Source organism: Streptomyces sp. GESEQ-35 (assembly GCF_017948485.1).
Taxonomy (GTDB): Bacteria; Actinomycetota; Actinomycetes; order Streptomycetales; family Streptomycetaceae; genus Streptomyces.
In genome coordinates this window covers 170088-285430 of record NZ_JAFFSX010000004.1, presented here as the reverse complement: position 1 = coordinate 285430, position 115343 = coordinate 170088, and the positions used below count along the sequence as shown (strand labels likewise).

97 protein-coding genes and 2 pseudogenes (2 of these 99 cut by a window edge) are annotated in these 115343 nt (G+C 70.3%); 33 read left to right on the top strand and 66 right to left on the bottom strand.

The features are described from left to right. On the top strand, positions 1-87 hold the final stretch of the coding sequence (locus KCH87_RS10635; protein ID WP_210585721.1) for a mycoredoxin. It extends 156 nt beyond the left edge of the window; only the last 87 of its 243 coding nucleotides appear in the window; the start codon falls outside the window, past its left edge; its stop codon occupies positions 85-87. A 63-nt stretch (positions 88-150) separates the two neighbouring features. On the opposite strand, the gene nudC is transcribed toward KCH87_RS10635, so the two are convergent. From nudC to KCH87_RS10610, 5 genes are all read right to left on the bottom strand, one after another. Further along, positions 151-1095 (bottom strand): NAD(+) diphosphatase, encoded by a 945-nt coding sequence (gene nudC / locus KCH87_RS10630; RefSeq protein ID WP_210585720.1) that lies wholly within the window; start codon positions 1093-1095, stop codon positions 151-153. 144 nt (positions 1096-1239) lie between these two features. Further along, complete coding sequence (locus KCH87_RS10625) at positions 1240-2652, bottom strand: dipeptidase (protein ID WP_210585719.1); 1413 nt, start codon at positions 2650-2652, stop codon at positions 1240-1242. A gap of 10 nt (positions 2653-2662) precedes the next feature. Then, positions 2663-6211 (bottom strand): ATP-dependent DNA helicase, encoded by a 3549-nt coding sequence (locus tag KCH87_RS10620; RefSeq protein WP_210585718.1) that lies wholly within the window; start codon positions 6209-6211, stop codon positions 2663-2665. Between the two features lie 91 nt (positions 6212-6302). Beyond that, positions 6303-9752 (bottom strand): ATP-dependent DNA helicase, encoded by a 3450-nt coding sequence (locus KCH87_RS10615; protein ID WP_210585717.1) that lies wholly within the window; start codon positions 9750-9752, stop codon positions 6303-6305. A gap of 266 nt (positions 9753-10018) precedes the next feature. Further along, complete coding sequence (locus KCH87_RS10610) at positions 10019-10414, bottom strand: MGMT family protein (protein WP_210585716.1); 396 nt, start codon at positions 10412-10414, stop codon at positions 10019-10021. Positions 10415-10600: 186 nt separating this feature from the next. Between KCH87_RS10610 and KCH87_RS10605 the strand changes: the two genes are divergently transcribed. From KCH87_RS10605 to KCH87_RS10595, 3 genes are all read left to right on the top strand, one after another. Next, positions 10601-13375: a lysylphosphatidylglycerol synthase domain-containing protein gene (locus tag KCH87_RS10605; RefSeq protein ID WP_210585715.1), complete on the top strand. Its 2775-nt coding sequence runs from the start codon at positions 10601-10603 to the stop codon at positions 13373-13375. Between the two features lie 61 nt (positions 13376-13436). Continuing rightward, positions 13437-14981 carry an alpha/beta hydrolase gene (locus KCH87_RS10600; protein ID WP_210585714.1) on the top strand — a complete coding sequence of 515 codons (1545 nt, stop codon included), beginning with the start codon at positions 13437-13439 and terminating at the stop codon, positions 14979-14981. Positions 14982-15120: 139 nt separating this feature from the next. Next, on the top strand, positions 15121-16683 hold the full coding sequence (locus KCH87_RS10595; RefSeq protein WP_210585713.1) for an alpha/beta hydrolase: 1563 nt from the start codon (positions 15121-15123) through the stop codon (positions 16681-16683). A 62-nt stretch (positions 16684-16745) separates the two neighbouring features. Here KCH87_RS10595 and moeZ read toward each other — a convergent pair whose 3' ends face one another. The 12 genes from moeZ to KCH87_RS10540 all read right to left on the bottom strand — a co-directional run bounded on the left by moeZ (position 16746) and on the right by KCH87_RS10540 (position 31134). After that, positions 16746-17924, bottom strand: coding sequence for an adenylyltransferase/sulfurtransferase MoeZ (moeZ, locus tag KCH87_RS10590; protein ID WP_210585712.1), 1179 nt, complete (start codon positions 17922-17924; stop codon positions 16746-16748). Between the two features lie 63 nt (positions 17925-17987). Continuing rightward, positions 17988-18737 (bottom strand): spherulation-specific family 4 protein, encoded by a 750-nt coding sequence (locus KCH87_RS10585; protein WP_210585711.1) that lies wholly within the window; start codon positions 18735-18737, stop codon positions 17988-17990. After that, positions 18725-19684 (bottom strand): NAD(P)-dependent oxidoreductase, encoded by a 960-nt coding sequence (locus KCH87_RS10580; protein WP_210585710.1) that lies wholly within the window; start codon positions 19682-19684, stop codon positions 18725-18727. The genes KCH87_RS10585 and KCH87_RS10580 overlap by 13 nt, the downstream gene beginning before the upstream one ends. A gap of 159 nt (positions 19685-19843) precedes the next feature. Continuing rightward, positions 19844-21145 carry a hypothetical protein gene (locus KCH87_RS10575; protein WP_210585709.1) on the bottom strand — a complete coding sequence of 434 codons (1302 nt, stop codon included), beginning with the start codon at positions 21143-21145 and terminating at the stop codon, positions 19844-19846. Then, on the bottom strand, positions 21142-22836 hold the full coding sequence (locus KCH87_RS10570; RefSeq protein ID WP_308298805.1) for a DUF3492 domain-containing protein: 1695 nt from the start codon (positions 22834-22836) through the stop codon (positions 21142-21144). Before KCH87_RS10570 ends, KCH87_RS10575 begins: the two co-directional genes overlap by 4 nt. A 190-nt stretch (positions 22837-23026) precedes the next feature. Beyond that, the gene (locus KCH87_RS10565) at positions 23027-24640 is read right to left on the bottom strand and encodes an ABC transporter ATP-binding protein (RefSeq protein ID WP_210585707.1); all 1614 of its coding nucleotides are present in this window, start codon (positions 24638-24640) and stop codon (positions 23027-23029) included. Beyond that, a complete protein-coding gene (locus tag KCH87_RS10560) occupies positions 24637-25635 on the bottom strand; it encodes an ABC transporter permease (RefSeq protein ID WP_210585706.1) in 999 nt (332 codons plus the stop codon). The genes KCH87_RS10565 and KCH87_RS10560 overlap by 4 nt, the downstream gene beginning before the upstream one ends. Next, positions 25632-26618, bottom strand: a complete 987-nt coding sequence (locus KCH87_RS10555) for an ABC transporter permease (protein ID WP_210585705.1) — start codon at positions 26616-26618, stop codon at positions 25632-25634. Before KCH87_RS10555 ends, KCH87_RS10560 begins: the two co-directional genes overlap by 4 nt. Positions 26619-26622: 4 nt before the next feature. Beyond that, on the bottom strand, positions 26623-28341 hold the full coding sequence (locus KCH87_RS10550; RefSeq protein WP_210585704.1) for an ABC transporter substrate-binding protein: 1719 nt from the start codon (positions 28339-28341) through the stop codon (positions 26623-26625). A gap of 182 nt (positions 28342-28523) precedes the next feature. Then, positions 28524-28616, bottom strand: coding sequence for an Ms4533A family Cys-rich leader peptide (locus KCH87_RS50715; protein ID WP_374198992.1), 93 nt, complete (start codon positions 28614-28616; stop codon positions 28524-28526). 56 nt (positions 28617-28672) lie between these two features. After that, the gene (locus KCH87_RS10545) at positions 28673-29941 is read right to left on the bottom strand and encodes a DUF3152 domain-containing protein (protein ID WP_308298804.1); all 1269 of its coding nucleotides are present in this window, start codon (positions 29939-29941) and stop codon (positions 28673-28675) included. A 194-nt stretch (positions 29942-30135) separates the two neighbouring features. Next, a complete protein-coding gene (locus tag KCH87_RS10540) occupies positions 30136-31134 on the bottom strand; it encodes an alpha/beta fold hydrolase (protein ID WP_210585702.1) in 999 nt (332 codons plus the stop codon). 223 nt (positions 31135-31357) lie between these two features. Here KCH87_RS10540 and KCH87_RS10535 point away from each other — a divergent pair, with 223 nt between their 5' ends. The 4 genes from KCH87_RS10535 (at position 31358) to KCH87_RS10520 (ending at position 33219) form a co-directional block, all read left to right on the top strand. After that, positions 31358-31579, top strand: coding sequence for a hypothetical protein (locus KCH87_RS10535; protein ID WP_210585701.1), 222 nt, complete (start codon positions 31358-31360; stop codon positions 31577-31579). Positions 31580-31750: 171 nt separating this feature from the next. Further along, positions 31751-32392: a TetR/AcrR family transcriptional regulator gene (locus KCH87_RS10530; protein WP_210585700.1), complete on the top strand. Its 642-nt coding sequence runs from the start codon at positions 31751-31753 to the stop codon at positions 32390-32392. Positions 32393-32527: 135 nt separating this feature from the next. After that, positions 32528-32755: a DUF3107 domain-containing protein gene (locus KCH87_RS10525; RefSeq protein WP_210585699.1), complete on the top strand. Its 228-nt coding sequence runs from the start codon at positions 32528-32530 to the stop codon at positions 32753-32755. A gap of 194 nt (positions 32756-32949) precedes the next feature. After that, positions 32950-33219, top strand: coding sequence for a hypothetical protein (locus KCH87_RS10520; protein ID WP_210585698.1), 270 nt, complete (start codon positions 32950-32952; stop codon positions 33217-33219). Between the two features lie 106 nt (positions 33220-33325). Here KCH87_RS10520 and KCH87_RS10515 read toward each other — a convergent pair whose 3' ends face one another. Further along, a complete protein-coding gene (locus KCH87_RS10515) occupies positions 33326-34099 on the bottom strand; it encodes a ferritin-like fold-containing protein (protein WP_210585697.1) in 774 nt (257 codons plus the stop codon). A 503-nt stretch (positions 34100-34602) separates the two neighbouring features. Here KCH87_RS10515 and KCH87_RS10510 point away from each other — a divergent pair. Together KCH87_RS10510 and KCH87_RS10505 are read left to right on the top strand one after the other, a co-directional pair. Further along, positions 34603-36957 (top strand): DEAD/DEAH box helicase, encoded by a 2355-nt coding sequence (locus KCH87_RS10510; RefSeq protein ID WP_247196006.1) that lies wholly within the window; start codon positions 34603-34605, stop codon positions 36955-36957. A 273-nt stretch (positions 36958-37230) separates the two neighbouring features. Next, positions 37231-38109, top strand: coding sequence for an alpha/beta fold hydrolase (locus KCH87_RS10505; RefSeq protein ID WP_210585695.1), 879 nt, complete (start codon positions 37231-37233; stop codon positions 38107-38109). A gap of 130 nt (positions 38110-38239) precedes the next feature. Here the strand turns inward: KCH87_RS10505 and KCH87_RS10500 are convergent, their stop codons facing one another. Continuing rightward, entirely contained in the window at positions 38240-39133 is an 894-nt protein-coding gene (locus KCH87_RS10500; RefSeq protein ID WP_210585694.1) for an NYN domain-containing protein, read from the bottom strand. Between the two features lie 192 nt (positions 39134-39325). Between KCH87_RS10500 and KCH87_RS10495 the strand changes: the two genes are divergently transcribed. Further along, complete coding sequence (locus KCH87_RS10495; protein WP_020136747.1) at positions 39326-39478, top strand: hypothetical protein; 153 nt, start codon at positions 39326-39328, stop codon at positions 39476-39478. 79 nt (positions 39479-39557) lie between these two features. On the opposite strand, the gene KCH87_RS10490 is transcribed toward KCH87_RS10495, so the two are convergent. The 3 genes from KCH87_RS10490 to KCH87_RS10480 all read right to left on the bottom strand — a co-directional run bounded on the left by KCH87_RS10490 (position 39558) and on the right by KCH87_RS10480 (position 41876). Then, positions 39558-40163, bottom strand: coding sequence for a MarC family protein (locus tag KCH87_RS10490; protein WP_210585693.1), 606 nt, complete (start codon positions 40161-40163; stop codon positions 39558-39560). Between the two features lie 49 nt (positions 40164-40212). Continuing rightward, positions 40213-41070 (bottom strand): PHP domain-containing protein, encoded by an 858-nt coding sequence (locus KCH87_RS10485; RefSeq protein WP_210585692.1) that lies wholly within the window; start codon positions 41068-41070, stop codon positions 40213-40215. A 164-nt stretch (positions 41071-41234) separates the two neighbouring features. Next, positions 41235-41876 carry a DUF6758 family protein gene (locus tag KCH87_RS10480; RefSeq protein ID WP_210585691.1) on the bottom strand — a complete coding sequence of 214 codons (642 nt, stop codon included), beginning with the start codon at positions 41874-41876 and terminating at the stop codon, positions 41235-41237. 159 nt (positions 41877-42035) lie between these two features. Here KCH87_RS10480 and KCH87_RS10475 point away from each other — a divergent pair, with 159 nt between their 5' ends. After that, a complete protein-coding gene (locus tag KCH87_RS10475) occupies positions 42036-43259 on the top strand; it encodes an MFS transporter (RefSeq protein WP_210585690.1) in 1224 nt (407 codons plus the stop codon). A gap of 42 nt (positions 43260-43301) precedes the next feature. On the opposite strand, the gene KCH87_RS10470 is transcribed toward KCH87_RS10475, so the two are convergent. Further along, on the bottom strand, positions 43302-43886 hold the full coding sequence (locus KCH87_RS10470; protein WP_210585689.1) for a suppressor of fused domain protein: 585 nt from the start codon (positions 43884-43886) through the stop codon (positions 43302-43304). Between the two features lie 467 nt (positions 43887-44353). Here KCH87_RS10470 and KCH87_RS10465 point away from each other — a divergent pair, with 467 nt between their 5' ends. Next, positions 44354-45469, top strand: coding sequence for a magnesium and cobalt transport protein CorA (locus tag KCH87_RS10465; RefSeq protein ID WP_210585688.1), 1116 nt, complete (start codon positions 44354-44356; stop codon positions 45467-45469). A 23-nt stretch (positions 45470-45492) separates the two neighbouring features. Then, entirely contained in the window at positions 45493-46005 is a 513-nt protein-coding gene (locus KCH87_RS10460) for a hypothetical protein (protein ID WP_210585687.1), read from the top strand. A gap of 3 nt (positions 46006-46008) precedes the next feature. On the opposite strand, the gene KCH87_RS10455 is transcribed toward KCH87_RS10460, so the two are convergent. Beyond that, positions 46009-46776 carry a hypothetical protein gene (locus KCH87_RS10455; protein WP_210585686.1) on the bottom strand — a complete coding sequence of 256 codons (768 nt, stop codon included), beginning with the start codon at positions 46774-46776 and terminating at the stop codon, positions 46009-46011. Between the two features lie 292 nt (positions 46777-47068). Here KCH87_RS10455 and KCH87_RS10450 point away from each other — a divergent pair, with 292 nt between their 5' ends. Then, on the top strand, positions 47069-48202 hold the full coding sequence (locus KCH87_RS10450) for an Mrp/NBP35 family ATP-binding protein (RefSeq protein ID WP_210585685.1): 1134 nt from the start codon (positions 47069-47071) through the stop codon (positions 48200-48202). Positions 48203-48329: 127 nt separating this feature from the next. On the opposite strand, the gene KCH87_RS10445 is transcribed toward KCH87_RS10450, so the two are convergent. The 5 genes from KCH87_RS10445 to sigE form a co-directional block, all read right to left on the bottom strand. Further along, entirely contained in the window at positions 48330-48992 is a 663-nt protein-coding gene (locus KCH87_RS10445; protein ID WP_210585684.1) for a hypothetical protein, read from the bottom strand. A gap of 275 nt (positions 48993-49267) precedes the next feature. Then, a complete protein-coding gene (locus KCH87_RS10440; protein ID WP_210585683.1) occupies positions 49268-49714 on the bottom strand; it encodes a sec-independent translocase in 447 nt (148 codons plus the stop codon). A gap of 245 nt (positions 49715-49959) precedes the next feature. After that, positions 49960-51771 carry a trypsin-like peptidase domain-containing protein gene (locus KCH87_RS10435; protein WP_210585682.1) on the bottom strand — a complete coding sequence of 604 codons (1812 nt, stop codon included), beginning with the start codon at positions 51769-51771 and terminating at the stop codon, positions 49960-49962. Positions 51772-51905: 134 nt separating this feature from the next. Continuing rightward, positions 51906-52895, bottom strand: coding sequence for an anti-sigma factor (locus tag KCH87_RS10430; RefSeq protein ID WP_210585681.1), 990 nt, complete (start codon positions 52893-52895; stop codon positions 51906-51908). After that, the gene (gene sigE / locus KCH87_RS10425; RefSeq protein WP_210585680.1) at positions 52892-53593 is read right to left on the bottom strand and encodes an RNA polymerase sigma factor SigE; all 702 of its coding nucleotides are present in this window, start codon (positions 53591-53593) and stop codon (positions 52892-52894) included. Before sigE ends, KCH87_RS10430 begins: the two co-directional genes overlap by 4 nt. 235 nt (positions 53594-53828) lie before the next feature. Between sigE and KCH87_RS10420 the strand changes: the two genes are divergently transcribed. After that, positions 53829-54527: an O-methyltransferase gene (locus KCH87_RS10420; protein WP_308298812.1), complete on the top strand. Its 699-nt coding sequence runs from the start codon at positions 53829-53831 to the stop codon at positions 54525-54527. 123 nt (positions 54528-54650) lie between these two features. On the opposite strand, the gene KCH87_RS10415 is transcribed toward KCH87_RS10420, so the two are convergent. Next, on the bottom strand, positions 54651-54818 hold the full coding sequence (locus KCH87_RS10415; RefSeq protein WP_003966491.1) for a DUF3117 domain-containing protein: 168 nt from the start codon (positions 54816-54818) through the stop codon (positions 54651-54653). Between the two features lie 385 nt (positions 54819-55203). Here KCH87_RS10415 and KCH87_RS10410 point away from each other — a divergent pair, with 385 nt between their 5' ends. Next, entirely contained in the window at positions 55204-56007 is an 804-nt protein-coding gene (locus tag KCH87_RS10410) for an enoyl-CoA hydratase/isomerase family protein (RefSeq protein ID WP_210585679.1), read from the top strand. Positions 56008-56076: 69 nt separating this feature from the next. On the opposite strand, the gene KCH87_RS10405 is transcribed toward KCH87_RS10410, so the two are convergent. After that, positions 56077-56664, bottom strand: coding sequence for a DNA-3-methyladenine glycosylase I (locus tag KCH87_RS10405; protein WP_210585678.1), 588 nt, complete (start codon positions 56662-56664; stop codon positions 56077-56079). Beyond that, positions 56661-57008, bottom strand: coding sequence for a DivIVA domain-containing protein (locus KCH87_RS10400; RefSeq protein WP_210585677.1), 348 nt, complete (start codon positions 57006-57008; stop codon positions 56661-56663). The genes KCH87_RS10405 and KCH87_RS10400 overlap by 4 nt, the downstream gene beginning before the upstream one ends. 184 nt (positions 57009-57192) lie before the next feature. On the opposite strand from KCH87_RS10400, the gene folP reads away from it, so the two are divergent. Beyond that, a complete protein-coding gene (gene folP / locus KCH87_RS10395; protein WP_210585676.1) occupies positions 57193-58053 on the top strand; it encodes a dihydropteroate synthase in 861 nt (286 codons plus the stop codon). A gap of 153 nt (positions 58054-58206) precedes the next feature. Here the strand turns inward: folP and KCH87_RS10390 are convergent, their stop codons facing one another. Beyond that, a complete protein-coding gene (locus KCH87_RS10390) occupies positions 58207-58965 on the bottom strand; it encodes a TIGR00730 family Rossman fold protein (protein WP_210585675.1) in 759 nt (252 codons plus the stop codon). A 100-nt stretch (positions 58966-59065) separates the two neighbouring features. Next, positions 59066-60145 (bottom strand): succinyl-diaminopimelate desuccinylase, encoded by a 1080-nt coding sequence (dapE, locus tag KCH87_RS10385; RefSeq protein ID WP_210585674.1) that lies wholly within the window; start codon positions 60143-60145, stop codon positions 59066-59068. A gap of 84 nt (positions 60146-60229) precedes the next feature. Between dapE and KCH87_RS10380 the strand changes: the two genes are divergently transcribed. Further along, entirely contained in the window at positions 60230-61204 is a 975-nt protein-coding gene (locus tag KCH87_RS10380; protein WP_210585673.1) for a heavy metal transporter, read from the top strand. A 353-nt stretch (positions 61205-61557) separates the two neighbouring features. Then, the gene (locus tag KCH87_RS10375; protein ID WP_210585672.1) at positions 61558-62007 is read left to right on the top strand and encodes an ATP-binding protein; all 450 of its coding nucleotides are present in this window, start codon (positions 61558-61560) and stop codon (positions 62005-62007) included. Between the two features lie 192 nt (positions 62008-62199). Here the strand turns inward: KCH87_RS10375 and KCH87_RS10370 are convergent, their stop codons facing one another. Next, a complete protein-coding gene (locus KCH87_RS10370) occupies positions 62200-63312 on the bottom strand; it encodes a bifunctional succinyldiaminopimelate transaminase/glutamate-prephenate aminotransferase (protein ID WP_210585671.1) in 1113 nt (370 codons plus the stop codon). 117 nt (positions 63313-63429) lie between these two features. Continuing rightward, a complete protein-coding gene (gene fdxA, locus KCH87_RS10365) occupies positions 63430-63753 on the bottom strand; it encodes a ferredoxin (protein WP_210585670.1) in 324 nt (107 codons plus the stop codon). Positions 63754-63893: 140 nt separating this feature from the next. Between fdxA and KCH87_RS10360 the strand changes: the two genes are divergently transcribed. Together KCH87_RS10360 and KCH87_RS10355 are read left to right on the top strand one after the other, a co-directional pair. Next, the gene (locus KCH87_RS10360; protein ID WP_210585669.1) at positions 63894-64943 is read left to right on the top strand and encodes a GNAT family N-acetyltransferase; all 1050 of its coding nucleotides are present in this window, start codon (positions 63894-63896) and stop codon (positions 64941-64943) included. 17 nt (positions 64944-64960) lie between these two features. Beyond that, complete coding sequence (locus KCH87_RS10355; RefSeq protein ID WP_210585668.1) at positions 64961-65812, top strand: transglutaminase-like domain-containing protein; 852 nt, start codon at positions 64961-64963, stop codon at positions 65810-65812. 77 nt (positions 65813-65889) lie between these two features. On the opposite strand, the gene KCH87_RS10350 is transcribed toward KCH87_RS10355, so the two are convergent. The 8 genes from KCH87_RS10350 to KCH87_RS10315 all read right to left on the bottom strand — a co-directional run bounded on the left by KCH87_RS10350 (position 65890) and on the right by KCH87_RS10315 (position 73398). Next, positions 65890-66504: a response regulator transcription factor gene (locus tag KCH87_RS10350; RefSeq protein ID WP_210585667.1), complete on the bottom strand. Its 615-nt coding sequence runs from the start codon at positions 66502-66504 to the stop codon at positions 65890-65892. Then, positions 66501-67661 (bottom strand): histidine kinase, encoded by a 1161-nt coding sequence (locus KCH87_RS10345; protein WP_210585666.1) that lies wholly within the window; start codon positions 67659-67661, stop codon positions 66501-66503. Before KCH87_RS10345 ends, KCH87_RS10350 begins: the two co-directional genes overlap by 4 nt. After that, the gene (locus KCH87_RS10340) at positions 67658-68416 is read right to left on the bottom strand and encodes an ABC transporter permease (protein ID WP_210585665.1); all 759 of its coding nucleotides are present in this window, start codon (positions 68414-68416) and stop codon (positions 67658-67660) included. The genes KCH87_RS10345 and KCH87_RS10340 overlap by 4 nt, the downstream gene beginning before the upstream one ends. Beyond that, positions 68410-69324 carry an ABC transporter ATP-binding protein gene (locus tag KCH87_RS10335; RefSeq protein WP_210585664.1) on the bottom strand — a complete coding sequence of 305 codons (915 nt, stop codon included), beginning with the start codon at positions 69322-69324 and terminating at the stop codon, positions 68410-68412. Before KCH87_RS10335 ends, KCH87_RS10340 begins: the two co-directional genes overlap by 7 nt. Positions 69325-69414: 90 nt before the next feature. Then, positions 69415-71757, bottom strand: a complete 2343-nt coding sequence (locus tag KCH87_RS10330; RefSeq protein ID WP_210585663.1) for a hypothetical protein — start codon at positions 71755-71757, stop codon at positions 69415-69417. Between the two features lie 161 nt (positions 71758-71918). After that, on the bottom strand, positions 71919-72335 hold the full coding sequence (locus KCH87_RS10325; protein ID WP_210585662.1) for a DUF6113 family protein: 417 nt from the start codon (positions 72333-72335) through the stop codon (positions 71919-71921). Continuing rightward, the gene (gene mshB, locus KCH87_RS10320) at positions 72332-73180 is read right to left on the bottom strand and encodes an N-acetyl-1-D-myo-inositol-2-amino-2-deoxy-alpha-D-glucopyranoside deacetylase (RefSeq protein ID WP_210585661.1); all 849 of its coding nucleotides are present in this window, start codon (positions 73178-73180) and stop codon (positions 72332-72334) included. Before mshB ends, KCH87_RS10325 begins: the two co-directional genes overlap by 4 nt. A gap of 23 nt (positions 73181-73203) precedes the next feature. Beyond that, positions 73204-73398 carry a hypothetical protein gene (locus tag KCH87_RS10315; RefSeq protein ID WP_210585660.1) on the bottom strand — a complete coding sequence of 65 codons (195 nt, stop codon included), beginning with the start codon at positions 73396-73398 and terminating at the stop codon, positions 73204-73206. Positions 73399-73554: 156 nt separating this feature from the next. Between KCH87_RS10315 and KCH87_RS10310 the strand changes: the two genes are divergently transcribed. After that, entirely contained in the window at positions 73555-75672 is a 2118-nt protein-coding gene (locus KCH87_RS10310) for a S9 family peptidase (RefSeq protein WP_210585659.1), read from the top strand. A gap of 120 nt (positions 75673-75792) precedes the next feature. Here the strand turns inward: KCH87_RS10310 and KCH87_RS10305 are convergent, their stop codons facing one another. The 5 genes from KCH87_RS10305 to KCH87_RS10285 are packed head-to-tail and all read right to left on the bottom strand — an operon-like array spanning position 75793 to position 81365. Then, the gene (locus KCH87_RS10305; RefSeq protein WP_210585658.1) at positions 75793-76830 is read right to left on the bottom strand and encodes an ABC transporter ATP-binding protein; all 1038 of its coding nucleotides are present in this window, start codon (positions 76828-76830) and stop codon (positions 75793-75795) included. After that, the gene (locus KCH87_RS10300) at positions 76823-77797 is read right to left on the bottom strand and encodes an ABC transporter ATP-binding protein (RefSeq protein ID WP_210585657.1); all 975 of its coding nucleotides are present in this window, start codon (positions 77795-77797) and stop codon (positions 76823-76825) included. The genes KCH87_RS10305 and KCH87_RS10300 overlap by 8 nt, the downstream gene beginning before the upstream one ends. A 6-nt stretch (positions 77798-77803) precedes the next feature. Next, on the bottom strand, positions 77804-78808 hold the full coding sequence (locus tag KCH87_RS10295; protein WP_210585656.1) for an ABC transporter permease: 1005 nt from the start codon (positions 78806-78808) through the stop codon (positions 77804-77806). After that, positions 78801-79724, bottom strand: coding sequence for an ABC transporter permease (locus KCH87_RS10290; RefSeq protein ID WP_210585655.1), 924 nt, complete (start codon positions 79722-79724; stop codon positions 78801-78803). Before KCH87_RS10290 ends, KCH87_RS10295 begins: the two co-directional genes overlap by 8 nt. Before the next feature lie 6 nt (positions 79725-79730). Further along, positions 79731-81365 (bottom strand): ABC transporter substrate-binding protein, encoded by a 1635-nt coding sequence (locus KCH87_RS10285; RefSeq protein WP_210585654.1) that lies wholly within the window; start codon positions 81363-81365, stop codon positions 79731-79733. A 363-nt stretch (positions 81366-81728) separates the two neighbouring features. Here KCH87_RS10285 and KCH87_RS10280 point away from each other — a divergent pair, with 363 nt between their 5' ends. From KCH87_RS10280 to KCH87_RS10260, 5 genes and pseudogenes are all read left to right on the top strand, one after another. Next, positions 81729-83477 carry an ABC transporter substrate-binding protein gene (locus tag KCH87_RS10280; RefSeq protein ID WP_247196053.1) on the top strand — a complete coding sequence of 583 codons (1749 nt, stop codon included), beginning with the start codon at positions 81729-81731 and terminating at the stop codon, positions 83475-83477. 5 nt (positions 83478-83482) lie between these two features. Beyond that, positions 83483-84508: an ABC transporter permease gene (locus KCH87_RS10275; protein WP_210585653.1), complete on the top strand. Its 1026-nt coding sequence runs from the start codon at positions 83483-83485 to the stop codon at positions 84506-84508. Then, positions 84505-85401: an ABC transporter permease gene (locus KCH87_RS10270; RefSeq protein WP_210585652.1), complete on the top strand. Its 897-nt coding sequence runs from the start codon at positions 84505-84507 to the stop codon at positions 85399-85401. The genes KCH87_RS10275 and KCH87_RS10270 overlap by 4 nt, the downstream gene beginning before the upstream one ends. Before the next feature lie 106 nt (positions 85402-85507). Then, positions 85508-86590: pseudogene (locus KCH87_RS10265) on the top strand (ABC transporter ATP-binding protein); the annotation flags it as partial. A 320-nt stretch (positions 86591-86910) separates the two neighbouring features. Beyond that, positions 86911-87906: an ABC transporter ATP-binding protein gene (locus KCH87_RS10260; protein WP_210585651.1), complete on the top strand. Its 996-nt coding sequence runs from the start codon at positions 86911-86913 to the stop codon at positions 87904-87906. On the opposite strand, the gene KCH87_RS10255 is transcribed toward KCH87_RS10260, so the two are convergent. The 8 genes from KCH87_RS10255 to KCH87_RS10220 all read right to left on the bottom strand — a co-directional run bounded on the left by KCH87_RS10255 (position 87899) and on the right by KCH87_RS10220 (position 98961). Then, positions 87899-88282: a VOC family protein gene (locus tag KCH87_RS10255; protein ID WP_210585650.1), complete on the bottom strand. Its 384-nt coding sequence runs from the start codon at positions 88280-88282 to the stop codon at positions 87899-87901. The two genes, KCH87_RS10260 and KCH87_RS10255, sit on opposite strands and share 8 nt — an antisense overlap. A gap of 69 nt (positions 88283-88351) precedes the next feature. Next, entirely contained in the window at positions 88352-89500 is a 1149-nt protein-coding gene (locus tag KCH87_RS10250; RefSeq protein WP_210585649.1) for an ABC transporter ATP-binding protein, read from the bottom strand. Then, positions 89493-90542: an ABC transporter ATP-binding protein gene (locus tag KCH87_RS10245; protein WP_210585648.1), complete on the bottom strand. Its 1050-nt coding sequence runs from the start codon at positions 90540-90542 to the stop codon at positions 89493-89495. The genes KCH87_RS10250 and KCH87_RS10245 overlap by 8 nt, the downstream gene beginning before the upstream one ends. A gap of 11 nt (positions 90543-90553) precedes the next feature. Then, a complete protein-coding gene (locus tag KCH87_RS10240; protein WP_210585647.1) occupies positions 90554-91498 on the bottom strand; it encodes an ABC transporter permease in 945 nt (314 codons plus the stop codon). After that, positions 91491-92423, bottom strand: a complete 933-nt coding sequence (locus KCH87_RS10235) for an ABC transporter permease (RefSeq protein WP_210585646.1) — start codon at positions 92421-92423, stop codon at positions 91491-91493. Before KCH87_RS10235 ends, KCH87_RS10240 begins: the two co-directional genes overlap by 8 nt. Before the next feature lie 139 nt (positions 92424-92562). After that, positions 92563-94188 (bottom strand): ABC transporter substrate-binding protein, encoded by a 1626-nt coding sequence (locus KCH87_RS10230; protein WP_210585645.1) that lies wholly within the window; start codon positions 94186-94188, stop codon positions 92563-92565. A 574-nt stretch (positions 94189-94762) separates the two neighbouring features. Then, a complete protein-coding gene (typA, locus tag KCH87_RS10225; protein WP_210585644.1) occupies positions 94763-96670 on the bottom strand; it encodes a translational GTPase TypA in 1908 nt (635 codons plus the stop codon). Between the two features lie 215 nt (positions 96671-96885). Continuing rightward, positions 96886-98961 (bottom strand): ABC transporter family substrate-binding protein, encoded by a 2076-nt coding sequence (locus KCH87_RS10220; RefSeq protein WP_210585643.1) that lies wholly within the window; start codon positions 98959-98961, stop codon positions 96886-96888. A gap of 398 nt (positions 98962-99359) precedes the next feature. Here KCH87_RS10220 and KCH87_RS10215 point away from each other — a divergent pair, with 398 nt between their 5' ends. The 4 genes from KCH87_RS10215 to KCH87_RS10200 are packed head-to-tail and all read left to right on the top strand — an operon-like array spanning position 99360 to position 103223. Further along, positions 99360-99650: a hypothetical protein gene (locus KCH87_RS10215; RefSeq protein ID WP_210585642.1), complete on the top strand. Its 291-nt coding sequence runs from the start codon at positions 99360-99362 to the stop codon at positions 99648-99650. A 35-nt stretch (positions 99651-99685) separates the two neighbouring features. Beyond that, positions 99686-100522 (top strand): hypothetical protein, encoded by an 837-nt coding sequence (locus KCH87_RS10210; RefSeq protein ID WP_210585641.1) that lies wholly within the window; start codon positions 99686-99688, stop codon positions 100520-100522. Then, a complete protein-coding gene (locus KCH87_RS10205) occupies positions 100522-102450 on the top strand; it encodes a fumarate reductase/succinate dehydrogenase flavoprotein subunit (RefSeq protein ID WP_210585640.1) in 1929 nt (642 codons plus the stop codon). Before KCH87_RS10210 ends, KCH87_RS10205 begins: the two co-directional genes overlap by 1 nt. Then, positions 102447-103223 carry a succinate dehydrogenase/fumarate reductase iron-sulfur subunit gene (locus tag KCH87_RS10200; RefSeq protein WP_210585639.1) on the top strand — a complete coding sequence of 259 codons (777 nt, stop codon included), beginning with the start codon at positions 102447-102449 and terminating at the stop codon, positions 103221-103223. Before KCH87_RS10205 ends, KCH87_RS10200 begins: the two co-directional genes overlap by 4 nt. Here the strand turns inward: KCH87_RS10200 and KCH87_RS10195 are convergent. Both KCH87_RS10195 and KCH87_RS10190 read right to left on the bottom strand, forming a co-directional pair. Further along, positions 103215-104144, bottom strand: coding sequence for a class I SAM-dependent methyltransferase (locus KCH87_RS10195; RefSeq protein WP_210585638.1), 930 nt, complete (start codon positions 104142-104144; stop codon positions 103215-103217). The two genes, KCH87_RS10200 and KCH87_RS10195, sit on opposite strands and share 9 nt — an antisense overlap. Before the next feature lie 140 nt (positions 104145-104284). Continuing rightward, the gene (locus KCH87_RS10190) at positions 104285-105433 is read right to left on the bottom strand and encodes a hypothetical protein (RefSeq protein ID WP_210585637.1); all 1149 of its coding nucleotides are present in this window, start codon (positions 105431-105433) and stop codon (positions 104285-104287) included. A gap of 203 nt (positions 105434-105636) precedes the next feature. Between KCH87_RS10190 and KCH87_RS10185 the strand changes: the two genes are divergently transcribed. Continuing rightward, on the top strand, positions 105637-107541 hold the full coding sequence (locus tag KCH87_RS10185; protein ID WP_247196049.1) for a hypothetical protein: 1905 nt from the start codon (positions 105637-105639) through the stop codon (positions 107539-107541). Between the two features lie 19 nt (positions 107542-107560). Here KCH87_RS10185 and KCH87_RS10180 read toward each other — a convergent pair whose 3' ends face one another. The 7 genes and pseudogenes from KCH87_RS10180 to KCH87_RS10150 form a co-directional block, all read right to left on the bottom strand. Then, positions 107561-110224 (bottom strand): SpoIIE family protein phosphatase, encoded by a 2664-nt coding sequence (locus tag KCH87_RS10180; RefSeq protein WP_210585635.1) that lies wholly within the window; start codon positions 110222-110224, stop codon positions 107561-107563. 250 nt (positions 110225-110474) lie between these two features. Next, positions 110475-110907: pseudogene (locus tag KCH87_RS10175) on the bottom strand (ATP-binding protein). A gap of 185 nt (positions 110908-111092) precedes the next feature. Continuing rightward, positions 111093-111491, bottom strand: coding sequence for a (deoxy)nucleoside triphosphate pyrophosphohydrolase (locus tag KCH87_RS10170; protein ID WP_210585633.1), 399 nt, complete (start codon positions 111489-111491; stop codon positions 111093-111095). Between the two features lie 44 nt (positions 111492-111535). Further along, positions 111536-111727, bottom strand: coding sequence for an SPOR domain-containing protein (locus KCH87_RS10165; RefSeq protein ID WP_210585890.1), 192 nt, complete (start codon positions 111725-111727; stop codon positions 111536-111538). 369 nt (positions 111728-112096) lie between these two features. Next, positions 112097-112849 (bottom strand): GntR family transcriptional regulator, encoded by a 753-nt coding sequence (locus KCH87_RS10160; RefSeq protein ID WP_210585632.1) that lies wholly within the window; start codon positions 112847-112849, stop codon positions 112097-112099. A 146-nt stretch (positions 112850-112995) separates the two neighbouring features. Further along, positions 112996-114180 (bottom strand): DUF4190 domain-containing protein, encoded by a 1185-nt coding sequence (locus KCH87_RS10155; protein WP_308298802.1) that lies wholly within the window; start codon positions 114178-114180, stop codon positions 112996-112998. A 112-nt stretch (positions 114181-114292) separates the two neighbouring features. After that, a protein-coding gene (locus tag KCH87_RS10150) for a S8 family peptidase (protein ID WP_210585631.1) crosses the window boundary here: on the bottom strand, positions 114293-115343 show its 3' portion. 512 nt of this gene lie beyond the right edge of the window; 1051 of the gene's 1563 nt are visible here — the last part of the coding sequence; its start codon lies beyond the right edge, outside the window; it ends in the stop codon at positions 114293-114295.

Here is a 115343-nt window from a genome sequence, read left to right as displayed (position 1 = left end):
CAGACGGTGCCCACCGTGCTGTTCCCGGACGGCTCGACGCTCACGAATCCTTCGCTGGCCCAGGTCAAGCAGAAGGTCGGCGCGTAACCGCATCACCGCGCAACGCCGGAAGGCGGTCTCCGAGACGGCTCGGGGCCGCCTTCCGGCGTTTCAGAACGCGCTGCGCGTCGGCAGGGGCTTGCCGTACCAGAGCTCGATCAGACGGGCCGCGATCGAGATGCCGTACGGCGGGAGGACCTCGCCGGAGTCGAAGGCGGCGCGCAGCTCGTCGCGGGAGAACCAGCGGGCCTCGTGAATCTCGTCTCCGTCGACGTTGACCTCGGTCGTGGTCGCGCGGGCCATGAAGCCGAGCATCAGACTGGACGGGAAGGGCCAGGGCTGGCTGGCCACGTACTCGACCTGGCCGACGGTGATGCCGGCCTCCTCGAAGACCTCGCGGCGCACGGACTGTTCGATGGACTCGCCGGGCTCGACGAAGCCGGCCAGCGTGGAGAAGCGGCCCTCGGGCCAGTGGACCTGGCGGCCGAGCAGGATGCGGTCCTCGTCGTCCGTGACGGCCATGATCACGGCCGGGTCGGTGCGCGGGTAGTGCTCGGCGCCGCAGGCCTGGCAGCGCCGGATGTGGCCGGCAGCGGCGATGACGGTGCGCTCGCCGCAGCGGGAGCAGAAGCGGTGGGTGCGCTGCCAGTTCTCCAGGCCGACCGCGTGCACCATCAGGCCCGCGTCGCGAGGCGACAGCAGCAGGCCCGCCTCGCGCAGGCCGGCCGGGCGCGCGGACTGGTCGATACGGCCGGGGAGCGCGTCCTTCTGGAGTGCGAAGTAGCTGACGCCGTCCTCGTCGATGCCGAGGAAGTAGCGGTGGGCCTCGGTGAGGGGGGCTTCGAAGGAGGGGGTCATGACGATTTCGGTGCGCCCGTCGGGCGTCTCGTCGATGAGGACCTGGCCGCCGGAGACCACGAAGCAGCGGGTCGTGGGGTGGCTCCATGCCGCCGCGAGCCAGGCCTCGTCGAGCCGGTGGTGGGCGGCGCGGTCGATGCCGCTGGGGGCGGTGAGCGAGATGGGTCGGTCGGCGGTGTGGTCGGTCCAGGTGGTCACGGGTGCTTCCAACTCCCCCGGTGCAGCGGAATATTTCGGCGAGCGGTCCGACGGGACCTGCGGCGGGTGGTGACGGCTTGGCGGTGCGGGGCGGCTTTTCCAGTGTGCCCCGCACGGGGCACACCTCCGGGTGGGGCGGAACGCTCAGGGAGCATGACGCCAGTTCTCCGCGAGGTCGGCCCACAGGTACGCGCTGGTCTCGACGCCCTTGAGGAGCAGATCCAGCTCGACTTTCTCGTTCGGGGCGTGCCAGCCGTCGGACGGGACGGAGATGCCCAGGAAGAGCACGGGTGCACCGAGAACGTCCTGGAGGTCGGCTGCCGGTCCTGAGCCGCCCACCCGCGTGAAGAGGACCGGTCTTTCGAAGGCCCGGCTCATGGCACGGGCCACTGACTTCAGCGCCGGGTGGTCCAGCGGCGTCAGGCACGGGCGCGTGGCAGGGGCGAAGGTGATCTCGTGCCGGATCCCGGCGGGCATCCGGTCGGCCACCCAGGCACGCACGGCCTGTTCGATCCGCTCGGGGTCCTGCCCGCTGACGAGCCGGAAGGAAAGCTTCACCATCGCGGACGACGGAATGATCGTCTTGCTGCCGGGCCCCTGGTAGCCACCGCCGATCCCGTTGACCTCGGCGGTCGGCCGGGCCCAGATCCGCTCCAGGGTGGTGTGCCCGGCCTCGCCCTGGATGGCGTACGACTTGGCCGTGCGCAGCCACTGCTCCTCGTCGAAGGGCAGCTCGGCGAAGAGTTCGCGCTCCTGGTCGGTGAGTTCGACGATGCCGTCGTAGAAGCCGGGGATCGCCACGCGCGCGTGCTCGTCATGCAGCGCGGCGACGAGTCGGGCGGCGGCGGTCGCCGGGTTGGGTACGGCGCCGCCGAAGGCCCCGGAGTGGATGTCCTGGTCGGGGCCGTGGAACTGGATCTCGCACTCGGCAAGGCCACGCATGCCGGTGCACACGGTGGGGGTGTGCTCGTCCCACATGCTGGTGTCGGAGACGATCACGGCGTCGGCGGCCAGCCGGCCGGAGTGCTCCTCGACGAGTGCGCGGAAGTGCGGGGAGCCGGACTCCTCCTCGCCCTCGATCAGTAGCTTCAGGTTGACGGCCGGGGCGGTGCGACCGGTCGCGGCGAGGTGGGCGCGGACGCCGAGTGTGTGGAAGAACACCTGGCCCTTGTCGTCGGCAGCTCCGCGCGCGTAGAGGCGGTTCTCACGGGTGACGGGCTCGAAGGGGTCGCTGTCCCAGCCGTCCTCGCGGGCCGCGGGCTGGACGTCGTGGTGGCCGTAGACGAGGACCGTGGGCGCCTCGGCGTCGTCGGCGGGCCACTCGGCGAAGACGGCGGGAGCCCCGGGTGTCTGCCAGACCTCGGTCGTGGGGAAGCCGGTCTCCTTGAGCTTGGCGGCGAGCCAGTCGGCGCTGCGGCGCACGTCGGGGGCGTGGTCGGGTTGCGCCGATACGGACGGGATGCGCAGCCATTCGGCGAGATCGTCGAGGAAGGCGGCGCGGTGCCGCTCGATGCACGTGCGGACGGCGCTGACGGCACTGTCAACGGACTGGCTCATGGTCACGAGCCTATCCGCCCGCACCGACATCCTCGCTGGGCGGTTCGTCACACGACGGCTCGTCAGTCAGCAGCCGCTCCAGTGCCGCCCGGTCCGGGAGGTCCCGCGGATGTACGACCTCACCACTGCGCACGTACACGAACGCGGCGTTGACGGACTCCAGGGGTACGCCTTGCTGCTCGGCCCAGGCCAGCCGGTACACGGCGAGTTGGAGCGGGTCGGCGGTGCGGGTGGGGCTGGTCTTCCAGTCGACGATCTCGTACGACGTCCCGTCGCCGTTCCCCTCCCGGTAGACGGCGTCGATCCGGCCCCGGATCACGCGTCCGGCGAGCGCGAGCTGGAAGGGGGCCTCCACGCGGTAGGGCGTGCGGTGCGCGTACGCGGTGCGCTCGAAGGCTTCCTTCAGGGCTTCCAGGTCGCGCTCGTCCGCGATCTCGGCCTCGCTGCCGGGCAGTTCCTCCGGGTCCAGCATCGGCAGCGTCAGTTCCTCGAAGCGCGCTTCGACCCACGCGTGGAAGCGAGTGCCGCGGCGGGCGGCCGGCTGCGGCGGGCGGGGCATGGGGCGGGCCAGCTCCTGTGCGAAGCCGTCCGGGTCGGCGGACAGGCGCAGCAGCTGTGATGCGGTCAGGGTCGTCGGCAGAGGTACGTCCGTGCCGCCCTGCCGGGCGCGCAGGAGTTCACCGGTGAGGGCATCGAGGTCGCGGTCCCACGAGGCGATGGTGCGGGCGTCTTCGGGGGTGAGCCGGGTGTGGGAAGGCTCGGGCTCCTGGGTCTGAGGGGCCGGGGGGTGGGGGCGTGGGGGTTCCGTGCCTCCGGAGGGCTCGGTGAGGTGCGGGGCCGTCGCCTGGTGCGGGACGGTGGGGCGCTCGGTGGTCCAGGCGCCCCAGTCGGCCGAGTGGTCACCCTCGAAGGGGATGTCCTCCTCGTCGTAGGGCGCGTCGTCTTCATAAGGGGCGTTGTCGTCATAGGGATCGTCGTCGTCCGGCGGTGGGGGCCAGTCCGGGTCGTCGTAGGTGTCCGGGTCGTGCGTGGCCGCCGGGTGGCCGTCGGTGTGGGAGGCGAGGTCCTCCAGGTGGGCCAGGACGGTTTCGGCGGCGGCGCGGCGACGGGCGAGGGCCGTGTCGTCGAGTGGCAGGGGCCAGACCTGGTCGACGGTCGCCCGGTGCAGGGCCGGGTTCTCCTCGTCCTCGGCGGGTTCGTCCGCCCAGGCCTCGATCTCGCCGTACCCGGCGGCGCAGTGGTCGTACAGCTCCTGGAGGAAGTCGGACGGTCCGCGGGGCTTCTTCTGCGAGGGCCCCCACCAGTGGCCGGAGCCGAGGAGCAGGGAGCGGGGGCGGGTGAACGTGACGTAGCCGAGGCGGAGTTCCTCGGTGTGCTGGTGTTCCTTCATGGCCTCCTGGAAGGCCTTCAGGCCTCGGGAGTCCCAGGCCTCGACGTAGGGCAGGGTGTCGGTGTCCCCGCGCAGCTCGTGCGGCAGCACCTTGCTCTGGGCGGTCCACTTCTCACGGCCCTGCGTGCTGGGGAAGGTGCCGGTGACGAGGCCGGGGACGGCCACGACGTCCCACTCCAGGCCCTTGGACTTGTGCGCGGTGAGCACCTTGACGGTGTTCTCGCCGCCGGGGAGGGCGTTGTCGAGGCCCTTCTCGTACTGCGCGGCGGTGCGCAGGAAGCCGAGGAAGGCGAGCAGGGTGGCCTCGCCGTCGCCCGCGGCGAACGAGGCGGCGATGTCCAGGAAGTTGGACAGGGTTTCTCGGCGGCGGGCGGCCAGGGCGTGCGGGGACGCCGACAGTTCGACCTCCAGGCCGGTGACCGCGAGCACGCGGTGCAGGACGTCCATCAGCGGGTCGGACAGGGAGCGGCGCAGGTCTCGCAGTTCGGCGGCGAGCCGGGCGAACCGCACGCGCGCGTCCGGCGAGAACGGCAGCCCGTCGTCCTCCCGCTCGGCCTCGAACGGCATCTCCAGGAACGTGTCGAGGGCGTCCGCCAGCGAGATCACCTCGGAGGGGTCGACGCCCTCGACGGCCTCGGCGAGCCGGCGGTCCGGGTCGTCGTCGGCCCCCACGCGCGCGTGGGACACGAGAAGCCGGGCGCGACGGCCCAGGAGGGCGAGATCGCGCGGGCCGATGCGCCAGCGCGGGCCGGTCAGCAACCGGACGAGGGAGGCGTTGGCGCCGGGGTCCTGGAGGACTTCGCAGACGGCGACGAGGTCGGCGATCTCGGGCAGGTGCAGCAGCCCGGACAGGCCGACGACCTCGACCGGGATGTCGCGGGCGACGAGCGCGCCCTGGATCTCGGCGAAGTCGGTCGCCGTACGGCACAGGACGGCGATCTCGCCGGGCGCTTTTCCGGTTCCTACGAGATGGGCGATGGAGTCGGCGACCCAGTCGATCTCCTCCGCGTGGGTTCGCAGAAGGGCGCAGCGGACCATGCCGTCCCGCTCGGCGCCGGGGGCCGGGCGGAGGGCCTCCACGCCCGCGTGCATCGCGCGCAGGGGCTCGGCGAGACCGTTGGCGAGGTCGAGGAGGCGGCCGCCGCTGCGGCGGTTCTCGCTGAGCGCCTGGCGGGTGGCGGGACGGCCGTCGGCGTGGGCGAAGTGCTCGGGGAAGTCGTCGAGGTTGGCGACGGAGGCGCCGCGCCAGCCGTAGATGGCCTGGCAGGGGTCGCCGACGGCGGTCACCGGGTGGCCCGTGCCGCTGCCGAACAGGCCCGCCAGGAGGACGCGTTGGGCCACGGACGTGTCCTGGTACTCGTCGAGCAGCACCACACGGAACTCGTCGCGCAGGATGCGGCCCACTTCCGGCAGCCCGGCGAGGGTGGCCGACAGGGCGATCTGGTCGCCGAAGTCGAGCAGATCTCGCTCGCGCTTGGCGGCCCGGTAGCGGACCACCAGCTCCGCGAGTTCGCGGCGCGCGGCGGCCGCCTCGGGGACCTTGCGCAGGTCGGCGTTGGTGAGTTTGGCGCGCTCCAGGGTGTGCAGCAGCTCGGCGTCGTACGCGCGCAGGTCTTCGGGCCGTACGAGGTGTTCGGCGAGCTCGGCATCGAGGGTGAGGAGGTCCCCGACCAGGTCGGGGAAGGAGCGGGTCAGGGCCGGGTAGGGCCCAGGGGCCTCGCGCAGGACGCGTGCGGCAAGCAGGTAGCGGGTGGCGTCGGCGAGCAGGCGGGAGGTCGGTTCGAGGCCGATACGCAGGCCGTGGTCGGTCAGCAGGCGGCCCGCGAAGGCGTGGTACGTCGAGATCACCGGCTCGCCCGGAGGGTTGTCCGGGTCGATGACATCGGGGTCGGTGACGCCCGCCTTGATCAGTGCCTTGCGGACGCGCTCGGCGAGTTCACCGGCGGCCTTGTTGGTGAAGGTGAGGCCGAGGACCTGCTCGGGGACGACCTGCCCGGTGCCGACGAGCCACACCACGCGTGCTGCCATCACCGTCGTCTTGCCCGACCCGGCTCCGGCCACGATCACCTGCGGGGCGGGCGGCGCGGTGATGCAGACCGTCTGCTCCGGGGTGAACGGGATGCCGAGGAGCTCCTTGAGCTGATCGGGATCCGTGATACGAGCGGGCACCTCAGAGAGGCTAGCGGCGGCCACTGACAGTGGATGCCGAATCGGCCGTCGAGGTGGAGGAAGCGCAGGTCAGCACGTGTGGTGCCATTCCTCACTCCACCACGTGGCGTCCCTCCGGGCGCGCGCTGCACGACGCCCGGAACGCGCAGTGGGCGCAGTGCTGGCCGGACGTCGGCGTGAACCGCTCGTCCAGGACCTTGCCGGCGGCGGTGGCCAGCAGGTCGCCGACCCACTCCCCCTCCAGCGGCTCCTGGGCCTGCACCTTGGGCAGGGTCTCACCGCCGTCCCGCTTGGCGGCGCCCTGCCGCAGCTGGACGAGTTCGGCGCCGCCCGGTTCCGGGTGAAGCCCGTCGAAGGCCTCGTCGACGGCGCCCTCGCGGACCGCGAGTTGGTAGACGGCGAGCTGGGGATGGTGGGTGACCTCGGCCGCGGTGGGCGCTTGCTTGCCGGTCTTGAAGTCGACGACATAGGCGCGGCCGTCGCCGTCCGCCTCGACGCGGTCCATCTGGCCGCGGATGCGCACCTCGTAGTCGCCCGCTTCGAGGGTGATATCGAAGTCGTGCTCACTGGCGACCGGAGTACGTCCCGTGCGGTCCATGACGTGCCACTTCAGGAACCGTTCGAGCGCCACGCGCGCGTGCTCCTTCTCCTGCGCCGACTTCCAGGGCGCGTCGAAGGCGAGCGCGTTCCACACCGAGTCCAGGCGCTCCATGAGGACGGCGAGGTCGGCCGGGGTGTGGCCGGAGGCGACCTCGTCGGCGAGGACGTGCACCACGTTGCCGAAGCCCTGGGCCGCGGTGGCGGGCGCGTCCGCCTTCACCTCGCGGCCCAGGAACCACTGGAGGGCGCAGGTGTTGGCGAGCTGGTCCAGAGCACTGCCGGAGAGGACGACGGGCTGGTCGCGGTTGCGCAGCGGCACCTTGCTCTCGGTCGGCTCGAACATCCCCCACCAGCGGTACGGGTGCGCGGACGGCACCAGGGGGCGGCCGTCCTCGTCGGCGAGTGCGGCGAGCCGGGCCAGCCGGCGGGCGGCGGCCTCCCTGAGGGTGTCGGAGACGCGCGGGTCCACTGTCGTGGCACGCAGTTCGGCCACGAGCGCGGCGACGGACAGCGGGCGGCGCGGGCGGCCCGTCACGTCCCTGGGTTCGACGCCCAGTTCGGTCAGGAAGCGGGACGGCTGGTCGCCGTCGTCGGCGGGTGCCTTCACAGCGGTCACGACGAGGCGTTCACGCGCGCGCGTGGTGGCCACGTAGAACAACCGGCGCTCCTCGGCGAGCAGGGCGCCCGGAGTGAGCGGTTCGGCCAGTCCGTCACGGCCGATGCGGTCGGCCTCCAGGAGAGAGCCGCGGCGGCGCAGGTCCGGCCACAGGCCCTCCTGGACGCCCGCCACGACGACCAGGCGCCACTCCAGGCCCTTCGAGCGGTGCGCGGTCATCAGGCGTACCGCGTCCGGTCGTACGGCACGCCGTGTGAGCGTGTCGGCGGCGATGTCCTCGGCCTCGATCTCCTCCAGGAAGTTGAGGGCGCCTCGGCCGCCGGTGCGCTCCTCCGCGCGGGACGCGGTGGCGAAGAGGGCGCATACGGCGTCCAGGTCGCGGTCCGCGTTGCGTCCGGCCGCGCCTCCGCGCCGCGCGGACCGCTCCAGGCGCGCGGGCCACGGAGTGCCGTCCCACAGGTCCCAGAGCGCCTCCTCGGCCGTACCACCGCCCGCCAGGCGCTCACGCGCCTTGCGCAGCAGCGCGCCGAGGCGCTGGGCGCCCCGTGCGTACGCCGGATCATGCGCGACCAGCCGCTCCGGCTCGGCCAGCGCCCGCGCGAGCAGGTCGTCCGACGGCGGCGGCAACGCGTTGCCCGCGGCCCGCTCCTCCTCGCGCAACGCGCGGCCGAGACGGCGCAGGTCCGCGGCGTCCATGCCGGCGAGCGGAGAGGCCAGCAGGGTGAGAGCAGTTTCGGTGTCGAGCCAGGAGGTGTCCGACGCGGCCTCGTCGGAGGCTTCGGCCTCCTTTGACGCGCCGGCTTCTCCAGAGGCTTCGGCCTCCTTTGACGCGCCGGCTTCTCCAGAGGCTTCGGCCTCCTTTGACGCGCCGGCTTCTTCAGCGGCTTCGGCTTCCTCACCTTCCCCGTCGTCCGGCACGCCCCCCTCAGCCGCCTCCGCCCTCGCCACCGCCCGCAACGCCGTCAGCAGCGGTGCCACCGCAGGTTCGTGCCGGAGGGGCAGGTCGTCACCGTCTATGTCCAGGGGAACGCCCGCTGCCGTCAACGCCCGGCGGACCGTCGGGATGGTGCGGGACCCGGCGCGTACCAGGACGGCCATGTCGTTCCAGGGGACGCCGTCCTCCAGATGTGCCCTGCGGAGGATGTCGGCGATGTTGTCCAGCTCGGTGCCGGGCGTCGGGTATGTGTAGGCCTCGACGCGGCCGCCGTCGCGGACCGGGGTGAGCTCACGATGGGCGCGAACCCTGTCGGCGGGCAGACGGGTCAGCGGCATGCGCTGAGTCAGCAGCCGGGTCGCGCCCAGCAGGGCCGCGCCGGAGCGACGGGAGGTGCGCAGGACCTCCACGGGCGCCGGGCGGCCGTCCGCGCGCGGGAAGGCGTCCGGGAACCCCAGGATGCCGTTCACGTCGGCGCCCCGGAACGCGTAGATCGACTGGTCGGGGTCGCCGAAGGCGACGAGGGTGCGGCCACCGCCGGCCAGTGCGTGCAGCAGCCGTACCTGGGCCGGGTCGGTGTCCTGGTACTCGTCGACGAACACGGCGTCGTACTGGGCGGCAAGCCGGGCGGCAGTCTCAGGGCCGCGCGCCAGGAGCACCGCGCGGTGGACGAGCTCCGAGTAATCGAGCACGCCCTGGAGATCGAGCACGTCGAGGTACTCGGCCAGGAAGGCTGCCGCGGCCCGCCAGTCGGGGCGGCCGATACGGCGGGCGAAGGCATCCAGGGCATCGGGGCCAAGGCCCAGTTCGCGGCTGCGGGCGAGGACCGCGCGGACCTCGTCGGCGAAGCCGCGGGTGGTGAGACAGGCACGCAGCTCGTCCGGCCAGCGCACATGGGCGAGGCCGAGCCGCTCGAGGTCGGGCTGGCCGGCGAGCAGCTCCCGGACGGCGACGTCCTGCTCGGGGCCCGACAGAAGCCGTAGGGGCTCCACGAACAGCTCACTGTCCTGGTGGGCGCGGACCAAGGCGTAACAGAAGGAGTGGAAGGTGGTCGCCTGCGGCGCACGCGCCGCCCCGATGCGCAGGGCCATGCGGTCGCGCAGCTCGACGGCCGCCTTGCGGCTGAACGTCAGGACGAGGACCCGCGCGGGGTCCGCGCCCCGGCCGATCCTGGCCGCAACGGACTCGACGAGCGTGGTCGTCTTGCCGGTGCCCGGACCGGCGAGGACGAGCAGCGGACCGGTGCCGTGGTCAACCACCGAGCGCTGTGCGGCGTCCAGATGAGGGGGACCCACTCGCGCCGGCGCGGTACGGACCAGCCGGTAAGCGCCACGGCTCCCCTGTCGCACCTGGGAGTGCGACAGGCGCCTGGTGGAGGAAGAGGAGCTCACGTGGTTCGCCGGTCCTGGTGGGATTGCTGGTCTGCGTTCCGCGGCGCGTGGGGGGCGGTGGCCGCGTGGTGAGGGGGACACGCGCAGCCGACGCTACGCCGACGGATGGTGCGGAAGCAGGGCTTCCGATTGGTGCATCCGTCCCGTCGGGCCGCTCACGGCTCGTGCGCCCCTCGCCTCACGAACGTACGGCATGGCACGGACGTGCCCTTTTTCCCCCGTACGGGCCACGGGTTGCCCCTGGGTGGGTCCGATGGCGGAAGCTGTCAGGTGTGAGCCTTCGCGTGTTCGCCGCCGTCCCACCGCGCCCGCTTCATGTCGACGCGCGGCAGGTGGCCCTCGGCGGCCCTGCTCGCCTCCTTCAGCGGTGTGCCCTCCGCGCGGTAGTGGTCGAGCGCCCGCAGTTCGTGGCCGGGAAGCAGGACGCCGTCCGCGCGTATGACGCGCCACCACGGGACGGCTCCTCCATAGAGCGCCATCACCCGGCCGACCTGCCGAGGCCCACCCTCCTGAAGCCACTCGGCGACATCGCCGTACGTCATCACGCGCCCGGGCGGAATCAGTTCGGCGACCTCAAGGACCCGCTCGGCGTACTCCGGCAGCGCGTCCGCGTACTCCGGGCGGGCGTCCTGGGCGTCCGGCGGAAGGCTCTCCTCGCTCATCCGTCCCATCCTGCCGCACGCCACCGACAGTGTGACGTGGGTGTGACTGTGCGTATCCCTCGCCCCCGAGCGGCGCTTCGGGCAGACTGTGCGCCCCCGCGTTTGCACCCTGATGCCCCCGTGTGTCGGTGCGGCATGCCACCATCGTGCGGGCGGTGATCGGTGATACGAGATCAAGAAGAGACGATGAAGCAGCAGGGTGTGCACCCGGAGGACGCGAAGAGCACCTCTGACGCTTCGTCGCGCCCGGACACCGCCGACACGGACGAGAACGACACGAAGGACGTCGGCGAGAAGGGCGACGCGAGGGTCTCCGGCCCCGGCGCCGAGCACATCGACGAGACCCACCCCGACGAGGCGGAAACGCACGCCGACGAGGTCGAGGGGGACGAACCACTCCTCCCCGCGCGCGTGCACCGTCCGTCCGACCTGATGCGGCTCCTGGTGGGCGTGCTGGCCGTCGTCATACTGCTGGCGATCGCCGCGTTCGCGCACGGCACCACCTCCGGCCTCGAACAGGACATCAACAAGGGCACCGGGCAGGCACCCGATCTACTGATCAAGATCGCGGGGCTGGCGTCCAGCATCGCGATCCTCCTGGTGCCGGTCGCGTTCGCGATCGAGCGGCTGATCAAACGGGACGGACTGCGCATCGCCGACGGCGTCCTCGCGGCGGTCCTCGCGCACGGAGTGACCCTCGCCACCGACCTATGGGTCGCCAAGGCCGCGCCCGGCTCGATCCAGGAGGCGCTGACCCAGCCCTCCCCCGGCGACATACACGCACTCACCGACCCCGTGCACGGCTATCTCGCCCCGGTCATCGCGTACATGACGGCCGTCGGCATGTCGCGCCGGCCACGCTGGCGCGCGGTGCTGTGGATCGTGCTGCTCCTGGACGCCTTCTCGATGCTCGTCACCGGCTACACCACGCCGTTCTCGATCATCCTGACGGTGCTGATCGGCTGGACCGTCGCCTACGGCACGCTGTACGCGGTCGGCTCGCCCAACGTCCGTCCCACCGGACGGACACTGATGGCGGGCCTCAGACACGTGGGGTTCCGTCCGGTGACGGCATCGCGCGAGGAGACGCAGGAGACGACGGAGAGCGGCGACCGCGGCCGACGCTACTTCGTCACCCTGGAGGACGGCCGGCCGCTGGACGTCACGGTCGTCGACCGCGAGCAGCAGGCGCAGGGCTTCTTCTACCGGGTGTGGCGCAACCTGACGTTGCGCGGCATCGCCACCCGCCGCAGTCTCCAGTCGCTGCGCCAGGCGCTGGAACAGGAGGCGCTGCTCGCCTACGCGGCCATCGCGGCCGGCGCCAACGCGCCCAAGCTGATCGCGACCTCCGAACTCGGACCGGACGCCGTGATGCTGGTCTACGAGCACACCGGCGGACGCACGCTCGACTCGCTGGAGGACGAGGAGATCACCGACGGGCTGCTGCGCAGCACCTGGCACCAGGTGCAGGCGCTCCAGTCGCGGCGTATCGCACACCGGCGGCTCGCGGGCGACGCGATTCTGGTGGATCGTTCCGGCACGGTGATCCTCACCGATCTGCGCGGCGGCGAGATCGCGGCCGGTGAACTGCTGCTGCGCATGGACGTCGCCCAGCTGGTGACGACGCTCGGGCTGCGCGTAGGCGCCGAACGCGCGGTTGCCTCCGCGGTCGAGATCCTCGGTCCCGACGCCGTGGCCGACTGTCTGCCGATGCTCCAGCCCATCGCGCTGACGCGCTCCACGCGCGCGACGCTGCGGAAACTGGCCCGGGAGCGGGCCCAGCGCGAACGCGACGCGGTCCTGGAGGCGTCCCGGCAGGCCAAGCAGGCCCGGCTGGACGAGGCCCACGAAGACACGAAGCCCGTACTCGACAAGCTCGACAAGAAGGCCGTACGAGCGGAGCAGCGGGCCGAGAAGCGCGCCCTCGACGATGCCCTGGAGGAGGCGCGCGAGGAAGACCTGCTCACGCAGATCCGCCACGAGGTACTGCTGATCAGGCCCCAGGCGCCGGTCGAGCCGGCCCGCCTGGAGCGGGTGCGGCCGCGCACGCTGATCAGCCTCATTGCCGGTGCGATCGGCGCGTACTTCCTGCTGACGCAGCTCACGCACATCGAGTTCGGCCCGCTGATCTCCAACGCCGAATGGGGCTGGGTCGCGGCGGCGGTGCTGTTCTCGGCGGCCAGCTACTTCGCGGCGGCGATGGCGCTGCTGGGGTTCGTGCCGGAGCGGGTGCCGTTCGTGCGGACGGTGGCGGCCCAGGTCGCCGGGTCGTTCGTGAAGATCGTCGCCCCGGCCGCGGTGGGCGGCGTGGCCCTCAACACACGGTTCCTTCAGCGCGAGGGGGTGCGCCCGGGGCTTGCGGTGGCGAGTGTCGGAGCCTCCCAGCTGTTCGGGCTCGGCGCGCACATCATGATGCTGCTGGCCTTCGGGTATCTGACCGGCACCGAGAAGACGCCGTCGCTGTCGCCGTCCCGGACGGTCATCGCGGGTCTGCTGACGGTGGCCGTGCTGGTGCTTGTGGTGACCTCCGTGCCGTTCCTGCGGAAATTCGTCTCCACGCGCGTGAGGTCGCTGTTCGCGGGTGTCGTGCCGCGCATGCTCGATGTGCTGCAGCGGCCGCAGAAGCTGCTGACCGGCATCGGCGGCATGCTCCTGCTGACAGCCTGCTTCGTGATGTGCCTGGACGCGTCGATCCGGGCGTTCGGCAACGAAGCGAGCTCGATCAGCATCGCCAGCGTCGCCGTCGTCTTCCTCGCCGGCAACGCGCTGGGGTCCGCCGCCCCGACACCGGGCGGTGTGGGCGCGGTCGAGGCGACCCTGACGGTCGGCCTGATCGCCGTGGGGCTGCAGAGCGAGGTCGCCGCCCCTGCGGTGCTGCTGTACCGGCTGCTGACGCTGTGGCTGCCGGTGCTGCCGGGCTGGCTGGCGTTCAACCACCTGACGCGCAAGGGCGCCCTGTAGGTCGTACCTCGTACGGCTCGCGCCCCGAGCGCACATCCGTACGCGACCGCAGGATGGGGGCATGCCCAACCCCTTCCGGCTGCGCGCCACTGCCCTGACCGCCACCGCCGTCCTGCTGTCCGCCGTGCTGGCGGGCTGCGGCGACGACTCCCAGGACGAGGACCCGACGGCCCAGAAGCTGAGCTGGAAGGACTGTCCCGCCCCGTCCGAGGCGGAGGGCGGAGGAAGCGCCCCGTCGCCTCTGGCGGACGGCGACAGATGGCAGTGCGCCACCCTGAAGGCGCCGCTCGACTGGGACGAGCCCAAGGGCGACACCATCGGCATCGCGCTGATCCGTGCGAAGGCGAGCGGCGACGAGAGCAAGCGCATCGGCTCGCTCATCTTCAACTTCGGCGGCCCCGGCGGCTCCGGCATCACCACGCTGCCCGCCTTCGGCGCGGACTACGCGAAGCTGCGCACCCGTTACGACCTGGTGAGCTTCGACCCGCGCGGGGTCGGCCGCAGCGACCCCGTGAAGTGCGAGAACGACCAGCAGCTCGACGCGTACTTCCAGCAGGACTCGACCCCCGAAAACGCTGCCGAGCGCACCGAGCTCCTGGACAACACCAAGGAGTTCAACGCGGCCTGCGAGAAGAACTCCAAGAAGGTCCTGCCGCATGTGCGCACCACCGACGTGGCCCGCGACATGGACCTGATGCGCCAGGTGCTCGGCGACGACAAGATGCACTACTTCGGTATCTCCTACGGCACCGAACTCGGCGGTGTCTACGCCCACTTGTTCCCGAAGAACGTCGGCCGCGCCGTGTTCGACGCGGTCGTCGACCCGACACAGAACCCGGAGCAAGGCTCGCTCGGGCAGACCGAGGGCTTCCAGCTCGCGCTCGACAACTTCGCCGAGCACTGCACCTCATCGGCCGAGGACTGTCCGATCGGCGACAGCGCGCAGGACGTCAAGAACCGCATCGCCAAGCTGCTGAAGGACCTCGACAGCAAGCCGATCACCGGCATCTTCCCCCGCGAGCTGACCCAGACCGCGGCGACCAGCGGCATCGCGCAGGCGCTGTACTCGCAGGACTTCTGGGATTACCTCACCCAGGGCCTGGAGCAGGCGTACGACGGCAACGGACAGACCCTGATGCTGCTGTCCGACTCACTGAACGGCCGCAACGAGAACGGCGAGTACAGCAACCTCGCCGCGGCCAACGTCTCCATCAACTGCGCCGACGACAAGCCGCGTTACACCCCCGAGTACGTGGAGCGGAAGCTGCCCGAGTTCCGGGCCGCCTCGCCGGTGTTCGGCGACTATCTCGCCTGGTCCATGGTCAGTTGCACGGACTGGGCCGTGGCGGGCTCCGCCGACCATCCGGACGTGAGCGCGCCGGGCGCGGCACCGATCGTGGTCGTGGGCAACACCGGCGACCCGGCCACACCGTACGAGGGCGCTCGGAAGATGGTGCAGGCGCTGGGCAAGGGCGTCGGCGTCGAGCTGACGTACAAGGGACAGGGGCACGGCGCCTACGACAGCAAGAACAAGTGCGTGCAGAGCGCGGTGAACGGCTATCTGCTGGACGGCAAGATCCCGGCGGCCGGCACCGTCTGCTCCTGATACCGAGGCCAGAATTCTGACAAACGCGCAGGTCAAAAGGTTATCCACAGGCCCCGGCGGGCGCTGCGAGATCCGCCTACCATGGCCTGACCGCCCTCCGCGGATCGACGCGGACGGGCTTGCGAGGGGGGAAGTGCACATGGCGCGTATGGTCCGGTGGACGGCGCTGACGGCCGCCGCCGCACTGCTGGCGGCGGGCTGCAGCAGCGGTTCGTCCGACGACGGCAAGGACGGGGAGAAGTCGAGCGGAGGGCAGGTCTCGGCTGCGGCTCCGTCGTCCGGTTCCTCCGGTACGGCTGTTCCGCTGCCCTCCTCTCTGACCTCGCAGAAGCTGGACTGGGGCCGCTGCGAGGCCGCCGCGGACTCATCCGAGCCGGGCAGCGACTGGCAGTGCGCGACGCTCAAGGTGCCGTTGGACTGGGCGAAGACGGATGGCGAGACCATCGGCCTCGCGCTGATCCGCGCCAAGGCCACCGGGGACGACCGCATCGGCTCGCTGCTGTTCAACTTCGGCGGCCCGGGCGGCTCGGGCGTCTCCACCCTGCCGTCGTTCTCGTCGTCGTTCTCCCTGCTCCGCGAGCGCTACGACCTGGTGAGCTGGGACCCGCGCGGGGTCGACGCCAGCGAGGGTGTCCGCTGCCGCGGCGACAAGGAGATCCAGGCCGCCGAGGCGATCGACACCACACCGGACACCGCAGCCGAGGAAAGGGCCTACTTCCAGGACGCCGCCGACTTCGGCAAGGGCTGCGAGAAGGACGCCGGAAAGCTGATGGCGCACGTGTCCACCACGGACACCGCCCGCGACATGGACCTGATGCGCCAGGTCCTCGGCGACAACAAGCTGCACTACTTCGGCATCTCGTACGGCACCGAACTCGGCGGCGTCTACGCCCACTTGTTCCCGCAGAACGTGGGACGGCTGACCCTCGATGCGGTCGTCGACCCGACCGCCGGGACGGTGGGCCACGCGGAGAACCAGACCAGGGGCTTTCAACGCGCGCTGGACAACTACCTGAAGTCCACCGGGCAGGCCCCGGAGGAAGGCTCGCAAAAGATCGCGGACCTGATGGACCGGATCGACAAGGACCCGCTGCCGACCTCAACCGGACGGAAGCTGACGCAGACACTCGCCCTCACCGGCGTCTTCCTGCCCCTCTACGACGAATCGTCCTGGCCAACTCTGACCAGCGCCCTGGACGCGGCGGAGGACGGCGACGGCTCCGAACTCCTGGCACTCGCCGACGGCTACAACGAGCGTGACCCGTCGGGGCACTACGGCACGGGGACCCACTCGCAACGAGTCATATCGTGCTTGGACGACAAGGGGCGGCCGACGCCCACCGAGACGAAGAAGCTGCTGCCGAGGTTCGAGAAGATCTCACCGGTGTTCGGGGCCTTCCTCGGCTGGGACACGGCCGGCTGGTGCCACGACTGGCCGGTGCCCGGGCAACACGAGGACGCGGAGGTGAGCGCACCGGAAGCGGCCCCGATCCTGGTGGTCGGCAACACCGGCGACTCGGCGACGCCGTACGAAGGTGCCCCGAGGATGGCGGACGAGCTGGGCAAGGACGTCGGTGTGCTGCTGACCTGGAAGGGCCAGGGACACGGCGCGTACGGCAGCGGGAGCGACTGCGTCGACTCGACCGTGAACGCGTATCTGCTGAACGGCAGGGTGCCGAAGGACGGCAAGGTCTGCTCATGACGACGGCGGGGGGCGCACGCACCCGTGGCGCATGCGGCCCCCGCCGTACGGGAGGGTTGAGGTCAGTAGACCGGCTTGCTCGGTTCGATCTGGTTGACCCAGCCGATCACTCCGCCGCCGACGTGCACCGCGTCCGCGAAGCCCGCGGACTTGAGCACGGCGAGGACTTCCGCACTGCGGACACCTGTCTTGCAGTGCAGGACGATCTTCTTGTCCTGCGGGAGGGTCTCCAGGGCGGTGCCCATGAGGAACTCGTTCTTCGGGATCAGCTTGGCGCCGGGAATCGAGACGATCTCGTACTCGTTGATCTCGCGGACGTCGATGATCTCGATGTTCTCGCCGTCGTCGATCCACTCCTTGAGCTGCTTGGGAGTGATCGTCGAACCGGCCGCGGCCTCCTGGGCCTCCTCGGAGACGACGCCGCAGAAGGCCTCGTAGTCGATGAGCTCGGTGACGGTCGGGTTCTCGCCGCAGACCGCGCAGTTGGGGTCCTTGCGAACCTTGACCTGGCGGTACTGCATCTCCAGGGCGTCGTAGATCATCAGGCGGCCGAGGAGCGGCTCGCCGATGCCCGCGAGGAGCTTGATGGCCTCGTTGACCTGGATGGAGCCGATGGACGCGCACAGCACGCCCAGGACGCCGCCCTCGGCGCAGGAGGGGACCATGCCGGGGGGCGGGGGCTCCGGGTAGAGGCAGCGGTAGCAGGGACCGTGCTCGGCCCAGAAGACGGAGGCCTGGCCGTCGAAGCGGTAGATCGAACCCCATACGTACGGCTTGTTCAGCAGCACGCAGGCGTCGTTGACCAGGTAGCGGGTCGCGAAGTTGTCCGTACCGTCGACGATCAGGTCGTACTGGCTGAAGATGTCCATCACGTTCTCGGCTTCGAGCCGCTCCTCGTGAAGGACCACGTTCACGTACGGGTTGATGCCCTTGACGGAATCACGGGCCGACTCGGCCTTGGAGCGGCCGATGTCCGCCTGGCTGTGGATGATCTGGCGCTGCAGGTTCGACTCGTCGACCTCGTCGAACTCCACGATGCCGAGGGTGCCGACACCCGCGGCGGCCAGGTACATCAGCGCCGGCGAGCCCAGGCCGCCGGCGCCCACACAGAGCACCTTGGCGTTCTTCAGTCGCTTCTGCCCGTCCATCCCGACATCGGGGATGATCAGGTGGCGCGAGTACCTGCGGACCTCGTCTACGGTGAGCTCAGGAGCTGGCTCGACCAGGGGTGGCAGCGACACGGGGGCTCCGTTGGTCGGTCAATCACTACAGTTGTTCTCCCCGTAACAGTGCCACGCCCTTTTTCATTCCGAGACACCTGTTCCGATCCGCGAGACGATCTCGTCCCAGTAGCCGGGCATCGTCTCCCAGGGATCGGTGCGGCCGCCGTGATCCGTGCGGTCGGTGAAGTAGATCGTCGAGGCTCCTTGCCAGCGGGCGATGCGCAGAGCCTCGTCGAGGTGGCCGAGGGGTACTCCGTGCACGAAGTGGCAGAAGCGCTCGGGCGGGTGGTCGGCGGTCCACTCCGCCACCTGCGACCAGCGGTAGTCGCTCCATGGGCCGGAGAAGGTGACCAGCTGGTCGGCGGTTTCTGCGTAGCCGGGGTGGGGGTGGGTGCCGTGGCCGAGGACGATGTGGGGGTCGTCACTGATCGCGCGGAGCGTGGTGACCGTGCGGCGGGTCTCCGGGAGCGCGGCACGTTCGACGGGACAGCGGTCCAGGAGGAAGCCGTCGACCTGGTACCAGTCGAGATAGCGGTGCGCTTCGGAGATCAGCTCGCCGAAGGCTCGGGCACCGTGGGTGATGTCGAGGTGGCCGAGGACACGCAGGCCCGCGTTGCGGAGCCGGCCGGCCGCCTCCAGGCAGTGCGGGTCGGGGCGGGTGCCGGGACCGTCGGCGACGTTGAGGGCGGCCCAGTGCACGGGCGTGCCGTGGCGGGTGAGTTCGGCCCACTCGGCCCGGGCGACGAGGGGGTGCGCGAAACCCGGGATGCCGAAGCCGGTGCGCAGGTCTGTGCTCGCGGTGCTCCATTTTGTGCTGGTCAGATGCGGCATGCCGCCTCCATCCAGATGTCGGCGAGGGACTCTTCGAGGTTGATCCGGGGGCGCCAGCCGAGCCGGTCGCGTGCGGTGCGCACATCGGCCTGCTGCCAGCTGCCGCAGCCGTCCGGGTACGGGTACGCGACCGGGGCCGCGTGGTCTGATTCGGAACGGGGGTGGCCGATGGATGCCCTCAAGGGACCGGCGTGTCCGTCGAGTTCGTGGAGGGCACCGCCGTATCCGGCCACCCGCGCGAGGACCGCGGCGGCGTCACGGAGGCGGACGGCACGGCCCGAGCCGATGTTGATGACGCCCTGCGCGGCGGAGAGCGAGGCGGCGTGCACGGCGCGGGCGACATCGCGTACGTCGACGAAGTCCCGCTGCGCACCGAGGCCACCGAGTTTCAGCTCACCGTCGCCGGACTGCATGGCGCGGCGCATGGCCTCCGCCAGGCGCCCGAGCGGAGAGCCGGCGGGCGTGCCAGGACCCGCCGGTGAGAAGACGCGGAGGACCACGGCGTCGAGGCCGGAGCCGAGGACGAGTTCGGTGGCGGCCAGTTTGCTGACGCCGTACGGGCCACCGGGGCGGGGCACGGCGTCCTCGGCCGTGGAGGAACCGGGCTGGCTCGGTCCGTACTCGGCGCCGCAGCCGATCTGGACGAGTCGGGCGCCGCAGCCACTGCGGCGGAGGGCCTCGCAGACCGTGGCCACGGCGACGGTGTTGTGGCGGGCGAGGTCGCGCGCCCCGCCTCGGGTGGCGCCGGCGCAGTTGACGACGACGCCGGGGTGGACCGCGTCGAGGAAGCGGGTGAGCGCGCCGGGGCTGCCGGACGCGAGGTCGAAACGGACGTCGGCGTCGTCTCCGCGGCCGAGCGCGGTGAGCTGGACGGCCGGGTCGGCGAGCAGACGGTCGGCGACGAAGCGGCCGAGGTAGCCGTTGGCTCCGATCAGCAGGACCCTCATCGGGCGGCTCCCGGGGCCGAGGTTCCGGGTCGGGAGGTGATCATCTGGGGTTCTCCTTCTCGGGGGTGGTGGTTCGGAGCGGTCGGCATGCATCTGCGCGGCGGGGGTGCCTGTCGCGTGCTGCCGTCCGGCCGGTGGGGGTGTCTGTCGCGACGGGTCTCATGGCGACAATCCGTCCGATCGGGCGTGGGCCGACGCCCTCGTCAGCCTGCGGGTGGCGTGGAGCAGGAGGGTCAGGGCCGCGACTCCGCAGGCGAGGGCCGGGATGCTGCCGGGGCCCCAGGTGTGGACGAGCGTTTCGACGGGGGTGGCCAGGAAGCCGCAGCCGGGGAGACGGCCCGCGAAGACCGTGGCCAGGGCGGCTCCCTCGACCGTCGCCGTGGCGGTGAGGACGACTGCGGGGGCGTAGGTGAAGCCGTGTGCGGTGAGGAGGCGAGCCAGGAACAGGAGGGTTCCCAGGGTGGTGGCCTGGGCGTAGGCCGCGGGCTCGGCCAAGGCCACGCCGGTCAGCGTGAGGAGGCCCGTCAATGCGCACAGATACAGGGCGACCGTGCCGAACAGCAGGGGCTGCACGGACGCGGTGAACTCCTCCAGGCCCCGGCTGGCCGTCAGTCTGCGGCGGGCTCGTGCGGCGAAGAGGTGGGCGCTCCATGCCGCGGGGGCGCAGGCCAGCGTGAGGGCCAGGACCGGTGCGGTGGCCAGGGGCCAGGGGCCGTCCGTGGTGCCGGTCGGCAGGCCGTCGGGGCCTCCGGCCACGGCCGCGCGGAGCAGTCCGTCACCGAGGACGGCGTAGGCGACCAGCCAGCAGGTCCAGGTGCCGCTGCTCGGTGCGGGCGTCCGACCCTTCGTGCTGAGCGGGCCGCGGGACAGGGCCACGCGGATTGCCATGGTCACAGCCAGGACGCCCACAGCCGCCGTGATCAGGCGCGGTTGGCCCTGGGTGAGGTGGAGGCCGGCCAAGGTGGCTGCGCACAGCACGCCCGGCAGCAGGGTGAGCAGCACCCACGCGGCTCGGGGCCGGGGGGCTTTCGGCGGCGTGGGGCGGTGGGATGTCTCGCCGTCACGCGGGACGCGGGCGTACAACTCCTCCGCCAGGGAGAAGACGTCCCGGTGACGGAAGCGGGACGCGGTGCGGTCGGTGACACCGTGCGCCTCCAGGCCCGCCGCGATCTCCAAGGGGTCCACGGCCCGTTCGCACAGCTCGCGGTGGCGGTGCATCAGTGCCTTCACCGGGTCCGCGGCGGCGGCGCGCCGAGCCGAGGCGGGGGCGGAGCCGCGTGCGAGAGCGGCATCGGCGGCGGGCTTCTTCTTGCGCTCCTCCTCACCCAGTGCGTGCGGCTCCCCCTGCTCCCCCTCATCCCGTGGGTACGGCTCTCCGGCCAGCCACTCGTGCGAGCGCGCGTCCCACGCTCCGGGGCCGGCCGGAGTTCCGGGGCGGTCCAGTTCGCCCAAGCCGCTCATCGTGCTCCCTCCGTCGCGGGTACGGGACCGCCCGCCCGCACTGGCCGTCCCGTCGCCCAGCCGGGACCGCCGCGGGCCGCCACGCGCGCGGCCGGGTCGGTCCAGCGGCCGGGGACGTGGGCCTCGGCGGGGACGCCGAACGGCAGGGGTTCCCCGGTGTCGTCGAGGACGACCCGGCGGACCGGGCACCGCGAGACGATCTCCAGGTAAATGCCGTGAAATGCCGCGACGTTCTGCTCGACGGTGAAGAGTTCGAGAGCTCGGGCGCGGGCGGCGGCACCCAGGCGTTCACGCCGCTCGGGGTCGCGCAGCAGCGCCACGCACGCCTCCGCGAGCGCCCGCGGATTGCGCGGCGGCACGACGAGTCCGGTGCCGCCGATGACCTCCACGACGGCGCCGACGTCGGTGGACACCGTCGCGCGGCCGCAGAACATGGCCTCGACGAGGCTGATCGGGAAGCCCTCGACGACGCTGGACAGGGCGATCACCGCGCCCCCCGCGTACGCCTCGGCGAGTGTGGGGACCTCGGGGGCGCCGATCTCCTCGAAGGTCACCGGGTTGCGGCCGACCGCGTGCCGGCCCTCCGCCTCGTCCGGGAAGAGCTGGGCGGCCAGTGCCTTGCAGTGGGCCAGGTAGGCGGTGCCCTCGGCGCCCGAGGGGGTGCCGACGATCCGCAGCCGGGTCTTCGGTTCCTCCTTGCGGACGTCCGCGAAGGCGTGCAGCAGGGAGACCAGGTCCTTGGTGGGTTCGATCCGGCCGACCCAGACCAGCGTGTCCGGGTCGGCGCACTCCGGCGACTCGCCGACGTCCGTGAAGCGGGCTGCCTCCATGCCCGGGTAGACCGTGCGCAGCTTCTCGCGGTCGGCGCCGCAGTGTTCCTGCCAGCGGCGGGCATGGGAGTTGCCGGGCGTGATGACGGCCGCCCGGCGGTAGATCTCGGCGGCGAGCTGTCCGTGGAAGGCCGCGAGCAGGGCCCGTACGGCAGGTGGGGCGTCGCCCGTGGTCAGGTAGTGCGTGCGCAGCTGCACCCCGTACTCGGTCACGAGCAGCGGTACGTCCGAGAAGTGGCGGGCGACCAGTCCGGGCAGGGCGGCCGGGCCGCCGGACGCCGCGTGGCACAGGTCGACCGAGCCGAGTCCGTCGTCCTCGTACCAGTCGAGCGAGAGGGGGCGCAGGACGCGTTCCATGTGCGCGACGACGGTGAGGAGATCCGGTACGCGCGCCTCCCGCGCCGTACGCAGGGCGCCGGGCGCGCGACAGGCGCGTTCCAGGGCGCGCACGGCGGTCTCGGAGCGGAGCGCTCCCACCAGGCCCCCCTCGTCGCGGGCGAGTTCGGCGAGCCCGTACAGCGCGTTGCCGAAACGGTCCGCCTCGGGGGTGGCCTCTGCCCCGGTTCCTCCCGTCGCGCACACGGCTGCCGCCAACTCGCCGTAGCAGTCGGCGAAGCGGCGTCGCGCCCGCCGGCCGTACCCGGCGCCGTCGTCCTCGGCCGTCCACAACGGAGCCGTACGCACCCGGCTGACCTGCGACGGCAGCGGCACCCAGCCTTCGTCCTCCTGGCGCTCGCTGCGACTGAGCGCGTAGATGTCGAACTCGTGCTGCCCCAACCCGCGCACGAGCCGGTCGCACCAGAGCCTGGCGTCACCGCTCACGTACGGATAGCCACCCTCCGTAAGCAGTCCGATGCGCACGAGCGCACCCCCGTTCTCCCGTATGGGGAGCCGCCGTTGACTCGACGGCTCGCAGCGGGACGAAGGTATGCGGACATGACGGTGGCGCGACGGACGGTTGTCCATCACGCCACCAAAAGGGGTGAACGGTCGTAACTTTCCCGTGCAGGTCGCGTTCGATCGCGCTAAGAGATCAAGCAGTTACGTTTCGTTAGGTCGCAGCCAACTCCCGCCGGGTCACGGCCAGCTCCCGTCGAACCTCTCTGCTCCGGGCCGCTACCTGCGGGTCGAGCGCCGGTACGGCGGCCAGGAGCTGCTTGGTGTACGGGTCCTGGGGTGAGTCGTAGACCTCGTCGGCGGGGCCGGACTCGACGATCCGGCCCTCGCGCATCACCGCGACCCGGTCGCTGACCTGGCGTACGACGGCCAGGTCGTGGGCGACGAAGATCAGCGCGAGTCCGAGTTCGCGCTGCAACTCACCGAGCAGGGCTACCACTTGCGCCTGGGTGGTGACGTCGAGCGCGGCGACGGGCTCGTCGCAGACGATGACGCGGGGGTCGGCCGCGAGCGCCCGCGCGATACCGACGCGCTGGCGCTGGCCGCCGCTGAACTCGTGCGGGTAGCGGTCGTAGTGCACCGCTTCGAGCCCCACGCGCTCCAGCAGTTCCCGCACGCGCCCCCTGATACGCCCCTCATCGCGTTCCCCACGCGCGCGTACCGGGTCGGCGATCGACTCGCCCACGCTGCGCCGGGGGTTGAGAGAGGACACGGGGTCCTGGAAGACCATCTGCACCGCCGGATTCACCCCCACACGCGCGTGCCCCTCGTAACGGACCTCCCCCGCCGTCGGTTCGAGCAGCCCGACGAGCATCCGTCCCAGCGTCGTCTTCCCACTCCCGCTCTCGCCCACGATCCCGAGCGTTTCGCCCCGATGGACCGTCAGCGACACGTCGTCCACGGCCGCGAACGCCCGCTTGCCGCGCCCGAACTCGCGCCTGAGGCGGGTCGCGTCGAGGACGACCTCGTCCGACGCCACGGAGGCGGTGCGCGCGGCGTCCACGCGCGGGACCGCGCCCAGAAGTTCGCGGGTGTACGTCTCCGAAGGCGCCCCCAGGACGGTGCCGACCGGCCCGTGCTCGACCGCCCGCCCGTGCCGCATGACCAGCACCTCGTCGACGCTCTCGGCGGCGACGCCCACGTCATGGGTGACAAGGAGCAGGCCCAGGCCGGTCTCCTCGCGCAGCGTGTGCAGCAGGTCGAGGATCTGGGCCTGGACGGTCACGTCGAGCGCGGTGGTCGGCTCGTCGGCGATCAGCAGATCGGGCTCGCAGGCCAGCGCCATGGCGATCAGGGCACGTTGGCGCATGCCGCCGCTGAACTCGTGCGGGCGCGAGCGGGACCGTCGTTGTGCGTCCGGAATTCCCACCCGGTCCAGCACCTCCACAGCACGCGCGCGTGCCGCCCGGCGTGACACACGCGCGTGCACGCGATGCACCTCGGCGATCTGGTCGCCGATCGCGTAATACGGGTCGAGGGACGACAACGGGTCCTGGAAGACCATGGCTGCCTTCCCGCCGCGCAGCCGCCGCAGCTCCTCGTCGGACGCTTCCTGTACGTCGACGCCGGCCACCCGCACCGTGCCGCTCACCTGCGCTCCGGTCCCCCGGTGCAGTCCCAGCAGGGCGGACGCGACCGTGGACTTGCCCGAGCCGGACTCGCCGACGAGCGCGAGGGCGGCGCCCTGCTCCAGTCGGAAGGAGAGGCCGTCCACGGCCCGCAAGGACCCGAACTCGACCGTCAGGTCCGTGACTTCCACCAGGCTCATGCCAGCACCACCCGTCGGTCGGCCACCGCGTACAGCACGTCCGCGACGGCGTTGGCGACGACCACGAAGAAGCCGATGACCAGGACCATTCCGACGACGACCGGAAGGTCGACCACATTGACCGCATGGACCAGTTCCTGTCCGATGCCGGGCAGGCCGAAGAGCGTCTCGGTGAGCACCGCGCCGCCGACCGCCGAGCCGACGTTGTTGGCGTTGAGGGCGATGACCGGCGCGAGCGCCCCGCGCAGCGCGTGCCGCCCGATGACCGAGCGCTCGCCGACGCCGTACGCCCGGAAGGTCCTGATGTGGTCCTCCGCCAGCGTCTCCAGCATCGACGCCCTGGTCAGCCGGGCGAACGCGGCGGCCTCGATGAGGGCGAGGGACAGCCAGGGCAGCAGCAGGTTCCACGCCCACTGCTCGGGATCGTCGGTGAAGGCCACGTACTGCGGGAACGGCAGCAGTCGCAGCTGCCCGCAGACGACGATCATCAGGACCAGTCCGATGACGAAGACCGGCGTGGCCACGCCCGCGAGGGTGATGCCGGTCAGCAGCCGCTCGGTGAGGCGGCCGCGCCGCCAGGCGGAGAGGACGCCGGTGCCGACCCCGAGGATCAGCCACAGCACCATCGCGCCGAACACGAGCGACAGGCTGACCGGCAGCTTCGCCAGGATCAGCTCGGTGACCTGCTGGTCGCTCTGGTACGACAGCCCGAGGCAGGGCGCCGAGCAGTGCTCCACGGAGGTGCCCGTCGAGTAGTTCCGGCCGACGACGAGGCCCTCCAGGAAGTGCCAGTAGCGCGTGTACAGCGGGTCGTCGAGGTGCAGTTGCCCGGCGACCTGCTGCACCTGGGCGGGCGAGCAGCGCGGGCCGCAGGTGATCTGGGCGACGTTGCCGGGGGTGGCGTAGAAGACGACGTAGACGATCACCGAGATGGCGAACAGGGTGATCAGGGTGCCGACGATGCGGCGCAGGACGAATCCGGTGAAGCCGCTCATGCCTTGGCCTCCCTCTTGCGGCCCGTGCCGACGCGCAGCCGGGACGCGGCGCGCGGGTCGAGCGCGGTACGCACCCCGTCGCCGAGGACGGTCAGGGCGAGGACGGTCACGAAGAGCGCTCCGGCGGGCAGCAACAAGTACTGCGGGGCGGCCTGGTACCAGACGTCGGCGGCGGTGAGCATCTGTCCCCACGACGGTGTCGGCGGCTTCACGCCGACACCCAGGAAGGACAGGGCGGCCTCGACGGTGATATTGGACGGGACGAGCAGCGCCGCGTAGGTGATGACGGGCGCGGCGATGCCGGGCAGCAGTTCGCGGCGGGCGATCCGCCAGGTGCCCCAGCCACTCAGCCGGGCGGCGGAAACGTAGTCGAGCCCCTTGAGGGTGAGCGTCTGGGCGCGCACGATCTTCGCGATGTTGCCCCACGCGATCAGGCCGATGACGAGGGCGACGAGGACGGGCCGCGGGAAGCTCGACGGCACGATCGCGAGCAGCGCCAACGACATGATCATCAGCGGCATGGCGACGATGATGTCGGTGAAGCGGCTCAACAGTTGATCAACCCATCGGTTCCCGAGCGCCGCCGCGACGCCCACGACGACACCGATGAAGACCTGCACGACGGTGGCCGCCAGCGCGACACCCAGCGAGACCCGGGCGCCGTACACGAGCCGCGCGAACAGGTCCCGCCCGGTCTGCGGCTCCACGCCGAGCCAGTGCTCCCCGCTGATGCCCCCGAAGGACCCGATCGGCACCCCGCCGCGCGCGGAGTCCACCAGAGACGGGTGGTAGGTGGTCGGGTCCTGGCCCTCGATCGCCGTGAGCAGCGGCGCGGCGAGCGCGACCAGGACGAGCAGCGCGACGACGACCGCCGCGACCAGGGCGGCGCGCTGCAACCGCAGCCGCCGCCAGAACTGACGAGCCCCCGAGGCTCCCGAGGCAAACGCCTCGGGAGCCTGGGTGGCGACAAGTACCTCGCTCACAGCGCTACTTCACCGCGACCTGCGAGATGTCCAGCACACCGGTCCAGTCGCTGATCACGACGTTCTTGATGTCGTCGCCGTACAGCCGCTTGTAGACCGGGTGGAACAGCGGCACGGTCAGCGCCTGCTCACCGATCTTCTTGTCCAGTGCACCCCATCGCTTGGCGGCAGCGTCAAGATCGGTCAACTTGTTGATCGCGTCAATCTCGTCATTGACCGACTTGTCGTTCAACAGGCCTGTGTTGAAGTTCGATCCATCCTTGACGATCTGACGGCCGTCGAAGATCGGAGCGAGGAAGGGACCGCCGGAGGGCCAGTCGGCACCCCAGTGGGCGAGGAAGAAGCCGGGCTCGGTCTTCACGTTGTGGATCTTGTCGGAGTAGTCGTTCTCCTCCAGACCCTCCAGCTTGACGGTGATACCGGCCTTCTTGAGCGCGTCCTGGAGGGCCGTCGCGATCTCCGGGCTGGTCTCGAAGTCCTTGGCGTTGGAGTGGGTCAGCGTGACGGTGAGCCCGTTCGGGTAACCGGCCTCCTTCAGCAGTTCCTTGGCCTTGGCCGCGTTGCCCGTCCTGCCCGCCGGGAACAGGGCGTACGGCGTGTAGCCGAAGGACTTCTGGTCCGGCAGGAAGGTGGTGGCGGCCTCGGCGAGCGCCGATCCACCGGCCGCGTTGACCACGGACGACCGGTCGATGGCGTACGAGATCGCCTGCCGCACCTTGACGTTGTTGAACGGCTTGACCGTCGGGTTGAACGCTATGTAGTTGGTGTAGCCGAAGTGCCCAGTACCGACGCGGGAAGCAAGGTCCTTGTCACCGGTCACCTTGGCGAGTTCGGCCGGGCCGAGGTTGGTGTCCGTGGTGACCGCGGCCGCGTCCGCGCCCTGGGACGAGGAGAGCCGCTGGTTGATCACGGAGGAGTCGAGCCCGGACCGTACGTCGATCTTGTCCGGGTACGCCTTGCGCTCGGCGTCCAACGAGCCGGACCAGTAGGTGTTGCGCGCCAGCACCAACCGCTCACCGTCGTTCTCATTCGAGACGACCTTGTACGGCCCGGACGAGACCGGGTGCTCCTCGTACTTCGTCCCCGTGTCCTTGGCCTTCGGGACGGGCGTGAACTGCGTCTGCGTGGCCAGGTACGGGAACTCCCCCTCCGGCTTGTTCAGATGGAAGACGATCGTGCGGGAGTCCGGCGTCCCGATCGAGTCGAGCCCGCCCTTGTCCTTGTACGGCCCCTGGTAGTCGGCGCCGCCGATCAGCCAGTCCCTCAGGTAGGGCGCACCGCCGGAGAGCTCGGCGGCGAAGGAGCGCTCGATGCCGTACTTGATGTCGGCCGAGGTGATCGCGGTGCCGTCCTCGTACTTGAGGCCCTTCTTGAGGGTGTACGTCCACACCGTCGCGTCCTTGTTGGGGCGCCCGGTGTCGGTGGCGAGGTCCGGGACGACCTCGGCGCCGGCCGCGCCGTTCTCCCGGTTGCGGGTGGTGAGCGTACGGAAGACCAGCGAGGGCACGTTGCCGCCCCCGGACGTGTACAGACGGGCCGGGTCGAAGTCCTGCTGCGGGTTGGAATTCAGGACCGTGAGCGTGCCGCCCTTGTGGGGCGTGGAGTCGCCGCCGGAGCTCTTGGCATCGTTGTCCTCAGGCCCGCAGGCGGCGGCGCCCGCTGCCAGGACCAGGGCCAGCGAAACGCTCGCCATGCGGGCGCTGTGTACGGACGGTTGACGCATCGGAGACGACCTCTCGGATGATGAGTCTCGGATCGATACCGGATCGATCTCGGATCGCGAGACGGATTGACGAGGAGTGAGACGAAAGTGAACAGACGTCTGCCCCGGCGTCGGGTCGTCGAAGAAGCCGTGACTCTGTCACGGGAAGAGCGGGATTCGCGACGCGCGCCTCGGGGCGGGCGTCAGCGACAGAGAATGTCGGCCACGCAGAGCGGGGTCACACCGATCAGCGCCAGCTCGATGGCGGCGCGCGCGGAGGTGTGACGGGGCGACATGCGCAGAAATATGTACGACTTCTCTGCGCATGTCAACGTGACTTCGGTGCCGTGCGTCAACTCCTGGGATACGGCCAGGCGTTGGCCCGGCAGTGGATCCCGTCGTGGTCGAGGAACTTGGTCTGCTGCTGCATGACCGGGGCGAGGTCGCCGTCCTTGTCACAGGTGACGTGGCTGTAGCCGAGCCGGTGGCCGACCTCATGGTTGATCAACATTTGCCGGTATGCGTACATCTGATCGCCGTACGTCTTCGACCCCTGCGCCCATCGATATGCATTGATCATCACGCGGTCCGTGGACGCGGAATCGCAGGACACGTTGTCCTCGGTCGTGTCCAGGCCGGACTTGGCGCACCAGTCGGCGGTGGTGCCGGGGCTGGCGAGCGTGATCACGAAGTCGGGCTTGCCGGAGTAGATGCGCTCGAAGGTGCGGGCGCCGTTGTGGGCCCAGCTCCGGTCGTCGTTGAGCGTCTTCTGCACGGCCTGCGCGAAGAGTGCGCCGTCGAGGCCGAGCCCCTGCTCCACATCCACGCGGTACGTGTACTTCTGCCCGGTGCCGGGCGCCCGGTCGACGCCGGCGATCGCGTCGAACGTGCCGGAGCCGTCGAGTGTGGCGCTCAGCGCGTACTTGTCGTCCATCTTCTGCGCATACGTCAGTGTCGCCACGCTCGGCGACGTGGACGGCGTCGGCCGCCCGTCCGTTCGCGAAGCGCCGTCACGGGCGTCCCGGGCCCGGTCGGTGGCGGACTGCGACTGCACGTCGTCGCGCCGGTCGGTGACCTCGCCGGCCACGACGACGGCCAGCACGGTCGTGACGGCGAGGGCCGCGATCCCCGCGAAGGTCCGCCCCTTGCCACCCTTGGCCTGCACGGGCTTGCCGGTGGGCTGCGGGTTGTCGGCGTCGGCCTCGGTGTCGCTCTCGATGCCGGGCATCCTGGCCCAGTCGGTGACGGAGGCGTACGGGTCGGAGCCGGGCGTACGGGGCGAGAAGACGTCGTCGTCCTCTTCGAAGGCGTCGATGTAGTCCTGGCGCGGACCGCCCGGACGCGCCTGCCGCTGCCGCGGTATCCGGCCACCGGGCCCTGCCGGAGCCTCGTACCCGACCCCGCCCCTCCCCCTCGACTCGCCCCAGCCGCCACCTGGTTCACGCTGCTCGGGATGCCCACCGCGGACTTGGGGGACACCACGCGCGGGCGTGCCGTCAGCGTAACGGGGAACACCACGCGCGGGCGTGCCGTCGGGAAGCCGAGGGCTGCCATGCGCGGGCGTGCCGTCGGGAAGCCGCGGGAAACCGTGGGCGGGCGTGCCGTCGGGAAGGCGCGGCACACCCCGAGCCGGCGTCCCGTCAGGAAGCCGGGGAAAGCCGTGCGCCGGCGTACCGTCAGAAAACCTTGGTGCACCGCGGTCAGAGGAACCGTCAGGAACCCTCGGCACACCCCGGGCCGGAGTACCTTCCGAACCGCCCTGGACCGCGCCCTTGGGCGCAGCCCCCCGCCGACTGTGGCGTCCCACCTCGCCCCTCAGCTCCCCGCGCTCTCGACGGCGGCCCCCGCGACGGCGCTCAACTCGCCTGTGTCGGTGAGGAGTTCACGGAAGGCCCGCGCCACCTCCTCGGGGTACTCCATCATCGCCACGTGCCCGGCATCCGGCAAGGACAGCAGCCGGGAGGCGGGAAAAGAGCGGGCCGCCCGCTGGCTCATGCGGTAGCCGACGAGCTGGTCCCGGCCGCCGTAGATGAGAAGGGTCGGCGCGAGGACCCGCTCGGCCTGGCGCCACAGTCCGTGCTGGCCACCCAGCGTGTACGCGTTGACGATCCCGCGCGCGGAGCGTGCCATCGCGTCCCAGAAGTACGGCAGTTGCAGCCGCCGCGACATCTCCTCCACGGCGTTGTCGAATTCCTCGGGCGTCACCCGCCCGCGATCGCCGTAGCAGAGCGCCATCACCCCGCGCACCCGCTGCTCCGCGGACCAGTCCCTGCTGTACCGGGTGAACAGGGTCGCCACGCCGGGCAGCGCCAGCAGCGCCGTGGGTACGGCGGTGGGCTGGATGCGCAGCTCCGGAAGCGCGGGCGACACGAGGGTGAGCGTGCGGACGAGATCGGGGCGCACGGCGGCGACCCGGGTGGTGACCGCGCCGCCGAGCGAGTTGCCGAGGAGGTGCACGGGCCCGCGCCCGGAGGAGTCCAGATAGCGGATCACCGCGCGGGCGTGCGCGGTGATCGAGTAGTCGCCGTCGTCCGGTGGTGGGGAGTCGCCGAAGCCGGGAAGGTCGAGGGCCTCGCTGCCGACGTACTCGTCGAGCAGCGGCATCAGCCCCGACCAGTTCTGTGAGGAGCCGCCGAGTCCGTGGACGTACAGCGCGGGCGGCAGGCCTTCGCGCGCCGGCGGCCTCGACCGCACCGTCAGCGTGATCCCCGGCAGCCGCACCGACCTGAGCCGCTCGCCCTCGGCGACCCTGACGGGCGACACCTTCGGGAGCGCACTGCTGGCCGGTGCGGACGGGAGCTCGGTCGAAGACATGCGGCAATGTTACGAGACGATCACGCAGTGGTTCATGTGTTCGCCATCACAGGCCCCGCCCGGATCACGAACGGCCCACGTCCCCGCGCCACTCGGACGCACCGCGTCACGATCCGGACGCGGATCGCATAGCGTCCGGATCAGGTGTCTCCTACGCTCGTATTGAGGGCACCCGCATGAGGCCCCTGCTTCCCCAGGGACGTTCCTAGGAAGGGAGCCCGTCATGGCCATAGACCCGACCGACCCCGAGACGTTCGAGGACTTCGAAGTGGGTGAAGAGGAGATCGACGTCGAGGCCCCGGAAGGCGATGCCGCCGAGCAGCAGGCAGATGTCGCGCCGGACCGCGACGACTCACTGGCCGACGCGGACCCGGACCGCGGCAGCGAGGCGGACCTCATCGAACAGGCCCGCGTAGTGTCACTGGACGAGGACGACTATCGGTGAGCAGTGGCGAGGCGGCATAGTGCCCGACCCGCCCCTGTTTAAAACCTTTCACACCGCTTTCGTAGCCGCCCGGTCCGTGAAATTCTGCGCTCGCACCGCGCACACCACGGTTACCGAAAAGTACGATGGCCGCGCGGCGCACACCGCATATGGACGACATTGGGAGGCGGCGTGACAGCCATCGAGCAGACAGAGGCGGCACGCCCGCGGGGCACACGCCTGCCGCGCCGTGCCCGACGGAACCAGCTGCTGGGCGCCGCCCAGGAAGTCTTCGTGGCGCAGGGCTACCACGCGGCCGCGATGGACGACATCGCCGAGCGCGCCGGCGTCAGCAAGCCGGTGCTCTACCAGCATTTCCCGGGAAAGCTCGACCTCTATCTCGCACTGCTGGACCAGCACTGCGAATCACTGATCCAGGCCGTACGGAACGCGCTGGCGTCGACGACCGACAACAAGCAGCGTGTACGGGCGACGATGGACGCGTACTTCGCGTACGTCGAGGACGACGGCGGCGCCTTCCGCCTGGTCTTCGAGTCCGACCTGACGAACGAGCCCGCCGTCCGCGAGCGCGTCGACAAGGTCACCAACGAGTGCGCCGAGGCGATCTGCGAGGTCATCGCCGAGGACACCGGCCTCTCGCGCGCCGAGTCGATGCTGCTCGCCTCCGGTCTTGGCGGCCTCGCCCAGGTGGTGGCACGTTCCTGGCTGCACAGCGACCGCAGCGTCCCGCGCGACCAGGCGGTCCAGCTGCTCGCGTCGCTGGCCTGGCGGGGCATCGCCGGTTTCCCGCTGCACGGCAGCGAGCACCATTGACCGCCCGTTTGTTCCCACCCGCTGTTCGCTCCTGGCGTTCCCCTGCGCAACATGTAGATCCGCTCACCGGGCTAATGTGTGCTGCGTACGGCGCGCAGGGTCGCGCACTTCACTGACCGTCGGAGGGACATAGCCGTGGAGGTCAAGATCGGCGTGCTGCACACGCCCCGCGAGATCGTTCTGGAGAGCGGGCAGAGTGCCGAGGAGGTCGAGCGCGTGGTGGCCGAGGCACTGGCCGGCAAGTCGCAGCTGCTGAGCCTCGTGGACGAGCACGGCCGCAAGATCCTGGTCCCGGCCGACCGCCTCGCCTACGTCGAGATCGGCGAGCAGGCCCCGCGCAAGGTGGGCTTCGGCGCACTGTAGTCAGGCCTGAAGGGAAGGGCCCGGCGGTCGGTCGACCGCCGGGCCCTTCGCGTTTCCCGCACCCGCCACCGGCGGCGGTTTCCTTCACAGACGGAGCACATCCCGCGCACACGGGAGGATTGCATTCCGCAGGTCACGGGTATGACGGGCTACGTCCGTGGTGCGCAGGCAGGCCGTGTGGGAGGGACCCCGTCATGATCTTGGAAGCGCTTGGCTCCGCCGTGCTCGGCCTGGTGTTGGCCTGGGCCGCGATCCACCGCCTCTCGCACCGCCTCCCCGCCCGCTCCCTGGTCGTCTCGACAGGTATCGCCGGCGGCCTCTTCGGCGCCTTCCTCACACACAGCGCGCTCGGTGCGAGCCACGTCCTGCTGATCATGATCGGCGCGGCGACCCTCTCCGCAGCCTCCCTGTCCCTGCTGCTACGCCCCGCGGGAAGACTGCGCCGCCGCTCGGCGACGGCATAGATCCCGACGCCGAGTAGGACAGCGCCCCGAAGGGGCGCGGGGAACTGCGCGACCAGCCCCCACCGGCCCGCAGCCGCGCCACAACCGAAGCACCCCCTACAGAGCGCTACGCAGCCAACCCCAGCGCAGCCATCCGCTTCGTGTGCGCCTCAGTGATCCGCGAGAACATCCGGCCGACCTCAGCAAGGTCGAACCCGTCGGCAACCCCACCCACCAGCATCGTCGACAGGGCATCCCGGTCGGCGACCACCCGCTGGGACTGCGACAGGGCCTCGCCCATCAACCGCCGCGCCCACAGCGCAAGCCGACCACCCACACGAGGATCGGCATCGATCGCGGCCCGCACCTTCTCCACGGCGAAGCCGGCGTGCCCGGTGTCGTCGAGCACGGCCAGGACGAGTTCACGGCTGTCCGAGTCGAGCCGGGCGGCGACCTCACGGTAGAAGTCACTGGCGATCGAGTCGCCGACGTACGCCTTGACGAGGCCCTCCAGCCAGTCCGAGGGCGCCGTCTGCTTGTGGAATCCGTCGAGCGCGGCGACGAACGGCTCCATCGCCCGGGTCGGCTCCTCGCCGATCTCCGTGAGCCGGTCCCGCAGCCGCTCGAAGTGGTGGAACTCGGCCGACGCCATCTTCGCCAGCTCCGCCTTGTCGGCCAGCGTCGGCGCCAGCTTGGCGTCCTCCGCCAGCCGCTCGAACGCGGCCAGCTCCCCGTATGCGAGCGCGCCGAGCAGGTCGACGACCGCGGCGCGGTACTGCGGGTCGGCGGCGGCCTGCGCCCAGCCCTGGGCGGCGACTCCGGTGTGTGCTGCGGGGTCGGCGGCTGCGCCGGAGGTCTCCGAGGCGTTTTCAGGCTTGTCAGAGGTCGTCATGAAGCGCACAATAGCCCGCTCGCCGCACGAAGGAAGTCCCTGGTCAGTCACTGTGACGACGGCTACGTGAAGAGGTGTGACTACCACTACGTGACCGAATCGGCCATCGCATGTGCGCGATTCCGGGGTATGGTGGTAATGCGCCTGCTGAGTACTTCGACGTAGCTCGACGGTATCTCGACGGGCCGCACGTATGAGGATGCCCGGTCGGTGGCCCGATCGGCTCCGACCTGACAGCTCTCCACTGGCGTACGGCACTCTGCGTACGACGCCTGGAGGGACCCTCAGCGGTTCGAGCGCTAGAGCGTCGGCAGAGGTCTCCCGTGCCATACGGCTCGCCGTACGGCAGCCGACGTCCCCGGCACGGTCTGGACACGACCCCCGCGCTCGCCTCGCGCCGCATACACAGAACAGGCAGCACTCTGACTACTTTCCGAGAGCTCGGGATCCTTCCCGAGACCGCCGAGGCCCTTGAAGCCGTCGGCATCATCAGTCCCTTCCCCATCCAGGAGATGACGCTCCCCGTCGCCCTCTCGGGCACCGACGTCATCGGCCAGGCCAAGACCGGCACCGGCAAGACGCTGGGCTTCGGCCTTCCGCTCCTCGAGCGCGTCACCGTCCCCGCCGACGTCGAGGCCGGGCGCGCCAAGCCCGAGGCCCTCACCGACGCCCCGCAGGCACTCGTTGTCGTCCCGACGCGCGAGCTGTGCACTCAGGTGACGAACGACCTGCTGACCGCGGGCAAGGTACGCAATGTCCGCGTCCTCGCCATCTACGGCGGCCGGGCCTACGAGCCCCAGGTCGAGGCCCTCAAGAAGGGCATCGACGTCGTCGTCGGCACCCCGGGCCGGCTTCTCGACCTCGCGGGCCAGAAGAAGCTCAACCTCAAGCACATCAAGGCGCTCGTCCTCGACGAGGCCGACGAGATGCTCGACCTGGGCTTCCTGCCCGACGTCGAGAAGATCATCAACATGCTGCCGGCCCGCCGTCAGACGATGCTGTTCTCGGCGACCATGCCGGGCGCGGTCATCGGCCTCGCGCGCCGCTACATGTCGCAGCCCACGCACATCCGCGCCACGGCGCCGGACGACGAGGGCCAGACGGTCCGCAACACCGAGCAGTTCGCCTACCGCGCGCACAACATGGACAAGCCGGAAATGGTCTCGCGGATACTGCAGGCCGACGGCCGCGGTCTCGTGATGGTCTTCTGCCGCACCAAGCGGACGGCGGCGGACCTCGCCGACCAGCTCCAGCAGCGCGGCTTCGCCTCCGGCGCGGTCCACGGCGACCTCGGCCAGGGCGCCCGCGAGCAGGCGCTGCGCGCCTTCCGCAACGGCAAGGTGGACGTGCTCGTCTGCACCGACGTGGCCGCGCGCGGCATCGACGTCGAGGGCGTCACGCACGTCATCAACTACCAGTCCCCCGAGGACGAGAAGACGTACCTGCACCGCATCGGCCGTACGGGCCGCGCGGGCGCCAAGGGCATCGCGATCACCCTCGTCGACTGGGACGACATCCCGCGCTGGCAGCTCATCAACAAGGCGCTGGACCTCGGCCTGAGCGACCCGCCGGAGACGTATTCCACGTCCCCGCACCTCTTCGAGGAACTGAGCATTCCCGCGGGCACCAAGGGTGTGCTGCCGCGCTCGGAGCGCACGCGCGCCGGGCTCGCGGCCGAGGAGGTCGAGGACCTCGGCGAGACGGGCGGGCGCGGTCCGCGCGGCCGTGGCGGTCGCAGCGACCGGGGCGAGTCCCGTTCCGCCGACCGTGAGCGCCCGGCCCGTACTCCGCGTCGTCGCCGTCGTACGCGCGGCGGGTCCACGCTGGACGACACGGCTCCCACCGGGACCGCCCCCGCGGCGGAAACCCCTGCGGAGACCACCGCGGACGACGTGACCGGTCCCCGCACCCCGCGGCGCCGTCGCCGTACCCGCGCCGGAGGGGCCGAGCCGGTGACGACGGCCACGGAAGCGGTCACCGAGCCCGCCGAAAGCGCCGTGGCGACGGCAGAGGGCCCGACCCTGGACGCCTCCGAGGCCCCGGTGAAGCAGCGCCGCCGCCGTACGCGCAAGTCGGCGGAGCCGGAGGTCACGGTCGCTCAGGACGCGAAGGCCGAGTCGGCCGTGCAGGTGTCGGAGGCTCCGGCGGCTGCCGAGGCCCCCGAGGCTCCCGCCCCGCGCCGCCGCACCCGCAAGGCCGCCGCCACTGCCGAAACCGCGGTCGACACCGCGGAAGGTGCCGAGGAGACCAAGCCGCGCCGCACGCGCAAGAAGACGGCCGCCGCCGAGGTGGCGACCGACACGGCCGAGGGCACGGAAGCCAAGCCGAGCCGCACCCGCAAGGCTGCCGCCACCACCGAGACGGCGGAGACCACGGAACCGAAGCCGCGCCGCACCCGCAAGGCCACGGCCGCGGCCGAGACCGCGGTCGACACGGCGGAGGGCACGGAGGAGGCCAAGCCGCGCCGCCGCACCCGTAAGACCGCGGCTGCCGCGGAAGCGGCGGTCGACACGGCCGAGGGCACGGAGGCCAAGCCGAGCCGCACCCGCAAGGCTGCCGCCACCACCGAGGCACCGGACGCCGTGGAGGCCAAGCCCCGCCGCACGCGCAAGGCCGCCGCCACCGCCGAGGCAGCGGTCGACGCCGCCGACGGTACGGAGGCCAAGCCCAAGGTCCGCCGCACCCGCAAGGCCGCCGCCACCGCCGAGACGGCGGAGATTCCGGCCCAGGCCACGCAGGAGCCGGAAACCACACCCCGCCGCCGCACCCGCAAGGCGACGACGGCCACCGAGGCCCCGGAAGCCACGGAACCGAAGCCCCGCCGCACCCGCAAGGCCACGGCCGCCGCGGAGCCCGCGGAGGGCTGATCTCGCAACCCGATATGGCCCGGTCCCGCATCTCGCGGGACCGGGCCGTCGCGTTTTCGGGGGCGTGGAGGGCCCGGTCCCGATTCACCGCGCAACGGGTCATCCGAGCCATCGCCGCTTCACGCGGACGGCCATCACCGTTTCCGGGAGACGCGAACACCGCCGCGGGCACGCAAATCACAGCTGACTCGACTCGCACCGCACCCGCCCCCACACACACGACGGCCAGGATCCGGCCTCCGGCGAAGCCGCCCCGCCCGATAGCCTCACCTCGTGACCAGCTCAGCGCCCGTCCCCCGGCCGGCCGTCCCCCCACCGCCCGGCGCCCGCCTCCACCGGCTGCGCACGGCCCGTGGCGAGTTCGCTGCCGTTGACTCGCCCGTGCCCTCCGGTATCGAGCCGAGGGGTGTCGTGCTGATGCTCCCCGGATTCACGGGCAGCAAGGAGGACTTCACGCTGCTGCACGAGCCGCTGACCGTGCGCGGTTACCGGGTCGTGGCTCTGGACGGACGCGGACAGTACGAGTCCGACGGTCCGGAGAGCGATGAATCGGCGTATGCGCAGGACGAGTTGGCGAAGGACGTCCTCGCGCAGGCTGCGGCGCTCGGCACACCCCTGCACCTTCTCGGGCACTCCCTCGGCGGCCAGATCGCGCGCGCCGCCGTCCTCATCGACCACTCCCCCTTCCGCTCGCTCACCCTCATCTCCTCGGGCCCGGCCCAGGTCTCCGACTCCCAGCAGCAGCGCGTCAAGCTGCTGCGGGACACACTCGCGGTGCTGACGATGACCGAGGTGTGGGGGGCGATCCTGGCCATGGGCCCCCCGGAGGAGGTCGGCGGCCCGGCCCGCGGACTCGGCGACATGGACCAGCTCCGCCGCCGCTGGCTCGGCAACAAGCCCGCCCAACTCATCGCGACGGGACGCCAGTTGTGCACCGAGCCGGACCGTGTCGCCGAACTCGCCGCCGTCCCGCTCCCGTTCCACGTGCTGTCGGGCGCCCGCGACGACACCTGGCCGGTGACCCTCCTCGACGACATGGCCGTACGACTGAAGGCGCGCCGCACGGTCGTGGCCGGCGCGGAACACTCACCCAACATGGACCAGCCGCTCCCCACGGCCCGCGCCCTGGCGGACTTCTGGGACGCCCCGTAGGGGCGCGGGGCTGTTATCGATTTGCGGCTACCGCCGCGTGGGCGCGACCAGCCACGACGCACCCGCAGACGACCAACAACAGTTCGCGGCCCCGCGGCGGAGCCGCATATCGACACGGCCCGCGGAGCGTTCAGTACTGCGTCTGTAGGTGCTCCCAGAAGCCGTCCCGCAGCGCCCGCCGCAGATCCGCCTGACCGCGCAACGAGTACTGAAGAAGCCCCTCCGCCTCCACCAGCAGGTCCTGGTCCACCGACCCGGGCAGATACGGATGCCCGGGCAGCAGCTCCACCAGCGCCTCCCGGCCGCGCGCCGCCAGCCACTTCGCCGCGATCTGCGCGCCGACGAACCGCACGTCCTCGCGGGTGGGCCGGGTCGCCGTGGCCTCGTAGGCGGTCGCGGTGCGCCGGGCGACGTACGGCTTGAAGAAGTCGAGGTCGAAGGTGCGCTGGCTGTCGACCTCCCAGAGCAGCGGCTCCGCCTGGTTGCGGCCCTCCGGTGCCTCGATGCCCCACAGGTGCACCCGCGCGCCGTACCCCTGCGCCGCCTCCACGGCCGACACCAGGTCCTCGTCGCCGCCGAGCAGGGCCGCGTCGCTGATCGCGCGGTGCCGGGCGAGTGACTCGAGGTCGGAGCGGATCAGCGAATCCACGCCCTTTTGCTGGTTGTTGGCGTTGAGGTTGCCCAGACGGACCTTGACGTCCGGGAGTTCGGCGATGGACTGCTGCTCGGCGGTGTGGATGCGGCGCCGGGCGCCGTCGTACCAGTAGACCCGCAGCAGCCGGCTGTCCGCGAAGATCGTGCGGGCCTTGTCGATGAGTGCCTCGATCAGTCCCTCGGCGTCGAGGTCGAAGGCCCGCCGGTCCTCGGTCCCGGCGACGAGCCGGCCCGCGGCCGCGTACAGATACCCGGCGTCGACGAAGATCGCATGCGTCGAGGGCGTCTTCGCCACCTCGGCGAGCATGCGCTGGAGCAGCTCGTTGGTGCGGTCGATGCGGGCGCCGAGCGCCGCGAGGTCGTCGTTCATCGCCTCCATTGTCCCGGCGGTCACGCTGCGAACACAACCGGTCCCAATGGGTCTCGGAAGACTCCTATACCAGTCAGTAGTTAGCCGTTCGAAAAATTTCCTTAGCGTAGGGAATGTTTGTAACACGCAGCTCGTTGACTATGCATGTAAAGCAATTCTCCTCAGGAGGATGACCAGACGAAGGGAGAAGCCATGCGCTTCGAAATCATGCGACTCGACGACGTCGACGGCACGCCCGTGGACAGCACCGTTGTGGACGCCGCCTCCGTCAACCGGATCGTTCAGCAGGCCGCGGCCATAGGTCAGCGGCTGTGGATCCGTCCGGCCGACACCACGGCCTCGTAACAGACGCGGATCACCGCAGAAGCTTCAGAGCCCCCGCCCGGCATCGACGCCAGGCGGGGGCTCTGCGCTTGCGCGGGGTTCAGCTCCCCTGGATCACCTGCGTGACCCCGTTGATGATCTGCTGCACGGCGATCGCGGACAGCATCATTCCCGCAAGCCGCGTCACGAGGACCACACCGCCGTCCTTGATGACCCGGATGATCAGCAGCGAGTACCGCATCACCAGCCACAGCACGACATGGATGGCCACGATCGCCGCCCACACCGACACCTGAGCGGCAACACCGTCGGCCTTCTGCACCGCGAGGATGACGGAGACGATCGCGCCGGGCCCGGCGAGCAACGGCATGCCCAGCGGTACGAGCGCGACGTTCACGTCCTTGGTCTGCTTCGGCTCGTCCGTCTTGCCGGTGAGCAGGTCGAGCGCGATCAGCAGAAGAAGCAGCCCGCCCGCGATCATCAGCGCGGGGACGGAGACGTGCAGGTAGTCGAGGATCTGATGCCCCAGCAGCCCGAACACGGTGATCACACCGCCGGCGACACAGACGGCCTGGAAGGCCATCCGCTTCTGCACCTTGGCGGGGCGGCCCGAGGTCAGCGCCAGGAAGATCGGGGTGATCCCAGGGGGATCCATGATGACAAAAAGGGTGAGGAAGAGAGAGCCGAAGACGGCGACGTCGAACATGGGTGAGCCTTGCTTGCGGAAGAGAGGGACGTGTCAGCGGGGTCGAGTCTCAGACTCCGCCGGTCCCCGGCACGGGAAACGCCCCCGTCGCCCGACGCGTGATCTCCCCGTACACCTCGGGGTCCGTGGTGTACTCGCCGAGCAGTACGGTCTTCCGGCTGCCGTGGTAGTCGCTGGAGCCGGTCGTCAGCAGACCCAGCTCCTTCCCCAGGCCCCGCAGCCGCTCGCGCGCCTCCGGGTCGTGGTCCATGTGGTCGACCTCGATGCCGTCGAGGCCCACGGCCGCCATCTCGGCGATCGCGGACTCCGGCACCGTGCGCCCCCGCTTGCTGGCGGCCGGGTGCGCGAACACCGCGACCCCGCCCGCGGCCTTGATCAGCCGGATCGCCTCGAAGGGGTCGGTCTCGTGCTTCTCGACGAACGCCCGCCCGCCGTCGGCCAGCCAGTCCTCCGTGAAGGCGTCCCCCACGGTCGGTACGAGGCCGAGCTCCACCAGCGCGGAGGCGACATGCGGCCGCCCGACGGACCCGTCTCCGGCGATCCGCTTGACCAGCTCCCAGGTCACCGGCACACCCAGCTCGTTCAGCTTGGCGATCATCCCCTTGGCCCGCGGCACCCGGTCGTCCCGCACCAACTCACGCTCGGCAAGCAGCGCCGGCTCCTCGGCATCGAACAGGTAGGCCAGCATGTGCATGCTGACCCCGTCGATACGACACGACAGCTCGGCCCCGGTAACGAGCGTCAGCCCCTCCGGCAGCGCGGCAATCGCCTCGCCGTACCCGCGGGTGGTGTCATGATCGGTCAGCGCAACGACGTCCAGCCCAGCAGCGGCAGCATTCCGCACCAGCTCAGCGGGCGAATCCGTACCGTCTGAGGCGGTGGAGTGGGTGTGCAGATCTATTCGCACGACGCGAACTCCAGCGGGTGACGGTACGGAAGGGGACACCCAAGACTAACGGCTGCCCAGCCCACCCAGGGGCGCGGGACTGTGTCCGATATGCGGCTCCGCCGCGTGGGCGCGATCAGCCACGACGAGCCCGCAGCCACCGACGCACCCCAGCCACCCCACCCCTACGGCTCAAGCAAGCGCGGCGACAACGCCCCGCAGGGAACCAGATCCAGCTCGGCCCCCGCATCCCGCAAATCCGTGAGCACCAGCTCGTCATACATCAGCAGCCCCGACTGCTCGGGCCACACAACCGCCCACAGCCACAGCCCCCGCGCCTCACCGGCGAACACCGCACGGTCATCGGGCGAGTCGGCGACATGCCACAACGGCGTCGGCCGCCCCGCCGCCAGCACCTTGGCCTGTGGCGGCTTCTCGACGTTCATGTACGGCCCCGGGTCCGGCCCGTCGACACCCGCGTACCGCGCCCCGAGCCCCACGCCGAGCTCCTCGGCGACCAGGATCAACTCCCCCACACCGCCCAGCGGCCCCGGCCCCGAGCACGCCACGGCCGTCGCACGACCCCCGCTGCGGTCGTCGCCCGCGCAGGCCACGCCGGTGAACAGCCAGCCGACCGGAAGCGGCCAGGGCATCCACACCGGTACCTGCGTGCGATGCACCACGACGCTGAGGGCCTCGACGCTGGGCGGGATCACGGGCTGCAGCGGATGCACGGTGCCGTGCACATCACACTGCCAGGAATCGGCGAAGAGTCCGGGAGCCCTGACCCGGCCACCACACTTCGGGCAACTGGGTTCGCCCCTCATAGGGCCCCACGGTCCTACCCCTGCTCCGTCACGTCAAGGACGATCACCCGTCCGGACGGAACGCCTGACCAGGCAGATGTAGATGTAGCTTGCATTAATTAGCCGAGCTAACTTACTATGTGCATATACCAACCATCTTCTGTGGGGAGTGAGGGAACCATGGACCCATTCGACGCGGGAGCCGGCGGCATCCTGCGGCAGCCGAGGGCAGTCTGGGCGACCGCCGGCGCGTCCGTCGTCGCATTCATGGGCATCGGGCTCGTCGACCCGATCCTGCCGTCGATCGCTCAGGGCCTGGACGCCACGGCCAGCCAGGTCTCTCTGCTCTTCACCTCGTACTTCCTGATCACCGCCGTGGCGATGCTGATCACCGGCTTCGTCTCCAGCCGTATCGGCGGCCGTAAGACCCTGCTGCTCGGCCTCGCGTTCGTCGTGGTCTTCGCGGCCCTCGCGGGCACCTCGAACTCGGTCGCCGAACTCGTCGGGTTCCGGGCCGGCTGGGGCCTCGGCAACGCGCTCTTCGTCTCCACCGCCCTCGCGGTCATCGTCGGCGCGGCGGCCGGAGGCAGCGCGGCGGCGATCCTGCTGTACGAGTCCGCCCTGGGCCTCGGCATGGCGTGCGGGCCCCTGCTGGGAGCGCTGCTCGGGGACGCCGACTGGCGCTACCCGTTCTTCGGCACCGCAGCCCTGATGGCGGTGGGCTTCCTCTGCATCACGGCGTTCCTCAAGGAGCAGCCGAGGCCGGCGCAGAAGACCTCACTGCTCGACCCGATCAAGGCGCTCTCCCACGGCGGACTGGCCTCCGCGGCGGTCTCGTCCTTCTTCTACAACTACACGTTCTTCACGGTCCTGGCCTTCACGCCCTTCGTGCTGGACATGACCCCGTACAAGTCGGGTGCCGTGTTCTTCGCCTGGGGCGTGCTGCTCGCCGTCTTCTCGGTGCTCGTGGCGCCGCGGCTCCAGGAGCGGTTCGGTTCGCTGAAGGTGCTCGGCGGCTCCCTGGTGCTGCTCGCCGTCGACGTACTGGTCCTCGGCTACGGGAGCCACACGACGGCCGTCGTCTGCACGATCCTGTCCGGCGCCTTCATCGGCGTGAACAACACCGTGTACACAGAGCTGGCGCTGGGCGTCTCGGACGCCCCGCGCCCCGTCGCCAGCGCGGGCTACAACTTCGTGCGCTGGTTCGCGGCCGCGGCCGCACCGTTCTTCGCGCCGAAGATCGAGGAGTGGAGCAACATCCACATCCCGTTCGTGGTGGCGGCGGTCACGGCCGTCCTGGGCGCCGCGGTGGTCGTCGTACGACGGAAGGCCCTCGCACACGAGGCCGAGGAGCCGGAGCCGAGGCACGCCACGGAGGACAGCGTCACGGTGTTCGCCAACTGACCGGTTCCGGCCACCGGTTGGTGAGTTCGGTCACTCGGCCGGTCAGTCCAGCGGAACGGACCTGCGGGACGGATCCCGCAGGTCCGTTCCGTTCGTCAGCCAGCGCTCCTGAAGGGCCTGGGCGCCGTGCACGCGCTTCCAGGCCGCCTCGTTCGGGGTCATGGGGAGCAGCGGCAGGAACCGTACGGGGTCGAGGGGCTCGTCCAGGTCCAGGTCCTCGACCAGGCCACCCGGCTCGGCGACCAGGACCGAGGTGAAGGGGGCGCCGGGCCAGAGGGGATCGCCGACGTCCAGGGATGCGCCGGTGGCCACGACCAACCCCTCCACCTGCGGAGACGCGGCGAGTACAGCGAGCGGGCGGAGCGCCTTGTCGGTGTCGGCGAGCCCGGATCGTACGGAGAGCACCAGCTCGGCGCGGGGGCCCTCGACCGGGTCGGCGAGAACCGCGGTGGGGTCCGCCATGGGGTGCGCGGACATGCCGAGCGTGGCGTAGCGGACGATGTCGCCCTGCTGGAAACGGAGCACCTCGATGCGGTCGGTACCGAGGAAGGTGACCGCGGCGCGGGCGTCCGGTTCGCCCAGTGCGGTGCGCAACCGGGCCTCTACCAGAGCAAGAACATCAACCATGCGGTGAGCATAGAACTCGTCAGTACCGGGCAAAGCAGCGCCTTGACACTTCAGTCGGCTGTTACTCTTGCCCGGTGGTTCGGGGCAGCACGCAGCAGCGTCGCAGTCAAGTCCCGACACCGACGAAACTCCCCTACGGGGGACCGGCCGGAGGAGGTGGGGCTGCAATGGATCGAAGTCGACCGTGCAGTAGCACCCGCTCTTCCCGCCGCTGACGTAGCCGCTCTGCTTCTCTAGCCGGCCGCCACCTCTCGCACGCTTTTCACCGCGGAAGAGCCTTCGTTTCGTATTGCCTGATCTGTCTGTCCCGCAGCAGTAGCTGAATCAGCAGCGAAGCTCACCACCGCGATGGTGCGGTGCTCCCCGCTTTGTGGACGTGCCAAACATCCGCAGTCAGGACGTCCTCATTCCGGGTGGTTCCGCCCCTCCCCGGAGGCTTTCGCTGCCTGCCCGCGAAGGAGCCTGCCATGTCGATGATCCGCGACCTGCGTGCCGCCGTCCGTCCGTCCCGTCCGTCGCTCCGCAAGGACACCGCCGGGTACGACACGACGCGCGACCCGTCGACGCCCTCGGCCGTGGTCGACTGCGCCATCTACCGCGACGGCGCCCGCATCGCGACCCCGGCGCCGCTGACGCCGCACGAGGCGATGCGCCAGGTGCGGCGCGACGGGGGCTTCGTCTGGATCGGGCTGCACGAGCCCACCGAGGCCGAGTTCTCCGGTATCGCAGGTGAGTTCGGGCTGCACCCGCTGGCCGTCGAGGACGCCGTCCAGGCCCACCAGCGGCCCAAGCTGGAGCGCTACGACGACTCCCTGTTCACGGTCTTCAAGACCATCCACTACATCGAGCACGACGAACTCACCGCCAGCAGCGAGATCGTCGAGACCGGCGAAGTCATGTGCTTCACCGGACGGGACTTCTTCATCACCGTCCGGCACGGCGGACAGGGCTCGCTGCGGGCGCTCAGGCACCGGCTTCAGGACGACCCCGAGCTGCTCGCCAAGGGTCCCTCGGCGGTGCTGCACGCGATCGCCGACCATGTCGTCGACGGGTACGTCGCGGTCGCCGACGCGGTGCAGGACGACATCGACGAGGTCGAGACCGAGGTGTTCTCGCTGGGGCGCAAGGGCACCCCGCGCGGCACGGACGCCGGCCGGATCTACCAACTCAAGCGTGAGGTGCTGGAGTTCAAGCGCGCCGTGGCGCCCCTGCTCCGTCCCATGCTGCTGCTCAGCGAGCGGCCGATGCGGCTGATCGACCCCGACATCCAGAAGTACTTCCGTGACGTCGCCGACCACCTGGCCCGGGTGCAGGAACAGGTCGTCGGCTTCGACGAACTGCTCAACTCGATCCTCCAGGCCAACCTCGCGCAGGCCTCCGTCGCGCAGAACGAGGACATGCGGAAGATCACGTCCTGGGCGGCCATCATCGCCGTACCGACGATGGTGTGCGGCGTGTACGGCATGAACTTCGACTACATGCCGGAGCTGCGCTGGAAGTTCGGCTACCCGATGGTCCTGACCATCACTGTCGGCATCTGCCTCGGCATCCACCGCACCCTGAAGCGCAACGGCTGGCTGTGAGCACGCCTGACTAGTCTGGGCCCATGACAAGTGAGCTGCTCGACCAGGCCCTCGTCGAGGAGGCCACCAAGAAGTCCGGCCTCATCTGGGTCAAGGGGCCCGGCGGACCGGCCCGGGCGCTGTGGCACGTGTGGCACGAGGGTGCCGCCTGTCTGATCGGCGACGGGCCGGGCGAGCAGCCGCTGCCGGAGCTGGCCGACGGGGCCGCCGCCGAGGTGACCGTGCGCAGCAAGGACAAGGGCGGTCGGCTGGTCTCCTGGACGGCGAAGGTCGTCGAGCTCACGCCGGGGTCCGAGCAGTGGGACGCGACGGTCGCCGAGCTCAAGGGCAAGCGGCTGAACGCCCCCGACGGGGAGGCGATGACGCTCCGCTGGTCCCGCGAATGCCGGGTGCTGCGGCTGGAGCCGACGGGGACGACGGCCGCTTTGCCCGACGGCAACCTGGCGGCGGCGCCGCTGCCGACCCCGGCGACCACCCGGGAGCCGATGCCTGCCGGGCTGCCGAAGCTACTGATGAAGAAGCGTCGGCGCAAGTAACCGCTAGGACGTCGGCAGCTGCTTGCCGTAGTCCACCGTCTCGTCCTGCTTCGGTTCCTCGATCTTGAAGTCCTTGCCCCAGTCCGTGAAGAGCAGGGTGCCCGCGCTCCCCGCCCGCACCAGGCGGAGCGGATACGGCTGCCCCTCCAGGGAGACGTCGAGGGTGCCTCCGGAGCCCTTGTCGCCGGCGATGCGGATGGTGCGGGTGCCGGACTGCTCGTGGTGCCCGTCCGTCTCCAGGGTGCCGTGCAGGGCCAGCAGACCGTCGAGGAGGACGTCCTTGTCGGTGAACCCGCTGAACTTCTTGTACGAGGGGTCGCCCTGGGGCACCTTCACGAACTTGCCGTCGAGCTTGTCGGCGGCGGCCGTGTCGGCATCGGTGTCGTCGGAGTCGCCGCCCTTGGCGTTCTCCGGGTTCCAGAACTCCGCGTCCGCCTTGAGGAACAGCTGCTCGCCGACGCGCAGCAGCCGGAAGGTCGTCCCCCCGGCGGTGACCGACCCGGTGCCGCCGTCGGACTTCAGCCGCATGTCGAGTTCATAGGTGCGTCCGCTGGTGACCACCGTTCCGGAGAGGTGGAGCGCGGTGGCGGACCCGGCGGCCGTACGGGTCCTGCTCTGAATCTTGTCGGCCGACAGCTTGCCGACCCCGTTCGTGCCCGCGTCGGGGTCCTCGCTGCACCCCGACAGTGCCGCCGTTCCCGTCACGACCAGGGCGCACATCGCGCTCACCAGCGTGGCTCTGCGGGCACGGCCCCGGGGAATCGCAGTCACAGGTGGAGCTGCCTTTCTGACGAGGGTCCTTCAGCGGCGTACGGCAGAGTACCGGGGTCCTGCGGGCCGGGCGGAGCCAGTGGGTCCGTACCGCTCACCAGGGCGTATCCGATCAGGACGGGCCGGCCCGAAGGCCGTCTCAGCGAGCAATTCGGAACATCGGAACAAAGGAGCTTCAGTGCCGGCGGGACGGGCCCGGCGTATTCCCGGCAGAACGGTCGCACGGACGTGACGTAGCCGACCGGTGACGGGGCTTACCGGGGCACCTGTGAAGCGCCGTACCATCGTCCTTATGGCTACGGAAGACGCGGTGCGTGAAGCACTGGCGACGGTGAACGACCCCGAGATCAACCGCCCCATCACCGAACTCGGGATGGTCAAGTCGGTACAGATCGGCGCGGACGGAGCGGTCGCGGTCGCCGTGTACCTGACGGTCTCCGGCTGTCCGATGCGCGACACGATCACGAAGCGCGTGACGGATGCGGTCTCGGCGGTCGACGGCGTCACCCGCGTCGACGTCGAGCTCGACGTCATGAGCGACGAACAGCGCAAGGAGCTGGCCTCCGCGCTGCGCGGCGGCACGGCCGAGCGCGAGGTCCCCTTCGCCAAGCCGGGCTCCCTCACCCGTGTGTACGCGGTCGCCTCCGGCAAGGGCGGCGTCGGCAAGTCGTCCGTGACCGTCAATCTGGCGGCGGCGATGGCGGCGGACGGCCTCAAGGTGGGCGTGGTCGACGCCGACATCTACGGCCACTCGGTGCCGCGCATGCTGGGTGCCGACGGGCGTCCCACCCAGGTCGAGAACATGATCATGCCGCCGTCCGCGCACGGCGTGAAGGTCATCTCCATCGGCATGTTCACGCCCGGCAACGCCCCTGTGGTCTGGCGCGGCCCGATGCTCCACCGCGCGCTCCAGCAGTTCCTGGCGGACGTGTACTGGGGCGACCTGGACGTCCTGCTCCTGGACCTCCCGCCGGGCACGGGCGACATCGCCATCTCCGTGGCCCAGCTCGTCCCGAACGCCGAGATCCTCGTCGTCACGACCCCGCAGCAGGCGGCGGCCGAGGTCGCCGAGCGCGCGGGCTCCATCGCCGTCCAGACCCACCAGAAGATCGTGGGCGTCGTCGAGAACATGTCCGGCCTTCCCTGCCCCCACTGCGGCGAGATGGTCGACGTCTTCGGCACGGGCGGCGGCCAGTCCGTCGCCGACGGCCTCACCCGCACGACCGGCACGAACGTCCCCGTCCTCGGCAACATCCCCATCGACGTCCGCCTCCGCGAAGGCGGCGACGAGGGCAAGCCGGTGGTCCTCACGGACCCGGACTCCCCGGCGGGATCCGCACTGCGGGCGATCGCGGGGAAGCTGGGGGGACGCCAGCGGGGCCTGTCGGGCATGTCGCTGGGAATCACGCCGAGGAACAAGTTCTAAGGAGACGGCTGGGAGACGCCGTTAAGGGGCGCGGGGAACTGCGCGACCAGCCACAACGAGCCCGCACCCGCCACACAACCTGAGGCCCTACGGAGAAAGGGCGCCGCAAAATCCGCGGCGCCCTTTGTCATGCGTAAGCCGCAACATCCTTGATCACGGCGAAGCCCAACCCATACGCGCTCATCCCCCGCCCGTACGCCCCCACATGCACCCCTACCGGCGTGGACCCGGCAAGCACCCACCCGAACTCGGACTCCCGGTAGTGGAAGGACGTGGGCACCCCGTCCACAGGCAGGGACAACGTCGACCACGCGGGCCCGGCGAGATCGTCCGCCAACGCCCACGCCGTCTCCGTCTGCTGCTCCAACCAGTCGTCCCGCAGCGAGTGGTCCATCTGCCCCGGCCAGGTGAAGGACAGCAGCCCCACCCCCGCCAGCCACGCCGCCGACGACACCGACGTGGCCTCCAGCAGCCCCGTACCATCGGCGCTCCGCCGGGACGGATTCGCGGCAACGGTCACCACGACGGCGAACTTCTCCCGCGCATCAACAGCGGCAGCGTTCTCGCTGCGGACGGAGGGTTCGTCACCGTGTCCGATCGACCCGTGCTCCACGGCCCCGTCGGCCGCCGTCCCCACCTGCATCAGCCAGCGCGGTCCCGTGAAGGCCTCGTCGAGGCCGTACCACGGGAAGGGCGCCAGCAGGTAGCCGTCGACCGTGCGCCGGGCGAAGGGGACCTGTTGTCCGCCCTCCGCGGCCGCTGGCTGCGCGACTCGACTCGTCGTCTCCATGTGCCGGACGCCTCCTCGCTCGTGTCGGACCGGGACGGCCCGCCCCCCTGGTTCTCGTCGGACCGGACGACCCGCCCCCCTTCGGGCGTACTCGTCCGGTCCGCACAACAACTCGGCAGCATATCCACACCACTCGGGGCAGCCGGGAAATCGCCCGGCGCGTGGGCCGCTCGGACGTCGTGTTCAGGCCGCAGGGCGCAGGGTGCGGGGGCAGAGTACGAGCGGAGTATGAAACGCGTCACGTACGACGCCGAGGGGCGTCTCGGCCGTACGGCTCAGGTGGCGTCGTAGTCGAAGGGCGGGCGCTCGTCGCCCGGGCCCTCGGGCTTCTTGGTCATGTCGACGCGGGCGCCCGACGAACCGGAAGCGGCGGCGGACGACGAACTCGACGCGTCGGTGTCACGGCTGTGGACCGCGTCCGTGACCTCGGCCATCTCCTTCTTCAGGTCGAAGCCGTTACGGATCTCCTTGAGCCCCAGTTCGTCGTTGTCCATCTGCTTGCGGATGAACGTCTTGGGGTTGAGATCCTCGAACTCGAAGTCCTTGAACTCCGGGCCGAGTTCGCTGCGGATGTCTTCCTTGGCGCTGTCCGAGAACTCACGGATCTTGCGGACGGTCCGCATGACGTCCTGGATGACCTTCGGAAGCTTGTCCGGACCGAAGACGAGCACGGCGAGGACAACGAGCGTGATCAGCTCGAGCGGTCCTATGTCATTGAACACCTGAAGCTCCTTGCGATGTCCTCGGTCCTCGGCCCTCGGTGGTCTGTGCGGGTCTTCCGTGGTCCGGGCCGGGTCCACGGTACCCGGCGTTGCTGTACGACCGGTACTGTCCCGAGGCCTCCGAGTGCGGGCAGGAGTGGGGTTTTCGGAGTTGTTTGCCTTGTGGACGCCCAGATGAGGCGGCTGGACGGGTCCGGACTGTGACGTTTCTGTGAGTCTCTACGGTTCTCGGTTTTCGGGGTGTTTCATTCGGCGTCGGAGGAGCCGAGCACCAGCGAGATCCGCCTCTCCTTGCCGCCGCGTTCCAGCGTCAGCTCCAGACGGTCGCCGGGGCGGTGGGCGCGTGTCTTGACGATCAGCTCCTCGCCGGAGTGGACGCGCTGGCCGTCGACCTCGGTGATGACGTCTCCCGCCTTGATGCCGGCCTGGTCGCCGGGGCCGCCCGCGTTGACCGCGGGGCCGCCGCCGCTGCCCTCCGTGCCGACCCTGGCGCCGTCGCCGGAGTAGTCCATGTCGAGGGTGACGCCGATGACGGGGTGGGTCGCCTTGCCGGTGTTGATCAGCTCTTCGGCGACGCGCTTGGCCTGGTTGACGGGGATGGCGAAGCCGAGCCCTATCGAACCGGCCTGGCCGCCGTCCAGCTCCGAGCCGTCGCCGGCCGAGCGGATGGCGGAGTTGATGCCGATGACACGGGCCTTGGCGTCGAGCAGGGGCCCGCCGGAGTTGCCGGGGTTGATGGGCGCGTCGGTCTGTAGGGCATCGACGTACGAGACATCACTTCCGTCGCCGCTCTCGCCGCCCGCCGTGATGGGCCGCTCCTTGGCGCTGATGATGCCGGAGGTGACGGTGCCGGCCAGGTCGAAGGGGGCGCCGATGGCGACGACGGGGTCGCCGACCTGGACGTTGTCGGAGTTGCCGAGCGTCATCGGGTTGAGCCCTGTGACGCCGCTGACCTTGACCACGGCGAGGTCGTAGCCGCTGTCCCGGCCGACGACCGTGGCCTTGGCGGTGTCGCCGCTGTGGAAGGTCACCGAGATCTCGCCGTCGGATCCGGCGGGTTCCACGACGTGGTTGTTGGTGAGGATGTGGCCGCGGTCGTCGAGCACGAAGCCGGTGCCGGTGCCCTGTGCGGCGCTGCCACTCACATGGAGGGTCACCACACTGGGCAGCGCCCGCGCGGCGATGCCCGCCACGCTGTCCGGGGCCCGCCCGGCTGACTCCACGTCGGCCTGCGGCAACTCCACGCTCCCGACGCCGCCGTTCCGCTCGAGATACGCCCCTACGGCGCCCCCGACGCCCCCCGACACCAGCGCCAGCAGCACGGCTCCGCCGACAAGAGCCTTGCGTACACGCTTGCGCCGCTGGGTGGTGGTGGGTACGGCCGCTCCGTTCTGCTGGAGGGGGCCGGTGACCGGGGCCCAGGGGTCGTAGTTCTGCCAAGGGTTGGCCGGGGGCGGGAAGGAGGCGCCGGGCGGCGCCGGCTGGGGCATGTCGTTGCCGGACGCGCCCACCGGGGCCGGCGTGTCGTGCGTCGGCGTCGGGATCGCCGTGCCCTGGGCCGGTGTGGTCGCCGGGTGCTGGACCGGCGGGGCGGGGGCCCAGGGCCCGGAGGAGCCGTACGGCGGGGTGCTGTCCGGGCCGGGATCCTGCACGGGCTGGGGACGCTCGGCGGCGGGCACGGATCCCTCCCCGGCCTGTGGAACCGGCATCCCAGCAGGTGGCTCCAGCTCGAAGTCACCCCCGGCCGAAGCCGCATCGCCGCCCTCGACAACCCGAGGCCGGTCCAGTTCAAAGTCACCCTCGGACAAAGCCCCGTCACGGCCCTCGACAACCCGAGGCCGGTCCAGCTCGAAGTCACCCTCGGCTGAAACGCCGTCACCGCCCCGCACCGCCGTCGGCCGGGCCCGCTCGAAGTCGCCGTCGGGCACTGCGTCGGCCACCGGATCCTGCGGTGCCACCTCGGCCGGCGCCGGGGAAGAACCCTGTGCCTGGCCCGCAGGGATCTGCGGGCGAGGTCGGCTCCACCATTTCGCCTTCGTGGGCTTCCCCTCGTTCATGCTCTCCCCACAGCTGGCCGCGGCACGGCTCGTCGGCGGTGGCCGCAGATCGTCTACTCCGCGCCCGGCAGCCTGCCTGGGCACGGCCCACCCTGGATTCAACCAGGTTCATGCACCGTGGCGCAGAGGTCGGGTCAGCGACCCGTGCCGGACGTGCCGGAAGAGGCTGTGGGGGACGAGGTCGTGTCGGGGACGGGCGCGGCGAACAGGCCGGGAGCCGTGATCTCCGGGACGGTGGACCACGAGGTGAGGGTGAGCGTCGGGGTGGAGCTGAGCGGACGTATCAGCGGGGACATGGCGGCCGCACCGGCGACCACCGGCGTGGTCAGCGGATGCGCCGCGGCCTGCTGGACCTGTCCGGCCGCGGGGGCCGGAACGCCGGGCAGCAGCGGGGCCGACACCTCGGTCGGGGTGACCGGGGTGTCGCCGAGCGGCGTCTGCTGACTGCCCTGGGCGAGCAGTGGGCCGACACCTCGGCGGCGCTGGCCCTCGGGTGCCGTCGCGGCTCCCGTGCCCTGCGTCCGCATCGGGGTCACATTGCTGCCGCCGGAGCCGTCGCGCGCGGCATTCGTGGTCTCACCGGTGCCGGTGGTGACGCCGCCGAGCGCGATCGCGGCCAGCGACACCGCCCCGGCGGCGACGAACGCGAACCGCATCCCGCGCGAGGCCGACCGCTCCGCCTCATGACGGCTGACGTCATGTATGGGGAAGCCTCGGCCCGCCGACGGGAGCAAGGGGTCGTGCGCGCGGGCGGGGACGTAACCGAACTCGAAGCGCTCGCTCCGCTTCATCCCGAAGACCCCGGCGGCCGCAGGCCGTCCGGAGAGTGCGTCACCGAACCCGTCCAGCGGTGAGCCGCTGTCGCCGTCACCTCCGCCGGGCAGCCCTTGAAGACGGGCCAGGAAGCTCTCGGAAGGGGGCGGCGGGGCCGCTTCCGCGAAGACGTTCTTCAGGCGGCGCTGCGCGTCGGCCTCTGCCTTGCACTTCGTGCAGGTGGCCAGATGCGCGAGTACGCGCTCACGCGCCTCATGACCGAGCTCGCCGTCGACCAGCGCGGCGAGTCGGTCTCCCAGGTGCTGTTCTGCGAGGTGCCCCTCTGCGGGTTTGGGCCGTGATCCACTCACGCGGACGCGCCCCCTCCCCCCAGTACGGGGACACGGGCCGCGAAGGAGCGGCGCTCGGCCCGGGCCTCGGGCGACCGGTGCGCCAGAGCCTTGCGCAGCTGCGAGCGGCCGCGGTGAATACGGGACCGGACAGTGCCCAGCTTGACCCCGAGGGTCGCGGCGATCTCCTCGTACGACAGTCCTTCGATGTCGCACAGGACGACCGCGGCGCGGAACTCGGGCGCGAGGGTGTCGAGGGCCTGCTGGACGTCCGCGTCGAAGTGCGCGTCGTTGAAGATCTGCTGCGGGTTCGGCTCGCGGCTGGGCAGACGCTCTGCCGCGTCGTCGCCGAGCGCGTCGAAACGGATGCGCTGCTTGCGGCGGACCATGTCCAGGAACAGGTTCGTGGTGATGCGGTGCAGCCAGCCCTCGAAAGTGCCCGGTGTATAGGTCGACAGAGAGCGGAAGACGCGGACGAAGACCTCCTGGGTGAGGTCCTCGGCGTCGTGCTGGTTGCCGGTGAGGCGGTAGGCCAGGCGGTAGACCCGGCCGCTGTGGGTGCTGACGATCTCCTCCCAGGTGGGCGGAGTCCACGCCTGCCCGTCCGCGTCGCTGGAGAAGGTCGCGGTCTGGGCGTAGTCGCCGGCGTGGTTATGGTCAGCAGCGGTGTTGTTCACGGATTTCGGCTTGCCTGCCGATCCGAGGAAGCGCCGCAGCACTCCGCCCCGATCCCCAGGCGCAGCCGCACCTCCCCTGTCGGCTCTGGTGGTGTCCAGTGGAGCCCCTACCATAGCCACCTCGCCCGTTAGCTCCGGATAAGCGGTTTTACGAGAAATTGATCTGGGCTGATACGGCTCATACGGCTGCGTCAGCACTTGCTCGCGGTCCCGCACCTCATCGTGATCCATCTGTGTCCCCCCGCTCTTCTCTCCCACCCCTTAAACGCCCGGTCCCATCTGCGGGTTCCCGGCCGCAACGGATACAGTCACGCCCAGGCACACACGGGGACAGGAGAGGGTCATTACCGGCAACCGGCAGACGAGCTGGGCGTTCGCCGACGCCTATGTCGCCGAGGACGAAGCCCTGCGCTGGGCCCGTGACCGGGCCCGCGAGGCAGGGCTGCGCTCGGTGTCGCCCGGCACGGGCGCCGCGCTGCGGTTGCTCGCCGCCACCGTGGACGCCAAGGCGATCGCGGAGATCGGTACCGGCACCGGCGTCTCCGGGATCCATCTGCTGCACGGTATGCGGCCGGACGGCGTGCTGACCACCGTCGACCCCGAGCCGGAGCACCAGCAGTTCGCCCGCCAGGCCTTCCGCGCCTCCGGCTTCGCCAGCAACCGGGCCCGCTTCATCCCCGGCTCCGCCCTGGACGTGCTGCCCCGTCTCGCCGACGCCGGCTACGACCTGGTCTTCTGCGACGGCGACCGGCTGGAGTTCCTGGACTACCTCGCTGAATCGTTGCGCCTGCTGCGCCCCGGCGGCCTGATCGTCTTCGAGGGCGTCTTCGCCAACGGCAGGACCGTGGACTCCGGTCCGCAGCCCACCGAGGTGCTGCGGCTGCGCGAGCTGCTGCGCGCCGTGCGCGAGAGTCAGGACCTGGTGCCGTCGCTGCTGCCGGTGGGCGACGGGCTGCTCTGCGCGGTCAAGCGCTGACGGTCGTAGGGCGTCGTACAGCCCCCTGGCCAGGTAAGTCGTACAGCCGCCCCGGCCATGCAATCAGCCGCCCCGGCATCTCACACGATGCCGGGGCGGCTGAAAGGGTATGGTCGCTGCGCCTCAGCCGACGACCTTCTTGAGGGCGTCGCCCAGCGCGTCGGCCTCGTCAGGGGTCAGCTCGACGACGAGCCGACCGCCGCCTTCGAGCGGAACGCGCATGACGATGCCCCGCCCCTCCTTGGTCACCTCGAGCGGGCCATCGCCCGTCCGCGGCTTCATGGCCGCCATGCTCGTTCCCCTTCCTGAAACCAGCTCATCGTCAAAGCCGACGGCCCTGGAGGGCATGCGCGGCCCCTGCCTGAAAAGGCGCAGGACACACGACACCGGCATCGAACACATTGCTTCCAGGCCATTATCCCGCATCTCAGGACCCGATGACCAACATCAGTCGGCATCGCTTGGGCAACGCGCGCGAGCAAAACCACTCAATTCGGCGATGTGACTGCGATACTGCGCCGCCGCTCACGCCTTCGCCGCACAAAACAGGTCGCGAATTCTTTGACGCAGGTCACACGTCCGTTCCGGTCCGTCACCGGTGATCTACGCCATGCTGTCCTCAGACAAGGACGTACCGACGAGTACGTCGGAGCCGCATCACCGGAGGGGATTCGCCATGGCCGACACCGTGCTCTACGAGGTGAGCGACGGGCTCGCGACGATCACGCTGAACCGCCCCGAGGCGATGAACGCGCTGAACATCGCGACCAAGGTCGCCCTGCGGGACGCGGTTCAGGCGGCGGCCGACGACGACGCCGTACGGGCGGTGCTGCTGACCTCCGCCGGTGACCGGGCGTTCTGCGTGGGGCAGGACCTCAAGGAGCACATCGGGCTGCTGGCGGCGGACCGGGCGGCGGGCTCGGGACAGACCATGAGCACGGTACGGGAGCACTACAACCCGATTGTGCGGGCGCTGACGGCGATGCCGAAGCCGGTGGTGGCCGGCGTGAACGGCGTCGCGGCCGGGGCCGGATTCGGTTTCGCGCTGGCCGCGGATTATCGAGTCGTGGCCGACACGGCTGCCTTCAACACGTCCTTCGCGGGGGTCGCGCTGACCGCCGACTCCGGGATCTCGTGGACGCTGCCGCGTGTCGTCGGCCCTGGGCGGGCCGCCGACCTACTGCTTTTCCCGCGCAGCATCAGCGCCCAGGAAGCGTACGAGCTCGGCATCGCGAACCGGGTTGTGCCGGGCGCGTCGCTGCGAGGCGAGGCGGAGCTGGTGGCTCGGGCGTTGGCCGAGGGGCCGACGGTGGCATATGGGGCCATCAAGGAAGCCGTTGCCTACGGGATGTCGCACTCCCTTGGCGAGACGCTGGAGAAGGAGGACGAGTTGCAGGCGCGGGCCGGGTCCTCCGAGGATCATGCGATCGCTGTGCAGGCGTTTGTGAACAAGGAGAAGCCCAAGTATTTGGGCCGGTGAGCTCGGGGCGGTCGCGCCGTCGGGGGCTGCGGGTTCGTGGGGGGCTGGTCGCGCAGTTCCCCGCGCCCCTTACGGGGCGCTCCTCGCCACGCATGATTCCAAGTGGTCGTCCACCAAGCCGCACGCCTGCATCAGGGCGTATGCCGTTGTCGGGCCTACGAAGCTTAGGCCCCGCTTCTTGAGGGTCTTGGACAACGCCGTTGACTCTGGAGTGACCGCCGGGACGTCGGCCAGGGTCTTGGGGGCCGGGCGGGTCGCCGGGTCGGGGGCGAAGGACCAGATCAGGTCGTCCAGCTCACCCGGATTCCAGTCGGCAAGCACGCGCGCGTTGGCCATGGTCGCGTCGATCTTGGCGCGATTGCGGATGATGTCGGGGTCGGCGAGGAGGCGGTCTTTGTCGGTGTCCGTGAAGGTTGCCACCTTGGCGATCTCGAATCCCGCGAAGGCGGCGCGGAAGCCGGGGCGGCGGCGCAGGATGGTGATCCAGGACAGGCCCGACTGGAAGGCCTCCAGGCTGAGGCGCTCGAAGAGGGCTTCGTCGCCGTGGACCGGGCGGCCCCACTCCTCGTCGTGGTACGTCACGTAGTCCGGGGTGGACAGGGCCCAGGGGCAGCGCAGGGCGCCGTCCGGACCGGCCACCGCAGTCCCCTCGCTCACTGCTGGTCCCCCTCTGCGCGCTTGTCCATGGAGTGACGGGCCGCCTGCGCGCCGGCCAGTGCGGACTCCAGGTCGGCGATGCGGGCGTCGCGCTCGGCGAGCTCAGCGCCGAGGCGGCTGAGGGCGTCGTCCACGTCGGCCATGCGGTAGCCGCGGGCGGCGAGCGGGAAGCGGAGGCCCTCGACATCGCCGCGGCTGACCGGGCGGTCCAGCGGCAGCGGGTCCTGGAGGCGCTCGGGGGCGGCCTCCGGCAGCGGGCCGTTCTCACCGCCGCCCAGCACGGCGAGGGTCACCGCGGCGACGACGACGGCGAGCGCGACGACCAGGAACAAGAACATAACCATCGCTGAGGGTCCCCACGAGATCGGTCGGATGGGTCGGGTGTGTCGGGCGCATCGGAATCGGATGTTCCGACGCCGAGGTATCGGTTGTTCAGGGTCCGATCGTGCCATGCGAGTCTGACAGTTAGGGTCGCAGGCGGCCCAAGGCCGTGATGCACCAAGGACGTACTAGGAGAGGTCACAGGGGATGCTCAGGCTGGGCAGGCGGGAATTCGAACCGCACGAGCCGGTGATCATGGCGATCGTGAACCGGACCCCGGACTCCTTCTACGACCAGGGGTCCGCCTTTCACGACGAGGCCGCCCTCGCGCGCGTGGAGCAGGCGGTGTCCGAGGGGGCTGCCATCATCGACATCGGCGGGGTCAAGGCCGGGCCCGGGGACGAGGTGTCCGCCACGGAGGAGGCGCGGCGGACGGTCGGATTCGTGGCGGAGGTGCGGCGGCGCTTCCCGGACGTGATCATCAGCGTGGACACGTGGCGGCACGACGTCGGTGAGGCCGTGTGCGAGGCCGGGGCGGATGTGCTGAACGACGCGTGGGGCGGGGTCGATCCGCGGCTTGCGGAGGTCGCGGCGCGGTACAGGGTGGGGTTGGTGTGCACGCATGCCGGTGGGGCGGAGCCGCGGACTCGGCCGCATCGGGTGACGTACGACGATGTCGTGGCCGACATCCTGCGGGTGACGCTGGGGCTGGCCGAGCGGGCGGTGTCGCTCGGGGTGCCTCGGGACTCGGTGATGATCGATCCCGGGCATGACTTCGGGAAGAACACGCGGCACAGTCTTGAGGCGACGCGGCGGCTCGGGGAGATGGTCGCGACCGGGTGGCCGGTGTTGGTGTCCTTGTCCAACAAGGACTTTGTCGGCGAGACGCTGGATCGGCCGTTGAAGGAGCGGGTGGTGGGGACGTTGGCGACGACGGCGGTGTCGGCGTGGTTGGGGGCGCAGGTGTATCGGGTGCATGAGGTGGCCGAGACCCGTCAGGTGGTGGACATGGTCGCGTCCATCGCGGGGCATCGGGTGCCGGCCGTGGCTCGGCGGGGGCTGGCATAAACCTTTCTCGCCCCCGCCGCCCCTACCCGTCCCGTCCTGAAGGGGCTCCGCCCCTTCGACCCCGCTCCTCAAACGCCGGAGGGGCTGAAAAGAATCAAACGCCGGAGGGGCTGAAAGTACCCGTACCGCCGGAGGGGCCGGGATGACCCGCGTCTACCGCCCCGCCTCCTTCGACACCAACGCCACCGCCTCGTCCACGTCGTCCGTCACGTGGAACAGCATCAGGTCCTTCTCGGATGCCTTGCCCTGGGCGATCAGGGTGTTCTTCAGCCAGTCGATGAGGCCGCCCCAGTAGGCGCTGCCGAAGAGGACGATGGGGAAGCGGGTGACCTTCTGGGTCTGGACGAGGGTGAGGGCCTCGAAGAGTTCGTCGAGGGTGCCGAGGCCGCCGGGGAGGACCACGAAGCCCTGGGCGTACTTGACGAACATCATCTTCCGGACGAAGAAGTAGCGGAAGTTGAGGCCGATGTCGACATAGGGGTTGAGGCCCTGCTCGAAGGGGAGCTCGATGCCCAGGCCGACGGAGATGCCCTTGGCCTCGCACGCGCCCTTGTTCGCCGCCTCCATGGCACCGGGGCCACCGCCGGTGATCACCGCCCAGCCCGCCTCCACCAGGCCGCGGCCCAGGCGAACGCCCGCGTCGTACTCCGGCGAGCCCGCCGGCGTACGGGCGGAGCCGAACACGCTGATGGCGGGCGGGAGTTCGGCGAGGGTGCCGAAGCCTTCGATGAACTCCGACTGGATGCGCAGGACGCGCCAGGGGTCGGTGTGGACCCAGTCCGAGGGGCCGCCCGCGTCCAGCAGACGCTGGTCCGTCGTGCTCGCCGTGACCTGCGCCCGCCTCCGGAGGACCGGTCCCAGGCGCTGCTCCTCCGGTGGCTGCTTCTTGCCCTCGGGGTTCCCGGTAGCCATGTGCGCTCCCTCCGCTTGCGGTCTTTCCACATCAGCGTAGATCTACGCGGGTTACGGACGGGGGACATCGGCATGTCCGACGCCCGCATCCGCCGCGTCGTCACGCCGTCAGCCAGGCCTTCAGTCGCTCTTCCCCCGCCAGGATCTTCGCCGTCTCCACGCGCTCGTCCCGCTTGTGCGCCAGGTGCGGGTTGCCCGGGCCGTAGTTCACCGCCGGGACGCCGAGCGCGCTGAAGCGGGATACGTCCGTCCAGCCGTACTTGGGCATCGGGGTGCCGCCGACCGCCTTGATGAAGGCCGCCGCGGCCGGGTGGGACAGGCCGGGGAGCGCCGCGCCGCTGTGGTCGTCCACCACGAACTCCGTCACCCCGCAGTCCGCGAACACCTCGTGGACGTGGGCGATCGCTTCGTCCTCCGTGCGGTCCGGCGCATAGCGGAAGTTCACTGTTACAACGCATTCGTCCGGGATGACGTTCCCGGCCACGCCGCCCGAGATGCCCACCGCGTTCAGGCCCTCGCGGTACTCCAGGCCGTCGATCACCGGGTAGCGCGGCTCGTAGGCCGCCAGCTTCGCCAGGATCGGGGCCGCCGCGTGGATGGCGTTCGAGCCCATCCAGCTGCGCGCGGAGTGGGCCCGCTCGCCGCTCGTCTTCAGCAGCACGCGCAGGGTGCCCTGGCAGCCGCCCTCGACCTGGCCGTCCGACGGTTCCAGCAGCACCGCGAAGTCGCCCTCGAGCCACTCGGGTTGCGCCTCGGCCACGTGCCTGAGGCCGTTGAGCTCCGCCGCCACCTCTTCGTTGTCGTAGAAGACGAAGGTCAGGTCGCGGTTCGGGGCGGGGACGGTGGCCGCGATGCGCAGCTGGACCGCGACGCCCGACTTCATGTCGCAGGTGCCGCAGCCCCACAGGACGCCGTCCTCGTCCAGCCGCGAGGGGACGTTCTCGGCGATGGGGACCGTGTCGATGTGGCCGGCGAGGATCACGCGCTCGGCGCGGCCCAGGTTCGTACGGGCGACGACGTTGTTGCCGTACCGCTCGACCGTCAGATGCTCCAGCGCGCGCAGCGCGGTCTCGATCGCGTCGGCGAGGGGCTTCTCGGTGCCGCTCTCCGACGGGAAATCGACGAGCTGCGCAGTCAGCCGCGCGGCGTCCAGCGTGAGGTCAAGCGGGGTATCGGCCATGCAGTCGACCCTAACGCGCCAGGCCCGCACCCCACCGTCCCCATCCGGCCCGGAGGACACAACGACACCCAGTACCTTGTGGGGATGCCAGCGCCGTCCCCTACTCGTCAACGCCGTGGCCGCCTCTTCCGTTTCGGGGCGGCCTTCGTGGTCCTGCTCTCCGTCGCCGGGTATCTCGTGATGCAGTACATCACCGGCGGCACGGGCACACCGGGCTGCAAGGTGGTGTCGAAGCAGAACGCCAGAACGGCGTACGAGTTCACGCCGGAGCAGGCCGTGAACGCGGCGACGATCACCGCCGTCGGCACCGCCCGGGGCCTGCCCGAGCGGGCCGTGACGATAGCCCTGGCGACCGCGCTCCAGGAGTCGGCGCTGCGCAACATCAGCCACGGCGACCGGGACTCGCTGGGCCTCTTCCAGCAGCGGCCCTCGCAGGGCTGGGGCACGAAGAAGCAGATCATGGACCCGACGTACGCGGCAGGCATCTTCTACGAGCATCTGGTCAAGGTTCCCCGCTACACCGGCCTCCCGCTCACCGTCGCGGCACAGCGCGTGCAGCGCAGCGGCTTTCCCCAGGCCTACGCCAAGCACGAGCCGGACGCCACGCTGCTCGCGGCCGCCCTCACCGGACGCTCGGCGGCCACCCTGACCTGTGCGGGACGCCCGGGCGCCACCCGCACGGAAGGGCCGGAGGCGGTACGGTCCGCGCTCGCACGCGACTTCGGACGCGATGCGCTGGAGCCCGCCGGCGCGGTGGTGAGCGGCACGGCATCGACACCAACGCCCTCCGCGACCGTCGAGAGCAACGGACGGACCCTGACACTGCCCGTGACCGACGACGGCGGCGGCAAGGGGCGCAGCCTGAAGCAGCGCGGCTGGCAGCTGGCGCACTGGGCCGTGGCCAACGCCTCCGACCTGCATATCGAACGCGTCTCGTACTCCGGGCGGGAGTGGACGGCCGGGAACACCGACAGCCAATGGCGCACGGCGGGCGGAGCGGGCACCGCACAGGCCGAGAAGGACACGGCAGAAGTGGTCCGTGTCGTGACCGCGCAGTAGTACGGAAGGTCACCCGCGGGAGCTACGCGCGGCGCGTGCGGGCGACGGTGTGCTCAGGTTTTCGCGCCGTCACCCCCGCATACACCAAAGCCCTTGAGAACAAAGGGCTGTAAGGATTCGGCAGACTTTCGAGGTGGGCACCGTTTGCCCGGTTTTATCCGCAGCCGATAATGCGACGCATTGCCAACTCTTTACGTTGGCCCGCCGCAACCTTCGCGGGCTTCGAGCGGTAGTCACTGCGTCCGAGCCCGGACGATCAACCGCCGCAGGCCGACGGCCAGTCGGTCGCGGAGGGAGTTCAACTGCCGGGCACGGTCGGACACTCCAACGTACTCTCCCGTCAAAGGAGCATTATGTCCCTCCCCCTGACCCGCCGGATCGCCCGTACCGCGCTGCTCGTCGCAGCGGGAGCGGCAGCCGGGGTCGGTGCGGCCGGCTCCGCCAGCGCGGCCCCCGAACTGCCGGCCACCCCGAACCTCGGCGGACTGACCGCCCTGGACGGGGCGAGCGTCGGCGACAGCGTCGACGGTGCGGCGCAGCACGTCACCGGGCTCGCGGGTGACGCCGGCAGCAAGGCGGTCAAGACCGCGGTGCCGGCCGCGGGCAAGACCAGCGGCAAGGCGCTCAAGAAGGCGGCGCCCGCGGCGCAGAAGACCGCCGGGGACGCGGCGGGGTCGGCCGGGGCCCTCCTCGGCGACGCGACGTCCGCGGCGACGGAAGGTGGCGTCTCGACGGGTTCGCTGACGCAGGGCGGGCTGCCGGCTGCGCCGTCCGTGCCGGTCAAGGGTCTGCCGATCGGCTAACGGTTCGCTGCGCGGCTTGTACGTCGACGGGGTCCAGGGAGTTCCCTGGACCCCGTCGTTTTGCGTTCTTACGTCGGCAGGGGCCGGGGCGTGTTCAGCCGGTGCCCGGCGCTGCAGGCTGTGCCCACCCGTTCCGCCCTGCGGAACGACTGCCCACAGCGGTGGTGGCAGCGGTACCGCCGCCCGCGGCGGTCAGCGGTCAGCAGTGGCCGCTGCCAGGCGTTCTACCGCCGCCTGAACCCTCTCGTCCGTCGCCGTCAGGGCCACTCGTACGGACTTCTCGCCCGCCTCGCCGTAGAAGTCGCCCGGTGCGACCAGGATGCCGAGGTCGGCCAGGTGGGCGAGTGTGGTCCAGCAGGACTCGTCTCTCGTCGCCCAGAGGTAAAGGCCGGCCTCGCTGTGTTCGATACGGAAGCCGTGGTTGACCAGGGCCGCCCGGAGGGCCTCGCGGCGGGCCGCGTAGAGGTCGCGTTGGATGCGGACGTGCTCGTCGTCGGAGAGGGCCGCGATCACCGCCGCCTGTGTCGGCGCCGACGTCATCATGCCGCCGTGCTTGCGGATCTCCAGCAGGGGGCCGAGGACCGCCGGGTCGCCGGCGAGGAAGGCCGCGCGGTAGCCCGCGAGGTTGGACCGCTTGGAGAGGGAGTGGACGGCCACGATGCCCTCGTACGAGCCGCCGTTCACGTCCGGGTGGAGGACCGAGACCGGGTCGGCGTCCCAGCCCAGTTCGAGGTAGCACTCGTCGGAGAAGATCAGCACGCCGTGCTCGCGGGCCCAGGCGACGATCCGGGTCAGTTCGGCCTTCGAGAGCACCTTGCCCGTCGGGTTCGACGGGGAGTTGAGCCAGAGGAGCTTGAGGTTAGCCGGGTCGAGGGCGGTCGGGTCGTCGTAGACCTCGTGGTCCGCGCGGGCCAGGCGGGCGCCGACCTCGTACGTCGGGTAGGCCAGGCGCGGGTACGCGACCCGGTCGCCGGGGCCGAGGCCCAGCTGGGTGGGGAGCCAGGCGACCAGTTCCTTGGAGCCGACGATCGGCAGGACGTGGTGGTGGGTGACGTCGCGGGCGCCCAGCCGGCGCCCGACCCAGCCGGTGATCGCGTCGCGCAGCTCGGGCGTGCCCCAGACGGTCGGGTAGCCCGGGGAGTCGGCCGCCGCGACCAGCGCTTTCTGGATCAGCTCGGGGACCGGGTCGACCGGAGTGCCGACGGACAGGTCGACGATGCCTTCCGGGTGGGCGGCGGCCGTCTTCTTGTACGGCGCCAGCTTGTCCCAGGGGAAGGTGGGGAGTCGGTCGGAGACTGCGGACACGGGTTCTGGCTCACTTTCTGGTACGGCAAACGCCTCGGTCCCGTACGGCGTCGCGACGATCAAGGCGATCAGGCCGTACGGGACCGAGGCGGCACGGTGGTGCGGGCCGCTTGCGGATTACTCGGCAGCCTGGGGCGGCAGCGCGGCGATGAAGGGGTGGTCGCGCTCGATCAGGCCCAGCTTGCTCGCGCCGCCGGGGGAGCCGAGTTCGTCGAAGAACTCGACGTTCGCCTTGTAGTAGTCCTTCCACTCCTCCGGAGTGTCGTCTTCGTAGAAGATCGCCTCGACCGGGCAGACCGGCTCACAGGCTCCACAGTCGACGCATTCGTCCGGGTGGATGTACAAGGACCGCTGGCCCTCGTAGATGCAGTCGACCGGGCACTCCTCGATGCACGCCTTGTCCTTCAAGTCGACACAAGGCTGCGCGATGACGTAGGTCACGCTGTCGTTCCTCCTCGGTAGGGCGCTGGCGGGCCTCCTCAGGCTCCGCCGCCTGGCGCGCGGGAGCGCGGCGTCGTCGATGCCCGCATCTAGTATCTCCGTTCTTGGGCACGATCCGAACATGAGGGGTGAACTGACCTGTGGAAATCTCCGCGGCCGGACGCCTGGAGATCCGTATCACCGCCGCTGACGTGGGCAAACGTGTCTCGGTGCGGCGCTTGACGGAGCCTGGAAGCTCGCACGAGAAATTCACCGACGCGGTGGGCGTTCTCACATCATGGGACGCCGGTGTGCTGGTGATCACTCGGCGAGGCGGGGAGTCCGTTCGGATTCCGGAGACTTCGCTGGTGGCGGGCAAGGTGGTGCCCTCCGCGCCCGCCCGCCGACGCGGTCCCGCCGCCTCGTACGAGGAGCTGGCCCGGGCCGCCTCCCGGGCCTGGCGGCCGGTGGAGAGCGAGCGGCTCGGCGAGTGGGAACTGCGGGCCGCCTCCGGGTTCACCCGGCGAGCCAACTCCGTGCTGCCGCTGGGCGACCCCGGGCTGCCGCTCGACGAGGCGCTCACCGTCGTACGGCGGTGGTACGGCGACCGTGGGCTGCCCGCCTACATCCAGACCGCGACCGGGGCCGAGGGCACGCAGGAGCTGCTGTGCGCCGAGTTGGAGCGGCGGGGATGGACGCGGGAGGTGACGGCCGAGCTGTGGGTCGGTGGGCTGGCGCCGGTCGCCGACCGGGCGGCGGGGGCCGGGGTGGTGCTGTCCAGGGCCGCCGATGCGGCGTGGCTGGGGCGCTATCAGCGCAAGGGCGTGGGTGACGTGGCCCTGAAGGTGCTGGGGGGAGGGCCGTCGGTGTGGTTCGCGACGGTGCCCGGTGCGGGCGGGGCCGCGCCGGCCGCCATCGGGCGGTGTGTCGTGGACGGGCGGTGGGCCGGGTTCGCGGCCGTCGAGGTGGATCCGGAGCGGCGGCGGGAAGGGCTGGCCACCGAGGTCATGGCCGCGCTGGCCCGGCAGGCCCTCGACGAGGGCGCGTCGGCTGCGTGGCTCCAGGTCGAGGCGGACAATGAGGGGGCGCGTGCGTTGTACGGCGGGATGGGCTTCGGCGCGCATCACGCGTACCACCACTATCGCGGGCCGGCCGCGGACGATGTGACGACGGACGTGGCGACCGACTCCGGCCGGTACGAATCGCTGTGAGAGGGCACGAGCCAGCTATGCGTCCCCCCAACCCTCCCCCGCCGGAACGGTCCGCCGAGCTGCGGCGGCGGTTCGCCGAAGAGGCACGCTCCGAACGGCCCGATCTGTCGACGCTGTGCCTGCTGGTGGGCGCGGAGGCGGACGGGACGCTGGACGAGGCGGGGATCGATGCCGCGCAGATCGAGCTGGACGAGTTGGCGGGGCAGCTGCCGTTCCGGCCCGGGGGGCCGCGGTCGTGGGCGGTGGCGTTGCGGGAGCTGCTCGGCGACCGGTCCGGGTTTCGCGGCTCCGCCGCGGACTATCAGCGCCTGGAGTCGTCGTTGCTGCACGAGGTGCTTCGGCGGCAGCGTGGGCTGCCGATCCTGCTGTCGGTGGTGTGGATCGAGGTCGCGCGGCGCGCGGGGGCCCATGTGTACGGCGTGGCGCTGCCGGGGCACTTCGTGGTCGGGTTCGGGCCCGCGGAGGAGCAGGTGCTGGCCGATCCGTTCGACGGGGGGCGGGTGCTGACGGGTTCCGATGCCGAGTTGCTCGTGGCGGGCGCTACGGGGGCGCCGTTGGATTCGTCGATGTTGACGCCGGCTGATCCGCTGGAGGTGGTGGTGCGGATCCTGAACAACGTGCGGGCGTGGGCTGCGGCCAGGCCTGAGCGGTCGGATGTGGCGTTGTGGGGTGTTGAGCTGTCGTTGTTGCTGCCGGCCCATCCGGCTCGGTTGCGGTATGAGCGGGCGCAGTTGCTGGTGAAGCGGGGGGATTTTGTTGGGGGTGCGGCTGAGTTGGAGGCGTACGCGGAGGTGGTGGGGGCGGTTGATGAGGGTGCGGCTGAGCGGGTGCGGGGGCAGGCGCATGCGGCGCGTGCCATGTTGAACTGAGCGGGCGGGTGCGGGTTTCGTTGTGGCTGGTCGCGCAGTTCCCCGCGCCCCTAAGGGGCGCTGCCCCTGGCCTGCGTTCACAGCCAGCCCTTCTCCCTCGCGATCCTCACCGCCTCCGCCCTGTTCCGTGCCGCCAGTTTTTGGATCGCCGTCGACAGGTAGTTGCGGATCGTGCCCTGCGACAGGTGCAAGGTTGCCGCCAGCTCCGCGTTCGTGGAGCCGTCCTCCGCTGCTCGCAGGATCTCTCGCTCGCGGTCCGTCAGAGGGTTCGCGCCCTCCGCGAGAGCCGCTGCCGCCAGTATCGGGTCGATGACCCGCTCCCCCGCCAGCACCTTGCGGACCGCGTCGGCCAGTTGAGCCGCGGGGGCGTCCTTGACGAGGAAGGCGTCGGCGCCTGCTTCCATGGCGCTGCGGAGGTAGCCGGGGCGGCCGAAGGTGGTCAGGACGACGAGCTTCACGTCCGGCAGTTCGGCGTGCACCGCGGCGGCCGCCTCGATGCCTGTGGCTCCGGGCATCTCGATGTCCAGGAGGGCGACATCCACGTCGTTGTGGCGCAACGCCGCCAACACCTCGTCGCCTCTCGCCACCTGCGCCACGACCTCGATGTCGTCCTCCAGACCGAGGAGGGCGGCCAGGGCCTCGCGGACCATCGACTGGTCCTCGGCCAGAAGGACCCTGATCGTGCGGCTCATGTGCCGGATCCTATGTCCGTGGCCTGGCCGGCCGGCGCCCGGGCGACCAGGCGGAAGCCTTGTTTGACGCGGCCCGCCTCCAGGCTGCCGCCCGCCTTGTCGAGGCGCTCGGTGAGCCCCAGGAGGCCGTTGCCGGGGCCGCTGCCCGGGCCGCCGGAGCCGTCGTCCGCCACGGAGAGTTCGAGCATCGGGCCGTCGAGGGTCTGGCGGCGGAGCAGTTCCACCGTGCAGCGGCAGGCGCCGCTGTGCCGTACGACGTTGGTGACCGCCTCGCGCAGGGCCCAGGCGAGGGCCGTCTCGCTGTCCTTCGGGACGCCGGTGAGGTCGGGTTCGGCGGGCAGGTCGGCGGTGACTCCGGCTGCCGTCAACGCCACCTGGGCGCCTGCGATCTCGGCGGAGAGACGGGGGCGCCGGTAGCCCGACACCGCCTCACGCACGTCGACCAGGGCCTGGCGGCTGACCTGTTCGATGTCGGCGACCTGCCGGGCCGCCTTGTCGGGGTGGGCGGGGAGCATCCGGCCGGCGAGTTCGCTCTTCAGCGTGATCAGCGACAACGAGTGTCCCAGCAGGTCGTGCAGGTCGCGGGCGAGACGCAGACGTTCCTCGTTGGCGGCCAGCTGGGCGACCGTGGCACGGGCCTCGCGCAACTCGACGGTCGTACGGATGAGTTCGCGTACGCCGGTCATGGCGAAGCCGCCGAGGAGGGCCGGGAAGAGCAGTCCGGCCAGGAACGACCCGCCGCCCGGGACGATCAGGGCGACCCCGGTCAGCAGGACTGACACCGCCGGGATGGTCCATCGGGCAAAGCTGAACGGGAGGGCCGCACCGGAGGAGATCGCCACGTACACGTACAGGACGAGCCACTCGCGGCCCAGGGTGAGGGAGAGGACGGTGGACTGGGCGGCCAGGACCGCCACCGAGCCGAGCACTATGGCGTTGGACTCGCCGCGTCCGGTGCGGAAGATCAGGGCGAAGTACCAGGCGACGAACGCGACCAGGCCGATCCAGCCGAGGACGCGGACGCCGTCGCTGTGCCCGCCGTGCAGCAGGTCGGAGACGGGCGCACTCAGGTAGACGAACCAGATGCCGAGCCACAGCAGCTTGACGGCCTTTTGCCTGCGGTTCTGGGGGCGCTGCCCGATGCTGATGCCGCTCACGCCTTCAGCGCATCCTTCCGGTACAGCCAGGCCGCGCCGCCGGTGAACAGGGCGAAGAAGGCGGCGAGGACGGCGATGTCCGTGGCGTGGGGGGCCTGGCTCTGCTCGATCGCCTGCCCCAGGGCAGCGTACGCGTGCGTGGGCACCCACTTGGCGATGTCCTGAAGCCATATCGGGAAGGTCGTCGTCGGCATCCACAGGCCGCCGAGGATGGACAGCCCGAAGTAGGTGATCATCGTGATCGGGCGGACCGCGTCCCCGCTCGCGAGGTAGCCGATGGCCACGCCGAGCGCGGCGAAGACGAGGCTGCCGGCCCAGATCGCGCCGGTCAGGGCGAGCCACTGCCAGGCGTCCAGACGTACGTCCTTCACGACCGCGGCGACGGCGAAGACGACCACGATCGACGGCAGGCTGACCACGGCCGCGCTCGCCGTCTTCGCGAGGACGTAGCCGCGGCCCGGCAACGCGGTCAGCCGCAGCTGCCGTACCCAGCCGTTCTCCCGCTCCTTGGCGATGCGTTCGCTGTTGCCCATGAGGACGGCGGTGAGGGCGCCGAAGGAGGCCATGGAGACCATCATGTACGTCGGGAGCGTCAGGCCCGTCCCGTCGACCTTCGTGGCGCTGTCGGCGCTGCCGGCGATGAGCAGGAACAGGATCGACGGGTACAGCACGGAGAAGAACAGGAACTTGCGGTTGCGCAGGGCGCGGGTCAGCTCAAGCCCGATGAGGCCCCGCGCGGCAGAGGTGTTCAGCATGCGGTACGGGCCTCCTCGGCCTCGGTGATGGCTACGAACGCCTGCTCCAGGCCGAGCCCGGCGACCTCCAGGTTGCGGGGGTGGAGGCCGAGGCCGTAGAGGGCGTGGACGGTGGCGTCGGCGTCGGAGGACTGGATGCGGACGGTGTGGCCGGACATGTCGAGATACGTCAGGAAGGGCAGCGCCCGCAGCACGGTCTCGTCGATGGAGTCCCGTAGGTCGAAGGAGATCCTCCGCACCCCCGCCTTCGCCTTGATCTCGGCCGCCGTGCCGTCGGCCAGCAGTCGGCCGCGGTGCAGCACCAGCACCCGGTCGGCGATGGCGTCGGCCTCCTCCAGGTAGTGCGTGGCGAACAGGACGGTCCGCCCCTGGTCGGCCTGCTCGCGCATGGTGGCCCAGAAGGCCTGGCGGGTGGTGACGTCCATGCCGGTGGTCGGCTCGTCCAGGACGATCAGGTCACTGTCGCCGGCGGTCGCGAGGGCGAAGCGGACGCGCTGGGCCTGGCCGCCGGAGAGTTTGTCGACCTTGCGGTCGGCGATCTGCGAGATCCCGGCGCGGGCGAGGACGTCCTTCGCGGGGTACGGCCTCGGGTGCAGGTCGCAGGCGAGCCGTACGAGTTCCGCGACCGTGACCTCGTCCATCAGCCCGCCGCTCTGAAGCATCGCGCCCACCCGCCCGGCGACGATGGCCTCGCGGGGACTTGTGCCGAAGACACGGACCGTGCCGCTGTCCGGCCGCTTCAGTCCGAGAAGCAGGTCGAGGGTGGTCGACTTGCCGGCGCCGTTGGGACCCAGCAGCGCGACGGTCTCTCCCGGGCGCAGGGTCAGGGTCAGGCCGTCCACGGCCCGGATGGTGCCGTATGCCTTGCTCACCTGGTCGAACGCGACCACCGAGGCTGTCGTTGTCATACGGCCATGGTGGCTTCGGGGTACTCGCCGCGGGCAGTGCCGGACGTCCGGAGTGCCGCATGACAGATGTCATGCGGCACTCCGCGCGGGTCAGCTCGGGTTGGTGTCGATGACCCCGGTGCGCTCTGCCGTCGTCTTGCCGCGCAACGCCGTGCGCAGCGCGGAGACGACGTCCTGCGGCAGGACATCACGCTTGCCGGTGGCGGCCTGGATCTGCACGCCGGCGAAGGTGGTGCCGTACGCCTCCTGGAGCGCCTTGAGGTCGTACGTCTCCACGAGCTTGCCGTCGACGGCCTTGAAGCCGAGGATCTTCGGCAGGGACACGGGGCCGAACTGGATGCTGTGCGCCGCGTCGGTCTGAATGGTGACGAGGTCGGACATCGCGGGCTCCGCGAACTCCTTCATCACCCGGTCGACCTCGGCGTTCGAGACCGTCGGCTGCTGGGCGGTGGTCGGAAGCTTGACCGGCGTGGACGTGCCGGACTCCACCTGGGTGCGGTACGCGTCCTGGACCGCCTCGGTCGACTGGGCCACGCTGATGCCCTTGCCCGCCTTGCCGTACACGGCGACGGCCTTGCCGTTCTGGAACTTGATCGTGCCCTCGGTGACCGAGCCGGCGCCGCCCGCGGCGTCCTCCAGGGAGGCCTTCAGCTTCTCCTCGTCGACCGGCATGACCGGGTCGACGACACGGTGGTTGCCGAAGAGCGAGCCGATGACCGACACCGGGTTGTAGTCGCTGCCCGCGGCCGCACGGACGGTGGCCTGCTCGTCGAACTGGAGGCCCGCCTGGTCCGGCTTGAGCGACACCGTGCTGCCGTCGACGCTCAGCTTCAGCGCCTGGTTCGTACGGTCTCCGAAGGCGTCGTCGAGCTTCTTGACGGCGTCGTCGCGGGTGCCGCCGCCGATGTCGACGCCGAGCACGGTGGTGCCCTTGGGTACGTCCGAGTGGTTCATCAGCAGGCCGGCGCCGTAGGCGACACCGGCGACGACGAACACGCCGCCACCGATCAGGGCCAGCTTGTTGCGCCCCTTCTTCTTCCGGGGCGCCGCCGCGGGCGCGTCCTGCGAGGCCGGCTCGGGCAGCTTCGGGGGCGTGTGCGGCAGCGGTCCGTCGGGGTGCGCGCCGGGCGCGAACGGGGAGTTCGCGGCGCCGGACGGCACCACGGGGATGCCGCTGGTGACGGTGTGTCCGGAGACGTTGTCCGGGGCCGGGTAGCCCGGCTCGGGGGCCGGCTTCTGCGGGGTGAGGATCGCGGTGTCGTCGCTCATGCCACCGCCGGGGCCGAGCGCTCCGCGCGGCGAGCCCGGACCGTCGAGGCCGACGTGGGGGACGCCGCCGGGGGGCGTACCGGGGCCACCGGGACCGCGCGGCGCGCCGCCCGGGCCGCCGTAACCACCGGGCGCACTGCCCGCGTTGCCCGGGCCGCCGGGTCCACCCGGAGCGCCGAAGTCCTGCGTGAAGCCGCTCGGCGCACCGCCGAACCCATCGGGCCCACGGCCGCCGGGCCCTACACCGATCGGCGGCACCATCGGACCGTCACCGGTGACGGGACCGCCGGTCGGGCCCGCGGGGCCCTGCGGTCCGCCGGAGCCACCGCGACCGCCCGGCCCGCTGAAGCCGCTCGGCCCGCCGGGGCCCGAGAGGCCGCCCTGGCCGTTCTGCCCGCCGTAGCCGCCCGGTCCGCCCGAACCGCCCTGGGTACCGCGGTCGTTGTCCGAGAAGTACGGCAGGTCGTCACGCGTCGGTTCGGCGCCGCCCGGCCCGGGGCGCGCCCCGTTTCCGGCCGCCAGCGCCTCGGTCACGTCGAAGGAACCGGTGCCGCCGCCGTGACCGGGAGCCACGGGCCCACCGGTGGCACCGGGCAGCCCGGAACCGTTCGTACCGCCGGGCCGGGACCCGCCCGGCGCGCCCATGGAACCGACCACACCACCGGGACGACCGGCGCCGGGAGCGCTTGGACGCGCGCCACCGGGAGCGGCCGCACCCGAACCACCGGACGGCGCACCCCCGTTGGTGGGGCCACCGCCCTTGCCCTTCGCGGACGGGCGCGGCGCGAACCAGTCGCTCGTCTTCTCCTCGGCGGCGCCCTGGGGGGCGGCCGGCTCGGCAGGAGACGCGACGGTGCCCATGCCCGTCGCCGTCGCGGAACCGGGCGCCGAGGAAGGGGCGTCTCTGTCGTCCGCGGTGTCGGCGTCCGCGACGGGGGTCCGGACGACGACCGGCGGAATGGGCCGTGATCCGGGGATGTTGATCCGGACGCGGGTCGTCAGCGTGGTCTCGGTCTTGCGTTCCTCCGGCTGCGCGGCCGCACGGCCCGTGTCCGGACCGTCGCCGGGGACCGCGGGGGTCCCGTACGGCGGCGTGCCCGAGGGGTAGGCGGCTCCGCCGCGCCCGTTGGGCCCGGAGGACGGACTGTCAGTTTCACGACTCAAGGCAGGTTCTCCCGGTTGGCTCCGCCGCCCGTTTCGACCTCAACACTGTTCGGACGGCTCGGCGGCGGCACCACCATACTGGCCACTTCCCGCCCGTATCCCACGACCGCCTGGGAAACCCACACCGGACCAACACGAGCACGAAACGGCGAAGTGTTACGTCATTTGCCAAGTCGGACGGCATCGCCCCCTGGTTGCCGCCCTGGGCCAAGGGTGGCGCAGATCACAGCAATAGCCATACCGCCGAGCAGGAAGAGATAGGAGCCGCCTCCCGCGGCGAACACGAAGTCGCCCTCGGGTCGGCTTGCCGTGAGCAGGATGACGGCGAGCATCCAGCCGCCGGCCGGAGCGACGGCCCCGGCCCGGCCGCGTGCGGCGAGTGCCCCGCCGAGCAGGACCCCGGCCTCACCGACGAGGGCGAGCAGCAGCCCGCCCGGGGTCCACGCGGACTGCACCAGCGCCCCGGCCACGCCGACGACCGCGCCGAGCACGAAGAGGCCCAGGTAGGCGACGGCCCGCCCGACGGACGGGCGGTGCAGGGGCTGGGCGAGCATCGAGGCCCGATCGGCCGAACTCATGACGCCTCCTCGATTCCGGCGAACAGGTCGGTCTCCCCCGGGCCGCCGGGTTCCCCCTGGACGAGTTCGTAGCACTCGGTGGTGAAGATGGGCTGCGCGAGGTCGTTGGAGAGCGCGAAGTAGGGCTCGGCCACGTCGATCTGGGTGGCGTGGGCGCGCATCGCGGCGGCCTTGGCGGCGGCGTACGCGGTGCCGTCGATCAAGGTGGTGATCTGTGCCTCGTCCACCACACCCGGTACGTCGTCGACGGCGGCCGACTTGCCGAAGGGAAGGCCGGGCAGGTCGTCCTGGAGCCGGGCGAAGGCGGCCTCGGCGGCGGGACGCGGTACGCGGTTCCAGTAGACCTTCTGGATCCCGAGGCCCGTCTGCGCGGCGGCCCGCATGGCGACGCGGTGGGCCTGGATGTGGTCGGGGTGGCCGTAGCCGCCGTTGTCGTCGTAGGTGACGAGGACCTGGGGGCGTACCTCGCGGATCACCTCGACGAGCCGGGCGGCGGCCTCGTCGACGTCGGCCTGCCAGAAGCAGTCCGGGTCGTCGTTGTCGGCCAGGCCCATCATCCCGGAGTCGCGGTAGCGGCCCGGGCCGCCGAGGAGACGGAAGTCCTCGACGCCGAGCTCGGACATGGCGGCGGTGAGCTCACGCAGCCGGTACTCGCCGAGGGCGGTGCCGGTCAGGTGCCGGAGCTCGGGCGGGATGACCTCGCCGCGTTCGCCGAGGGTGCAGGTGACCAGGGTCACCCGGGCGCCCTCGGCGGCGTACTTGGCCATGGTGGCGCCGTTGTTGATCGACTCGTCGTCCGGGTGCGCGTGCACCAGCAGCAGACGCCGAGAGGGCAGGTCCGTCATGGCACCCACCCTAAAGGTGAGGATCAGAACTTGATGCTGCTGATCATCCCGGCGAGGTTCGTCGTCAGCTCACTGATGGTGGGAGCGACGGTCGAAGAGGCGAGGTAGAAGCCCAGCAACATGCAGACGACCGCGTGTCCCGCTTTCAGGCCTGACTTCTTGACCAGCAGGAAGACGATGATCGCCAGCAGCACAACCGCCGAGATCGAGAGTGCCACGGCGGCTCACCTCCAGTCAGAGCAGGGCACCTTGTAAATCCATACGACAGCCAGCAGGTTCATACCCACGCAGCGCTAGTGATCATAACTATCGGTGCGTGCGCATTCGTCGGCGCACGACCGCACAAGGGGGCGCATGGCCAATATGGTCGGGGCATGACGACAGAGCCCGACTCCTTCCCCCGACGGCACGCCCGCACCCAGCGATTCACGCTCGGGGCACCGCGGTCGTTCGCCGTGGCGCCCGACGGTTCCCGTGTCGTGTTCCTGCGCTCGGGTTCTGGTACAGACCGGGTGAATTCGCTCTGGGTGCTCGATCTGCCGGACGCCGGGGAGCGCGTGGCGGCCGACCCGCGCGCCCTGCTGGGCGGTACGTCGGAGAACCTGTCGCCCGAGGAGCGGGCGCGCCGCGAGCGCAGCCGTGAGTCCGGCGGCGGCATCGTCGGATACGCCACCGACACGGCCGTCGAGTTGGCCTCTTTCGCGTTGTCAGGGCGGCTTTTCACGGCGGAACTGCGGGCCGGCACGGCACGCGAGCTCCCCGCCCCCGGACCGGTGATCGACCCGCGCCCCTCCCCCGACGGACGGCATGTCGCCTACGTCGTCCAGGGCGCCCTGCGGGTCGTGGGCGCCGAGGGCGCGGACGACCGGGCGCTCGCGGAGCCGGAGTCGGAGCAAGTGACGTACGGACTGGCCGAGTTCGTCGCGGCCGAGGAGATGGGCCGCTCCCGCGGCTTCTGGTGGGCGCCGGACGCGGACCGGCTGCTGGTCGCGCGGGCGGACGACACGCCGGTGCAGCGGTGGTGGATCTCCGACCCGGCCCATCCGGAACGTGACCCGAACCACGTCGCGTACCCGGCGGCGGGCGGCGCCAACGCGGAGGTCCGGCTCTTCGTGATCGGGCTCGACGGGACCCGTACGGAGGTCGTCTGGGACCGGGCGCGCTACCCGTATCTGGCGCATGTGCACTGGTCAGCGGCGGGTGCACCGCTGTTGCTCGTACAGGCCCGGGACCAGCGCAGCCAGCTCTTCCTGGCCGTGGACCCGGACACCGGTACGACCCGCATGGTGCACGCGGACGAAGATCCAACATGGCTTGAACTTTTCCCTGGGGTGCCCTGCTGGACGCCCTCCGGACGGCTGGTGCGGATCGTCGACGAGGGCGGCGCCCGCGTCCTCGCGGTCGGTGAACGCCCGCTGACCGGAGCACAGTTGCACCTCCGCGCGGTGCTGGACGTCTCGGACGACGACGTGCTGGTCTCGGCGTCGGCGGGCGAGGACGCGGCCGCCCCGGAGACCGGCGAGGTGCACGTCTACCGGGTGAACGAGCTCGGCATGGAGCGCGTCTCGCAGGAGCCCGGCGTGCACGCGGCGGTGCGGGCCGGGGGTGTGACCGTGCTGGTGTCGGCGGTGCCGGACAAACCGGGGGCACACGTACAGGTGCTGCGGGACGGCAAGAAGGCGGCGACCGTCCCGTCGTATGCCGAAGATCCCGGAATGTCCCCGCACGTGACCCTCACCGAAGGGGGCGCACGGCGTATCCCATGCGCCGTGTTGTTGCCTCATGACTACCAAGGGGACGCCCCCCTTCCGGTATTGCTGGATCCGTACGGCGGTCCGCACGGGCCGCGGGTGGTCGCCGCGCACAACGCGTACCTCACCTCGCAGTGGTTCGCGGACCAAGGCTTCGCGGTGGTCGTCGCCGACGGCCGCGGCACCCCCGGGCGCTCCCCCGCCTGGGAGAAGGCGGTCCACCACGACTTCACGGTCTCCCTCGACGACCAGATCGAGGCGTTGCAGGATCTCGCGAAGAGCCACCCCCTGGACCTGACCCGGGTGGCCATCCGCGGCTGGTCGTACGGCGGCTGGCTCGCCGGGCTGGCGGTGCTGCGCCGTCCGGACGTCTTCCACGCGGGTATCGCGGGCGCCCCGGTCACGGACTGGCGGCTGTACGACACGCACTACACGGAGCGGTACCTGGGCGACCCGGCCGCGCAGCCGGAGTCGTACGCCAAGAGCTCCCTGGTCACCGACGACGGTCTGTCCGCGCCCGCCGAGCCGCACCGCCCGCTGCTGATCGTGCACGGCCTGGCCGACGACAACGTCGTCTTCGCGCACGCCCTGCGCCTGTCCTCGGCCCTGCTGTCGGCCGGCCGCCCGCACGAGGTGCTGCCGCTGTCGGGGGTGACGCACATGACGCCGCAGGAGCAGGTCGCCGAGAACCTGCTGCTGCTTCAGGTGGACTTCCTCAAACGCTCACTGGGGCTGGCCTAGACGGCAACGGGCCGGGGCGACATGGCGCGCCCCGGCCCGTTTACGGCACCCGCACGGCCGTACGTTGTAGAGATTGACTCGTCCGTATATCGGAAACGGGTCGGCGGAGTTGCCTCTGTGTTACTCCGTGTTCTCGGCCGGTACGACCTGTTTTTCCTCCGCGAAGTGGCAGGCCGAGTCGTGGGCGGCGGGCCCGCTTGTGAGCCGGAACTCCGCGGGCACCGCGAGCGCCGGCACCTCCAGTTCGCAGCGCTCCTGCGCCTTCCAGCAGCGGGTGCGGAAGCGGCAGCCGGAGGGGATGTTCGTCGGGGACGGGACATCTCCCGCGAGGATGATCCGCTCCCGGTGCTCACGCGCCTCGGGGTCCGGGACGGGCACGGCGGACAGCAGCGCCTGGGTATAGGGATGCGTCGGATGGTCGTAGATCTCGGTGTCCCGTCCGGTCTCCACGATCCGCCCGAGGTACATCACCCCGACCCGGTCCGAGATGTGCCGGACGATGGACAGGTCGTGCGCGATGAAGATGTACGACAGCTCGAACTCGTCCTGGAGTCCGTCCATCAGGTTGATCACCTGTGCCTGGACCGAGACGTCCAGGGCCGATACCGGCTCGTCGGCGACGATCACCTCGGGGCGCAGGGCCAACCCCCGTGCGATGCCGATGCGCTGGCGCTGGCCGCCGGAGAACTGGTGCGGGTAGCGGTTGATGTACTCGGGGTTGAGGCCGACGACGTCCAGCAGGTCCTGGACGCGCCGGCGCCGATCGCCCTTCGGGGCCACCTCGGGGTGGATGTCGTACGGCTCACCGATGATGTCGCCGACCGTCATACGCGGGTTGAGGGAGGTGTACGGGTCCTGGAACACCATCTGGATGTTGCGGCGGACGGCCTTGAGCGCCTTGCCCGACAGCTTGGTGATGTCCTCGCCCTTGTATCTGATCGACCCGGACGTCGGTTTCTCCAGGTTGACCAGCATCTTGGCGACCGTCGACTTGCCGCAGCCGGACTCGCCGACGATGCCGAGGGTTTCGCCGCGGGCGAGTTCGAAGTCCACGCCGTCGACGGCCTTGACGGCGCCGACCTGCTTCTTGAAGAGGATGCCCTGGGTGAGCGGGTAGTGCTTGACGAGTCCGCGCACCTCCAGGATCGGCTCAGCCATGCAGGCACTCCCTCCAGAAGTGGCAGGCGCTGCCCCGCTCTTCGGACACCTCGAACAGCGGGGGCTCGTCCGTACGGCACACGTCCTGGGCCATGGGGCAGCGCGGGTTGAAGGCGCAGCCGGGCGGGATGTTCATGAGGTTCGGGGGCAGGCCCTTGATGGCGTAGAGCTCCTGGCCCTTCTGGTCCAGGCGCGGGATGGAGTCCAGCAGGCCGCGGGTGTACGGGTGGGCCGGCGCCTTGTAGATGTCGTGGACCGGCGCCGACTCGACGATCCGGCCCGCGTACATCACGGCGATCCGGTCCGCCACGTCCGCGACCACCCCCAGGTCGTGGGTGATCAGGATCAGCCCCATGTTGTACTCGCGCTGCAACTCGGCCAGCAGATCCATGACCTGGGCCTGGACGGTGACGTCGAGGGCGGTGGTCGGTTCGTCGGCGATGATCAGGGCGGGCTCCAGGGCCAGCGCCATCGCGATCATGATGCGCTGACGCATACCGCCGGAGAACTGGTGGGGGTAGTCGCGTACGCGCTGGCCGGCGCCCGGGATACGGACCCGGTCCATCAGCTCGATCGCCTTGGCCCGGGCGTCCTTCCTCGACATGCCCCGGTGCACCACGAACATCTCGCCGAGCTGGTCGCCCACGGAGAGCACGGGGTTCAGCGAGGACAGCGCGTCCTGGAAGATCATCGCCATCTCGGCGCCGCGGACCTTCCGCCGCTCCTCTTCCTTCAGCTTCAGCAGGTCCTTGCCCTGGAAGAGGACTTCACCGCCGGTGACCCGGCCCGGCGGCATGTCGAGGATGCCCATGATCGTCTGCGCGGTGACGGACTTCCCGGACCCGGACTCGCCGAGCACGGCGAGCGTCTCACCAGCATCGACCTCGTAGCTGACCCCATTGACCGCCTTGGCGATCCCGTCCCGAGTCCTGAACTCCACGTGCAGATCCCGCACTTCGAGCAACATGCGGCGTCACCTCAGCTTCGGGTCGAGGGCGTCGCGTACCGCGTCGCCGAGCATGATGAAGGCGAGGACCGTGAGGGCGAGCGCTCCGGAGGGCCAGAGCAGGGCGTGCGGGGCGTTGCGGATGTACGGGGACGCGGCGGAGATGTCGATGCCCCAGCTGACCGTCGGGGGTTTGAGGCCCACGCCCAGGTACGACAGGGTCGCCTCCAGCGCGATGTAGGTGCCGAGTGCGATGGTCGCCACGACGATCACCGGTGCGATCGCGTTGGGCGCGATGTGCCGCAGCATCAGGCGGGAGTTGGAGGCGCCGAGGGCGCGGGCGGCCTGGACGTAGTCGTTCTGTTTGGCGGTGATGACGGAGCCGCGGGCGATCCGGGAGATCTGCGGCCAGCCGAGCAGCACCATGAATCCGATGACCGGCCAGATGGTGCTGCTGGTGACCACCGACAGCAGTACGAGACCGCCGAGCACGACCGGGATCGCGAAGAAGACATCGGTGATCCGGGACAGGAACGAGTCCGAGAGCCCGCCGAAGAACCCGGCCAGCCCGCCGAGGACCGAGCCGAGGAGCGCGACCCCGAGCGTGGCGCAGACGCCGACCGAGACGGACGTACGGGCGCCGTAGACGACGCGGGTGTAGACGTTGCAGCCCTGGCCGTCGTAGCCGAAGGGCGCACCGGGCCGGGAGCCCTCCTGGGCCTTGGCGAGGTCGCACTTGAGCGGACTGCCGGAGGCGATCAGGGACGGCCAGATCGAGATGACGACCAGGAAGAGGATCACCAGCCCGGAGATGATGAAGACGGGATTGCGGCGCAGGTCGCGCCAGGCGTCGGACCAGAGGCTGCGGGCCCGTCCGCCGGAGGCGGCTGATGAATCCAGCCCTTGGGGGCCGGTGCCCTCCGGGCCGCCGGGGGTTCGCTCCAGGGTCTCCGCTTCGCTTGCCGCGAGGTCCATCGCGCCTCCCGCGCCGGTGCCGGCGATGGCGCCCTCGGGCTCCTTCGGTTCAGGCATAGCGGATCCTCGGGTCGAGTACGGCGTACAGGAGGTCCACGAGCAGGTTGGCCACCAGGAAGACGAGGACGAGGACCGTCACGAAGCCGACGACGGTCTGGGTGTTCTGGCGGAGGATGCCCTGGTAGAGCTGGTAGCCGACGCCGTGGATGTTGAAGATCCGCTCGGTGACGATCGCGCCGCCCATCAGGGCGCCGATGTCGGTGCCGATGAAGGTGACGACGGGGATGAGCGAGTTGCGCAGCAGGTGCCGGGTGATGACCCGGCGTCGGGGCAGGCCCTTGGCGACCGCTGTACGGACGTAGTCGGACCGCTTGTTCTCGGCGATGGAGGTGCGGGTGAGGCGCGTGACGTACGCGAGGGAGACCGAGGCGAGGACCAGGCCGGGGACGATCAGTTCGCCGAAGGTGGCCTCCGTGGAGACGGACGGTTTGATCCAGCCCCACTCGACGCCGAGGAGCAGTTGGAGCAGCAGACCGGTGACGAAGGTGGGGACGGAGATGACGACGAGGGTGACCAGCAGGACGGACGTGTCGACCGGGCGGCCGCGGCGCAGGCCTGTCACCACGCCCAGGGTGATGCCGATGACGATCTCGAAGACGATGGCGACGATCGTCAGCCGGATGGTGACCGGGAACGCGCTCGCCATCAGCTCGGTGACCGGCTGGCCGTTGAACGCGGTGCCGAAGTCGCCGGTGAAGACGTTGCCCATATAGGTCAGGTACTGCTGCACGACCGGCTTATCGAGGCCGAACTCCTTCTTCAGCTGGGCGGCCGTCGCCGGATCGCACTGCCGGTCGCCGCACAGGCCCGCGATGGGGTCGCCCATCACGTTCACCATCAGGAAGATCAGCAGCGTGGCTCCGATGAAGACCGGGATCATCTGGAGCAGTCGCCGGACGACGTACCGTCCCACGGCGGTTCAGCTGACCTTGATCTCGTTGTAGACGGGGACGCTGAACGGATTGAGCTTCACGTCCGACAGCCGCTCCGAGTAGCCGGCGCTGCCGTTCTGGTACCAGAGCGGGATGGCCGCCATGTTGTCCCGGACGACCTCCTCGGCGTCCTGGAAGAGACCGACGGCCTTGGCGGTGTCGGTCTCGGCGTTGGCCTGGTCGACGAGCTTGTCGAAGTCCTTGTCGGACCACTTGCCGTCGTTGGAGGAGGCGTTGGTGTAGTAGAGCGGCTGGAGGAAGTTCTGGATGAGCGGATAGTCCATCTGCCAGCCCGCCCGGAACGGACCGCTCATCTTCTGGTCGGTGATCTGGCTGCGGAAGTCGGCGAAGGTGCCGACCGGGTTGCCGACACAGGCCCGGTCGTTGTCGAGCGCGTTGTTGATGGAGTTGCAGACGGCGTCGACCCACTGCTTGTGCGAGCCGGTGTCCGCGTTGTACGTGATCTTGACCTGGCCGCCGGGGAGCCCGCCGCCCTCCTCGATGAGCTTCTTCGCCTCGGCGGCGTCGTACTCGCAGGCGTCACCGCACAGGCCTTCCTTGAAGCCGCCGTCCTCGCCGAGGACCGGGGAGGTCCAGTCGGTGGCGGGGGTGCGGGTCTTCTGGAAGATGGTGTCGGTGATCTGGTCGCGGTCGATGGCCCGGGACAGTCCCGTGCGGACCTTCTCGCTCCCGGCCTTGTTCCAGTTCTTGTCGTAGAACGGGAAGGCGAGGGTCTGGATGATGCCGGCGGGCGTGTTGAGGTAGCGGTCGCCGAGGTCGGTCTTGACGTTCTTGAGCTGGGAGGCGGGCACGTCGTCGACGAGGTCGAGGTTGCCGGCCATCAGGTCGGTGTAGGCGGTGTTGTTGTCGGTGTAGACCTTGAGGTCGACGCCGCCGTTCTGCGCCTTGTCCGCGCCGGGGTAGGCGTCCCAGGCCCGCAGCGACATCTGCGAACCCTTGGTGTACGAGTCGATGCTGTACGGGCCGTTGCCGACCGGCTTGCTCAGCCAGGCGTCGTGGTCGTCGAAGAACGCCTGCGGAAGCGGGGCGTAGGCGGGATAGCCGAGGGTGTCCGGGAAGGTCGAGAACTTCTGGCTGAGCTTGACGGTGAAGGTCCTGTCGCCCGTGACCTTCAGCCCGGAGAGGGTGTCGGCGGACTGCTTGCTGCCGTCCTCCGGGTGGGTCTTGTCGTAGCCCTCGATGTAGCCGAAGAAGTACGCGTTCCGCTGGTTGTTCTTCAGGCTCGCGCCGTAGTTCCAGGCGTCGACGAAGGACTTCGCGGTGACCTTCTCGCCGTTGCTGAAGGTCCAGCCGTCCTTGACGGTGATGGTGAAGTTCTGGGAGTCGGTCGTCTCGATCTTCTCGGCGAGCATGTCATTGGCCTCGCCGGTCTTCGGGTCGTACCGCTTCAGCCCGCGGAAGATCATGTCGAGGACCTTGCCGCCCTGCACCTCGTTGGTGTTGGCCGGCTCCAGCGGGTTCTGCGGGTCACCCCAGGAGGAGCTGAGCACCGCGCCGCCGTCACTGCCGCCGCTGTCGCCGTCCCCGCCCCCGCAGGCCGACGCCGCGAGCGCAACCGCCGCCGCGCCTGCGGCCCATTTGGCGTGCGTGGCTCTGCGCATGGAGTGCCTCCTGGTGGGGGTCCGAGTGAAGGTCCGTCCGTTATCGGCCAATATCGACCTGGAATGGATCACTCGCACGTCAGCTCCACCCGTCCGGGTGCACACAGGGCACAAACAGGCCGTCAGCCCCTCACCAGGGACCCTTCACCGGTCTGGACCTCTGGGGGTGTCAGTCGTATCAACTTGTTATTTCCGCAGGCCACCAGGGGTGCAGGCGCCATTGACGGGTCCGGAGCAGCGCTGATAGACCACCGGAAAACCGTCCCCAGTGCGAGCGATGACGCGAGGTCAGGTTCCATGCTGCTGAAGAGACACATCAGACTCCGGACCCGCATTCCCCTGATGGTCGCCGCACTCCTCACGATGTCGGCGGTCCTCGTACCCCAGCCCGCCACGGCCGCGGACGACAAGAAGGTCCTCACCGTCGCCGTCTCGCAGAGCGTGGACTCGCTGAGCCCGTTCCTGGCGAGCCGTCTGGTCAGCACCAGCATCCACCGGCTGATGTACGAGTACCTCACCAACTACGACCCCAAGGACGCCCACGCGGTCCCGGGTCTGGCCACCAAGTGGACGCCGTCCGCCGACAAGCTGACCTGGACGTACACGATCCGCTCCGGCACCAAGTGGTCCGACGGCAAGCCGGTCACCGCCGAGGACGCTTCCTGGACGTTCAACAAGATGATGACCGACGAGAACGCCGCCACCGCGAACGGCAGCTTCGTCTCCAATTTCAAGAAGGTGACGGCTCCGAGCCCCACCGAGCTCGTCATAGAGCTGAACAAGCCGCAGGCCACGATGGCCGCCCTCGATGTGCCGATCGTGCCCAAGCACATCTGGGAGAAGGTCAAGGACTTCTCCAAGTTCAACAACGACAAGGAATTCCCCATTGTCGGCAACGGCCCGTTCGTCCTCACCGGATACAAGGCCGACAGCTATGTGCGCCTTGAGCCCAACAAGAGCTTCTGGCGCGGGGCTCCGAAGTTCGACGAACTGCTCTTCAAGTACTACAAGGACGGTGACGCGGCCGTAGCGGCCCTCCAGAAGGGCGAGGTGTCCTTCGTCGGCGATCTGACACCCGCGCAGGCGTCCGCACTCCAGAGCCAGCAGGACATCAAGGTCAACGACGCGCCCGGCCGCCGCTTCTACGCCCTCGCCACCAACCCGGGCGCACAGGCCGCGAACGGCGACAAGTTCGGCAACGGCGACGCCTCGCTGCTGGACCAGCGGGTACGGCAGGCGCTGTTCATGGCGGTCGACCGTACGACCCTTGTCGACAGGGTCTTCCAGGGTCACGCCGTCGAGGGCGAGGGCTACATCCCGCCGCGCTTCTCGACGTACTACTGGAAGCCGTCGGCGAATCAGGAGATCGCCTACGACCCCGCGAAGGCGGGCCGGCTCCTGGACCAGGCGGGCTACAAGAAGAACGGCGACGGCAAGCGGGTCGGCAAGGACGGCAAGCCGATCGACTACCGCATCCTGTGTCACGCCACCGACCCGGAGGACAAGGCCGTCGGCCAGTACCTCAAGGAGTGGTGGGCCGACCTCGGCATCGGCGTCACGCTCGACTGCCTGGACAACGTGAGCGACCCCTGGCTAGCGGGCGACTACGACCTCGCCTTCGACGGCTGGTCCGTCAACCCCGACCCCGACTTCGTGCTGTCGATCCACACCTGCGGCGCCCTGCCGGCCACCCCCGACGACGTGGGCGCGACCGACAACTTCATCTGCGACAAGACGTACGACAAGCTCTACGCGCAGCAGCTCGCCGAGTACGACGCGGCCAAACGGGCCGACATAGTGAAGAAGATGGAGTCGCGGCTGTACGACCTCGGGTACATGAACGTCATGGCATACCCGAACGCGGTCGAGGCCTACCGCACCGACCAGATCCAGTCGATCACCACCATGCCGGAGGAGGCGGGCAACATCTTCGGCCAGGACGGCTACTGGAGCTGGTGGTCGGCGGTACCGGCCGCTTCCGGCTCCGGTTCCGATGATTCCTCGGCGTCGACGGGCGTGGTCGTGGGCATCGTGGCCGGCGTGGTCCTCCTCGTGGGTGCGGGCGTCTTCTTCGGGCTGCGGCGGCGGGCGACCGCCGAGGACCGTGAGTAGCGTTCATGGCGGCTGAGACAGCAGCGGCAACGGCGCCGAAGACCGAGCGTCCGGGCACCGGGTATGTGCGCTACGGGGCGGGCAAGGTGGGCGGCGCCGTCGTCTCCTTGTTCGCCGTCCTCGTCACCAGTTTCTTCCTGTTCCGGCTGATCCCCGGCGACCCGGTGAAGTACATGACCGGCGGTCGTCAGGTGTCGAACGAGCAGCTGGCGGCGTACCGCCGGGAGTTCGGCCTCGATCTGCCGATGTGGGAGCAGTTCGTCGACTACTGCGGCAAGGCTCTCACCGGGGATCTGGGCACGTCGTACCAGTTCCGCGCCCCCGTCATCGACAAGATCACCGAGGCGCTGCCGAACACGCTGATCCTCACCGGGACGGCATTCGTCCTCTACACGGCACTCGGCATCTTCCTCGGTACGCGCTCGGCGTGGCGGAACGGCCGGCTCGGCGACCGCCTCAACACCGGCCTGGCGCTGACGTTGTACTCCATCCCCTCCTTCTGGCTCGGGCTGCTGCTCATCATCGTGTTCGCGGTGGGCATCGGCCCGATCCCGGGGCTGTTCCCGACCGGAGGCATGGAGTCGGGGGGTGAGGAGGGCTTCGCGTACGTCGTCGATGTCGCCCACCATCTCGTGCTGCCGGTGATCACCCTGGTCGCGGTCGAGTACGGCCAGACGCTGCTCGTCACCCGCTCGGCGCTGCTGGACGAGATGGGCAGCGACTATCTGACCACCGCCCGCGCCAAGGGCCTCAGGGACGATCTGGTCCGGCGGCGGCATGCCGTACCCAACGCCATGCTGCCGACCGTGACGCTGATCTTCGTGAACCTGGGCCGGACGGTCGCGGGCGTGATCCTCGTGGAGACGGTGTTCTCCTGGCCGGGCCTGGGCGGGCTCTTCTACCAGGCGCTGAGCGTGCCCGATCTCCCCCTGGTCCAGGGTCTGTTCTTCGTCTTCGCGGCGGTGGTGATCGTGATGAACACGCTGGCCGATCTGATCTATCCGCTGCTCGACCCGAGGGTGGCCCGATGACGACCCCGGTGGGCACGCTCGCCTGGCAGCGGCGGCGGGACTCCGCCGCCCGCTTCTGGAAGCAGTACCGGACGCACCGCGCGGGCGTGCTGGGCCTGGCGGCCCTCGCCCTCTTCGTGCTGGTCGCGCTGACCGCGCCGCTGACGGTCGGCTCCGACGTCGCGAGCGTGACGGACGCGCCGGGCCGCCCGATGGAGAGCCCGAGCACCGAATTCCCGCTGGGCACCGACCGGTTCGGGCGCGATCTGCTGGGCCTGCTGGTGTGGGGCTCGCGGGTCTCGCTGCTCGTGGGGCTGCTGGCGGCGGTGCTGTCCGTGCTGATCGGCGGGCTGGTCGGCATCACGGCAGGGCACTTCCGCGGACCGTACGGCACCGTGGTGATGCGGATCACGGACTGGTTCCTGGTGATGCCGACGCTGGTCCTGGCGATCGCGCTCGCCACCGTGATGTCCCGTTCGCTCGGCACGATCATCCTGGCGATCGGCGTGACGATCTGGCCGACGACGGCGAGGCTGGTGCGCGCACAGACACTGGCCGTCGAATCACGGCCGTACATCGAACGCGCGAAGGCGCTCGGCGGCGGGCACTGGCACATCATGTCCCGCCACGTCCTGCCCAACGTGATGCCGCTGATCCTGGCGCAGACGACCCTGATGATCTCCACCTCCATCCTCGCCGAGGCCACGCTCGCCTTCCTGGGCCTGGGCGATCCGACGGTCGTGTCCTGGGGCGGCATGCTCCAGGAGGCCCGTGAGGCGGGCGCGGTCAGTTCCGGCGACTGGTGGTACCTGGTGCCGCCGGGCATCGCGATCGCCGTGATCGCGCTGGCGTTCACGCTGTGCGGGCGTGCGGTGGAGTCCGTTCTCAACCCCAGGCTGGGGGTGGCCCGTTGACACTGCTGGAGGTCCGGAACCTGGAGGTCACCTACCCCGGCGGGGCCGCCGCGGGGCAGAAGGTCGGCATCGCGGGCGAGTCCGGGTACGGCAAGGAGGCAACCCAGTGACACTGCTCGAGATCCGCAACCTGGAGGTCACCTACCCCAGCGGAGCCGCCGCCGTGCGAGGCGTCGACCTGACCCTGGCCGCCGGACAGAAGGTCGGCATCGCCGGCGAGTCCGGGTGCGGCAAGTCGACGCTGGCACTGGCGCTGCTCAGGCTGCTGCCGGCCGGGACCCGGATCGGGGGTTCGGTGCTGCTGGACGGCGAGGACGTGCTGACCATGCGGTGGGGGCGGGTGCGGGCGGTGCGCTGGGCGGGCGCCTCCATCGTCTTCCAGGGGGCGATGCACTCCCTCAACGCCGTGCACCGCATCGGCGACCAGATCGCCGAGCCGATCCTGCTGCACGGCGGGGGGACCGCGGCGGCGGCGCGGAAGAGGACGGGTGAGCTGCTGGAGCACGTGGGCCTGCCGGCGAGCCGGGCGACTGCGTACCCGCACGAACTCTCCGGCGGCCAGCGGCAGCGGGTGATGATCGCCATGGCACTGGCCTGCGATCCACAGCTGGTCGTCGCCGACGAGCCGACCACCGCCCTGGACGTGATGATCCAGGCGCAGATCCTCCGGCTGATCGAGGGACTCGTCGCCGAGCAGGACCTCGGCCTCATCATGATCAGCCACGATCTTGCGGTCCTCGCCGACACCTGCGACCGGCTCGCGGTGATGTACGCGGGCCGGGTGGTGGAGGAGGGTCCCGCCCAGGAGGTCTACGAGAACGCCCGGCACCCGTACGCCGAGGCACTGTCATCGGCGTTCCCGCGCATCGGCGATCCGTCGTCGCGGTTCGCTCCACGGGGGTTGGCGGGCGATCCGCCGGATCCGGTCGAGCTGCCTTCAGGCTGTGCGTTCCATCCCAGGTGCGGGGTGGCACTGGCAGAGTGCGCCACGGAGGACCAGGCGCTGCGGGAGGCCGGGCAGGGGCGGCGGGCAGCGTGCGTGCATGTGGGGGCGCCGGGGGTCGGGGCGGCGGAAACGGCCGCGGGGGCCGAAGGAGACGCCGTCACGACGGCCGGGGCGCCCGCGAGGGCTGCGGGCGCTGGAGGAGGAGCGGCCAGCGCGGCAGAGGCTACGGAGACCCACGACGGCACGGCGACCCCCAGGAACGCGGAAGCCGACAGGGGTACAACCACGACAGCCGGGCCGCCCGCGCGAGCTGCGGGCGCTGGAGATGGAGCGACCACGACGGCCGACAACGCGGCAGAGGCCACGGAGGCCCACGACGGCACCGCGCCCCCGAGGACCGCGGAAGCCGACGGGGGCACAGCCACGACAGCTGCGGGTGCTGGAGGAGGAGCGGCCACGGCGGCCGACGGCGGCGTGGCAGGGCCCGCGCACACGGCAGAAGGCCACCCGGCGCAGGAGACGAAAGGGACCGCGACCGCGGCCGGTGACCCGAGGAGTTCCTCATGACGACATCGCCGCCGCCCCTGCTCACCGCACAGGACCTGCACGTCACCTTCCCCGGCCGGCGCGGCGCCGCTCCCGCCCGGGCCGTCGACGGCGTCGACCTCGACATCCGGGCCGGGGAGATCGTCGCGCTGGTCGGTGAGTCGGGCTGCGGCAAGACGACACTCGCCCGGACCCTGCTCGGCCTCGTGACGCCGACCGGGGGGCGGGTCAGCTTCGCCGGGGCGCCACTGTCGTACACCTCCCGGGCGCTCAAGTCCTACCGCAAGCGAGTGCAGTTGGTGCTCCAGGACCCGTCCGGCTCGCTGAACCCACGGCACACGGTGTACGACGCGGTGGCCGAGGGCCTGCGGATCCATGGATACGGCGGTGACGAGCGGGCGGCTGTCGCACAGGCCCTGTCCCGGGCCGGACTACGGCCACCCGAGCGCTTCTTCCTGCGCTACCCGCACGAGCTGTCCGGCGGCCAGCGGCAGCGTGTGGTGATCGCGGGAGCCCTGGTACTGGACCCCGAACTCATCGTCGCCGACGAGCCCGTGGCGTCCCTCGACGCCTCCGTGCGCGGCGAGATCCTCGCCCTGCTGCTCCGGCTGCGCGACGAACTGGGCCTGGCGGCACTGGTGGTGACCCACGACCTGGGCCTGGCGTGGAACATCGCCGACCGGGTCGCGGTGATGTACCTGGGCCGGATCGTGGAGACGGGCGCCGTCGAGGACGTCCTGACCTCACCTCAACACCCGTACACCCAGGCACTGTTGTCCGTCGTCCCGGAGGCGCCCGGTGACCCGGTGGTGCTGACCGGCGAACCCCCTGACCCCTCGCGCATCCCCTCCGGCTGCCGCTTCCACGCCCGCTGCCAGGTCCTGGGGAGCGGCGAGGCGGAGGCGGCGGGTGTCGCAGACGCCTGCCGGACACGGGACCTGGAGGTCCTGGACGGGGGCGGTGGGGCGCAGGTGGCGTGTCATTGGGCGCGGGCGCGGGTCACCGCTACGTGACGGCCACCAACTCGACCTCGAAACCGTCGGTGTTCGCGAGGTAGGCCGCGTAGTGCTCTGATCCGCCCGCGTGCGGGTAGCGGTCCGCGAAGAGCGGCGTCCAGCCGTGGGCGGGGGCTTCGGCGGCCAGCGCGTCCACGTCTGCACGGCTTCCGGCGTGGAACGCGAGGTGGTTGAGCCCCGGACGCATCCGGTCGTGCGCACCGCCGGTCATGGCCGACGACTGCTCGACGACGAGATACGTCGCGCCCTGACGCCAGCTGCGACCGCGCTCCCACTCCTGGTACGGGTCGTAGCGGAGCCTGCCGAGCAGCCAGCCCCATTCCCGGGTCGCGCGCGGCAGGTCGGGAACCCACAGCTCGATGTGGTGCAGCATCCGTCTCTCCCGTGAAAACGCCGGTTCCCGGCACCTCGTGCGAGGTGCCGGGAACCGGCGTTGAGTTGGTCACGCCGCGTGGACTACGTCCTTCTCCTCGGCGAAGTGGCAGGCCGACTCGTGCGCGGCCGGGGTGTCGTCGCCCCGGAACCGCTCGGGGACCGCCAGGAGCGGGACCTCCTCGGCGCACTTGTCCTGCGCCTTCCAGCAGCGGGTGCGGAAGCGGCAGCCGGACGGCGGGTTGGCCGGGGACGGCACATCTCCGGTCAGGATGATCCGGTCGCGGTGTTCGCGGGCGTCCGGGTCCGGGACGGGGACTGCCGACAGCAGCGCCTGGGTGTAGGGGTGCGTCGGGTGGTCGTAGATCTGCTCGTCGGAGCCGATCTCCGCCATCTTGCCGAGGTACATCACTCCGACCCGGTCCGAGATGTGCCGGACGATCGACAGGTCGTGCGCGATGAAGAGGTAGGAGAGGTTGAACTCGTCCTGAAGTCGCTCCATCAGGTTGATGACCTGTGCCTGGACGGACACGTCCAGCGCGGAGACCGGCTCGTCGCAGATGATGATCTCGGGGTTCAGGGCCAGGCCTCGGGCGATGCCGATGCGCTGGCGCTGGCCGCCGGAGAACTGGTGCGGGTAGCGGTTGATGTACTCGGGGTTGAGACCGACGACATCCAGCAGGTCCTGGACCCGCTTGCGCCGGTCGCCCTTCGGGGCCACCTCGGGGTGGATGTCGAAGGGCTCACCGATGATGTCGCCGACCGTCATACGGGGATTGAGCGAGGTGTACGGGTCCTGGAACACCATCTGGATGTTGCGGCGGACCGCCTTCAGGGCACGGCCGGACAGCTTGGTGATGTCCTGGCCCTTGTAGAAGATCTCGCCGGCGGTGGCCTTCTCCAGGTTCATCAGGAGCTTGGCGACCGTCGACTTGCCGCAGCCGGACTCGCCCACGATGCCCAGGGTCTCGCCCTGGTACAGGTCGAAGGAGATGCCGTCGACGGCCTTGACGGCGCCGATCTGCCTCTTGAACAGGATGCCCTGGGTGAGCGGGAAGTGTTTCACCAGGTTGCGTACCTGGAGGATCGGCTCACCGCGTTCGACCGGGGCCTCGATGGCCGCGACGGCCGCCGACTCGGAGTCGGCGGCCACGGTCTCCACGTCGGAGACGTTCGGCGTGGCGTCCTGCGGCTCGTCGTTCTTGCCGAACTCAGCCATGGATCGTCTCCTTCCAGAAGTGGCAGGCCGAACCGCGGCCCACCAACTCGGTGCCGTCCTGCTCGGTGACCGGCTTCAGATCCGGGATCTCCGTACGGCACAGGTCCGTCGCCTTGGGGCAGCGCGGGTTGAAGGCGCAACCGGAGGGAATGTGCAGCAGGTTGGGCGGCAGACCCTTGATCGCGTAGAGCTCCTGGCCCTTCTGGTCCAGGCGCGGGATCGAGTCCAGCAGACCGCGCGTGTAGGGGTGCGCGGGGCGTTTGTACAGCTCGTGGACCGGGGCGCGCTCCACGATCCGGCCCGCGTACATCACGGCGATCTTGTCCGCGACGTCGGCGACCACGCCGAGGTCGTGGGTGATCAGGATCAGCCCCATGTGGTACTCACGCTGCAACTCGGCCAGCAGATCCATGACCTGGGCCTGGACGGTCACGTCGAGGGCCGTGGTCGGCTCGTCGGCGATGATCAGATCCGGTTCCAGGGCCAGCGCCATCGCGATCATGATGCGCTGGCGCATACCGCCGGAGAACTGGTGCGGGTAGTCGCCCACCCGCGCCGCGGCCGCCGGGATCTTCACCCGGTCCATGAGCTCGATCGCCTTGGCCTTGGCGTCCTTCTTGGACATGCCCTGGTGGACACGGAACATCTCGCCGAGCTGGTAGCCGACGCTGAGCACCGGGTTCAGTGAGCTGAGCGCGTCCTGGAAGATCATGGCGATCTTCTGGCCGCGGATCTTGCGGCGCTCCTCGCCGGACATGGTCAGCATGTCCTGGCCGCGGAAGAGGATCTCCCCCTTCGGAATCCGCGCCGGAGGCATGTCGAGGATGCCCATGATGGCCTGTGCGGTCACGGACTTGCCGGAGCCGGACTCACCGAGCACGGCGAGCGTCTCGCCCGCGCTGACGCTGTAGTTGACGCCGTTGACGGCCTTGGCCAGGCCCTCGCGGGTGTGGAACTCGACGTGCAGGTCACGCACTTCGAGCAGCGGGGAGCCATCGCCGTCGCGAGGCGAGGGCACGGCTACTTCTTCGATGACGGTCACGTACGCCTCCCTCAGCGCATCTTCGGGTCGAGGGCGTTGCGTACGGCCTCACCGAGCATGATGAATGCCAGCACCGTGATGCTGAGCATGATCGACGGGTAGAGCATGATCCACTGGGCGACGCGGATCTGGTTGCCGCCGTCGGAGATGTCGTTGCCCCACGAGACGCCGGTGAGCCCCAGGCCCAGGAACGACAGCGTGGCCTCGGCGGCGATGTAGACGCCGAGCGAGATGGTGGCGACGACGATCACCGGGGCGAGGGTGTTCGGCAGGATGTGGCGGAACATGATCCGCGGGGTGCTCGCCCCCAGGGCCTTGGCCGCCTGCACGTAGTCGGCCTGCTTGGTGGTGATCACCGCACCGCGCATCACGCGGGAGATCTGCGTCCACCCGAACAGGCCCAGCGCGCCGATGACGACCCAGGTCGTGCGCTCCGGGAAGGAGTTGAGCACGACCATGGTGCCGAGCAGGAACGGGATGCCGAAGAAAACGTCCGCCAGCCGCGACAGGATCGAGTCGACGAGGCCGCCGAAGTACCCGGCGATCATGCCCATCAGGCCGCCCATGACGGTGACGAGGACGGTGGTGCCGAAGCCGACGGCTATGGAGGCCCGGGTGCCGTAGATGACACGGGCGTACACACTGCGACCCTGCTGGTCGTAGCCGAGCCAGTCGGGCGAACCCACGTCACCCAGCTTGGGCTTCTGAAGGTAGTGCTTGGACAGGTCGCCGAGGATCGGTTGCGCGCTGGTGAACCAGCCGGGGAAGAAGGTGATCAGCAGCAGGAAGAAGATCAGAACGCTGGAGATGATGAAGATCCAGCTGCGGCGCAGGTCGGCCCAGGCGTCGCCCCACAGGCTGCGGGTCTTCTCCGGCTTGGTGTCCGGCAGCTTCCCCGCGGGCGTCGCGACTTCCTGCACAGCACTCTTGACGTCGGTCTTGGTCACGTCAGGCATAGCGAATCCTGGGGTCAAGGACCGCGTAGAGCAGGTCGACGAGCAGGTTGGCAAGGAGATAGACGAGGACGAGGATCGTCACCAGGCCGACCAGAGTGGTGCCCTCGCGGCGCACGAGGGACTCGTAGATCGTGCCGCCGATGCCCTGGATGTTGAACAGGCCCTCGGTGACGACGGCGCCGCCCATCAGCGCACCGATGTCGGTGCCCAGGTAAGTGATCACGGGGATCAGCGAGTTGCGCATGAGGTGGACGCCCACCACACGGCTCTTGGGCAGCCCCTTGGCGATCGCGGTGCGGATGTAGTCCGCACGCCGGTTCTCGGCGATCGAGGTCCGGGTCAGCCGGGTCACATAGGCCAGTGACGCGGTCGCCAGGACGATGGCCGGCATCAGCAACTGGCCGTAGTTCGTCGAGTCGCTCACGTTCGGGTCCAACCACCCCAACTGCTCGGCGAAGACCAGCTTGCAGATGAAGCCGAGGACGAAGACCGGGACCGAGATGAACAGCAGCGTGATCACGAGGATCACGTTGTCGCTGAGCCGCCCGGCGCGCAGACCCGCCAGCACGCCCAGGGCGATACCCAGGACGACCTCGATGGCGAAGGCCAGGGAGGCGAGGCGGAGGGTCACCGGGAACGCGTCGCCCAGCACCTCCGTGACGGGGCGGCCGCTGGCCACCTGCGTGCCGAAGTCGCCATGCAGGATCATGTCCTTCATGTAATTCCAGTACTGCACCAGGATCGGCTGGTCCAGGCCGTACTCATGTCTCAGCGCCGCGATGACCTGCGGGCTGCCGGCCTTGTCGCCGAAGAGCCCGCGCACGGGGTCACCGGGCAGGGCGTAGACCATGAGAAAGATCAGCAGAGTTGTCCCGATGAACACCGGGATCATCTGGAGCAGTCGTCGTGCGACGTAGCGCCCCATCGTGCCTCCATGTCAGTCACGGCAGCAGCCAACGGGCCCTTTCCCCGCGCATCACCTGAAGATGCGGGTGGAAAGGGCCCCCCGGCCGCTGCCGTTCCCCGGGCGGGTCACGCCGCACCCGGGACAACGGTCGTTGCGGTTACTTCTTGACCTCTACGCCGGTCAGGACCGGGTCGCCGTCCTGGGCGTACTTGACGCCGGTGACCTTCTCCGAGTAGCCCGCGTTGACCTTGTAGTACCAGAGCGGAATGCTCGGCATGTACTCGGGCAGCTTCTTCTCGAGCTGCTGGTACAGCTTCTCCGACTCCTCCTGCGTCTTGGCGGCGTCGGCCTCCTTGATCAGCTTGTCGATCTCCGGGTTGGAGAAGCCGCTCTGGTTGCCGTCCGAGTTGGTGCCGAACAGGTCGCGGAGGAAGTTCGCGTTGAACGGGTAGTCGAGCACCCAGCCGGAGCGGTACATCGACTTGACCTCCTGCGCGTCACGCGCGTCGAGGTCGGCCTGGAAGTCCGCCTTGGAGTCGCCGGTGCAGGCGACGCCGGTGGCCTTGGTGATGGAACCGCAGACCGCCTCCACCCACTCCTTGTGACCGCCGTCCGCGTTGAACTGGATGGAGATCTTGTTGCCCGGAACGCCGCCGCCCTCCTTGATGAGCGCCTTGGCCTTGGCCGGGTCGTACGTGAAGATGTCGGTGCCCAGGCTCGGCTGGTAGCCGAGGACGCCCTTGGCGACCCAGCCGGTGGCGGGCTCGCGGGTGCCCTGGAGCACGGTGGTGGTGATGGTCTTGCGGTCGATCGCCATCGACAGGCCCTGGATGACCTTCGGGTCGATGTCCTTCCACTGCGCGGTGTAGAAGGCCGGGGCGATCGTCTGCACCGCGGAGTACGCCTGGTCGACGGCGCGGTCGCCCAGGTCCTCCTTGTAGACGGGCAGGTCGCGGGGCGCGAGCTGGCGCAGGACGTCGACGTTGCCGGACTTCAGGTCCTCGTAGGCCGTCTCCAGGTTGGTGTAGTTCTTGAAGATCACACCACCGTTCTTGGCCTTGTTCGAGCCCTGGTAGTCGTCGTTGCGGGCGACCTCGATCTGCTTCTTGTGGTCCCAGCTGACGAACTTGTAGGGGCCGTTGCCGACCGGCTTCTCGCCCGCGGCCTTCGGGTCCTTGTAGAAGGACTCGGGCAGCGGCGAGAAGACCTCGTAGCCCAGCTTGTAGACGAAGTAGGGCAGCGGGGAGCTCAGGGTGATGGTGAAGGTGGAGTCGTCGACGACCTTCAGGCCGGACATCTCCGTGGCCTTCGGCTTGCCCTTCTCGGGGGCGACGTCGGCGTAGCCCTCGATGTCGGAGAACCAGAAGCTGTTGGTCTGCTTGTTCTCCGGGTTCGCGGCCCAGTTCCACGCCTTGACGTAGGACTCGGCGGTGACGGGGGTGCCGTCGTGGAACTTCCAGCCGGACTTCAGCTTGACCGTGAACGTCTTGTTGTCGGTGGAGTCCACCGACTGAGCGTTCATCATGACGATCTTGCCGGACGAGTCGTAGTCCACAAGCCCGGTGAACAGCGCCCGGGTGACGATGCTGCCGTTGGACTCCATGGTGTTGGCCGGCTGCAGCGGGTTCTGCGGCTCACCCACCTCGATCGAGAACTTGCCGTTCGGATCGATGGCGGCATTGCTGTCGTCGCCGCTGTCGCTGTCACTGCCACCACAGGCGGTCGCGGCAAGCGCCACAACCGCTGCTATCGCGACCCACTTGGCGCTCTTGGCACCACGCATGGGTTCCTCCTCATGAGTCCATTGGTTCACCGCAAGGGGGAGCACACGACACGACACCGTCACCGGTGCCGGAGATAGTCAAGTGCCCCCACGCTCGTGAGTCGGCGCCGCCTGGAGCGCGTGACCCGTATTCCCGAGCTCTACGCGCCTAACTATCTGCCATGGGCCGATGGCCGAACCACACCCCCAAGGTCTCGGTTCGATCACACCTGGCGCGTACATCTTCCAAAATCCGGACAAAGGGTTTGCTGAAAGATCCCTGCGAAACGGACTTGTTACACATCTATCGGTCGGGGGCGTCCGTATACCGGACGAAGTGGAGGAGAAAACCAGTTGCGGTGACGACGGTCTGCGCGCAAGGCGCCGTCGGCAGGTCCGCGAGACTCCGGACGCGCGGCCCCTGACAAGACATCAGGGGCGAGAACAGGGCGCGTCGGCAGCAGGGTAATCCGATTCGGGTGTCCTGTGAGCTTCCTGAGCAAAGACGCAGGGTTTTCCCTATGTCTGCCCGAACGCGGCCGCGCCGGGCCCCTCCTGGTTGTGGAGGGGCCCGGCGCGGCCGTACGACGGTGGGTCAGCCGTGCTTGGCGCGGCTCGCGGAGCGGGCGCGCTCGCGGGCGTCCAGGTTCACCTTGCGGATGCGGACCGACTCCGGGGTGACCTCGACGCACTCGTCGTCGCGGCAGAACTCCAGGGACTGCTCCAGGGAGAGCTTGCGCGGCGGGACGATCGCCTCGAACGAGTCGGCAGCGGCCGACCGCATGTTGGTGAGCTTCTTCTCCTTGGTGATGTTCACGTCCATGTCGTCGGAGCGCGAGTTCTCGCCGACGATCATGCCCTCGTACACCTCGGTGCCGGGGTCGGTGAACAGCACGCCGCGCTCCTGGAGGTTCGTCATCGCGAACGCGGTGACGGCGCCGGCGCGGTCGGCGACCAGGGAGCCGTTGTTGCGGGTCGTCAGCGTGCCGAACCACGGCTCGTGACCCTCGTGGATGGAGTGCGCGATGCCCGTGCCACGGGTACCGGTCAGGAACTCCGTACGGAAGCCGATGAGGCCGCGGGACGGTACGACGAACTCCAGCCGCACCCATCCCGAACCGTGGTTGGACATGTTGTCCATCCGGCCCTTGCGGACACCCATGAGCTGCGTGACCGCGCCCATGTGCTCCTCGGGGACGTCGATCGTCATGCGCTCGACGGGCTCGTGGACCTTGCCGTCGATCTCCTGGGTGACGACCTGCGGCTTGCCGATGGTCAGCTCGAAGCCCTCGCGGCGCATCTGCTCGACCAGGATGGCGAGCGCGAGCTCACCACGGCCCTGGACCTCCCAGGCGTCGGGGCGCTCGGTGTCCAGGACCCGCAGCGAGACGTTACCGATCAGCTCACGGTCCAGACGGTCCTTGACCTGGCGGGCAGTGACCTTGCGGTCCTTGACGGCGGCCTTCGCGGAGGCGCCCTTGCCGGTGCCGCCACGGCCGACCAGCGGCGACGTGTTGGTGCCGATGGTCATGGAGATCGCCGGCTCGTCGACCGTGATCAGCGGCAGCGCGATCGGGTTCTCGGGGTCGGCGAGGGTCTCACCGATCATGATGTCCGGGATACCGGCGACGGCACAGATGTCACCGGGTCCCGCCATCTCGGCGGGCTTGCGGGTGAGCGCCTCGGTCATCAGCAGTTCGGTGATGCGCACGCTGGACATCGTGCCGTCACGCTTGATCCACGTGACGGTCTGGCCCTTGCGCAGCTCGCCCTGCTCGACGCGGAGCAGCGCGATACGGCCGAGGAAGTTGTCCGCGTCCAGGTTGGTGACGTGCGCCTGGAGGGGGGCCTCCGTGTCGTACTCCGGAGCCGGCACGTGCGACAGGATCGTCGAGAAGAACGGCTCCAGGCTGTCGCTGTCGGCCGGGACGGTGCCGTCCTCGGGCTTGGTCAGCGAGGCCACACCGTCACGCGCACACGCGTAGACGATGGGGAACTCGATCTGCTCCTCGTCCGCCTCCAGGTCCAGGAAGAGGTCGTAGGTCTCGTTGACGACCTCGTCGATCCGGGAGTCCGCGCGGTCGGTCTTGTTGATGCACAGGATGACCGGCAGACGCTGCTGGAGCGCCTTGCGCAGCACGAAGCGGGTCTGGGGCAGCGGGCCCTCGGAGGCGTCGACGAGCAGCACCACGGCGTCCACCATCGACAGACCGCGCTCGACCTCGCCACCGAAGTCGGCGTGGCCCGGGGTGTCGATGATGTTGATGGTGATGACGTCGCCGCCATCCTTCGGGTGGTACTTCACGGCCGTGTTCTTGGCCAGGATCGTGATGCCCTTCTCACGTTCCAGGTCGTTCGAGTCCATCATTCGGTCGTCGAGCGACTCGGCGGCGTGCGCGGCGAAGGCACCGGCCTGCTTGAGCATGGCGTCGACCAGAGTGGTCTTGCCGTGGTCGACGTGGGCGACGATGGCGACGTTGCGGATGTCGTGGCGCGTGGCCATAGTGAGGCGCTTCTCCCGGAGTGTGAGGACGGCCTGCGCGTACGTCTGTGTTACGCGGGCCCTGCCGGGCTGGACATGCCACGGCCTTACCCCATCGTACGGGGCCGCGGTGGCGGGGGCGCGCCCGGCTGTGTCCGCGCAGCTCAGCTCAGCTTCGCAGCGGCGGAATCGGCTGGGCAGGTCTCACGGGCGGCGCTGGGCCTGCGGAAAGTGCCTCAGTCGCCGGACGTCGGACTCGCCGACGCCTTCGCCCCCTTCTTCAGGAACCCCATGTCCTCATAGACCGGCGTCTGGAAGCCGAAGGCGCCCGCGTTGGCCGTGCCCTTCCATGTGGCGGTCAGTTGGGGGCGCTGGTAGAGGGGGATGGAGCCGGCGGTGGCCCAGATGCGGGAGTCGGCCTTGCGGATCAGGGACCGGGTCTCGGACTCGTCGAGGGTGGAGATGGCCTGGTCGAAGAGCTGGTCGACCTGGTCGGTGCCGACGCGGGTGTAGTTCTGCTCGACGTTCAGGGAGCCGTCGGCGGCCGGGACGGGCTTGGCGTAGATGGGGCGGGCGTCGGTGGCGGGGAAGGCGGAGGCGGGCCAGGAGTAGAGGGCGAGGTCGTACTGGCCGGACGCGATGTGGTCCTTGAAGTAGCTCTCGTCGGAGACCTTCTTCAGTTCGGTGCCGATGCCGACCCGGTCCAGCATCCGGCGGATCCGGTCGGCCACCGTACGCAGCGTCTCGGAGCCGACGCCCGACGGCAGCACGAAGGTGAGGGTGAGCGGCTTGCCGTTCTTGGCGAGCGGACCGGCGGGGGCGCCCGCGGGGGCGGCGGTGCCCATGGGGGCGTACGCGCCGGGCGCACCGCCCTGTTTGAGCTGCTGCTTGCCGTCCTGGGCGAGGTGCTCCTGGCCCTTCTCGGGGTGCTTCTTCTCCCGGTCGGCCTCGCCCGGCGCCTTGTGGTCCGACGCGTACGACTTGCCGTCCTCGCCGACGATGTACGTACCGTCGTCGCCGCCCTGGGACTCGTCCTCGGCGTTCCTGCCCTCGGGGCCGGCCGCCTTCTCGCCCTTCTTCTGCTGCTCCTTGACGGTGCCGCCCCGCACCCACCCGGCGTCCGCGAGCAGCGCCTGGGCCTCCTTGGTGTCCTGGTCGCCCAGGGCGCCGCTGTTGTCGGCGTAGGCGGCCTGGCCGGAGAGCGCGAGGTGGCTGCCGACGGGGACGGCGGGCAGGCCCAGCGGCTTGAGGACGGCCTTGGCCAGTTCCTTGCGGTCGAGGGCGCGGGCCACGGCGCGGCGGACGCGCTCGTCGGCGAGCGGGCCGTCGGCGCCGTTGAGGGCGAGCTGGGTGTAGGCGGGCTCGAAGGACTTGCGGACCTCGAAGCCGCGCAGCGGGTCCGAGCCGCCGGGGCCCTGGAGCGGGGTGCTCGTGCCCTGCGGACGGGCGGCGAGGGTGATGCGGCGCGACACCTCGGCGTCGATCTCGGCCAGGTCCAGCTTGCCCGCGGCCAGCTGGGCGGCCCGCTCGTCGCGCGGTACGGAGCGCAGCACGATCTGGGAGAGCTTGGCGGGCCGCCCCCACCAGCGCGGACTGCGGGTGAGGGTGATCTCATCGGCCTTGCGGTCGATCTTCTTCAGCAGGAAGGGGCCCGCGGTGACCTTGAGCTTGCGCCGCGCTCCGTCGTTGAAGGAGTCCGGCGTGCCCATGACCTCCTTCGGGTACAGCGGCGTGAACAGCGACTGCCAGTCGGCATAGGGCCGGGCGAAGGTGACCTTGACCTCAAGGTCGTTGGCGCCGCGCTGGATCCGCTCGATGCGGTCGTAGCCGGCGTTGCGGGCGGTCCAGTAGGCGCTGTCCTTGCCGGACAGGGCACGCCACTGGGCGGCGAAGTCGGCGGCGCCGATCTCCCGGCCGTTGCTCCAGACCGCCTGCTGGTTGAGCTTGTAGAGGACGACCTGCTTGGGCTCGGTCTCGACGACCTTCGCCGACTCCAGGTGGTCGGGGTTGATCTGCGGGCGGCCGTTCACGTCGAGCCGGAACATCGACGGCAGGACGGCCTGGGCGACGCGGGTGGTGGTGGCGTCGGCGTCGGCCTGGAAGGTGTTCAGGGTCTCCGGTACGGAGTCCACCGCCCAGCGCAGGGTGCCGCCGTCGGCGACCAGGGCGCGGCCGGCGGGCGCGATGTCCTGCCCGGCCAGGGGTTTGCCGGCCTGGTCCTCGGAGCTGCATCCGGTGAGCGCGAGTGCGCCCGCGGCGAGGAAGGCCACGGAGCGCATGACCTGGCGCTGTCCGACGCCGTCGTGGGACATCTCTTACCTCCGGGGGCACAGGGCGTTATGATCACTTTTGGCGGTATATGGAGCTGATCACACGTATGCGGCCACCTAAGAGGAAAGGGTTCAGCAACGGAGTGCGACACGGCGGCGAGGCAGCAGAAGCCCACCCGCTCGGCCCAATCGGCTCGCACCTGTGAACGCCGGTCGGGCGTTGTCAGCCCGCCCGGCGACCGAGGACGAGGCCCTTCAGGCCGAAGCGGGGCCGGGGGCGCAGCCCCCGGGGACAGCGACCCCCACGCACCCGCACACACCAACAGACCTCAGCCAATCGGTGCACACGGCTTCCCACCGGCCGGTGTGACGCGCAACACTCGCAGGCGCATGAACGTTGCCACCCACGGCCGCCCGGCCTACGGAAGTGAGGAAACGTCATGTCGGTACACGACGAACTGACGTCCATCCAGCGCAGCATCGACGACCTGTCCAGGTCCGTCAGCCGCCTGGAGCAGCAGATGGGCAGCGGCGGGCTGGACATCCGCCGGGTCCGCACCGACTGCGATCACCTGCGCGAGAGCGCCGCGCTGCTGCGGGATGCGGCCGCCGCCCCCGCCGAACCCAAGCGCCCCGAACTCGTCACCATCCCCGACACCCCGTACGACGACTCGCTGTGGATCGACACGGACGACGAGGGACTCGGCGCCCGTGACCGGCACGCCCCCTGAGCCCTCGAACGGATCGAACCGACCGGAGTCATGAGTTGGCCACTGGTACGGAACCACCGACAACAGAATCCCATCCCCCCGGCGGCGGCGTACGGACCGGTACGCGCGCCGCGATCGACGCCCCGCACCTGCGGACCGACCGCTGGTGGCTGGCACCCGCCGCCACCGCGGCCGGTCTGCTGGCGTTCATCGTCTACTCGACATGGCGGGCCTTCGCCGACGCGGACTACTACGCCGCGCCGTATGTCTCGCCGTTCTACTCCCCTTGTCTGGCGGAGCGCTGCGAGCCGATGCACGCCGGCCCCAACTGGGAGATCTTCGGCAGCTGGTGGGGCATCTCCCCCGCGATCATCATCCTGATCTTCCCGCTCGGCTTCCGCCTGACCTGCTACTACTACCGCAAGGCCTACTACCGGGGCTTCTGGGCGTCACCCCCGGCCTGCGCGGTGGCCGAGCCGCACAAGAAGTACTCCGGTGAGACCCGCTTTCCGCTGATCCTTCAGAACATCCACCGGTACTTCTTCTACGCCGCGATCCTGGTCGCCGGAATCCTGTCGTACGACACCGTGCTCGCGTTCCGCGACGAGCACTACGAGTGGGGCCACATGGGCCTCGGCACGCTGGTGTTCTTGGTCAACATCGTGCTGATCTGGGCGTACACCCTGTCCTGCCACTCCTGCCGGCACATCGTCGGCGGCAAGCTCAAGCACTTCTCCCGGCACCCCGTGCGCTACCGCATGTGGCAGTGGGTCGGGAAGCTGAACAACCGTCACATGCTGCTCGCCTGGGCGTCGTTGGTGAGCGTGGCGCTCTCCGACTTCTACGTCTATCTCGTCGCGTCCGGCGCTTTCGATGATCCGAGGTTCTTTTGATGTCCGTGGTCGACCGGCAGGAGTGGGACGTCGTCGTGGTCGGCGCCGGGGGCGCCGGACTCAGGGCCGCGATCGAGGCACGCGAGCGGGGCGCCCGTACGGCCGTGATCTGCAAGTCGCTGTTCGGCAAGGCGCACACGGTGATGGCCGAGGGCGGCATCGCCGCGGCGATGGCCAACGCGAACCCGCACGACAACTGGCAGGTCCACTTCCGCGACACGATGCGCGGCGGCAAGTTCCTCAACCAGTGGCGGATGGCCGAGCTGCACGCGCAGGAGGCGCCCGACCGGGTCTGGGAGCTGGAGACCTGGGGCGCCCTGTTCGACCGTACGAAGGACGGCCGGATCTCCCAGCGCAACTTCGGCGGCCACGAGTACCCGCGCCTCGCCCACGTCGGCGACCGCACCGGCCTGGAGCTGATCCGGACACTCCAGCAGAAAATCGTCTCCCTCCAGCAGCAGGACATGAAGGAGACCGGGGACTACGAATCGCGCCTGAAGGTCTTTCAGGAGTGCACGGTCACAAGGGTCTTGAAGGACGGGGATCGCGTCTCCGGGGTCTTCGCCTACGACCGTGAGACCGGCCGTTTCTTCGTCCTGGAAGCGCCCGCTGTCGTGATCGCGACGGGCGGGATCGGCAAGTCCTTCAAGGTGACGTCGAACTCTTGGGAGTACACCGGCGACGGGCACGCGCTGGCGCTGCTCGCCGGGGCGCCCCTGCTGAACATGGAGTTCGTGCAGTTCCACCCGACGGGCATGGTCTGGCCGCCGTCGGTGAAGGGCATTCTCGTCACGGAGTCGGTGCGCGGCGACGGAGGAGTGCTCAGGAACTCCGAGGGCAAGCGGTTCATGTTCGACTACATCCCCGACGTCTTCAAGGAGAAGTACGCCGAGTCGGAGGCGGAGGGCGACCGCTGGTACGAGGACCCGGACAACAACCGGCGTCCGCCGGAGCTCCTTCCACGTGACGAAGTCGCCCGCGCGATCAACTCCGAGGTCAAGGCGGGCCGCGGCTCCCCGCACGGCGGCGTCTTCCTCGACGTGTCGACGCGGATGCCCGCCGAGGTGATCAAGCGCCGACTGCCGTCCATGTACCACCAGTTCAAGGAGCTGGCCGACGTCGACATCACGGCGGAGGCGATGGAGGTCGGGCCCACCTGTCACTACGTGATGGGCGGCATCGCGGTCGAGTCCGACACGGCGGCCGCGCGCGGGGTGCCGGGACTGTACGCGGCCGGTGAGGTGGCCGGCGGCATGCACGGCTCCAACCGGCTCGGCGGCAACTCGCTGTCCGACCTGCTGGTGTTCGGACGCCGGGCGGGCTGGCACGCGGCCGAGTACGCGGCGGCGCAGGCCTTCGAGCGTCCGCCGGTGGACGACGTCCAGATCGACGCGGCGGCGGCGGAGGCACTGCGCCCGTTCTCCGCGGAGGGCCCCGTCGAGGGCACCCCGGAGAACCCGTACACCCTCCACCAGGAACTCCAGCAGACCATGAACGACCTGGTCGGCATCATCCGCCGCGAGGGCGAGATGCAGCATGCTCTGGAGAAACTCGCCGAGCTGCGCGTACGGGCCCGGCGGGCCGGCGTGGAGGGCCACCGCCAGTTCAACCCGGGCTGGCATCTCGCCCTGGACCTGCGGAACATGCTGCTGGTCAGCGAATGTGTGGCACGGGCGGCGCTGGAGCGCACGGAGTCGCGCGGCGGCCACACCCGCGAGGACCACCCGACGATGGACCGCAAGTGGCGCCCGGTCAACCTGCTGTGCCAACTGACCGACCCCACCGGCGGGTTGGCGGCGACCGACCCGGTACGCGGCCAGATCGATCTGCTCCGTGAGACCACCGACCCCATCCGTCACGACCTGCTCGCCCTCTTCGACAAGGAGGAGCTGGTCAAGTACCTCGCCGAAGAGGAGCTGTACGAGTGAGCAGCTACGAGGCCCGCTTCAAGGTGTGGCGGGGTGACATCAAGGGCGGCGGCCTGAAGGACTTCGAGGTCGAGGTCAACGACGGCGAAGTCGTCCTGGACATCATCCACCGCCTCCAGGCCACCCAGGCCCCCGACCTGGCCGTCCGCTGGAACTGCAAGGCGGGCAAGTGCGGTTCGTGCTCGGCGGAGATCAACGGACGGCCGCGGCTGATGTGCATGACGCGGATGTCGGTGTTCACGCCCGAGGACACGATCACCGTGACTCCGCTCCGTGCCTTCCCGGTGGTCCGCGACCTCGTCACGGACGTCGGCTTCAACTACACCAAGGCGCGCGAGGTCCCGGCCTTCGTACCGCCCGCAGATCTCGGGCCCGGCGAGTACCGGATGATGCAGGAGGACGTGGACCGCTCGCAGGAGTTCCGCAAGTGCATCGAGTGCTTCCTGTGCCAGGACACCTGCCATGTGGTCCGCGACCACGAGGAGAACAAGCCGGCGTTCGCCGGGCCCCGCTTCCTCATGCGGGTCGCGGAGCTCGACATGCATCCGCTGGACGCCGCCGGCGAGTCCGGCCTGGACCGCAAGCGCACGGCCCAGGACGAACACGGTCTCGGCTACTGCAACATCACCAAGTGCTGCACGGAGGTCTGCCCCGAAGGCATCAAGATCACGGACAATGCGCTGATCCCCTTGAAGGAACGGGCAGTTGACCGCAAGTACGACCCGCTGGTGTGGCTGGGTTCGAAGATCCGCCGCCGCCCCGCGTCAGGCTGAGGCGGCGGCTCGCAGATACCCCGAGTGGGCCACCTGACCGAGGAACGTGAACCGGGTGTCCGTGGTCATGTGCTTCTCGAAGGCCTCCTTGATCCCGGACCACTTGGGGTGTCCGAAGTCGTCGAGTACGACGATGCCGCCGGGCGCGACGATCTGCTCGGCCCACTCCAGGTCGGCGGCGACACCGGCGGCGGAGTGGTCGCCGTCGACGATGACCACGCCGTAGGAGCGGTCGGAGACCAGGGCGCGCACCTCCGGGTCCTCGGAGAAGCCCTGCTGGATCCGGGCGGCGGCGCCGGCCGCGCCCGCGAGGGCCAGATTGGTGCGGACGGCGGCGCCGTTCACCGGGGTGCCGGAGGCGTCGTTGCCCATGGTGGCGCCGGGCTGGAGCTGCGTCCCGGCGAGTGGATCGACGATGGTCAGGCTCGGCGCACGACCCGCCCGCTCCATCATCCGGATCAGCGCGGCGCCGAACATCCCGTACAGCGTGCCGATTTCGAGGATCTCGTCGTTCGGCGGGTCGAGCAGCGGTACGGCGGAGAGCTTGCCGACGATGTTCATCGTGCCGCCCGCTATTCGCCCGACGCCGAGCGCCTCCATCGCGATGAGCAGCCGGAACGCCTGGGCGACATTGCGCTCGGCGGCATCCCTGTTCCCGCCGGAGACCTCCGCCAACTCCGCGATGGTGCGGTTGAGATGAGGCGCAGACGGCAGCCGTGACGCCCCGCGCCCGGTCCCGTCGAAAAACAGCTCCAGGGGCCGCTGACGATTACGCAGCCTCTTCAGTTCCTCCTGCGTGACGTCGGCCCGGGCAGTCTCCCCGACGATACGGCGGACCTGGCGCTCAATGCGCTGGTCGATGAGTTCGGCGATCGGACGCAGGGCGCGCCGGGCAGCCTTGCTGGTGATTAGCGCTCGCATGGATGTGCGACCTCACAGGGATCGGAGATGTGGACCGTAGGACGGGCACAGCACGTTCACAACAAACTAGGGGGCCCAAAGAGGGAAAGTCCGCACGACGGCTGGATGGCGGGATGGTTACATCGCCGGCGCGGTGCGGCTCACCCCACGTCCGGCTTGTTCACCCAGCCCTCCCGGTACGCCGTCCAGTCCTCCTCGGTCGCGGCGAAGTCGACGTACAGGGCGACGCCGAAGTTCGGGCGGTCCGCGTCCGTGCGGGACAGGCCGAGGCGGACGCCGCGGACGGCGGCGGGGACGGTTTCGGCGTGCGCCCAGTGGCCGAAGCGGTTCTCGTGGAAGAAGGGCAGGCCCATCAGCAGGTCGGTGGTGGGCGGGGTGACCTCCAGGGCGAGGGAGGTCTGCTGGGCGACATAGCCGCCGTACGTGCTCTCCAACGGCTGCATGGTGTCGTACGACATGACGGCGATCTGGTCGACGCGGCGGGCCACCTGGCCGAAGAACTCCTGCGACCACCATTTCGGGTGGCCGGTGGTCGCGCCCCAGAAGGAGTGGAAGCCGGGGAGCGGGTCGATCTGGTGGGCGGCGACGGAGAGCGGGGCGTCCTGGGCGCGGGTGACGCGGTGCAGGGCGTCGAGGAGCGTGAGGTAGTCGCCGTCGTCCGAGTGGAGGGGCTCCAGGTCGAAGTGGACGCCGTCGAAGCCGGCCGCCAGGATCTGCCGGGTGGAGGCGACCACGGCCGATCTGGTCTCCGGACGCTCCAGGCGCATGCCGTCGGGGCTCTCGGTGGCCAGCACGTCGCCGAGCCAGGCCTGGACGCGGATGCCGGGGATTGCCTCGTGCACGGCGTCGATGAACCAACTGGCCCTCGGGTACGCCGACCCGGGCAGCGTTCCGTCGTGTTCCAGGGGGCCTGCGTGGACGTAGAGGTCCCTGATGCCGGTGGTTTCGAGCTGCCGGGCGAGGGCGGTGACGTCGGCGTCCTTCTTCCGGCCGTCGACCCAGGCGTGGCCCAGCCAGATCGCGTCGCGGTCGCGGGTGTGGGTGCCGGATGCGAGGTCGCCGGTGTAGTTCAGACGGAGGGCTGCTTCGGCGGCGAGGAGGGGTAGGAGCAGGGCCAGGAGGAGGGCGAGAAGGGTACGGCGGGTGCGTCTGGGCCACTTCTTCCGACCCGCACCATCCTTGCCGCTCTCGTCGCCGCTCTCGTCGTCGGGTGCGGGTGGCTCCTGTGGCGTGTCCTCGTCACCGCCGGCCGGCGGTACGTCTGCCGTTTCAAGCGTCGGTTCGTTCATCCCCGTGTCCCCTCCCTCGTCGAGGCCGCACCCCGCCTGACGCACCCCGGTCGCGCGGGCTCATACCCGGTCATACGCTCCGAAATGTGACGTCATCCTTGTTCCGGGGCCGGCCGCGGCGTGCCGCCTCGCACATATCCGTGCGGGTGGCGCATACCGTGCTGGGTGGTGCGGCCGGGCTGGTGTGGCTCGTGCTGCCGGGGATGACGATCAATGCCGAGGATCCGGTTCCGGCCGTGCGGGTGGGGGCGCAGGGGGTGCAGGGGGTGCAGGGGGAATCTCGGACATCGCAGACATCACAAACATCACAGGTATCGCAGGTATCGCAGGAAGAGGACGAGACATCCACCGCGGACCTCGTCCTGCCGCTTGTCGCGGCGAGCGCGGCGGTCGCGCTCGCCGGTTACGCGTACGTACGGCGGACCCGGCGGATGCGCACCCGTACGACGCCGGGCGGCGCCACGGTCGTGGCATCGGCCCCGCTCGCCACCGAACTCGACGAGCAGGCACGGGCATTGCTGATCGAGGCGGACGACTGCGTCCGGACCAGCCGTGAGGAACTCGGCTTCGCCGAGGCCTTGTTGGGTACGGCGGCCGTGGCGCCCTTCGCGCGGGCGCTCAGGGACGCGGAGTCCGAGCTGTCGTCCGCCTTCCGGATGCGGCAGCAGTACGACGACGGCGTCCCGGCCGACGGGGCGTCCCGACGGCACGCGCTCGCCGGGATCGTCGGGCGGTGCCAGGAGGCGGGGCGGCGGCTGGACGCGGAGGCGGCCGGGTTCGACCAACTGCGCGGGCTGGAGCGGGGCGTGGGCGAGGCGCTGGAGGCCGCTGAGACACGGTTCCGGGAGCTGGCGGGCCGCGCAGGTGCCGTGGAGGCGACCCTCGCCGACCTCGTCAACCGGTACGCACACGCCGCGACCGCCCCCGTCACCGGCGACGTCGAACAGGCCAAGGACCGGCTGGTGTTCGCCACATCCCGCCTCAACGAGGCCCGCCAGGCCACCGATTCCCACGAGGCCGAACGCGCCGCACGCCACCTACGCGCCGCCGAGTCCGCCGTCGCCCAGGCCACGGTGTTCCTCGACACCATCGACCACCTCGCCCGAGAACTCACCGAGGCAGAGACCCTCGTCCCAGCCACGCTGACCGGCGCGGAGGCGGAGATAGCGGGGGCACGGGGGCGGCTGCCGGACGCGGGCGGTGGGGTGGGAGCGACGGAGGGCGGGGCGAGGAGCGGCACAGGCGCAGACGCGTCGGCCGATGGCGGCGGGGACAGGGCGACGGGCGGCGGGGCGGAGGGCATAGGCACGGGGACCGGTGGTGACGCAGGCACGTCGGCCGATAGCGGCGGAGGCCGAACGACGAGCGGGGACGTGGGTGACACGGGCACAGGGACCGATCCGGCCGGGCGTGGGGCAGGCACGCCCTCGGCGATCGGGGGGCTCGCCGTCGATCAGGCGGGCGGTGGTGGCCCGGACGTGCCCGTGGGTGAGTTGCGTGCGCGGATTCGGCATGCCGATGGCGTGCTGGCCGCCGTACGAGAGGAGTTGACCGGTGGGCCGTACGACCCGCTCGATGCCCTGCGTCGGATTGTGCGGGCGGTCGTGCCGGTGGCGTCGGGGCGGGCGGGGGTGCTGCCGACCGCTGCTCTGCTGGCCGCCCGCGCGTCGGTCGCCCTTGCGGACGGGTTCGTGGTGACACACCGGGGTGCGATGGGCAGCGAGGCCCGAACGCTGCTGGCGGAGGCGGAGCGGCTGCTCGCGGCGGGGCCTGAGGAGCGTGCGGCCGCCGGGCTCCGGGCGGGGAGCCGGGACCGTACGGCTGCCGCCGACCAGAACCGTGCGCCTGAGGTGGGGCGCCTGAGGCCCCCCGAGCGCACGGTGACCGGCGACCGCGCCACGGCCGACACCCTCGCCCGGCACGCCCTTGCTCTCGCCGAACAGGACGTCCGTGTACACGGCAACCCGGTCGCCGGAACGGCCCGTGAGATGGGTGTCAGCGGGGCGGTCCTCGGCGGGATCCTGCTGGGCGGCGCGCCGGACGGTGGCCCGCCCGCGAGCTTCGGCGGACCCCACAGCCGCGCCCGCCGAGGGGGCACAGCGACGTAGACCGGCGTCCGGCACCCCCTCAGAACAAGCTGAGCAACGCCTCCGCCGGATCCGCCAGGCCCGTTTCGCCGTCCGGCAGGGGGAGTTCGAACCAGACCGTCTTGCCGCGCGGGGTGCGCCGGGAGCCCCAGGCGGCGGAGAGGAGGCCGACGAGTTGGAGGCCCCGGCCGCCCTCGTCCGTGTCGCGGGCGCGGCGGCGGCGGGGCTGGACCAGCCCCGCGTCCCAGACCTCGCAGACCAGGGTGCGGTCCAGGAGCAGCCGTAGTCGGATCTCACCCTCGCCGTACCTCAAGGCGTTGGTGACCAGTTCGCTGACGAGCAACTCCGTCGTGTCGACGAGCGGTTCGAGGTCCCAGCTCAGCAGCTGCCCGCGCGCGTACTCACGGGCGCGGCCCACGCTGCGGGGCTCACGGGGCAGCGTCCAGTCGCCCACGGACCCGGCCGGCAGACCCTGGACCCGGGCCATCAGCAGGGCGATGTCGTCCTCGCCGTGATGGGTGTCGAGGGTGTTGAGGACGTGGTCGCAGACATCCTCAAGGGGCTCGGAGGGGTCCGTGAGGGCTCCTACGAACGCATTGAGGCCCTCGTCCAGGGGGTGGTCGCGGGATTCGACCAGTCCATCCGTGTAGAGCGCCAACAGGGCGCCTTCGGGTAGTTCGACCTCCACCTCCTCGAAGGGCTCCCCGCCGACGCCCAGCGGCATGCCCGGCGGCACGTCCAGCATCAGCGCGTCCTCGCCGGGTTCGACCAGGACGGGAGGCAGATGGCCCGCGTTCGCGAACGTGCAGCGCCTGGTCACCGAGTCGTAGACCGCGTACACGCAGGTCGCCAGATACACCTCGGACAGGTCCGCCTCGCGGGGGCGGCGGGCGGCCCGGGTCGCCTGCTGGACGCCGCCCGGCGCCCCGAGGCCCCGCGCGATCTCGTCCAGCGCCGACAGAACCTCCGCCGGTTCGAGGTCCAGCAGCGCCAGGGTCCGTACCGCGGACCGGAGTTCACCCATCGCCACCGCGGCGCGCAGGCCGCGTCCCATCACGTCGCCGACCACCAACGCCGTGCGATGGCCGGGCAGTTCGATGACGTCGAACCAGTCGCCGCCCACCTCGCTGGGCCGGTCGGCGGAGCTGTTGCCGGGCAGATAGCGGCAGGCGATGTCCAGGCCGGCGGCCACCGGGTCACCCGGCGGAAGCAGGGACCGCTGGAGTATCAGGGCCCGTTCGTGCTCCCGGCGGTACAGGCGGGCGTTGTCGATGCAGACCGCCGCCCGCGCCGCCAGCTCCACCGCCAGGTCCCGGTCCCGGTCGCCGAACGGCTCACTGCCCTTCGTACGGGAGAACTGCGCGAGTCCTACGACGGTGTCGTGGGCGACCATCGGTACGGCGAACGTGGACTGGACGAGGCCGCCCTCCTCGGGCGGGACGCGCCGCGGCTTGGCGGTGCGCAGGGCGTCCGCGCAGGGGGAGTTGAAGGGGTAGTGGTGGACGGCGCCGACGGCGACCGGCGTGCCGCCGCCGATGAAGGGTGCGTCGGAGACCGCGCTGGCGAAGGCGACCCGGCGCAGCGACGCGCTGCCGTCGGCGAGCCCGGGCGGGGTCTCGTCGCCGGCCAGCAGGCCCTGGTAGAGGTCGACCGTCGCCAGGTCGCAGAAGCCGGGGACGACGACGTCGAGGAGTTCGCGGGCCGTGGTCTCCAGGTCGAGGGAGTTGCCGATGCGGGCGCCCGCTTCATTGAGAAGGGCGAGATTGCGCCGGGCGGCGGCGGCCTCGCGGGCGGCGGCGCGGCGGGCGGTGATGTCGGTTCCGAGCCATGCGATGCCGATGGGGCGGCCGGTGCCGCTGTGCACCCGGTAGAGGTTGATGGACCAGTGGCGGCGCTCGTCGGAGTTCGGCAGAAAGCCCGTGACGTGCATGTCCGTGATGGCGTCGCCGGTCTCCAGGACGCGGCGCAGGACAGCGGAGACCCGTTCGGCCTCCGGCCGGGTCAGATAGTCGTGGACCCCTCGGCCGCGGTGGTCGTCCGGGGTGCCACCGAACGTGGAGGCGAACCGCTGGTTGGCGCGGCGAACCCGCAGGTCGGTGTCGATGAGCAGAAAGCCGAAGGGAGATTGGCCGAAAATCGACTGCGAGGCGGCGAGGTCGGTCTCGATGCTGCGGAGCGTGCGGACGTCGACGACGATGCAGACGGCGGCCTTCTCGCCGTCCTCGGTGCGCGTCGGCATGACGTAGACCTCGGCGAGGCCCTCGCCGCCACGATCGCCGTGGGCCGTCTCCGGGTTCCGGAAGGGGACCACGCCGGTCCACTCCCGGCCGTCGAGGATCTCGGCCATCTTCCGCTGGCCCTCCTCGCGCAGGTCCGGGTCGATGAACGCCTCGATGGGATCCATGCCGACGGCCCGCTCGGAGGGGATGCCGAAGAGCTGCTCGGCGCGCAGGCTCCACTGGTCGACGAGGCCGTCGGCGCCGATGGAGAAGGACGCGACCTTGATGTAGTCGTAGATGGAGCCGGGCGGGCTGCTCTGCCACATGGCGTCACCGGCGGGCGCGTCGGCGAACGGCACGTCGCCGGGCCGCCCGGCAGTGCCGGAGGCTCTCGTCGCGTCGGCCGCGACGGCAGCCGCGGCTCCCGTCCTCGCGCCGCCCGACGGGTCCTCGGACTCCGTGGCCTTCGCTGGTATCTCGCTCACGCGAACCGTCCCCTCCAGCTCACCGCGTCCGGCACCGGTCACCGGAGGCGGCTGCCCGCAGTATCCAGCACTACGACGCCGCACGACACGGTGTTCACGATCACAGCACGGTGCCGACGATTTTCGGTCCGCACTGCGACAACACCTACAGTCTTCTAACCAGCGGACACGTCGTCGAATCACGCGACTCAACAACCGCCAGTGGCCTGAACCAGCCACCGGACAGTGCGACGTGGGCTGTACACCCGGTTCAGCCCGGTACCGCCAGTTCGAACCACACCGTCTTGCCCGCCGCGCCGGGCCGGGTTCCCCAGCGACGCGAGGACAGGGCGACGAGTTGGAGTCCGCGCCCACTCTCGTCCTCGGGCAGGGCCGCACGCTCACGTGGCGGGTCCGGGAGGGGGTCGGAGACCTCGACCAGGAGCACGTCACCCAGGGCCGCGGGACGGACCAGCCGTACACCGATGGGGCCCGTGGCGTGCCGCAGGGAGTTGGTGACCAACTCGCTGACCAGCAGGGCCGTGATGTCTGCGACGCTGTCGAGGTCCCAGTCGCGCAGTCGCCCGCGGACGGCGGCACGGGCAGCGCGTACGGCGCCGGGGTCCGCGGGAAAGCTCCACTCGGCGCGGTCGCCTTCGGTGTCGATCACGCCCGATCACTTCCCAGGCCAGCCAGCCCACCATGTCCGGTTTCGTGGGGTTAATTGGCACATACCCGATATCTAGCCGCCAGTACCGTCCGCTGCGCGGGTTGGGCGAATGCGCCTAAGAGCTCGGGGCCTGGTGTCGTTGTGCGGGTGCGGGTTCGTTGTGGCTGGTCGCGCAGTTCCCCGCGCCCCTGGAGAGCGGGGGCTTCGCCCCACGCCTCCTCACCCCAGCCGTTGCTCGACCTCACACACCGCCTGCACGTCCTGCTCCAGCCACGGTACGTCCCACAGCTCCGCCGGCGTCAGCCAGCGCAGCTCGTCGTGGTCCTGGAGGGGCTTGGGGTCCGGGGAGGCGGGGAGGAGGCGGGCGGTCCACACCTGGAGGACGTACGGCGGCTTCAGCGGCCACTGGCCCGGCACGCGGCCTACGACCGCGGTCTCGACGCCGAGTTCCTCGCGCAGTTCGCGCACGAGGGCCGCTTCGGGGGTCTCGCCGGGTTCGACCTTGCCGCCGGGCAGCTCCCAGCGTCCGGCCAGTTCGGGGGGTGCGCTGCGGCGGGCGGCGAGCAGCCGTCCGCCGTCGACGAGTGCCGCCCCCACGACCACGATCGGTTCCATCATGCGCGGGAGCCTACGGGAGGGGTTCCGGGCTCACGCACGCCTGGTCAGTCGATCGGGCTCGCCCCGTTCTGTCCGATCCGCTCGACCCAGTACAGCTGCTTGTGTCCGCGGGTGTCGAGGCTGTCGGCGATCTTCTGGGCCTCGGCCCGGGTCGCGTACCGGCCCACACGGTAGCGATTGCCGTTGTCGTCCTGCCGTATCACGAGCCAGGGAAGAGTGATCGTGCTGTCGTTCATCCCGCCCCACTGCTCCTTCTCACTCACGACCGCACGAGTCCCTCCCCCGGCCTTCGGCCGGGGGGACCCCCATTTCGCTTCGCTCGCGGCCTGTGCCGTGCCCCACCCGCTAAGGAAACCGCAATCCGCATATGCCTGAGCCTACGCCTAACCTTCACGCAGCGAATACGGCTTTTCACAAAGAGGTACGCAACCAGCCATGACGCAGGGGGCGCACGGCGACGAGTGCGCCGTGCGGGCGCGTTCGCACATCCGGTCAGCGACCTGCCGCAGGTGCCTGACGCGACCTGCGAGAACGACCGGATTCCAACGCCCGGCGGACGGGCGCCCGTTGGACGGGCGCCGGGGCAACCGCCGTGACGGCGTGCGCTACTTCACAGGAAGGTGATAGGCGACCTGGTAGCGGTCGGCCGGGATGACCACGTCGGCCGTCTCCACCGGGCGGCCCGAGGCGTAGTACGTGCGGGAGACGACGAGGACGACATGGCCGGGAACGCCGCCCAACGCGAGCAGTTCCTCGGCGAGGCCCGGACGCGCGCCGACCTCCTCCGTCACGTTGTCCACGACGACGTCGATGGCGGCCATGCGCTCGACGACGCCCATGCCGCCGAGGGGGCCCTCCTCGGGCAGCATCACAGGCGTACGGCCGGTGACGGCGAGGGGCTCCCAGGAGGTGGAGAGCATCATCGCCTCGCCGGCCTCCCGGAAGACGTACTTGGTGCACATCACGCGGTCCCCGGGCTGTACGGCGAGCCGCTCGGCGACGGCACTGCTCGCCTCGGCCTGCCGGCTGCTGGACTCCCAGGTGCCGCGCGTCTCGCCGTCGGCCTGCTCCTGCCGGAACGGCGTCGCGCCCCCGGCGGGCCGGAACCCGGAGCGGGCGATACGGCGGGGCACCGGCCGCTCGCGCACATACGTCCCGGAGCCGGAGCGGCCCTCGACCAGGCCCTCGGCCATCAGCACCTTGCGCGCCTCGAGGGCGACGGTGTCCGAGACGCCGTACTCCTCACGGATCCTGGCCTGTGACGGGAGGCGGGTGTGCGGAGGCAGTGAACCGTCGACGATCTTCTTGCGGAGATCACCCGCGACACGCAGGTATGCCGGCTGCTCACCGAATGTCACTGGCCGCTCCCATCAGGTTGTACAGACAGCAACAGCGTGGCAACCGTGGGTTGTCCGGTGCAAGCAAAGGCCAGAGAATCACTCGATGTGATGACACGGGCGCGGTGAGGGCCTATGCAGGCACTTTCTCCCCGCTACAGCCGCGATCACACCTCGATCCCGGCGTCTCCTCCCCCGCTGCCCGAGTCGCCGTCGTCGTAGTCGTACGACGGCACCGTCGTCGCCAGCCCCAGAGCCTCGCGCGCGGTGACCGACTGCTCCGGGGCGATGAGTTCCCAGCCCGTGTCGTAGTGCTCGTAGAAGGCGTCCGCGTCGGCTGCCCCGGCGGCCAGGGCCCACTCCTTCTGTGCGGCCTCCAGGTCCTCGACGAGATCCCCGACCGGCTTCTCGGCGCCGGCGGGCCACCGGTGGTCGCGGAGCATCCCGGCCTGCTCGGTCAGCGCGTCCGCGATCCGCCCGGCCCACGCCCTGTGACCGGGCAGGTCGTCCTCGACGTACTCCGCGGCGGGCGCGGAGTCCATGGCCGCGTTGAGGACGTGCGCCGCCTTCAGGTACACGACCTGGTCGGCGTCGAGCGTCGTCTCGTCGTTGCGCAGCGAGCCGGTCAGGCTGCTCGTGCCGTCCGTGTGGCCGAACACGCAGGTGATCTCACGGTCGCCCAGCCGCCAGCTCTCCCGGGTCGGGGTCAGGTAGTAGACGTCGATGTGGTCGGGCACGGCCCAGGCGTCCATCGCGTAACTGTCCTGGAGGGCATAGCACTTGTCGTCCGCGACCTCCGTGACCTCGTCGTCCCCCGGATAGGAGCCGCCGGGCATCTCGACCGCCGCGAACACCTCGCCGTCGTGCCGGCCGGCGCAGGGCACGGACTCGACGTCGTACGTGAAGCCCTCAAGACCGTCGGGCGAGTCAAAGCATTCGCCCTTCTTCAGCGAGAGGCTCGAGTCGTCACGCGCCCCCTCCTTGAAGCCCTCCCAGAAGTCGGACGCGGCCCCGGTCGACAGCAACACCGCCCACAGCACCAGCCCGACGAACGACAACACCGACCCGGCGATCGCCATGCCCTTCCCGCGCTCGCCCCGCTTTCTGATCTGGCTCAGCCCGATGAGCCCGAGGACCAGACCTACCGCGGGCACGAAGCAGAGGATCCCGGTGACCAGCGAGGCGATGGCGAAGCCGTTGACGGCCGCGGGGCGGTTGAACGGGCTGTAGCCCTGTCCCCAGGGCTGGTACGGCATCCCGTAGTAAGGGCCTTGCTGATACTGCGGAGCCTGCGGGTACTGCCCTTGGGGCTCCTGCGGCTGGTGGGGCCCGGGGGGCGGGGGTATGGACACGGGTACCGTGCTCCTGGTTCAGGCGGCGGTGCGATGCGGGACTGATGCTGCGCGAATGGTAAACACGCCTTCCGCACACCGCACCGCCGCCTGCTGCTTCAGGGGCGGTTGATCAGAACTGGAGCGCCCAGGCGTCGATCCGCCCGGTGTCGACCGCCGCGTTGTCGCTGACCCGCAGCTTCCACGAGCCGTTCGCGACCTCGGAGGAGGCGTTCACGGAGTACGTGGTGTCGATGTTGTCCGAACTGCCGCCGGTGCCGTACGCCTTGAGCGTGTACGCGGTGCCGTCGGGGGCGATCAGCTGGACCTGGAGGTCGCCGACGTACGTGTGGACGATATGGACCTCGACGGCGAGGGCGGCCGGCGCGTTACCGGTGACCCCCGAGACGGTCAGCGGGGACTCGACCGTGGAGTTGTCGCTGATCGTGTAGTCGCCGGTGTTGTCGAAGCGCGGGCCCGGAGGGGTCGTCGTACCGCTGCCCACGTTGAGGAGGCGGTTGGGCGAGCCGGTGCCGGGGCTGGTGACGACTCCGGTCGAGGAGGCGTTCACCAGGGCCGTGGACACCTGGGCGGGCGTGGCCGTGGGGTTGTCGGCCAGGTAGAGCGCCGCCGCTCCGGCGACGTGCGGGGTCGCCATCGACGTACCGGAGATGGTGTTGGTGGCCGAGTCGCCGGTGTTCCAGGACGAGGTGATGGACGAACCGGGCGCGAACAGGTCCAGGACCGTGCCGAAGTTGGAGTAGCTCGCCTTGGCGTCGGACGAGGTGGTGGCGCCGACCGTGATGGCTTCGGCCACGCGTGCGGGGGACCTGGTGGAGGCGTTGACGGTTTCGTTGCCGGCCGCGACGGCGAAGGTGACGCCGGAGGCGATGGCGTTGCGTACGGCGGTGTCGAGGGCGGTGTCGACGCCCCCGCCGAGGGACATGTTGGCGACGGCCGGCTTGACCGCGTTCCGGGCGACCCAGTCGATGCCGGCGACGACCTGGGCGGTCGTACCGGACCCGGCGTTGTTCAGCACACGGACGCCGACGATCTTGGCCTTCTTGGCGACGCCGTACGCGTTGCCCCCGACCGTGCCGGCGACGTGGGTGCCGTGGCCGTTGCCGTCCTGGGCGACGTTGTCGTTGTCGACGGCGTCGTAGCCGTTGGCGGCGCGGCCGCCG

Excerpts from the sequence above, each read along its gene's own strand:
- KCH87_RS10625 (WP_210585719.1), bottom strand. The coding sequence starts at position 2,652 with ATGAGCCAGTCCGTTGACAGTGCCGTCAGCGCCGTCCGCACGTGCATC.
- KCH87_RS10610 (WP_210585716.1), bottom strand. The coding sequence starts at position 10,414 with ATGAGCGAGGAGAGCCTTCCGCCGGACGCCCAGGACGCCCGCCCGGAG.
- KCH87_RS10605 (WP_210585715.1), top strand. The coding sequence starts at position 10,601 with ATGAAGCAGCAGGGTGTGCACCCGGAGGACGCGAAGAGCACCTCTGAC.
- KCH87_RS10600 (WP_210585714.1), top strand. The coding sequence starts at position 13,437 with ATGCCCAACCCCTTCCGGCTGCGCGCCACTGCCCTGACCGCCACCGCC.
- KCH87_RS10595 (WP_210585713.1), top strand. The coding sequence starts at position 15,121 with ATGGCGCGTATGGTCCGGTGGACGGCGCTGACGGCCGCCGCCGCACTG.
- KCH87_RS10585 (WP_210585711.1), bottom strand. The coding sequence starts at position 18,737 with ATGCCGCATCTGACCAGCACAAAATGGAGCACCGCGAGCACAGACCTG.
- KCH87_RS10580 (WP_210585710.1), bottom strand. The coding sequence starts at position 19,684 with ATGAGGGTCCTGCTGATCGGAGCCAACGGCTACCTCGGCCGCTTCGTC.
- KCH87_RS10575 (WP_210585709.1), bottom strand. The coding sequence starts at position 21,145 with ATGAGCGGCTTGGGCGAACTGGACCGCCCCGGAACTCCGGCCGGCCCC.
- KCH87_RS10565 (WP_210585707.1), bottom strand. The coding sequence starts at position 24,640 with ATGAGCCTGGTGGAAGTCACGGACCTGACGGTCGAGTTCGGGTCCTTG.
- KCH87_RS10560 (WP_210585706.1), bottom strand. The coding sequence starts at position 25,635 with ATGAGCGGCTTCACCGGATTCGTCCTGCGCCGCATCGTCGGCACCCTG.
- KCH87_RS10550 (WP_210585704.1), bottom strand. The coding sequence starts at position 28,341 with ATGCGTCAACCGTCCGTACACAGCGCCCGCATGGCGAGCGTTTCGCTG.
- KCH87_RS50715 (WP_374198992.1), bottom strand. The coding sequence starts at position 28,616 with ATGTCGCCCCGTCACACCTCCGCGCGCGCCGCCATCGAGCTGGCGCTG.
- KCH87_RS10540 (WP_210585702.1), bottom strand. The coding sequence starts at position 31,134 with ATGTCTTCGACCGAGCTCCCGTCCGCACCGGCCAGCAGTGCGCTCCCG.
- KCH87_RS10535 (WP_210585701.1), top strand. The coding sequence starts at position 31,358 with ATGGCCATAGACCCGACCGACCCCGAGACGTTCGAGGACTTCGAAGTG.
- KCH87_RS10520 (WP_210585698.1), top strand. The coding sequence starts at position 32,950 with ATGATCTTGGAAGCGCTTGGCTCCGCCGTGCTCGGCCTGGTGTTGGCC.
- KCH87_RS10510 (WP_247196006.1), top strand. The coding sequence starts at position 34,603 with ATGACGCTCCCCGTCGCCCTCTCGGGCACCGACGTCATCGGCCAGGCC.
- KCH87_RS10500 (WP_210585694.1), bottom strand. The coding sequence starts at position 39,133 with ATGAACGACGACCTCGCGGCGCTCGGCGCCCGCATCGACCGCACCAAC.
- KCH87_RS10495 (WP_020136747.1), top strand. The coding sequence starts at position 39,326 with ATGCGCTTCGAAATCATGCGACTCGACGACGTCGACGGCACGCCCGTG.
- KCH87_RS10490 (WP_210585693.1), bottom strand. The coding sequence starts at position 40,163 with ATGTTCGACGTCGCCGTCTTCGGCTCTCTCTTCCTCACCCTTTTTGTC.
- KCH87_RS10480 (WP_210585691.1), bottom strand. The coding sequence starts at position 41,876 with ATGAGGGGCGAACCCAGTTGCCCGAAGTGTGGTGGCCGGGTCAGGGCT.
- KCH87_RS10475 (WP_210585690.1), top strand. The coding sequence starts at position 42,036 with ATGGACCCATTCGACGCGGGAGCCGGCGGCATCCTGCGGCAGCCGAGG.
- KCH87_RS10470 (WP_210585689.1), bottom strand. The coding sequence starts at position 43,886 with ATGGTTGATGTTCTTGCTCTGGTAGAGGCCCGGTTGCGCACCGCACTG.
- KCH87_RS10465 (WP_210585688.1), top strand. The coding sequence starts at position 44,354 with ATGTCGATGATCCGCGACCTGCGTGCCGCCGTCCGTCCGTCCCGTCCG.
- KCH87_RS10460 (WP_210585687.1), top strand. The coding sequence starts at position 45,493 with ATGACAAGTGAGCTGCTCGACCAGGCCCTCGTCGAGGAGGCCACCAAG.
- KCH87_RS10450 (WP_210585685.1), top strand. The coding sequence starts at position 47,069 with ATGGCTACGGAAGACGCGGTGCGTGAAGCACTGGCGACGGTGAACGAC.
- KCH87_RS10445 (WP_210585684.1), bottom strand. The coding sequence starts at position 48,992 with ATGGAGACGACGAGTCGAGTCGCGCAGCCAGCGGCCGCGGAGGGCGGA.
- KCH87_RS10435 (WP_210585682.1), bottom strand. The coding sequence starts at position 51,771 with ATGAACGAGGGGAAGCCCACGAAGGCGAAATGGTGGAGCCGACCTCGC.
- KCH87_RS10415 (WP_003966491.1), bottom strand. The coding sequence starts at position 54,818 with ATGGCGGCCATGAAGCCGCGGACGGGCGATGGCCCGCTCGAGGTGACC.
- KCH87_RS10410 (WP_210585679.1), top strand. The coding sequence starts at position 55,204 with ATGGCCGACACCGTGCTCTACGAGGTGAGCGACGGGCTCGCGACGATC.
- KCH87_RS10400 (WP_210585677.1), bottom strand. The coding sequence starts at position 57,008 with ATGGTTATGTTCTTGTTCCTGGTCGTCGCGCTCGCCGTCGTCGTCGCC.
- folP (WP_210585676.1), top strand. The coding sequence starts at position 57,193 with ATGCTCAGGCTGGGCAGGCGGGAATTCGAACCGCACGAGCCGGTGATC.
- KCH87_RS10390 (WP_210585675.1), bottom strand. The coding sequence starts at position 58,965 with ATGGCTACCGGGAACCCCGAGGGCAAGAAGCAGCCACCGGAGGAGCAG.
- dapE (WP_210585674.1), bottom strand. The coding sequence starts at position 60,145 with ATGGCCGATACCCCGCTTGACCTCACGCTGGACGCCGCGCGGCTGACT.
- KCH87_RS10380 (WP_210585673.1), top strand. The coding sequence starts at position 60,230 with ATGCCAGCGCCGTCCCCTACTCGTCAACGCCGTGGCCGCCTCTTCCGT.
- KCH87_RS10375 (WP_210585672.1), top strand. The coding sequence starts at position 61,558 with ATGTCCCTCCCCCTGACCCGCCGGATCGCCCGTACCGCGCTGCTCGTC.
- KCH87_RS10355 (WP_210585668.1), top strand. The coding sequence starts at position 64,961 with ATGCGTCCCCCCAACCCTCCCCCGCCGGAACGGTCCGCCGAGCTGCGG.
- KCH87_RS10350 (WP_210585667.1), bottom strand. The coding sequence starts at position 66,504 with ATGAGCCGCACGATCAGGGTCCTTCTGGCCGAGGACCAGTCGATGGTC.
- KCH87_RS10340 (WP_210585665.1), bottom strand. The coding sequence starts at position 68,416 with ATGCTGAACACCTCTGCCGCGCGGGGCCTCATCGGGCTTGAGCTGACC.
- KCH87_RS10335 (WP_210585664.1), bottom strand. The coding sequence starts at position 69,324 with ATGACAACGACAGCCTCGGTGGTCGCGTTCGACCAGGTGAGCAAGGCA.
- KCH87_RS10325 (WP_210585662.1), bottom strand. The coding sequence starts at position 72,335 with ATGAGTTCGGCCGATCGGGCCTCGATGCTCGCCCAGCCCCTGCACCGC.
- mshB (WP_210585661.1), bottom strand. The coding sequence starts at position 73,180 with ATGACGGACCTGCCCTCTCGGCGTCTGCTGCTGGTGCACGCGCACCCG.
- KCH87_RS10310 (WP_210585659.1), top strand. The coding sequence starts at position 73,555 with ATGACGACAGAGCCCGACTCCTTCCCCCGACGGCACGCCCGCACCCAG.
- KCH87_RS10305 (WP_210585658.1), bottom strand. The coding sequence starts at position 76,830 with ATGGCTGAGCCGATCCTGGAGGTGCGCGGACTCGTCAAGCACTACCCG.
- KCH87_RS10300 (WP_210585657.1), bottom strand. The coding sequence starts at position 77,797 with ATGTTGCTCGAAGTGCGGGATCTGCACGTGGAGTTCAGGACTCGGGAC.
- KCH87_RS10295 (WP_210585656.1), bottom strand. The coding sequence starts at position 78,808 with ATGCCTGAACCGAAGGAGCCCGAGGGCGCCATCGCCGGCACCGGCGCG.
- KCH87_RS10285 (WP_210585654.1), bottom strand. The coding sequence starts at position 81,365 with ATGCGCAGAGCCACGCACGCCAAATGGGCCGCAGGCGCGGCGGCGGTT.
- KCH87_RS10280 (WP_247196053.1), top strand. The coding sequence starts at position 81,729 with ATGTCGGCGGTCCTCGTACCCCAGCCCGCCACGGCCGCGGACGACAAG.
- KCH87_RS10275 (WP_210585653.1), top strand. The coding sequence starts at position 83,483 with ATGGCGGCTGAGACAGCAGCGGCAACGGCGCCGAAGACCGAGCGTCCG.
- KCH87_RS10270 (WP_210585652.1), top strand. The coding sequence starts at position 84,505 with ATGACGACCCCGGTGGGCACGCTCGCCTGGCAGCGGCGGCGGGACTCC.
- KCH87_RS10260 (WP_210585651.1), top strand. The coding sequence starts at position 86,911 with ATGACGACATCGCCGCCGCCCCTGCTCACCGCACAGGACCTGCACGTC.
- KCH87_RS10255 (WP_210585650.1), bottom strand. The coding sequence starts at position 88,282 with ATGCTGCACCACATCGAGCTGTGGGTTCCCGACCTGCCGCGCGCGACC.
- KCH87_RS10250 (WP_210585649.1), bottom strand. The coding sequence starts at position 89,500 with ATGGCTGAGTTCGGCAAGAACGACGAGCCGCAGGACGCCACGCCGAAC.
- KCH87_RS10240 (WP_210585647.1), bottom strand. The coding sequence starts at position 91,498 with ATGCCTGACGTGACCAAGACCGACGTCAAGAGTGCTGTGCAGGAAGTC.
- KCH87_RS10235 (WP_210585646.1), bottom strand. The coding sequence starts at position 92,423 with ATGGGGCGCTACGTCGCACGACGACTGCTCCAGATGATCCCGGTGTTC.
- KCH87_RS10230 (WP_210585645.1), bottom strand. The coding sequence starts at position 94,188 with ATGCGTGGTGCCAAGAGCGCCAAGTGGGTCGCGATAGCAGCGGTTGTG.
- typA (WP_210585644.1), bottom strand. The coding sequence starts at position 96,670 with ATGGCCACGCGCCACGACATCCGCAACGTCGCCATCGTCGCCCACGTC.
- KCH87_RS10220 (WP_210585643.1), bottom strand. The coding sequence starts at position 98,961 with ATGTCCCACGACGGCGTCGGACAGCGCCAGGTCATGCGCTCCGTGGCC.
- KCH87_RS10215 (WP_210585642.1), top strand. The coding sequence starts at position 99,360 with ATGTCGGTACACGACGAACTGACGTCCATCCAGCGCAGCATCGACGAC.
- KCH87_RS10205 (WP_210585640.1), top strand. The coding sequence starts at position 100,522 with ATGTCCGTGGTCGACCGGCAGGAGTGGGACGTCGTCGTGGTCGGCGCC.
- KCH87_RS10195 (WP_210585638.1), bottom strand. The coding sequence starts at position 104,144 with ATGCGAGCGCTAATCACCAGCAAGGCTGCCCGGCGCGCCCTGCGTCCG.
- KCH87_RS10190 (WP_210585637.1), bottom strand. The coding sequence starts at position 105,433 with ATGAACGAACCGACGCTTGAAACGGCAGACGTACCGCCGGCCGGCGGT.
- KCH87_RS10185 (WP_247196049.1), top strand. The coding sequence starts at position 105,637 with ATGACGATCAATGCCGAGGATCCGGTTCCGGCCGTGCGGGTGGGGGCG.
- KCH87_RS10170 (WP_210585633.1), bottom strand. The coding sequence starts at position 111,491 with ATGATGGAACCGATCGTGGTCGTGGGGGCGGCACTCGTCGACGGCGGA.
- KCH87_RS10165 (WP_210585890.1), bottom strand. The coding sequence starts at position 111,727 with ATGAACGACAGCACGATCACTCTTCCCTGGCTCGTGATACGGCAGGAC.